The sequence below is a fragment of the Geodermatophilus sp. URMC 64 genome, assembly GCF_053502555.1.
On the sequence record NZ_CP199955.1, the window covers coordinates 4,161,279 to 4,275,334 of the forward strand.

Genomic DNA, 114,056 nt, shown 5'->3' on the forward strand with positions numbered 1-114,056 from the left:
CCGGTCGACCGCCTCGCGGCGGGCCAGGAACTCGGACTCGGTGAGGATCGGCGCCCGCCGACGGCCGCTGTCGCGCCCGTCGCGGCGGCGCTGCCGCTTGGCCTCGAGGCGGGTGGAGCCGGTGACCCCGCGGACGTCGTCGTCGCTGGTGGTGCGGCCGTCGCGGCCGGCCCGCTCGGGGCGCTCCTCCTCGCCGGTCTCGCCGCGGTCCTCGCTGCTGCCGCGGCGGCGGCGCCGGCGCCGGCGGCGGGTGCTGGAGCCGGTCTCGGCCTCCTCGCCCTCGCCGTCCTCGTCGGGCTCCTCGCCGGTCTCGTCCTCGGCGTCCTCGTCGGCCTGCTCGTCCCGGGCCTCGTCGGTGCCCTCGTCGATGTCGCCGTCCTCGCTGGTGCGGCCCCGGCCGCGGCCGCGACGGCCGCGGCGGCGGCGCCGACTGCCGGACGTGGCGGCCTCGTCGCGGTCCTCCTCCTCGACGTCCTCGGTGTCCTCGGACTCCTCGACGTCCTCGACGTCCTCGACGGCCGTGGTCTCGGCGTCCTCGGCCTCGGGACGACGGCGGGAGCGGCTGCGCCGGGCACGCGGCGGGGCGGACTCCTCGTCCTCCTCCGCCGGGGCCTCGACGTCCTCGATCTCGGGGCTCTCGGCGACGGTGCGGCGGCTGCGGCGGCGCGGCACCGGCGCCACCTCGGCGTCGGGGGCGACGAAGCTGACGAACGCCGGGATCGCCGGCGCCGGCGGCGCGACGGGCTCGACCGAGCCGGGGTCGGCCGCGGCGGCCGGGCGGGTGGCCCGGCGCCGGGGCCGCGCCACGACGGCGGTCGGCTCCGGCGAGCTGAACTGCGCCCCGAACGGGGACGCCGGTTCCGGTTCGGGCTCCGGCTCCGGTTCGGCCTCCGGCTCGGGTTCGGGCTCCTCGGCCGCGGAGGCCTCGGACGTCTCGGAGGTTTCGGCCGCGGGCTCGGCGGTCGCCTCCTCGGGCGTCTCCTCCGGCGCGGTCGGGCTCAGGGCCTCCGGCGTTGCTGTGGTGCCGTCGTTGTCGTCGTTCTGGTCTGCCACGAGGGCTCGCCTCCTGTGGTGTGCTCCCGGGCGCCGATCGGATCGACTGGCGGCCGCGCAGGAGCACGGGTCGGTCGGGGCCGGGCGACCGCACAGGGTGCGGCGGGTCGCCCGACCCGCGGAAGTCTGTGGCCGGCCCCTGCGCGACGGTTGCCGCGGCCGGAGCCGGTGGTGCAGGTGGTGCGGTGGTGCAGGTCTTCGGAGTCCGGCGCCGGGTGGCGCCGGGCGGTGCGGCACGTCTGGCAGTCGTGCGCGTGACGTCGGGGGCGCCGGTGCCGCACCGGTCAGACCGTCGCGTGCTCCCCCTGGCAGCGGGTGCGCGCCGCACGGTCGGGACCGAGCGGATCGGCCACGGTCCCGCTGTCGTCGAGCCGGCCCTGCGCCTCACGCACGGCCCTGGGGGGCGACGGCGGGCGCAGGTCGGCGACGGCAGCCAGAGCGGCCACCACGTCGTCGGGTCGTACGGCGGGCGTCACCTGCCGGACGACCACGTCCAGTATGGCACAACCTGCCTCCCCGCCCGCCGACGCGCCGGCCACCGCGGCGCGCGCGTCGACGTCCCGGAGGCCGTTCTTGGTGCGCCGCGGGACCAGGACGGCGTCCCGCGCGAGGAAGGCGGCGAGGGCCGCCTCGAGGTCGGCGGGCGGGACGCCGGGCAGCTCGATCCGCCAGGCCGCGGCGTCGATCCGGTCGGCCAGCGCGCCGGTCCCCTCCCCCGCCTCGACGCACTCGAGGACGGCGACGTCCGCGGGCAGCGCGGCGTCCAGGGCGGCCCGGATCTCCTCCGGGTCACGCCGCTCGGCGAGGCCGATCTCGACGTACTCGGCCTCGCTCGCGGCACCGGTCGGCGCGGCGCCCAGGTAGGAGATCTTCGGGTGCGGGGTGAACCCGGCGGAGAACGCCATCGGAACCTGCGCGCGGCGCAGCGCCCGCTCCAGGGCGCGCGCCAGGTCGCGGTGGGAGGCGAAGCGCAGCCGGCCCCGCTTGGCGTAGCGGATGCGCAGCTTCTGCACGGTCGGGGGCGGCGGCGGCCCCTCGGGCATGCGGGCCACTAGCGGCCGACCACCGTGAGCGGCAGCAGGCTGCGCCCGGTCGGGCCGATCTGGATCTCCGTGCCCATCGTCGGGCAGACACCGCAGTCGTAGCAGCCGGTCCAGCGGCAGTCGCCGACCTCCTCCTCGGAGATCGCCTCCTGCCAGTCCTCCCAGAGCCACTCCTTGTCCAGGCCGGAGTCCAGGTGGTCCCAGGGCAGCACCTCGTGCTCGGTGCGTTCCCGGGTGGTGAACCAGTCGAGGTCGACGCCGAACGGGGCGAGCCCCTCGGCGGCCGCCGTCGTCCACCGGTCGTAGGAGAAGTGCTCGCTCCAGCCGTCGAACTTCCCGCCGTCGCGCCAGACCCGCTCGATCACGCGGCCGACCCGGCGGTCGCCGCGGGAGAGCAGGCCCTCCACGATGCCGGGCTTGCCGTCGTGGTAGCGCAGGCCGATGGAGCGGCCCACCCGCTTGTCGGCGTTGATCGCCTGGCGCAGCAGCTTCAGGCGGGCGTCGATCGTCTCCGCGCTCGCCTGCCCGGCCCACTGGAACGGGGTGTGCGGCTTGGGCACGAAACCGCCGATCGAGACGGTGCAGCGGATGTCCTTGCGGCCGCTGGCCTCGCGGCCGGCGCGGATGACCTCCACCGCGAGGTCGGCGATCTCCAGCACGTCCTCGTCGGTCTCCGTCGGGAGTCCGCACATGAAGTAGAGCTTCACCTGCTGCCAGCCGTTGGCGTAGGCGGTGGTGACGGTGCGGACGAGGTCCTCCTTGGACACCGTCTTGTTGATCACCCGGCGGATCCGCTCGCTGCCGCCCTCGGGGGCGAAGGTGAGGCCGGAGCGCCGTCCGTTGCGGGACAGCTCGTTGGCCAGCGTGACGTTGAAGGCGTCGACGCGCGTGCTCGGCAGCGACAGGCCGGTGTTGGTGCCCTCGTAGCGGTCGGCGAGCTCCTTGGCGATCTGCCCGATCTCGCTGTGGTCGGCGCTGGACAGTGACAGCAGGCCGACCTCCTCGTAGCCGGTGGCGCGCAGGCCCTGGTCGACCATCGAGCCGATGCCGGTGATCGTCCGCTCGCGGACCGGCCGGGTGATCATGCCGGCCTGGCAGAAGCGGCAGCCGCGGGTGCAGCCGCGGAAGATCTCCACGCTCATCCGCTCGTGCACGCTCTCGGCCATGGGCACCAGCGGCGTCTTCGGGTAGGGCCACTCGTCGAGGTCCATGACCGTGCGCTTGCCGACCCGGGCCGGCACGTCGTCCCGGGTGCGGGTCACCGCCGCGATCGCGCCGTCGGGGGCGTAGGAGACGGCGTAGAAGCGCGGCACGTAGACGCCCTCGACGCGGGCGAGCCGGGCGAGCAGCTCGACCCGCCCGCCGGGCCGGCCCTGCTCCTTCCAGGCGCGGACGACGTCGGTGATGTCCCCGACGACCTGCTCGCCGTCACCGAGGACGGCGCAGTCGACGAAGTCGGCGACCGGCTCGGGGTTGAACGCGGCGTGCCCGCCGGCGACGACGACCGGGTGGGTCTCGTCGCGGTCGACCGCGTGCAGCGGGACGCCGGCCAGGTCGAGCGCCTCGAGCAGGTTGGTGTAGCCCAGCTCGGTGGCGAAGCTGACGCCGAGCAGGTCGAAGTCGCGGACGGCGCGGTGGGCGTCGACGGTGAACTGGCCGACGCCGTGCTCGCGCATCAGCGCGGCGAGGTCGGGCCAGATGGCGTAGGTGCGCTCGGCGAGGGCGTCGGGGCGCTCGTTGAGCACCTCGTAGAGGATCATCAGGCCCTGGTTGGGCAACCCCACCTCGTAGGCGTCGGGGTACATGAGCGCCCAGTGGACGGCGACGTCGTCCCACTCCTTGACCTGGGCGTTCAGCTCACCGCCCACGTACTGGATCGGCTTCTGGACCTGGGCCAGGAGCGGTTCGAGGCGGGGATACAGGGACTGTCCAGTCATGACCGATCCAGGGTAGACGCCGCCGTCGGGGGCCGATGTGGCCACTTTGGCCCTACTTGAGCAGCAGGCCGGAGAGCCGGCGGGCGCCGATCGCGAGGCCGACCAGACCCAGGACGGCGAGGTAGGCGGCGTGGCCGAGCAGCGACCAGTCCACGTCGCCGGTGACCAGGCCGCGCACCAGCTCGATCCCGTGGTAGAGCGGCGTGCACTGCACGACCACCTGCAGCGGGCCGGGGTAGGTCGACAGCGGGTAGAAGGTCGTCGAGAACAGGAACAGCGGTAGCAGGGCCAGCTGGACGAACTCGAAGTCCTGCCAGCCGCGCAGGAACGTGGTGGCCGCCAATCCCACCGCGGCGAAGGCGAACCCGATGAGCACCGCCGCCGGCAGCGCCAGCACCGCCCACCACGACCCGGTCAGCCCCAGGATCGCCATGATCACCAGGAAGGCCGCCGAGTAGGTGGCGCCGCGCAGCAGCGACCAGACCGTCTCCCCCACCGCGGCGTCGGGCGCCGACAGCGGAGTGGCCAGGACGGCGTCGTAGAGCTTCGAGTACCGCAGCTTGAAGAACAGGTTGAAGACCGCGTCGTAGACCGCGCCGTTCATCGCGGCCGAGGCGAGCAGGCCGGGAGCCACGAACTCCTGGTAGGTCAGCGCCGAACCGGAATCGGTGACGACGGAGCCCACGAGGCCGCCGACGCCCACGCCGATCGAGAACAGGTAGAAGAACGGCTCGAACAGACCCGACACGAACAGCGGCCAGGTGCGGCGGGCGACCAGCAGGTTCCGGTGCACCAGGTATCCGGCCCGCCGGGCCGACAGCGGATGCAGCGGGACGATCCGCAGCAGCAGCGACTGCCGGGGCGGCGCCAGGGCCTCGGCGGTCACGTGACCAGCCGCCGGCGGAAGGTGCGGGCCGCGAGGGCGATGCCGACCGCGATCCAGAGCAGCAGGTACCCGGTGTGCAGCAGCGCCGGGCCGGGCTCCAGCGTGCCGAGCGCCAGCCCGCGGGCGAGGGCCACGCCGTGCCAGAGCGGCGTCGCGTAGGCCACCCACTCGAAGAACACCGGCAGCTGGCTGACGGGGAAGAACGTGCCGCTGAACAGGAACATCGGCACGATGAGGAACCGCTGCAGCGCGGCGAACCCGGTGTCGGACTCCAGCCGGCCGGCCAGGGCGGTCACCGGTGCCGCGAAGGCCAGCCCGGTGAGCAGCGCGGCCGGGACCGCCAGCACGACCAGCGGGCTGTCGGCGGCGCCGAACAGCACGAGGACGGCGAGGAACAGCGCCGCCGCCGTCGTCACCCGGAACGCCACGTACAGCAGGTGACCGACCAGCAGGTCGCCGACGGCGGTGGGCGTGGCCAGGACCGCCTCGTAGGTCTTGTCCCACTTGATCGCGCCGAGCACCGGATAGGTGGACTCGAAGGTGCCCGTCTGCATCGCCGCGGCGGCCAGCAGGCCGGGCGCCAGGAACGCGAGGTAGGACAGCCCGCCCGGCAGCCCGGGGCCGCGGTCGACCAGCACGCCCAGGGTGAGGCCCATCGCCGCCAGGAACAGCGCCGGCTCGAGCACGCTGCTGATCAGGCTGCTGCGCCAGTAGTGCCGGTAGGCGGTGAGCCGGTGGGCGCAGAAAGCCGTGGCGCCCGCGGTGACGACGGCCATGTCAGTCCACCAGCGTCCGGCCGGTCAGCCGGAGGAAGACGTCCTCCAGCGAGCTGCGGCGCACCAGGCTGGACAGCGGGTGAACGCCGGCCGCGGTGACGGCGGCGAGCGCGGCCTCGCCGTCCGCCGCGTAGAGCAGCAGCCGGTCGGGCAGCGCCTCGATCCGCTCCGCGGCGCCCTTCTCCAGGACCGGGGCGAGGGCGTCGACGTACTGCTCGGGGCCGGCCCCGCCCTCGACCAGCGGGAAGCGCAGCTCGCAGACCTCGCGGGTCGACCACGTCCGGATCAGCTCCGCGGGCGAGCCCTCGGCGGCGATCCGCCCCTTGTCCATGACCACCAGCCGGTCGCAGAGCTGCTCGGCCTCGTCCATGTAGTGCGTCGTCAGGACGAGGGTCACGCCGCGCTGCTTGAGCCGGTAGAGCCGCTCCCACAGCACGTGCCGGGCCTGCGGGTCCAGCCCGGTGGTGGGCTCGTCGAGCAGGACGACGTCCGGCTCGTTGATCAGCGACCGCGCGATGGTCAGCCGCCGCTTCATGCCGCCCGACAGCGGCTCGACCTTGTCGCCGGCGCGGTCGCTGAGCTGGACGAAGTCGAGCAGCTCGGCCGCGCGGGCCCGCACGGTCGCCCGCGGCAGGCCGAAGTACCGGCCGTAGACCAGCAGGTTCTCCAGGACCGTCAGCTCCAGGTCGAGGTTGTCGGTCTGCGGCACCACGCCGAGGCGCGCGCGGATCGCCGGGCCGTCGGTGACCGGGTCGAGGCCGAGGATGCGCAGCTGCCCCGCGGTCGGCGGTGAGACCGCGCCGATCATCCGCATGGTCGAGCTCTTGCCGGCCCCGTTCGGTCCGAGGAACCCGAAGGCCTCGCCCGGTGCGACGTCGACGTCGATGCCGTCGACGGCGGTGAAGTCGCCGAAGCGCTTGACCAGGCCGCGCGCGCTGATCAGGGGGCCACTGGTGCGCACCGATCGACCGTAACCAGCGGCACCGACGGCCGACGACCGAGTTGTCAGCCCAGGTCGGGGAAGAAGAGCTTCACCTCGCGCGCGGCGGACTCCGGCGAGTCCGAGCCGTGCACGATGTTGGACTGCACCTCGAGCGCGAAGTCGCCGCGGATCGTGCCCGGGGTGGCCTTCACCGGATCGGTGGCGCCGGCCAGGGCGCGGAACGCCTCGATCGCCCGGGGGCCCTCGACGACCAGCGCCAGCAGCGGGCCGCTGGTGATGAACTCGACCAGCGAGGCGAAGAACGGCCGCTCGCGGTGCTCGGCGTAGTGCGTCTCGGCGACGTCGGTGGTCAGGGTGCGCAGCTCGGCGGCGACCAGGCGCAGACCCTTGGCCTCGAGCCGGGAGACGACCTCGCCGACCAGGCCGCGGGCGACGCCGTCGGGCTTGACCAGGACCAGGGTGCGCTCAGCTGTGGGTGCGGACACGAGGCGGCAGCGTACGGGACGCCGTCCGTCAACCAAGGTTGACAGCCTCTATCTGTCAACCTAGATTGACAGCCATGGCCTCACCCACCGACGTCACGACGGCCGCCGCCGCCGACGACCCGGACACCGGCCTGCGTGCGGTTCGCGCGATGCGCGAGCTCGCCGATCGGCTCGAGGTGCTCCAGGTCCGCAACGCGCGCGACCGCGGCTGGTCGTGGCAGCAGATCGCCGACGCCCTCGGCGTCACCCGGCAGGCCGTGCACAAGAAGCACGCCCGCGGCAGGAAGGACACCTGATGTTCGAGCGGTTCACCGAGGAGGCCCGCTGGGTCGTCGTCCACGCCCAGGAGGAGGCGCGCGACCTGCGGGCGGCACGGATCGAGCCGGTGCACCTGCTGCTCGCGCTCAGCCGAGACCCCGGCCGCGGCGGCAGCACGCTGCGCGCCGCCGGCGTCGACGGCGAGCGGCTGCGGTCGGCGCTGCGGCGCTCGTCGGGCCTGGACGCCGACGCCCTGGCCGCCGTCGGCATCGACCTCGACTCCGTTCGCGCCGCCGCGGAGGCCGCCTTCGGCCCGGGCGCGCTCGACCGCCAGGGACCCCCGTCCGGCGGGCACCTGCCGTTCGCCGGCGAGAGCAAGCGGGCGCTGGAGGAGTCGCTGCGCGCCACCCACCGGCACAAGCAGCGCCGGATCGACAGCGGGCACGTGCTGCTCGGCGTCCTCGCCGTCGGCGACGCGACCGTCGGCCGTGTGCTGCAGCAGCTCGGCACCGACCCCGGCACGCTGCGCGAGCGGGCGGCCGGCTCGGACGCCGCGTAGGTCAGCCCGTCGCGACCGCGCCGCCCCGGTTCGGCACGAGCTCCACCCAGGTCGAGCCGGGGGCGAGCGCGACCGGGCCGCCGTCCGGGCCGGTGAGGACGACGGGGTCGGTGACCGACGCCTTGGACCACCGGACGGCGAGGGTGCGGCCGTCCGCGGCGACGAGCGCGTCCCCGCCGCCGACGAGCAGCGTCTCGGGCACCGGGGTGCCGATCGCGTCGACGAACGGCGTGTTGACGACGTCGACCCGCAGGACGACGAGGTTGGTCGCCCGCAGCTGCCGGCCGTCGGCCTCCACCGCCGGGGCGGCGCCCTCGGTCCGCAGCCAGGCGCCGTCCGCCGGGCTCCAGGTCCAGGCGGGGTGGCTGCTCGGGGACAGCGTGAGCCGCACCGAGCCGGTGGGGACGCCGACGGCGAGCGGGGTCGACGGTGTGCCCGGCGCCGCGGCGGTGAACTGCGGGGCGGGCGGGGCCCGGTGGGCGTCGTCGGCCTGGTCGAGCAGCTGCTGCGGGTTCGCGTAAATGTTGTGCGGGGCCCGTCGGCTGCTGGTGCGGTGGAAGCCGCCGGCGCCGGCGTCCTGGCTGATCACCTGCGTGCCGGCCTGGGCGACCGCGTCGACGAACGGGCGCTGGCCGCCGGAGAAGGCGAGCAGGCCGTGCATCGGCGCGACGATCGCCGCGTCCATCGGCCGGACCGAGCGCACCGGGCCGATCTCCGGCGGCAGGGCCGACTGGTAGACGGCGACGAAGCGGGTGATGCCGCCCTCGACGACCTCCTCCCAGACGAGGTCCGCGGCGCCGAGGCCGGTCTGCGGGCGCGCGTCGACCGAGTTCTCGATCTTGACGGCGAGGGCGGGCCGCTCGACGAGCGCGTCGGTCTGCACCCCGGTCAGCGGCCACAGGACGGGCGGCGGAGGTGGCGGCGGCGGTGGGGTCGTCGGGGCCGCGGTGGTCGTGGTGGCGGGGGCGCTGCGCGGTTCCTCGGCGGCGGTGCACGCGGAGCTGAGGACCAACGCGGCGGCGAGGGTGATCACCCCGCGGGGTCGGGCGAGGTGCGGCACGCGGCGGCCTCCGGTCGTCGGCGGTCGCGGCCGCAGCGGTTCTCCAGGCGCGCCAGACTAGGGCGGCCCGACGGTCCGGGGCCGCCGCGACGCGCGGCTCGCTACGGCTGGTCCGGCTCGCCCGGGGGCGCCTTGGGCAGGATCGAGCCCAGCAGCTCCTTGCGGACCTGCAGCAGGTACAGCCAGATCAGCGCGAACACGCCGCCGAGCAGCCACATCACGCCGTTGAACAGCCCGGTGAGGACGACGGGGACCTGCAGCGCCGTGCCGACGAGCAGCCCCTGCGGACGGCGCTGCAGCCCGCCGGCCAGGATCAGCAGGACGGCGAGGGTGAGCAGGACGGTCAGCCGGAAACCGGTCAGCCCGGGACCGGTCTGCGCGATCCCGCGGGGCACGAACAGCACGACGATGCCCTCGAGCAGGAGGACGGCGGCGGCACCGCCGTTGAGCGCCCGCCCGGCGCGGACGGGATCGGGAGCCGTCACGCGCCCGGACCTCCCAGCAGGCTGCGGGTCTCCCCCGCCGTGATCACGCTGCCGGTGACCAGCACGCCCGACCCCCCGAGCGCGTCGTCCGGGCCGGCCTCGGCCAGCTCGATCGCCGACTCCAGCGCCTCGGGCAGCAGCGGGTGCACGCTGACCCGGTCGGCGCCGAAGACGTCGACGGCCAGCGCGCCGAGCTCGTCGGCCGGCATCGCCCGCGGGGAGCTGTTCTGCGTGACGACCAGCTCGGCGCAGATGTCCTCGAGCGCGGCGAGCATCCCGGGGATGTCCTTGCCGCGGACGCAGCCGACCACCCCCACCAGCCGGGTGAAGTCGAAGGACTCCCGGATCGCGGCGACCGTGGCCGCCATCCCGGCCGGGTTGTGCGCCGCGTCGATCAGCACCGTGGGCGAGCTCCGGACCCGCTCCAGCCGCCCGGGCGAGCGGACGGCGGCGAACGCGGCGCGCACCGTCTCGACGTCGATCGGCCCGGTCGCCGCCCCGGCGCCGAGGAACGCCTCGACGGCGGCCAGCGCGGTGACCCCGTTCTGCGCCTGGTGCGCCCCGAACAGCGGCAGGAACAGCTCCGCGTACTCACCACCCAGGCCCTGCAGCCGCAGCTGCTGCCCGCCGACGGCGACCTTGCGCTCCAGCACGCCGAACTCGGTGCCCTCGCGGGCCAGGGTCGCCTCGACCTCGACCACCCGGCGGACCAGCGCGTCCAGCGCAGCCGGCTCCTGGTGGGCCAGCACCGCGATGGCGTCGCGCTTGATGATCCCGGCCTTCTCGCCGGCGATGGTGCCGACGTCCGGGCCGAGGTACTCCGCGTGGTCCAGCGCCACCGGGGTGACGACGGCGACGCGGGCGTCGGCGACGTTGGTCGCGTCCCAGCTGCCGCCCATGCCGACCTCGATGACGGCGACGTCCACCGGCGCGTCGGCGAACAGGGCGTAGGCCATGCCGACCATGACCTCGAAGAACGACATCGGGACGTCGCCGGCGCCGTCCACCATCTCGATGTACGGGGCGATGTCGTCGTAGGTCTCGACGAAGCGCTCGGCGCTGACCGGCTCACCGTCCAGCACGATGCGCTCGCGGATCGACTGCAGGTGCGGGCTGGTGAACCGGCCGACGCGCAGGCCGAACCCGCGCAGCAGCTCGTCGACGATCCGCGCCGTCGTCGTCTTGCCGTTGGTGCCGGCGACCTGGACGACCGGGTACGCGCGGTGCGGCCCGCCGAGCAGGTCGACCAGCGCGTGGATGCGGGTCAGGGAGGGCTCGAGCCGGTTCTCCGGCCACCGGGCGAGGAGAGCCTTCTCGACCCGCGCCATCTCGCCGTGCTCGGTCGTGCTCATCCTGCCCAGGATGCCAGCCCCGGATAATGCGATCGCAGGCCTTCCTACGATGGAGCCCATGGACACCCGCATCGCGACCCCGGCCGGCACCGCCCCGGGAGCCGTGAGCGGCGTACCCGAGAAGCCGTCGCTGGACGGGCTCGAGGAGAAGTGGGCGGCCCGCTGGGCGGCCGAGGACACCTACGCCTTCGACCGCGCCGCCGCGCTGGCCGCGCCGCGGGAGCAGACCTACTCGATCGACACCCCGCCGCCGACCGCGAGCGGCTCGCTGCACGTCGGGCACGTCTTCAGCTACACCCACACCGACTTCGTCGCCCGCTACCAGCGGATGCGCGGCAAGCACGTCTTCTACCCGATGGGCTGGGACGACAACGGGTTGCCGACCGAGCGGCGGGTGCAGAACTACTACGGCGTGCGCTGCGACCCGTCGCTGCACTACGACCCGTCGTTCACCCCGCCGGAGAAGCCCGGCAAGGACCAGGCCCCGGTGGCGCGCGGCAACTTCGTCGAGCTGTGCATGCGGCTGACCGAGGAGGACGAGCGCGCCTTCGAGCAGCTGTGGCGCCGCGTCGGCCTGTCGGTGGACTGGTCGAACGTCTACCGGACGATCTCGGAGACCTCCCGCGCCACGGCGCAGCGGATGTTCCTGCACAACCTCGCCCGCGGTGAGGCCTACGCGCAGGAGGCGCCGACCCTCTGGGACGTCACCTTCCGCACGGCCGTCGCGCAGGCCGAGCTGGAGGACCGGGAGCGCCCCGGCGCCTACCACCGGATCTCCTTCCACGGCCCGGACGGCCCGGTGCACATCGAGACCACGAGGCCGGAGCTGCTGCCGGCGTGCGTCGCCCTCGTCGCCCACCCGGACGACGAGCGCTACCAGCCGCTGTTCGGGTCCACGGTCCGGACGCCGGTGTTCGGCGTCGAGGTGCCGGTGGTCGCGCACCGCCTGGCCGAGCCGGACAAGGGCTCGGGCATCGCGATGATCTGCACCTTCGGCGACCTCAACGACGTCACCTGGTGGCGCGAGCTGCAGCTGCCCACGCGGGCCGTCGTGGGATGGGACGGCCGGCTCGTCGCCGAGCCCCCGGTCGACGTCCCGGCCGGGCCGTACGCGGAGCTGGCCGGCAAGACGGCGCACGCGGCCCGCGAGCGGATGGTCGAGCTGCTGCGCGAGTCCGGCGACCTCGAGGGCGAGCCGAAGCCGATCACGCACCCGGTCAAGTTCTTCGAGAAGGGCGACCGGCCGCTGGAGATCGTGACCACGCGGCAGTGGTACATCCGCAACGGCGGGCGCGACCCCGAGCTGCGGGAGGCGCTGCTGGCGCGGGGGCGGGAGATCCGGTGGATCCCCGAGCACATGCGCCACCGGTACGAGAACTGGGTCGAGGGCCTCAACGGCGACTGGCTGATCAGCCGGCAGCGGTTCTTCGGCGTCCCGTTCCCGGTCTGGTACCGGCTGGACACCGAGGGCGAGCCGGACTACTCCGACCCGATCCTGGCCGCCGAGGAGACGCTGCCGGTCGACCCGTCGTCCGACGTCCCGCCGGGCTTCGACGAGTCGCAGCGCGGCAAGCCGGGCGGGTTCATGGCCGACCCCGACGTCATGGACACCTGGGCGACCTCGTCGCTGTCGCCGCAGGTGGCCTCCGGCTGGGACACCGACCCGGAGCTGTTCGCGCACGTCTTCCCGATGGACCTGCGCCCGCAGGCGCACGACATCATCCGGACCTGGCTGTTCTCCACCGTGGTCCGCTCGCACTACGAGTTCGGCACGGTGCCGTGGTCGCACGCGGCGATCTCCGGGTTCGTCGTCGACCCCGACCGCAAGAAGATGTCGAAGTCGAAGGGCAACGTCGTCACGCCGATCGACGTCCTGGAGCGCTACGGCACGGACGCGGTGCGCTGGCGGGCCGCCGGGGCGCGGCCGGGCGCCGACTCGCCGTTCGACGAGGCGCAGATGAAGGTCGGCCGCCGGCTGGCGATGAAGATCCTCAACGTCGGCAACTTCGTGCTGGGCCTCGGCGCCACGTCCGGGCTGACCGCCGACCAGGTGACCGAGCCGATCGACCTGGGGCTGCTGGCCGGGCTGGCGGAGGTCGTCGACGAGGCGACCGCGGCGATGGACGCCTACAACTACACCCGCGCGCTGGAGGTCGCGGAGACCTTCTTCTGGTCGTTCTGCGACGACTACGTCGAGCTGGTGAAGTCGCGGGCGTACGGGTCCGGTTCGGCGGCGGAGTCGGCGCAGGCCACGCTGGCGGTGGCGCTGTCGGTCCTGCTGCGGCTGTTCGCGCCGGTGCTGCCGTTCGTCACCGAGGAGGTCTGGTCCTGGTGGCAGAGCGGCTCGGTGCACCGGTCGACGTGGCCGGCGGCGAGCGAGCTGCCGCGCGGCGGTGACCCGGCGGTGCTGGAGGTCGCCGGCGTGGCGCTGGCCGGCGTCCGCAAGGCCAAGTCCGACGCGAAGGTGTCGATGCGGGCCGACGTCGAGTCCGCGACGGTGACCGCGCCGGCCGCGCAGGTGCCGCTGGTCGAGGCCGCCCGCTCCGACCTGGTCGACGCCGGCCGGATCGCCTCGCTGTCGGTCGTCGCCGGCGAGGGCGAGCTCACCGTCGACGTCGTCCTCGCCCCCGTCGAGGGGTGATGGGCGCGCGGGCCCGATTCCGCGCCCCGGAACCGGGCCTGCGCGCACATCACCCCGGTCGTAGCAGGGCCAGCCGAGCGGCGTACGTGGCGCGGATGTCACGACGGCAGGCGTCCGGCGTCGTGGTCATCCGGGCGTAGCTGAACCGCAGGGTCTGCCAGCCGATCGTCGCCAGTAGCGCATCGCGGCGGATGTCGTGCTCCCGCTGCTTCCGGGACCCGTGCCAGGCGGCGCCGTCCATCTCCACGGCCAGGAGCACCTCGTCGTACGCCGCGTCGAGGAAGTACCGCTCCCCCGCGACGACGACCTGGCGCTGCTGCACGAACGCTGGCATCCCGGGCCCGCCGAGGACCTGCAGGCACCCCCAGATCTCCAGCTCGCTCCGGCATCCGTCCGCCAGCAGCTGGAAAAGGTCCGCCAACGCGGCCCGTGCGGAGAGCTGGGGACGCCGGGCCAGCTCGTACTGCAGGTCACGGATCGAGCACATCCGCCGGCGCACGGCCGTGATCGCGGCAGCCCGGACCGCGGCCCGAGGCACCGGCCCCGGCCGGCCCCACGTGTCCACGATGGCCCGCTCAACGCAGGTCACCGGGAGGCCGTCGACCCGGCGGATCGCATCGTCGAGCTCCTGCGTGCGATGCAGCGCGACGCTCGGCGACCCTCGCCCGCTGCGACTCCCCGCAACGGTCACGTGCACCGGCCCGGGCGGCGGCGGGAGCAGCCCCCACACCGCGAGGGCGGTCGCGTGACTGGCGACGCCGCGGCGCGAACCCACGGCGGCCTCGACCCGCATCCGCCAGTCCCCGGCCGATGCCGCGGTCGCGTAGACCCCCTGTTCGAGCCGGACCAGCTTTCCGGCCGCCGTCCAGACATCCACGGTCTTGCGGTTCACCCGGGCGGTCAGCGTGGCCCGGTCCGCCCATCCCCCGGGACCCACCACCGATGCGACGTCGTGAGCCACGTCAGCAGCCTCGGCGCCGGCGGCGCTCCGGGGCGCGTACCGCAGGGATCTGTGGAAGGGCCGCGGTGATGTGCGCAGCGGCCCGGTTCCGCGGCCTCGAACGGGGCCGGAACGCACATCACCCGCCGCGGCGGGCGCCGGGGCGGGTGATGTGGAACGACCAGCGAGGGGTCAGGCGCTCTTCTCGCGGGGGGCGCGGGCGGGCTTGCGCGGCACGATCGTCGGGTTGACGTGCTCCAGCACGACCTCCTTGGTGATCACCACGGTGGCGACGTCGTCCCGGCTGGGGACGTCGTACATCACCGACTGGAGCACCTCCTCCATGATCGCGCGCAGGCCGCGGGCGCCGGTGCCGCGGAGGATGGCCTGGTCGGCGATCGCCTCGAGGGCGTCGTCGGTGAACTCCAGGTCCACCCCGTCGAGCTCGAAGAGCTTCCGGTACTGGCGCACCAGGGCGTTCTTCGGCTCGGTGAGGATGCTGATCAGCGCCGGCCGGTCCAGGGCCTGCACGCTGGTGATCACCGGGAGCCGGCCGATGAACTCGGGGATCATGCCGAACTTCAGCAGGTCCTCGGGCATGACCTCGGCGAAGGCGTTGGCCTCCTCGATCTCCTTCTTGCCGCGGATCTCGGCGCCGAAGCCGATGCCCTGCTTGCCGATCCGCTGCTCGATGACCTTCTCCAGGCCGGCGAACGCACCGCCCACGATGAACAGCACGTTCGTCGTGTCGATCTGGATGAACTCCTGGTGCGGGTGCTTGCGACCGCCCTGCGGCGGCACCGACGCCGTCGTCCCCTCGAGGATCTTCAGCAGCGCCTGCTGCACGCCCTCGCCGGAGACGTCGCGGGTGATCGACGGGTTCTCGCTCTTGCGGGCGATCTTGTCGACCTCGTCGATGTAGATGATCCCGGTCTCGGCGCGCTTGACGTCGTAGTCGGCGGCCTGGATCAGCTTGAGCAGGATGTTCTCGACGTCCTCACCGACGTAGCCGGCCTCGGTGAGCGCGGTGGCGTCGGCGATGGCGAACGGCACGTTGAGCATCCGGGCCAGGGTCTGCGCGAGGTGGGTCTTGCCGCAGCCGGTGGGGCCCATCAGCAGGATGTTGGACTTGGCCAGCTCGACCGACTCGTCGCGGCCGCCGCGCTCGCCGCCGGCCTGGATCCGCTTGTAGTGGTTGTAGACGGCGACCGAGAGCGTCCGCTTGGCCTTGTCCTGGCCGATGACGTACTGCTCGAGGAAGTCGTGGATCTCCTTCGGCTTCGGCAGCTCGTCGAACTTCAGATCCGAGGACTCCGAGAGCTCTTCCTCGATGATCTCGTTGCAGAGGTCGATGCACTCGTCGCAGATGTAGACCCCGGGGCCCGCGATGAGCTTCTTGACCTGCTTCTGGCTCTTCCCGCAGAAGGAGCACTTGAGCAGGTCACCGCTCTCACCGATTCGTGCCACGTGATGACCTCCACCTCGGATTCAGGGCCTCGTGGGAAGTGCCCCTGTGTGCATGTCGTGGTGCTGCGCCCCGTGCCCGGCCTCGCTCTGGCGGTCCGCTCCACGAGGCTCTCCTCCCGGCGCTGCCGGCCGGGGATCGGGCGCTCGCCGACCGTACCTGTCGCCACGGACCCGAGAGGGCAATGACGCACCCGCTCGAACCACATCCGTCGCCTGTGCTCCCTGCGCACCTGAACGGTACGGGCCGAGGGTGCGACACGCGCAAGCCTTCGGCCCGTCCCGTTTTCGGCGCTACGCCGGGAGCGCGTTCAGCTTCCGGCTCTGGATGACCTCGTCGACGATGCCGTAGGCCTTCGCCTCCTCGGCCGTGAGGATCTTGTCGCGCTCGATGTCGGTGCGCACCTGGTCGACCGTCTGGCCGGTGTGCCGCGCCAGGATGTTCTCCATCTGGCTGCGGACCCGCTGGATCTCCGCGGCGTGGATCTCCAGGTCGGACACCTGGCCGCCGGACTCGCCGGAGGGCTGGTGGATGAGCACCCGCGAGTACGGCAGGGCCAGCCGCTTGCCCGGCGTGCCGGCCGCCAGCAGGACGGCGGCGGCGGAGGCGGCCTGGCCCATGCAGACGGTCTGGATGTCCGGGCGGACGAACATCATCGTGTCGTAGATCGCCATGAGCGACGTGAACGAGCCGCCGGGCGAGTTGATGTAGATCGTGATGTCGCGGTCCGGGTCGGCGGACTCCAGCGTGATCAGCTGGGCCATGACGTCGTTGGCCGAGGCGTCGTCGATCTGCACCCCGAGGAAGATGATCCGCTCCTCGAAGAGCTTGTTGTACGGGTTGCTCTCCTTCATGCCGTAGCTGGTCCGCTCCACGAAGGAGGGCAGCACGTACCGGCTGGAGGGCATCTGGAAGGTCATGGTCATGTCCTCCGGGCTCAGTTGTCGGTGACCGGGTTGGCGCTGTCGGTCATGGCGGCGCGGCTGACCACGTGGTCGACGAAGCCGTAGTCGAGGGCCTCCTGCGCGGTGAACCAGCGGTCGCGGTCGGAGTCCTTCTCGATCTGCTCGATGCTCTGGCCGGTGTGGAAGGCCTGCAGCTCGTTGAGCTCGCGCTTCGTCCGGCGGAACAGGTCGGCCTGGATGGCGATGTCGGACGCGGTGCCGCCGACGCCGGCCGAGGGCTGGTGCATCATGATCCGCGCGTGCGGCAGGGCGTAGCGCTTGCCCTTGGTGCCGGCGGTGAGCAGGAACTGCCCCATCGAGGCGGCCAGCCCCATGCCGTAGGTGGCCACGTCGCAGTCGATGAACTGCATCGTGTCGTAGATCGCCATGCCGGCCGTCACCGAGCCGCCGGGCGAGTTGATGTACAGGTGGATGTCGCGCTTGGGGTCCTCGGCCGACAGCAGCAGCATCTGGGCCGCGAGCTGGTTGGCGATGACGTCGTCGACCTGGCTGCCGAGGAAGATGATCCGCTCGCGCAGCAGGCGCTCGTAGACCGAGTCGTTGAGATTCATCCCTCCGGCAGCGGCGCGCAGCAGGGGCGCGCCCGCCGAGTTCGGGTGGGTGCTCACGGGTGGAAGGACCTCCGTAGGACTGTCGCGCAGTCGGTCTCGGTGGACGGTGTGGCTCGTCGGGACGGACCCGGATGGGGCTCCCGCCGGGCGGTACCCGCCGGGATTCGCCTGAGTCCTGTCGACCCTAACGCGCGCCCGGACGGCGACAGTCCTCCGCGGGGCGGTGTTCGCCGTGGGCGCAGCGATCGGCCCGCGAAAACGCCGACGCCGTCCCACCCGGGTCGGGGCGGGACGGCGTCGGCGGCCGGGAGGCGGGGGGCTCAGGCCTTGTCGGCGTCCTCGAACGACCCGTCCTCGGTGACCACGACGTCGGCCTCGACGTCGTCGTCGACCTCCTCCATGATCACCTGCGGCTCCGCCGTCTGGGGGCGCAGCGCCTCGAGGTCGACGACGTTGCCCGAGGCGTCCTTGATCGTCGTCTGCTCCAGAAGCTGGGCCAGCGCCTTGGTGCGGCGGACGTCGGCGACGAACTCGGCGATGTTGCCGCCCTGCTGCAGCTGCTGCGCGTACTGCTCCGGGCTCATCCGGTTGCGCTGCGCCTGGGCGATGATCTGCGCGGAGAGGTCGTCGTTGTCGACGGTGATCTCCCGGGCGTCGGCGATCGCGTCGAGGATGAACTGGGTGCGGACCGCCTGCTCCACGTTCTTCCGGACGTCGGCGTCGTAGGCCTCGCGACTCTCCACGCCGGCGGCCTGGAAGTAGGCGTCCCAGTCCATGCCGGCCTGGGCCAGCTCGCGCTCCAGCGCCTGGCCGCGCCACTCCACCTCGCGCTCGACGAGATTCTCCGGCACCGGCACCTCGATCGTCTCGATCAGGTGCTCGACCAGCTTGTCGCGGGCCTGCGCGCCCTGCTGCATCGTCTTGACCCGCTGCAGCCGAGTGCGGACGTCGTCGCGCAGCTCCTCGAGGGTGTCGAACTCGCTGGCGGTGGAGGCGAAGTCGTCGTCCAGCTCCGGCAGCTCCTTGGCCTTGACCGAGCGCACCGTGACGGTGACCTCGGCCTCCTGGCCGGCGTCCGGCCCGCTGAGCAGGGCGGTGGTGAACGTCTTCGACTCGTCGGCCGACAGCCCGCGGACGGCGTCGTCCAGGCCGGCCATGAGCTGGCCGGAGCCGACCTCGTAGGACATGCCGGTCGTCGTGCCGTCCTCGAGGATCTCGCCGTTCAGCTTCGCCTCGAGGTCGATGGAGACGTAGTCGCCGTCCTCGGCGGCACGCTCGACGCCGGTGAGCATGGCGAAGCGCTCGCGCATGACCGAGACCTGCTGGTCGATCTCCTCGTCCGTGACCTCGACGTCGTCGACGGTGACGGTCAGCTCGTCGAGGGAGGGCAGCTCGACCTGCGGGGCGACGTCGACCTCGGCGGTGAAGGCCAGGGTCTCGTGGTCGTCGAGGCGGGTGACCTCGATGTCGGGCTGGCCGAGCACCCGGACCTGGTTCTCGCGGACGACCTCGGAGTAGACCTCCGGGATCGCGTGCTGTACGACCTGCTCCAGCACGACGGGGCGGCCGATGCGCTGGTCGAGGATGCGGTTCGGCACCTTGCCGGGGCGGAAGCCGGGCACGCGCACCTGGCGCCCGAGCTCCTTGTAGACCTCACCGAAGGCGTGGTCCAGGTCGCCCCACGGCACCTCGATCGCCATCCGGACCCGCGTGGGGCCCAGTTCCTCGATGGTGCTCTTCACAGCGGCAGTGCTCCTCGGTCGCAGCGGGGGGTGGGCGCCTCGCGGGCATGGAGGCGCCGGGTCGGTCCACGAGTCTAGAGACGTCGTGGAGGTGGTCGGGGTGGCGGGATGTGAGCCCGCTGCACCCCCGCGATCACGTCGGGGTGGCGGGATTTGAACCCACGGCCCCCCGCTCCCAAAGCGGGTGCGCTACCAAGCTGCGCCACACCCCGTGGCCGCTGCGAGTGTAGGCGGGGACCGCGCCGCCCAGCCGTGACGGCCGGGGACGGCGCTCCTATCGTTGCCGGATGGCGCGCCTCGAGGTGGGCGAGCCGGTCCTCGCCGAGGCCCGGGAGCTGTTCGGCGCCTTCCGCTGGCGGGCCTGCGTCGAACTGCTGAGCGAGGCCGACGCCAGCATGCCGCTGGACGGCGACGGCCTGCTGCTGCTCGGCGAGGCCGCCTACCTCATCGGCGCCGACGAGCAGGCCGCGACGGCGCTCGGCCGGGCCTACCGGAGCTACCTCGACGCCGGCGACGTCCCTGCCGCGGCCCGCTGCGCCGTGTACTGCGCCTTCGCGCTGGAGACCTCCGGTCAGCGCGTCCGCTATCTCGCGTGGGCGGCCCGGGCCGAGCGGCTGCTCGAGGAGCACGGCCTGGCGGGTGGCGCGGAGGCCGGCTGGCTGCTCGCCCACCGTGCCCACGAGCTGCTGCTCGAGCAGCACGTCGAGGAGGCGCTGACCACCGCCCGCGACGGTGAGCGGACCGCACTCGCCGCCGGTGACACGGACGCCGTCGTCCTCTCCCGGCTGACGATCGGCTTCGCCCTGCTCCTCCGCGGCGACGGAGCCGCGGCGATCCGCGTGTTCGACGAGGTCATGCTCGCCGTGTCGTCGGACGAGACCTCCCCGGCCGTGGTCGGTCTCTGCTACTGCGTCTCGGTGGCCGCGTGCGTGCAGCTGCGCGACATTGCCCGGGCACGGTCGTGGACGGCGACGCTGGACCGCTGGGTCTCGGCGCGGCCCGATCTGGTCGCCTACCGCGGGAGCTGCCTGGTCCACCGGGCGCAGCTGTCCACCCTCGGCGGCAACTGGGCGGGCGCGCTCGGCGAGGCGGGCACCGCGCTCGACCTGCTGGAGGGGACGCCGGCGGCCGGCCAGGCGGCCTACCAGCTCGGCGAGCTGCACCGGCTGATGGGGCACGACCGCGAGGCCGAGAACGCGTACCGCCGGGCGAACGCTCTGGGGGTCCAGCCGGAGCCGGGCCTGTCCCGCCTGCGCGTCGCCCAGGGGCGTGCCGCGGCGGCGGCCCGGACGCTGGGGCGCCTGTGCGGCGAGCCGCGCCCGCCCGAGGACCGGGCCGAGCTGCTCGCCGCCCGCGTGGAGGCCGAGCTGGCGCTCGGCGGCATCGCGGCGGCGCGGGCCGGCGCCGACGAGCTGCGCGGGATCACCGAGGGGCTGGGCTCCCCGCTGCTCTCCGGGCTGGCCGACCAGGCGGACGGCGCGGTGCTGCTCGCCGAGGGCCGGCCCGGCGCCGCCCTGGACGTGCTGCGGCGGGCGCAGCGGCGCTGGACCGAGCTCGACCTGCCGCACCCCTGCGCGCAGGTGCGCGTGCTGGCCGGCCGGTGCCTGCGGGCGCTCGGCGACCCTCAGTCGGCCGACCTGGAGTTCGAGGCCGCCCGCGAGTGCTTCGAGCGCCTCGGCGCCGTGCGGGACCTCGCCACCGTCGACGGACCCATCGACGGGGCCCGCCCGGGCCGGCTCACCGAGCGGGAGGTGGAGGTGGTCCGGCTGGTCGCCGCCGGGCACACCAATCGCGCGATCGCGAACCGGCTCTGCCTGAGCGAGAAGACCGTCGCCCGGCACCTCGCCAACATCTACGCCAAGCTCGACGTCCCCTCGCGGGCCGCGGCGACCGCCTACGCCTACGACCACGGGTTGGTGTGACTGCACAGTTCTACCCATGCGCCCACCAGCGCAGATGCACGGTTCGGTCGACGCGGCGGCACGCCTGCCGTTCCTAGCGTCGCCGGCATGACGACAACACAGCACTCCACCGTCGAGCCGGCCGAGCAGTACCCCGAGCGGCTGGGCACCGTCATCATCGGCGCCGGACAGACCGGCCTCGCGACCGCGTACTTCCTCGGCCAGGCCGGCGTCCCCTGCGTCGTCCTCGACGAGCACCGGCGCGTCGGCGACCAGTGGCGGCAGCGCTACGACTCGCTGCTGCTCAACACCCCGGCCCAGTACGACGGGCTGCCGGGCATGCCGTTCGCGGCGGCCCGGGGCAGCTACCCGAGCGGCGCCGAGATGGGCGACCACCTGGAGCGCTACGTCGCGCAGATGGGCATCGCCGTGCGCAGCGGTGTCGCCGTCCGGACGGTCGACCGGCAGGCCGACGGCACCTGGCGCCTGTCCACCTCCGACGGTGACCTCGTCGCGGAGAACGTCGTGGTCGCCTGCGGGGCCGAGCAGATCCCGAACGTGCCGGACTGCGCCGCCGACCTCGACCCCGGCATCCGGCAGCTGCACTCGTCGGGCTACCACAACCCCGGCCAGCTGCTGCCCGGACCGGTGCTCGTCGTCGGGGCGGGCCAGTCCGGCGCCGACATCGCCCTGGAGATCGTCCGCGCCGGCCACGAGACGTGGCTGGCCGGCCGGGCGATGCCGGAGATCCCGGTGCCGTGGGGGTCGCGCCGGTTACGCCTCGGGATGCCGGTGATGATCTTCCTGGCCAAGCACGTCTTCACGGTGAGGACGCCGATCGGCCGGCGCATGCAGCCACAGATCCGCCGGGGCGGCGCTCCCCTGCTGCGGGTCCGCCGCGCCGACCTGGAGGCCGCAGGGGTGCACCTGGTCGAGGCGCGCGCGGCCGGGTCCGACGACGGGCGGCCGATGCTGGCCGACGGCACCGTGCTCGACGTCGCCAACGTCGTCTGGGCCACCGGCTTCCGGCAGGAGTTCGGGCTGGTGCGGCCGGACCCGACCGGGGACGACGGCTACCCGCGGGGCGACGGAGGCATCGTCGAGGACCTCCCGGGGCTGTACTACGTCGGCCTGCTGTTCCAGACCGCGTTCGCCTCGATGGTGATCCCCGGCGCGGGCCTGGACGCGAAGCGGATCGCGGCGCACATCGCCGCCCGCGTCCGCCGCTGAGCTACGCGGACACGGGCGGACGGCGGTCCGCCCACGGCGCCGCCTGCTCCAGGGCCGCGGCGACCCGCACCAGCACGTCCTCCCGGCCGTAGGCGGCGACGAGCTGCACACCGACGGGCAGGCCGTCGTCGGTCCAGTGCAGCGGCAGGCTGATCGCCGGCTGCCCGGTGACGTTGAACTGCGCGGTGTAGGGGATGAAGCTGTTGATCCGCCGGCCCTCCTGCTCCGGGCCCTCGGCGGTGAACCAGCCGAGCTCCGGCGGCGGCGCCCCGACCGTCGGCGTCACGAGCAGGTCGACGCCCCGGCCGTCCCGGTCATCCCAGAAGGCGGCCATCCGCCGGACCCACTGCCCCAGCCAGGCCCGGGCGCCGAGGTAGTCCGTGGCCGGCATCTGGGCGCCGACCGAGCGGTAGACCTGGTTGCGCGGTTCGAGCTCGTCGTCGGCGATGGGGCGGCCGACGGCCCGCTCGAAGGCCGAGATCGTCAGCGCGGTGTCCCCGGCGATGGTGGCGACGAAGAAGCGCGGGAACAGCTCGTCGAACATGCCGTCGGGGGTACCGGGCTCGACCGTGCAGCCGAGGTCCTCGAGCAGCCGGCCGGCGTGCTCGACGGCCGCGCGGCAGTGAGGGTGGTCGAGGTAGGGCTCGGGCGGGTCGGTGTCGAGGAGCGCGACCTTCAGCCGGCCGACCGGGGCGCCGACCTCCTCGGCCAGCGGGCGGGGCAGCGGGGGCGCCCAGTACGGGTCGCCGGGCATCGGGCGGCCGATCGCGTCGAGCGCGGCCGCGGTGTCGCGGACCGACCGGGTGACGACTCCGTCGATGGTCGCACCGGCCCAGCCCTCGCCGATGTCCGGCCCCTGGCTCACGCGGGCGCGGGTCGGCTTGAGCCCGACCAGGCCGCACTCGCTGGCCGGGATGCGGATCGAGCCCCCGCCGTCGTTGGCGTGCGCGAGCGGCACGAGCCCGGCGGCCACCGCGGCCGCCGAGCCGCCGGACGACCCGCCGGTGGAGTGCTGCGGGTTCCACGGGTTGCGGGCCGGCGGGTTGCAGGCCGGCTCGGTGGTGACTGTCGTCCCGAACTCGGGGACGTTGGTGCGGCCGAGGGCGACGAAGCCGGCCTCGCGGAACAGCCGGCCCAGGTAGCTGTCGGTGGGCCAGCGGACGCCGGCGAGGAACGACGTCCCGTACCGGGTCTCGTCACCGGCGACGTGGCAGCCGAGGTCCTTGAGCAGCATCGGCACGCCGCGGAACGGCCCGTCCGGCAGGTCGCCGGCCGCCTCGGCGCGCGCCGCGTCGAAACGCTCGCGGATCACCGCGTCCAGCTGCGGGTTCACCTTATCGATGCGGGCGATCGCCGCGTCGACCAGCTCGGCCGGGCTCGCCTCCCCCCGCCGCACCAGCTCCGCCTGCGCCGTCGCGTCCAGCCACGTGGTCTCCGTCACCTCCCGCACGCTAGCCGCCGCCGGCGAAGCAGCCGCGGCTCGGGATCTCGACGAGAGCGCGTTATGAAGCTGCTGGACCGGCCGGCGGCCCTGCTGGCTGGGAGGCCGCGGGGCGATGCTGCTCACGGTGAACCAGAGGATCGGCCCGCTGGACAGCGTGGACAACGCGCTCGCCTTCGACGAGGGCGAGGACGACCGGACGCGGGATAGCCGGCGGCGCGAGCACACCCGCTACTTCAGGCGGGTCTCCATCGCCGACAGCCAATCGCCGACCGCTAACAGTGGCCCGCCGAACAGGGGATCGTCTCCGAACGGTTCCCGGCGGCCTGGCCCCGCAGCACGCCCACTGACCGGCATCACCGGGCGCCGCTCACGCCCGTTACCCTGGGCAGGCACCGCCGCGGGTGTAGCTCAATGGCAGAGCCCCAGCCTTCCAAGCTGGCCATGCGGGTTCGATTCCCGTCACCCGCTCCACGCGTTTACGCAGGTCAACCTGTCTGTTAGGCCATCCTGAGGACTACTGGAGGACCATCCGGAAGGCACGTTTCAGACTCCTGGAGACCCCTGTTTTCCGCTCCGTTGGTCATGAATTGGTCACGCCGGGCGGGCTCATACAGGCAGGTGGGGGTCCTGTTCGCCCACTACGTGGCCCGCCGCGTGACCACAACCGGTCACGCGGCGAGATTCAGCCCATGCCGGACTGCACTTCTGAACTTCCGGGCCAACTTCACTACAGGACCGACAAGGTCCTCCTGGTCCCGGCCTCTGTCAGCACCGCCCGCGTGCCGCGACTCAGGACCCGTCAGGACGCCTCCGGCGGGACGGCTGCTCTACTTGCCGAGAACCTCTGCTCGATCACGGCGCTTAGGACGTTGACTCAGAACTAGCCATGCGGAGCCGACACCCGCGGACTACCAGGGACAGATCGGGCCCGACCTGCGGGTACTCCCCTGAGCGCCCAGTCCAGCTAGGCACGACGCGTTGCGCGGGCGCGAGAGGATTCGCTCGGACGCGGCTTAGGGTCGCGAGCGTGCAGTCCGACGCTTCGGAGCCTGATCCCGCTGAGCGCGAGGGAGGCGCGCCACCCGAGGGACACACGACGCGACCGGAGTTCCATACGCTGCCGGTAGTCGCATGGATTCTCGGCGTTGCAGCGCTGGCAGTGGGCATCGCGGCTCTTGCCGATAGTCCCACTTGGGCTGTGACCGTGTTCCTCATCGAGTTGATAGCTGGCCTATTGATTCGTTCCGGCTACTACTCGAGAGCGCGCTGGCGGCGCACATCCCTTCTTGTGGCAGGCCTAGTGCTGGTGGCGACTGGACTCGTCGCAGTGGCGGCGAGCGGCGCGACCACATCATCGGGAGCCGAGACAGAACGGCAATCGCCAGCGAGTCCGTCCAACACCGACCCTAGCCAAACCTTGGCGTCTTCATCGCCAGCCCTAACCGCGACGACATCTGCCACCGCGCCATCCACAAGCAGTCCCGTTGCCACCGACACTGCGCCACTGCCTCCACCCGAGGAACAGGTCATCAACGTTGGTCGAGTTGGCGAATTTTTCGGCGGAGCCGTGATCGTGGGAGTTGAGAGCGTCTTTAGCGGTTTCGCCGGCCTCAACGTAACCACCGACACCGAAAGCTGCCCCCACTCAATCTATAATGTTGGGGAGCGAGGCGTACAGGCCGGTCGAATGGGTCGACAAGATACGTTTTTTAGATTGACCCTGCTCGCGACTGAGCCGGACGCGTCCATCACAATTCGGGTCGAGCAGCTCTCACCCAGCGACTACCCGAGCGTCGCTAGCTGCATATGAGCGAAGGCTTCTGCATAAGCAGAAACGGGTGCTTCAGGCTCAAACCGCAGCATCGGTTTTAGCCGAGCGATTGGTAGGCCCAGAGCCGCAAAGCGGCAGTGAGTCCTTCGACATGGCCGCCTACGTCAGGCATCCCGGCGCGCACAGCAGCTGACGGCGGCTGTGCACGACCCTGCCTGAAGTGACCCCGTTAGGCGGACGCCTCGTTTCGTGTCATCTGTTGCGTTATGTTGTTCTCAGAGTCGGCGGGCCTGAGGTTGTCCAGTCGGCTGTGCCGGCGGCGAATGTTGTAGAACCCCTCGATGTAGGAGAAGACCTCCATCTCCAGTGGCCACCGTCGACGACCAGCATCGCCGCCTGCCGGCGGAACTCCTCTGAGCACTTGCTGACCCTCCCCAACCGGGGCCTCCTCCCTGGCTGCTGCCAAGTCTGGAGGTGTCCGCCCCGCGGGGGTCACTTCAGTCCACCGGCTTCATGAGATTCTGCTTTACCACCCTTCCAAGCTGACTGTGCGGTCCGATTCCCGTCACCCGGTCCACTGCGATCGCGGGACGTCGTTCAGCGGTGTCCCGCGACACAGTCTGCGTTCGCGGTCCGCGGCGCCGCCATGACTCTCATCCTTGCGGCGAATGAGAGCCTGAATGCGCATCGCGTAGAGCTCAAAATGCTGAAACCCGACGGCGAGCGCGGCAGCTATCTCAAGCCGAATCAGCATGATCCGGCCGGCCAGCGCGGGCATCTACTTTGTAGAGCGGCAACCACCTGACGTAACCGAGCCAGAGGGCGCGGCGAACTTGGACGCTTCAGAGCCGTTGGATGTGATCGGGCCGGGAGTTACCGGTCGGTGCCGTCCGTCCTCCATCCAGTCGGCCACCCGTTCCGCTGCCGCCGAGCGCGCTCGTCTGCGGCCAACCCAGCATCCACTGGATACGGCACGTCGCCGGCATGGGCCCAGGCCGCTCTGGCTGTCAGCAGGTTCGCAACTTATCTCGTTAATGATCTTCAGGCTCATCACCGGCCGGTTACGTGCCGAGGCTGTGCTGCAGCTGGCGCCGCCTGCCGGGAGTGGTGACGCAGACGTGACGCCCGGGCAACGAGGCCCTGCCTACTCTGCCGCTCTCGCAGAGGCCGCGGAGCGCTCACCCGCTCGCGAGGGACCGAGGAGTTAGCCCGGTGGACCATCACGACCTGACCGGCTACTACACGTACCGCAGCGTGCTCAACGAGCCGGACCCGACCGATGACTTCAACGCGGTCCGCTTCGGCCAGGGCGAGCTGTTCCTGTGGGTCGGGCCCGACGGCGCCATCCGTGGCACGCTGGCCTTCCCCGCGGATCCACTCGCGCCCGAGAAGGACTTCATGGACATCACCGGGCGGGTCACCTCCTGGTCGCCGGCGACTATCGAATTCGACGGCGTGGGTCGCCCGGGCACTGGCACGGCCGACTTCGACTACCGGTACCAGGCCGCGCTCGCGCCGACCTTCTCCGAGGCCGTCGCCCAGCGTCCGACGTTTGTCGGCACCGTGGTGCGCGCGAAGCCTCACGGATCGGCGCCGGCCGGCGTCACAGCCAGCCTGGTCGCTGTGCTGCGTGACTTCCTCCCACCGAAGCAGATCTCCGGGGTCGCGCTCATCCCCGAGGCGATCCAGATGCTTGCCTCGCGCCGTCACCGCTTGCAACACGCGGTCTGGCACACCGTCCGCGGCCAGTGGCACGCCCTCAACGATGTACCCGACGTGGCGCAGCAGATCGCCGAGCGCGGGTGGTGGCCGTCACGCCCACCCTTCCGCCCGGACCGCACCCTGGAGCTGGAGAACGGCGCCGGCGAGGACTTCCTGTTCATGCACCGAGCGATGATCGCGATGCTCGGCGACGTCTACCGCAAGGCGGGCGCGACCCCGCCGGCCGGGTGGACGGCGATCCCGACGGCGGCCGTACCGCAGACGGTCTACGTACCCGGCGCGGAAGCGGGCCAGAGCTTCGTGTTCGCGCCGGACGCCTCGGGCTTCATGGTGCCGCCCCCGGCGCGCGACGACGACACCGACCGCATGTTCAAGGCGCCGGCATTCCTCAGCGGAGTGATGCGTCCCCTCTCCAACCTGTTCCGCTCCCCCCGGTTCCTGTCGGCCCTGACGCTGGGACAGCTCGGGAACCTACTGGAGTTCACCGTGCACGGGTGGATGCACGTCCGCTGGACGCAGACGGTCTACGACCCGGCGACCGGGGAGCCGATCGGCCGCAGCAGCCTGTTCGACATCGACCCCAAATGGGACGACCCCGCGAACGATGACCTCGGCGACTTCTACTCCTCGCACGTCCACCCCACCTTCTGGCGCCTGCACGGCTGGATCGACGAGAGGATCAACGACTGGGCGAGCGCCAACGACGACCGGCTCACCCCGCGAACCGTCGACGGCATCCCCTGGTTCGCCGCCGACGGCCGGCTGGTGCTGGCGGAGAAGCCGTTCACCTGGCCCACCGGGCACGGCGGGCATGACGGCCACGGCCACCATCCGGACCCGGAGGCCGACGTCCGCGTCATGGAGGAGGTCATGGAGATCATGAAGACGGCGCTCACCAGGCCGCAACGGTCTGCTGACGCGATCCCCACGGCCGACGTCGTCCGCTTGCCCGCGCGCCTGGCCTTCCGCGAGCTACTGCTGGGCGTGACGGTGCCTGACGAACGGATGAGCGACTAGGACGCAGTGAGGTTCCCTCACCAGATTCGCCGTCCATGGACGGGCAACAGAGGCGTCCCCTCAGGTCAGCGCCATGAGTCGGCCGAGCGCCGAGTGACCTCTTGGCGGGAGCCTGTTTCGAGGGGCCGTGCTGGAAGTCCCTGACGACTCGCTGAAGGCCTGGCCAGCGGCGTCGATCGCAGCCTTCAACGGGCCCGCCGCTGGGTCGCGGCACGCACCCTGGCTTGAATGAGCAAATTCCAAGACGCGTTTTGAGACGACGCGACCGATACGCGTCCATGAACAGCCCATATCGATGAGGACACCTCGTGACGGGGTTCGCGGACAGTCGTTCAGATGCTCGGCGTGTCACAACCGGCTGATCCTGGAGCGCGAGAACGATGGGCCCGCGACCGCTTCGTCCACGAGCAGCCGGCCGCGCGCTGATGGAGGCGGTCGCGACCGACCTGCGGATGCCGTTCGAGCCCGGTCGGACTCGACATCCGCACACGATGCCAAGCGGAAGGGGCTCGGCCTCATGAGCGGGTTGTCTCGGCGGGAGTTCCTGGAATGTGGGGCGGCAGCAATGCTGGGGGCCGCGCTGGGCCGTGGCTTGACCGGGTACGACCCAGCTCCTGAGAGCAGTAACAGAACCGGGCGGCTCATCGGCGACGGGTCGACCGCCGACACAGGTCCCCAGCCGCACCAGCCAGTGCCCCAGCGGCTGGAGCCAGGGCAGACGCCGCCGCAGTTCGTCGTCTTCTCCTGGGACGGAGCCGCCAACCTGGAGACCGGACTGTTCCCGCGGTTCCGCTCGCTGGCGGCCGAGTACGGCGCGGCGATGACCTTCTTCCTCAGCGGCATCTACGCCCTGCCGTCCGAGGAACGGATGCGGTACGCCCCGCCACGGCATCCGGTGGGCGCCTCGGACATCACGTTCCTGTCCACCGCCGAGGTCGTCGCCACCATGAGCGAGGTCCGCGCCGCCTGGCTGGACGGCCACGAGATCGGCACCCACTTCAACGGGCACTTCTGTGGGGACAACGGGGTCTCGCTGTGGACGCCGGCCGACTGGGCCGAGGAGATCGCCCAGGCCAAGCGATTCGTGCAGACCTGGAAGACCACCACCGGGCTGGCCGGCCGACCCGACGTGGCGCCGCTCCCCTTCGACTACGAGCGCGAGCTCATCGGCGGCCGTACCCCCTGCCTGCAGGGCCAGGAGGGGCTGCTGCCCACCGCCGCTGCGCTCGGCTGGAAGTACGACGCCAGCTCACCCGGTGGAGTGCAGGTCTGGCCCGACCAGCGGTTGGGCCTGTGGAACTTCCCACTGCAGGCTGTGCCGTTCCCCGGCGCCACCGCCGGTAGGAGCCGCCACGTCCTGTCCATGGACTACAACATCATGTACAAGCAGACCGACGGCGATCCGGACGGCGACCCGGGCATGTACCCGACCTGGCGAGCCCAGGCCCGCGACGCCTACCTCGCCGGCTTCCAACGCGCTTACACCACCAACCGGGCGCCGCTGTTCATCGGCAACCACTTCGAACAGTGGAACGGCGGCATCTACATGGACGCCCTCGAGGAGGCCCTACGCCAGATCGCCGAACAGCCTGACGTCCGCCTGGTGTCCTTCCGCCAACTCGTCGCCTGGCTGGAAGTCCAGGACCCGACCACGCTCGCCCGGCTGCGGACGCTTTCGCCGGGTCAACCACCTCCCGACGGATGGCGCACCTTCCTGGCGTCCTGATCATGGGTGCGGTGTCCATCTGAGCCCACGATGCCGCGTAGAGATTCTCGCGGGCGGGGTCACAGAAGGGGTCCGAACTCGAGCCTGGTGCCAGTGGGTCACATATGGGGGGGTCAAGCGTGGGCCTCCGGACAGCGAAAGAAGGGGCTGACCAGCCCAGATGAATTGGCGTGTCCCGCCTTCCAAGCTTGCCATGTGGGTTCGATTCCCGTCACCCGCTCCACGCGTATACGCAGGTCAAGCAGTCTGTTAGCCCAAGACCTTCCCGGCTCCGACACACCAGCCGGTTTCTCGGAGGAGTTCTAGACACCGCCTACACTGCTTCCGGAATTGGTTGTTGGGGTGCTCGCTCGCGATCCAGCGGATGCTCGATCACCAACTCCTTCATGCTGCCTCGCGCCGTTCACGTCCATGTCGCCAAGCAACTGGGACCTGGCCGGCGACGGCTAGTGTTGTCATACCGGGCAACACATCGGAGCTCCTCGCGAGGCGTGACATGGCTAACTCCCGCTCAACCGTCCCCAAGGCAAGGATCTCGCCAGCGCTGTGGGCTACGACCTCGTCGGTAGTCACGTTTCTGGCGATCGTAGTTGGGCTGGTGAGCGCCGACAGGACGCCAACCCTGCTTCCATGGGGCGTCGCTGTCCTCGCGTCCTTAGCTTCGGGCGCACTCGGCTGGTTTCAGGCGAGAGATGCCGACCGGGAACGTCGGCAACTACTCACGGAGGTGGCGACACTCCGGCGTCTCTTGATCAAGCCATCGATAGAAATCATCGAACCCTCGGACGGTTCAGGTATCCAGAATTCGGAAATGACGATTCGAGGACGTTTGAGCGTTGATGATGATTCCGGCGTGTCGGCTCCGTCTTTAGTGCGGGAGCGAAGGCTAGAAGTGGTGCCCTTCGTGCGTCCGATGACTTCCTCTCACGAGCCGTCGAGACGATGGTGGTCCCAGAGAGTGGCGACAATCAACGACGCGAGCGGCGAAGTCTCCGCGGTTACTCATATTGGCGACGAGAGGCATGGAAGAGGAGAGAGCTTTAAGGTTGCACTGGCGATACTGCCGCAGGGTTACATTCCACAACCCGGCACTATCTTAGAGGAGCTGCCGGCAGTCACCGTGGCATTGTCTAGCGTTCGGACGGTTCACCGATTGGCCTAAAGACGGGGACACTGGCGTGAGCGTCCTTGCATGCGGCGGACACTAAGCCTGTCCCTTAGAAGTCGCATCGCCACGATCCAGTCGATGAGTTCAGCGTCGACACGCTTTCGCCGGATCTCCCCCTCCCCGCCACAAGCGCAGGAAGCCCCCAACCCTGGTGTGGGTACGGGGGTCTTTGAGGACAGTGAGCCGTTCGCCGAGACGAAGCCGGCCGTGCCGTTGGGGTCAGATGATGGACGAAGTGCTGAACCCAGGCGAAGTTGGCGGCGCCCTAGGGCGGCGTGCCGTACTTCCAGCGCGGCTTCGTGCGTTCCGACGGCAGGTTCGTGGCGTCGGCGAACGACACTCACGCCCTCCGGTGCTCGGAGCGACATCCCGCTGAGGCGTCGATCCGCCGGCCCGATCGCCCGACGGGCCGGCATCGAGACGTCTGCCCGGTGGAGCTGCCCGGCGAGCACCGAATCGCCTCGCTGGTCAAGCATGCGACGTGGCCGGGATGTTGGCCTCCTCGCGGGACGTCACCGCGCCAGCCGGCTCACTTCTAGCGGGATGGCTCCTCGGCTCAACGTAGCAGAGCTATGTGCCGAGACACGTCCGGTCCGACAACCACAGTCCCGAGGCGCCGACAGTCGAAACGAAGGACCTGCCAGTGTTCATGGTCTTCATCGGGGCCTTCGGCCTCTTCCTCCTCGGCGAGTCGTCGCAAGTCCGCGGATTGGCTACTTCCTGGCCACCGCCACCTTCTCGATCACCGCGGCGACGAGCGACTACTACTGGTTATTCATCCCAGCCCTCATGACCTGCCGGGCGGGGATAGCCGCACCCAATGAGCTCAAGCGGGACAGCTCTAATGGGCATGATCATGCGCCGGCTCAGTCGACACCCAACTTCATCAACGGTGCGACAAAACACCCGGGGCTGACGTTGCTGCTCGAGACGCTCGAGCTTGCAGCCACCGCCCGCCACCCGGGGGGACGAATCCTGGCTCGATATCCCGCGCGCATTCTGGCGCACGGTGAGCAGCCGTTGCATGCGGGGGGAGAGAGATTGCGCTCGGCTCGACTCGCATTCATTGGACGCACGACACTACTTCGGGTATTGGAGTCGCAGGCGGCCTAGCGCTCGAACTTGCTGCCATAATCGCTGTTCGTTCTCATCAGTGCGACTTGGAGGTGTATCTCGATCAGAATGTGATGGATCAGGACGGCCTCGCTACTCGCTTCGGTCTCCGCGTGGAGCCCGACAACAGCGGCCTAGCCGACCTCTTCACGAAGTTCGCTACCGAGTATAGGCGCGCACGGGTCGCGCCTTTCGGAACCTCGACGACGAGCAGTTGGCGCGGGTCCCGTGCTCGACCGGTCCAAGCAAGTCAACATGGCGCACTGATCTCATTTCAGAGAAAGCGCCGTGGGGCAGCGGTGCGTTCCGCTTCGTGGTACTACCGTCGCCATTCTACGCTAGCGTGGGCGGCGTGGCGTCGCAGCCGTCGATCTGCACTGACTCCGCCTCAACGGGCTTGAGGCACACAGAAGCACGACGTTGGGCGTAGTGCCCGCTTACCGTCGGATAAGCGCATGAAGAGCTATAGCCTTTCAGGCGGGCATGCGGGTTCGATTCCCGCCACCCGCTCCATGCATTGTCATGGTCAGCCGCGCTGCTGAGGGTTCTGGAGAACCTACAGCAGAACCTCCCGGATGGCCCCGCGAATAAGGGTTGTTCCGTGCATGCATCGCAGACATCGTGGCTAGCCTGGCGTCTCGGCTGCGTGACTGGTTCGGTTCCACGATGTGACCCCTAACGAGCACAACGCCGCCAACGCCACTGTCGCCGATGCTCTGCCGACGCCGGCGGGCACGGACCCGCTCTTCGGTTGCCACGAACCCGGCGTGCGGCAGTTCCGCCGCACGCTCCACCGTCGCCTGAGCTGACCGATGGCCTCGACGGAGCGCGTCGTCATCGTGGGAGGCGGGCTGTCAGGGCTCGCCACTGCGCTGGGCGCCGCCCTGCGCGGCCGACGGGTCACCGTGTTCGAGTCGGCAGATCGCCTCGGTGGTGCCGCGGCGTACTCCGGTGGGCAGGTCTGGGTCGGCGCCAACCACGTCGCCGCGCGGGCAGGCATCGACGACGACCTGCAGCGAGCCGAGAGCTACGTCCGGGGCATCGCGCACGACCACCCGGACCTGCTCGACGAGCAAGCGATGCGGCGGTGGCTCACCGCCGCGCCCGAGGCCATCCGGCACTGGGAGGACGTCGGCGCCGTCCGCTGGACGCTGATCGAGGGGCTGGCGGACTACCACGCCGACGTGCCCGGCGCGCTGCCGGCCGGCCGCTACCTCACCGGGGAGCCATTCGGCGCCGAGACCCTCGGCGAGTGGCGCGACCGGCTGCAGGTGAGCCCGTACTTCCGGATGGGCACGACGTACGCCGAGTTGTTCGCCAAGGGCCGGCGCAGGACCGCCAACGCCGCCGACGCCGCCGACCTGGTCACCTTCGGCACCGGCCTGGTCGCCGGCTTCCTGGCACGCGCCCTGGCGACAGGTTCGGTCGAGCTCCTCGTCTCGCACCCGGTCCGCGAGCTGCTGCGCGACGAGAACGGCCGGGTGATCGGCGCCGCGGCCGAGGGTCATGAGGGGCGCGTGGAGCGGCACGGCCCGGTGGTGCTCGCCACCAGTACGTGGGACTGGGATGCCGATCTCGTCCGGCGGTTCGTCGGCCTGGAGCCGGAGGACTTCGGCAGTCTGGCGCCGGAGACCCTGCGAGGCGATGCGATCCGGCTGGCGGAATCCGCGGGCGGCGCCATCACGACGATCCCGGCCGGCAGCGTGCCGATGGTTCCCGGCTGGCGTGCGCCGACGGCGACCGGCTACGAGAACGGCCCCGAGTACGCGATGCCGCACGCGATGATCGTCGACCGGTCCGGCCGCCGGTTCTGTGACGACTCGTACTGGCCGTCCATCGTTCCCCGGGTGGTCGACGAGCACGATCCCCACCGGCCGTTCTTCCTCGTCTGGGACGAGCAGCACCGGCGCAAGTACGGCCTGGGCTCCACCCCACCGGACGGCGACTACCCCGAGGGGCTGGTGACCTCGGCCCCATCGCTGGTCGAGCTCGGCGCGGCCCTCGGGATCGACGGCGACCAGCTCGCGGCGACGGCGGAGACGTTCAACGCACACGCCGTCCGCGGGCAGGACCCCGAGTTCGGACGGGGCAGCATCGAGTTCATCCGGCGCTTCTCCGGCGACCCCGAACACGAACCGAACCCGCTCCTGGGGCCGATCACCGACGCACCGTTCCACGGCATGCGGCTGCGGCTGCTGGGCGTCGGCATCGGCTCCAGCGGGGTGCGTACCGACGCAGACGGGCACGTCCTCGACCTGCAGGGCTCCGTCGTGCCGAACCTGTACGCCGTCGGCTCCTGCGCGGCCACCACCACCTTCGGCAGCGGCTACAACAGCGGCTTCGCGCTCAGCCGCGGCCTGACCCTCGCCCACCTCGTCGCCGACGAACTCGGCGCCCGACCGTAGGCGGCCGACAGCCGCGACCGCCTACGGTCGGGCCGGACCCCAGAGTTCCTCAGCTCGTGAGGACGACGAGTTGCTGGGTCGCTCGGGTCATCGCGACGTAGCGGTCGACCGCTCCTTCTATGCCCTCGCCGAACCGCTCGGGGTCGACGAGGACGACCAGATCGAACTCGAGCCCCTTCACCGTCTCCGGGGTCAGCGAACGGACGCGGGACGTCGCCCGGAACGTCGGATCGCCGATGACGCAGGCGATCCCCTCGCCCTCGGCATGCTCGGCGAGCCAGGCGTCGAGGCCCGAGTGCAGCTCCGACACGGATCCGTAGATCACTGGGATGCCGCTCGAACGGATCGACGTCGGCACGTTGGCGTCCGGCAGCACGGCCCGGATCACCGGCTCGGCCTCCGCCATCACCTCGGAAGGCGTCCGGTAGTTGATGCTCAGCGAGGCGAGGCGCACCTGAGAGAGCCCCACCCGCTCCAGCCGCTCCTCCCACGACTCCGTGAACCCGTGCCGCGCCTGCGCCCGGTCCCCCACGATCGTGAAGCTCCGCGACGGGCAGCGGAGCAGCAGCATCTGCCACTCCGCGTCCGTCAGCTCCTGGGCCTCGTCCACCACGATGTGCGCGAACGGGCCGGCGAGCAGGTCCGGGTCCGCGGTCGGCAGCGCGGCCTCGTCGACCAGGGCGTCCCGCAGATCCTGATGGCGCAGGGTCGTCATCAGCAGCAGCTCGGAGTCGTCGGTCGCGATCAGTTCGTCGATCACGCTCGACATGCGCTCGCGCTCGGCGGCGGCGACGGCCTCCTGCCGACGACGGCGCCGGGACGTCTCCGGGTCGCCCACCCGCTGCCGCGCCGCGTCCAGCAGCGGCAGGTCCGACACCGTCCACGCGAAAGGGTCGGACCGCTGCAGCGTCCGCACGTCATCAGGGCTCAGCCACGGCGCGCACCTGCGCAGGTACGCGGGCACCGACCACAAATCACCCACGAGATCAGTCGCCTCGAGCAGCGGCCACGCCCGGTTGAAGGCGGCCACCAGCTCCCGGTTCTGCGCCAGCGACCTCCGCAGCTGCTCGGGCGAGACGTCGTCGTCCTCCTCTTTGTCGACGAGGATCGTGAGCAGCTGCTCCCACACCTGGTCGCGCGCCTCGTTGTGCGGGGTGCCGGGCTCCGCCGCCTCGAACGCCTCGGCCCAGTCGTCGGCGGTGAGCCGCAGATCGGACCACGGCGTCTCCACCGTCATCCCGCGAGACGGCGGCTCCTCGTAGAACCGCACCGCCGCCTCGATCGCCGTCACCAGGTCCGCCGACGACTTCAGCCGTGCGACGAACGGGTCGGTCTCGACCGCCGCGCCGGCACCCTCGGGCACGAGGTCCCGCAGGGTGACGGTCTGCACGCCCTCCTCGCCGAGGCTGGGCAGGACGTCGGCGACGTAGGCCAGGTACGGCTGGTGCGGACCGACGAACAGCACGCCGCCCCGGTGGTGACCGATGCGCGAGTCGGCGTAGAGCAGGTACGCGGTGCGGTGCAGCGCCACGACGGTCTTCCCCGTCCCGGGACCGCCGTCGACGACGAGCGGGCCGCCGGACCCCGCGCGGATGATCGCGTCCTGATCGCCCGCGATGGTGCCGAGCACGTCCCGCATCCGGGGCGACCTGCTGGTGCCGAGGCTCGCGATGAACGCGGACTGGTCGTCGAGCGCGGCGGCATGGCCGGAGAAGCCCTCCGCGGTGAACACCTCGTCCCAGTAGTCGGTGATCCGGCCCCGGGTCCAGCGGTACCGGCGGCGGCCGGCCAGGCCCATCGGGTTCGCGTGGGTCGCACCGAAGAACGGCTCGGCCAGGGGCGAGCGCCAGTCCACGAGCAGCCGGCGACCCGAGCTGTCGGTGAGCCCGAGCCGGCCGACGTACACGGGCTCGGCGCCGTCCGCCGGGTCCATGCGCCCCAGGCACAGGTCCAGGCCGAAGCGGCGCAGGGTCCGCAGCCGCGCGGTCAGCCGGTGGATCTCCAGGTCCCGGTCGAGCGCCTCCTGGCCGATGCCGCCGGGCGCGCGGCGCTCGGCGTCGAGGCGATCGGACAGCTCGGCGATGGTCTGCTCGAGGCTCTCCGCGATGGCCGCGAAGTGCCGCTCGTCGTCGGCGATCAGCGCCGGATCGGCCTTGGCGGAGAGGTTGTCGGGAAGGAGGAACGCGCTGGTGCTGAGGGAATTCACGTCGTCCGCTCTGATCTGAAGTGCGACATTGCCGGATCGGACGGCGATTCTGCGACCCGACCGGGGTCTTGCCGCAAGTCCCACCACGCGCTATACGTTGAAGTGGGAAGGGAGACAGCTCCCTTCCCACTTCTGTGTCCGCCCTCAGCCGCGGACGACGACCCGCGCCGGCGGCGGCTCCGCGGAGAGCAGCGCGACCAGGTCCGCGCGGCGGTCCCGGACCGCGGCCTGGTTGACGTAGCCCTTGTCGGTGATCTCGCCGGCGTCCAGCTGGGGCGGCTCGGTCAGGACCAGCAGCCGCTCGACGCACTGCGAGGAGCCGCCGCCCTCCGCGGCCAGGCGCTGCAGCGCCGCCACGAGGTCGGCGCGCAGGGACTCGTCCGGGACGCCGTCGGCGCCGACGCGGCCGGAAAAGTCGGGGTGCAGCCACACCATCGCGGTCACGCAGTCGCCGTCCTGGCCGCAGATCACCGCGTCGGTGAGCAACCCCTGCGAGGCCGAGAGCAGCTTCGGGCGCAGCGTCCCGACACTGACGAACGTGCCGGTGGCCAGCTTGAAGTCCTCGGCGATGCGGCCGCGGAACAGCAGCCCGGCCGCCGGGTCGTCGGGGTCGACGAGGGTGACGGCGTCGCCGGTGCGGAAGAAGCCGTCCTCGTCGAACGCCGCCTCGGTCAGGTCGGGACGGCGGTGGTAGCCCGGGGTCACGTTCGCGCCCCGGACGCGGACCTCGGTCTTGTCCCCCACCGGGACCAGCACCAGCTCCACCCCGGGCAGCGGCACCCCGAGGACGTCGCTGCGGGTGATCGCGAAGTGTGCGGCCGTCGCGGCCGGTGCGGTCTCGGTCAGCCCCCAGGCGGTGGTCATCTGCATGCGCGCGCCGGAGCCGGCGGCGAGCTTCTCGATCCGGTCCCACAACTGCTGGGGCAGCGCCGCGCCGGCGAAGAAGCCGATCCGCAGCCGGTCGAAGAACGCTCCCGCGGCCGCCGGATCGCGCTCGAGGTGCGGCACCAGCGTCGCCCAGCCGGCCGGCACGTTGAAGTAGACGGTCGGCGAGACGTCGGCGAGGTTGCGGACCGTCCGGCCGATCAACGCGGGGGCGGGGCGGCCGTCGTCGATCCACAACGAACCGCCGTGGGTGAGCACCATGCCGAGGCAGAAGTTGCCGCCGAAGGTGTGGCTCCAGGGCAGCCAGTCCAGCAGCACCGGCGGCTCCTCGGCGACGAACGGCCAGGCCTGCAGCATCTGCTGCTGGTTGGCGGACAGCATCCCGTGCGTGGTCAGCACGCCCTTCGGGGCCGCGGTCGAGCCGGAGGTGAACAGGATCTTCGCGACGTCCTCCCGGCGCAGCGCGGCACACCGGCGGTCCACCTCGGCGCTCGGAGCGGATCCGAACCCGGCGAGCGGCACGGCCCCGGGGACGTCGCCGTCCCGGCTGAGCACCACCCGGTCGCCGCGCACCGCCTCGACGGCTCTGGCGAAGGACGCGTCCTCGGCCACCACCAGGCCGGGCTCGACCAGCTCCGCCATCGCCCGCAGCTTGGCGTGGTCGGCGCTCTGCAGCGAGTAGGCGACGCTGGTCGGGACGACCGGCGCCCCGACGGTCATGGCGGCCAGGGTGACGGCCAGGTGCAGCCGGCTGTTGCCCGAGAGCACCAGCACCGGACGGTCGGCAAGGCCGCGGTCGAGCAGCCCCTGCGCCAGCCGGTCGGCCTGCTCCCGGACCTCGCCCCACGTCGAGCGGGCCCACTCGCCGTCCGCACCCCGCTCGGCGACCAGCAGCCGGTCGGGATGCGCCTCGCTGTGCGCGCGGAAGGAGTGGACGACGCCAACCGGGTGCTCGCCCAGCGGCTCCGTCGAGCGCAGCAGCAACCGTCCGTCGGGGCGGGACTCGGCCTCGATGCGCGGCGGCGCGAACGTCGGGGTGGACATCGGCCGGTCACCTCCTGGCTGAGGGGCACCAGTGTCGCCCTCCGCGCATCCGCTGACCAGGCCGATCACGCCGAGCGCAATTGCCCTTGGACCCTGTCCGTTGAGGGACGTCCGGGTGTCGGATTGGGCCCCGCCGTGCCCCCCGGTCCGGCGTCAGCCGCATTCGAGCAGCGTGCGCCCTCCGACTTCCCCTGGCGGTGAGCAGCATGTCCGTTCCGGGCTCGTGGCCGGGTCTGCTGGGACGTCGGAGCGAGTGCGACGCCCTGAGCGGCCTGGTCGCCGCGGCGAAGGCCGGCCGCAGCCAGGTGCTGGTGCTGCGCGGCGAGGCCGGGATCGGCAAGACCGCCCTGCTGGAGTTCCTCCTCGAGCGCGCGGCGGGATGCCGCGTGGCCCGCGCGTCGGGCGTCGAGTCGGAGATGGAGCTCGTGTTCGCGGGGCTGCACCAGCTGTGCAGCCCCTACCTGGACCGGCTGACCGAGCTCCCCTCCCCGCAGCAGGATGCGCTCGGCACGGCGTTCGGGCTCCGCCCGGGCACCGCACCGGACCGCTTCCTCGTGGGCCTGGCGGTGCTCACCCTGCTCTCCGAGGTGGCCGAGGAACGACCGCTGATCTGCGTCGTGGACGACGCCCAGTGGCTGGACTCCGCGTCGGCGCAGACGCTGGAGTTCGTCGCCCGGCGGCTCGCGGCCGAACCCGTGGCCATGGTCTTCGCCGCGCGCGACTCCGACGCGCAGGCCGTGCTCCCCGGGCTCCCGGAGCTGACGGTACGCGGGCTGAGGAGCGCCGACGCGGCGGTCCTCCTGGAGGGGGCGGTGACGGGCACGCTCGATGCCCGCGTCCGCGACCGCATCGTCGCCGAGAGCCACGGCAACCCGCTGGCCCTCCTCGAGCTCCCCCGCGGCCTCTCCGCGGCCGAGCTGGCCTTCGGCGCCGACAGCGACGACGCCGTCCCCACTCTGGTCCACCGCCTCGAGCAGGGCTTCCTGCGCCAGGTGCAGCCCCTCCCCCAGCCGGCCCGCCGGCTGCTGCTCACCGCCGCGGCCGAGCCGGTCGGTGACGTCCCGCTGCTGTGGCGCGCCGCCGAGCGCCTCGGCATCGGGCCCGACGCCGCGGCCGCGGCCGAGGCGGCCGGCCTGATCGAGCTGCGCGACCGCGTCCGGTTCCGCCACCCGCTCGTCCGCTCGACCGTCTACCACTCGGCTCCCCGCGCGGAGCGGCGGGCGATCCACGCGGCGCTCGCCGACGTCACCGACGCCGAGGCCGACCCCGACCGCCGCGCCTGGCACCGCGCCCACGCCGCCGTGGGTCCGGACGAGGAGGTCGCCGCCGAACTCGAGCAGTCGGCCGGCCGGGCGCTCGCGCACGGCGGCGTCGCCGCGGCGGCCGCCTTCCGCGAGCGGTCGGCCGCGCTCACCCCCGACCCGGCTCGCCGGGCCCGCCGTGCGCTCGACGCCGCCCAGGGCAAGGTGACCGCCGGCGCGTTCGACGACGCCGCGGCCCTCCTGGCGACGGCGGGGGTCGGACCGCTCGGCGAGCCGGAACGGGCACGGATCGAACTGCTGCAGGCCCAGCTGTCCTTCGCCGCGAACCGTGGCAACGAGGCGCTCCCCCTGCTGCTCGCCGCCGCCCGGAGGCTGGAACCGATCGACGCGGAACTCGCCCGCGACACCTACCTCGACGCGCTCGCCGCCGCCCTGTTCGCCGGTCGGCTGGCGGCCGGCCCCGGCGCCCGCCAGGTGGCCGAGGCCGTGCGGACGGCGCCCCCACCGCGCACCCCGCGCAAGCGCGACGCGCTGCTGGAGGGGCTCGCGGTCCTCTTCACCGACGGGTACGCACCCGCGGTCCCGGCCTCGCGCCGAGCGGTCGAGGCGTTCGCCGGCGAGGACCTCACCATGGACGAGGCGCTGCGCTTCTCGTGGCTGGCGGCGGCCACGGCCGCAGACCTGTGGGACGACGCCGACTGGGACGTGCTCACCCGCCGGCACCTGGACCTCGCCCGCGAGGCCGGCGCCCTCAGCGCCCTCCCGCTGGCGCTGAACACCCGCACCGTGCTGCACCTGTTCACCGGCGACCTGACCGCGGCGGCGTCCCTCGTCCAGGAGACCCGGTCGATCACCGAGATCACCAGGAGCACCCTCGCCCCCTACGGGGAGATCGGTCTGCTCGCCGTCCGGGGCCGGCCCGAGCAGGCCGAGCCGTTGATCCGCAGCTGCCTGGACGACGTCGTCGCCCGCGGTGAGGGTGTCGGGGTCAACATGGCCCAGTGGGCCTGCGCCGTCCTGAGCAACGGGCTCGGCCGCTACCGGGAGGCCCTGCACGCCGCGCAGGAGGCGACCGCGGACCCGCTCGAGCTCGGTCCGCCGAAGTGGGCGCTCGCCGAGCTCGTGGAGGCCGGGGTGCGCAGCGGCGAGACGGCGGCCGCGCGGGCCGGACTGGAGCAGCTCGCCGCGCTGGCGCACGCCAGCGGCACCGACTGGGCACTGGGTGTGGCCGCGAGCCGACGGGCGCTGCTGCACGACGGGACGACGGCGGACGCGCTGCACCGTGAGGCGGTCGAGCGCCTCGGCCGCACGAGGGTCCGGGTGGAGCTCGCCCGCGCGCAGCTCCTCTACGGCGAGTGGCTGCGGCGGGAGGGACGCCGCGTCGAGGCTCGCGCGCAGCTGCGGACCGCCCACGAGGCGCTGACCGCGATGGGCCTCGAGGCGTTCGCCGAGCGGGCGCGCCACGAGCTGCTGGCCACCGGGGAGACGGTGCGCAAGCGGACGGTGGAGACCTCGGGCCAGCTCACCGCCCAAGAGGCGCACATCGCCCGGCTCGCCGCGCAGGGGCTCACCAACCCGGAGATCGGCGCCGCGCTGTACGTCAGCCCCCGCACCGTCGAATGGCACCTCCGCAAGACCTTCACCAAGCTCGGCGTGAGCACCCGACGGGAGCTGCGGCGGTCCCTGCCCGAGCTGGACCGGGCCGCCGCCGCCACCTAGCCGCTCACCTCGGGGCGCTCACCTCGGGGCGGGGACCGCCCCCGACCGCCGGTCCCAGCCGTGGAACAGCGAGTGGTCGCCGGCGGTCCAGGCGTCGCGGAGCCCTGGGGTGCTCAGGTCCCAGTCCGGGCGGATCTCCGCGGTCGCCGTCCGCAGGTCGTGCCACAGGTCGTCGAGCGACGGCCGGCCCCAGAACCAGTAGCCGTTGTAGATCGTGTGGATCACGAGTCCGGGCTTGAGCACGAGCGTGTGCGGGATCATCGGGTCGTGCCGGGGGTCGGTGTACTCCTGGATGTCGAGGTCCCGCTGGACGATCCGCCCCGGGTCGGAGAAGAACGTCCAGTGCGCGCCGACCGACGCGCGGAACTCCTGGAGCTCGTGGCGGTCGTCGGTCGTGATCGTGGCGATCCGGGTGTAGGCCACCCGGAGCTTCGACTGGAACGCCGCCAGCTCCAGATGCTGCTGGTGCTCCTTCGGGCAGTAGTGGCCGCGGGCCAGCGTGAGGACCATCGGGTCGCGGCCCTGGATCTCGCTCAGCGTGCGGACGGTCCCGGTGTGGTCGGGCAGTGCGTAGTCGGGGAAGACGCCGCCGGGAACGATGTCGGAACGCATGGCGCCACTGCCTCTCGTGCGGTGCCGCGGACCGGCGGACGCCTGCTCTCCGCCGATCCCCCGGGTCGACTGTTCCCCGACCGAGTGCCCATCGCCCCAGGGACAGTGCCTGGTGGGTCCCTGGCCGCCCTCCCGCGCCCGCCGCAGAGCCGGGGAGCCGGGCAGCAGACCAGGGAATCTCCCTGGGTCGAGACGGCCGCGGCCCGCGCGAGGGTGGCGGGGAGCAGACGGGAGAAGCCGGCCATGGACGTCGAGACCCTGACGGAGCTGCTGCGCGAGGCCGAGGAGCACCACGGGCAGTACGAACCGACCGCGCCACCGCACCAGTGGTCGGCCTTCTACGCCGCCTACATCGTCGCCCGGGAGCAGGGCCGCACCCCCGAGCAGGCCGACGCCGATGCCAGACAGCACATGGCGGCGGTCCTGCGGTGACCGGCGGCGCGCCCGAGCCCGTCGCGGTCGTGCGGAGCCGCATCGAGGCGGACCTGATCGTGGGGTTGCTACGCAGCCATGGGCTCAGAGCCGCCGCGGTCACCGACGACGCCGGGGGCCAGGAGCCGCAGCTGCAACAGGACGGGGTGCGCGTCCTCGTCCCCGCCTCGGAGGCAGCCGAGGCCCGCCTGCTCCTCGCCGACGCCGACGACGCAGGAGAACCGCACCCACGCGGAGAACGGAGATCGTCATGACCAGCACCCTGGAAGCCGGAGTCGAGATCCGCCCCTTCCACGTCGACGTCCCCGATGAAGCTCTGGAGGACCTTCGTCGTCGCATCGCGGCCACCAACTGGCCCGAGAAGGAGACGGTCTCCGATCACTCGCAGGGCGTGCCGCTCGCGATGATGCAGAAGCTCGCGACCTACTGGGGCACCGAGTACGACTGGCGCCGGTGCGAGGCCCGCCTCAACGCCCTGCCGCAGTTCGTGACGGAGATCGACGGGCTGGACATCCACTTCCTGCATGTGCGGTCCCCGCACGATGACGCGCTGCCGCTCGTGGTCAATCACGGCTGGCCCGGCTCGATCATCGAGCAGCTGAAGATCATCGACCGGCTGACCGACCCCACCGCGCACGGCGGGACGGCCGGGGATGCCTTCCACGTCGTCGTCCCCTCCATGCCCGGGTACGGGTTCTCGGGGAAGCCGACGGGCACCGGGTGGGGCCCCGAACGCATGGGCCGGGCGTGGGCGGAGCTGATGCGGCGGCTCGGCTACCGCCGCTACGTCGCCCAGGGCGGGGACTGGGGTGCCTTCGTGGTCGACCAGATGGGCCTGCAGGCGCCGGAGGGGCTGCTCGCCATCCACACCAACATGCCGGCCGTCGTCCCGGCCGACATCGACCAGGCCCTCCAGGCGGGCAGCCCACCCCCACCCGGGCTCTCCGCGGAGGAACGGCGCGCCTGCGAGCAGCTGGTCAGGACCTACGGGCAGGTCGAGTACGCCAAGTACATGGCGGCGCGCCCGCAGACCCTGTACGGCATCGCGGATTCCCCCGTCGGCCTGGCCGCGTGGCTCCTCGACCACAACGACGCCGACGGCCAGCCGGCCGTGGCGGTCACGGCCGCCCTGGACCGGCCCTCGAGCGCCACGGGCGAGCTGACCCGCGACGAGGTCCTCGACAACATCACGCTCTACTGGCTGACGAACACCGGGGTCTCCGCGTCCCGCCTCTACTGGGAGTACCGGGGCGGGTTCTTCAACGCCAAGGGCGTGACCATCCCGGTGGCCACGACCGTCTTCCCGAGTGAGCAGTACCAGGCGCCGCGCAGCTGGGCAGAGCGCGCCTACCCGAACCTCATCTACTTCCACGAGGTCGACCGGGGTGGGCACTTCGCGGCGTGGGAGCAGCCGCAGCTGTTCGCCGAGGAGCTGCGCGCAGCCTTCCGCTCGCTGCGCTGACCCCACTCCGCTCACGCCGCCCGCTGACCACCAGGCACGGCAGCGGGCGGCGACGCGCGTCCGCGACGACCGGAAAGAGGCTCAGGTGGACGAGGCAACGACACGGGCCCTGATCCGGGCGCACTTCGACCACTCGAACATCGCCGCCGCCGGCGGCGCACCGCAGGACCAGATCGTCCGCGCGTCGGAGATCTACGCCGACGACGCCGTCGTCGAGTGGCCGCAGGGCGGCGAGCGCGTCCGCGGCAAGGCGAACATCATCGGGTTCCGGTCCACCTATCCGGCCCGCCAGCAGTTCGAGCTGCACCGGACCACCGGCTGCCACGACCTCTGGGTCAACGAGTACACGATCCGCTACGACGACCGACCGGTGATGGCCGTCGGGATCATGGAGTTCCGCGACGACAAGGTCGTCCGCGAGCGGATCTACTTCGGTGATCCATGGGAGCCGCCGGCCTGGCGCGCCCAGTGGGTCGAGCACGTCGACCCGTACGAGCCCGATCCGCCGGCCCCCGCGGCACCGCCTGCCGGGAAGAGCTCCTAGTCGCGCCGCGCACGCCACGGCAAGCGGCGTAGTTCCTCAGCCAGCGCCCGGGCTCCGGACTCCCCGTAGCGACGCGCCCACAAGGTGAGCCATTCATCATCATCCAGGAAGAACTTCCAGTCGCCGATGAATCCATGCCGCACGAACAGAAACGGCACGGGCGACTGGAATGGCCGGAAGCTCGAGTTGTATATCGCAGTCGCCGTATTGCCTTCGTAGTACGGCCCGAACAGGATTCCGTCTTCCGCATACGACGGAACTGCGAGTTGCCGGAGGACGTCGTCGAAGACGCCCTGGGCACGATCGGCCGGCAGGTCGCTGAAGACGACGACGATGACGTCGTAGATGGCGTCGTCGCCGTCCGTCGGTCGGGTGTCCAGCAACAGTCTCTTGTACCCGGTCATGAGCTCGACGATTTCCCGCATGTCCCGGCCGGCGATCTGCTCGGGAGCGAGCCAGAGGGTCTTGCGCTCCAACGACCCGGGCACGAAGGGACAGACGGTCCCAGCCCGGCCGAGGTCCTGGTGAGGCCTGACCACGAAGGTCGTGATCCAGTCAGCGACGGCGCGAAGCGCATGCAGATCGCTGTCCGCGAGCCGGCTCGTCCTGCCCGCGTCCTGGAGATCCTCGAGGAGGAAGAGATCAGTGGTCTGGGTCGGCATCGAGCTCCTCCTGGAGTGAGCGCGCGGTGCTGCTCCTCGTCGGGGGCGAGGCCTGCACCGGTGGGGAGTTGCTGACCGGCGGCTCCGGGGACAGGTCCCGGGAGCCGCCGGGGTCGTGATCAGCGGCGACGGGCGCCTACGTCGTCCGCAACGGCCGGAACGCCGCCCGGACCTCGGTCGCGAAGAGCTCCGGCTCCTCCCAGGCGGCGAAGTGGCCGCCACGGTCCACCTCGTTGAAGTAGCTGAGGGTGGCGTACGACTTCTCGGCCCAGCTGCGCGGGGTCCGCCAGATCTCGCCGGGGAACGTGGTGAAGCCGACCGGGACGGTGACCGGCGGAGGAGTCCGACCGGCAGCGGCCGCGGCCGCGGGGGCGTCGGCTCCGTAGCTCTCCCAGTAGGACCGGGCCGCCGAGGCGCCGGTGCCGGTGAGCCAGTACAGCGTGATGTTGTCGAGGATCTGGTCCCGGGTGAGATTGCCCGTGGGCCGCCCGTCGACGAAAGCGCCGGCGATCTTGTAGTAGGAGTCGGTGTCGTGGTCGATCATCCAGGCGGCGAGGGCGACGGGTGAGTCCAGCAGCGCGTAGCCGATCGTCTGCGGCCGGGTGGCCTGCTCCTGGAAGTAGGCGAAGCCGGTCGTCGTGAACGTGGTGATCGCCGCGCGGGCCGCGCGTTCCTGCTCGGTCTCCGCCGGCAGGACACCGCCCAGCGCCGCGACGAGCAGGTTGAGGTGGATGCCGAGCAGGCCCTCCGGTGCCTGGCGGCCCATCGCGTCGGTGACGCCGGCGCCCACGTCGCCGCCCTGCGCGACGTAGCGGTCGTAACCGAGGCGGCGCATCAGCTCCGCCCACGCCCGCCCGACACGGGCGACGTCCCAGCCGAGCTCGGTGGGCTCGGCGGAGAAGCCGTAGCCGGGCAGGGACGGCAGGACGAGGTGGAAGGCGTCCTCGGCGCGGCCGCCGTGCGCGGTCGGATCGGTGAGCGGGCCGACGGAGTCGAGCAGCTCGACGACCGAGCCGGGCCAGCCGTGCGTCATGACCAGCGGCAGCGCGTCCTCGTGGCGCGACCGCACGTGGATGAAGTGGATGTCCACCCCGTCGATCTCCGTCATGAACTGCGGCAGGGCGTTCAGCCGTGCCTCGCAGCGCCGCCAGTCGTGGTCGGTGGCCCAGTACCGGGCGAGCTCCTGGATCGTCGCCAGCTGCACGCCCTGCGACCGGTCGTCGACCAGCTCCTTGGTCGGCAGGCGCGTCACGCCGATCCGGCGGCGCAGCTCGACGAGCTCCTCCTCCGGGACGTGCACCTCGAACGGGCGGATCCCGGTCCGGCCGGTCTCCGGGGCGGTGCGCGGGGCGGGGACGGCGCCGGCGGTGGTGGATGCGGTGGGCTGGGTGGGCACGGACATCGGGCGCCTCCAGGGCGGTCTGGCCGGATGGGTCGGGAGTTGCCGGGGCTCAGCCGAACGTGAACGCGTGGGCCCGGGCACCGGGCTCGAGGAACGTGATCTCCAGCGTGCGTTCGCGGACCCCGTCGTGCTGGCGCACGAGCTGGTACATGCGGCCGTGCCGCAGCACGCCGTTGCCCTGCTCGTCGACGTCCACGCCGTGCGACGCGCCCGGTGGCTCGCCGTCGAGGAGGACGCGGAAGGGGATCGGCTCTCCTCCGGCGGAGGACAGCACGAGATGCGCGTCACGGGCGTCGAAGCGGAAGACGATGCTGCCGCCCGCCTGGTCGAGGACGACGTCCTCCGGCTCGATCGTCCACTCCCCGGCGAGGGCCCAGTGGTTGCGGCGGAGCCGCTCGGGGAGCTGGTAGGGGCGGCCGCCCGGGGAGTCGAAGCGCTCTCCGCGCTCGGACCCGAGGTAGGTCTCCGCTGTCCGCAGGTTGTCCCAGTCGGCCGCCGCCTCCGGGCCCTGGCCCTCGACGGGGACGAGCGGGCGGTCGATCCCGAGCAGCTGCTGGAGCAGGCGTTCCGATTCCTCGTAGCGACCCTCGCCGAAGTGGGAGTCGCGGATCAGGCCCTCCCGGTCGACGAAGTAGAGCGCCGGCCAGTAGTGGTTGTCGAAGGCGCTCCAGACCCCGTACTCGTTGTCGACGGCGACCGGGTAGTCGATCCCCCGCTCCTCCACCGCCTCGCGCACGAGGTCGACGTCGTGCTCGAACGCGAACTCCGGGGTGTGGACCCCGATGACGACCAGCCCGTCGGCGCGGTAGGCCCGCGACCAGGCACGCACGTAGGGCTCCTGGCGCAGCCAGTTGATGCAGGTCAGCGTCCAGAAGTCCACCAGGACGACGCTGCCGCGCAGCCCGGCGGGATCGAGCGGCTCCGAGTTGAGCCACGCGGTCGCCGCGTCGAACGAGGGCATGTGCACACGCCGGAACAGGGTGGTCATGAGCGCACCTTCTCGGACGACGGGGTGGCGGTTGCCGGGACGAACGCTCGTCCTCCCGGCTGGGGGTCGCACCCGTCGAACACCCTGGCCCTCCCTGGACCCGGGCCCCGCCCGCGGCCCGTGCGCCGGGTCAGCGACCGGACACGGCGGCGGCCTCCGGGGGCAGACCGGGTGCGCGTCGGCCGCCGGGCGTCTCGCCGCGGGCGACGGCCGCCGGCGCCGCCTCGCGGGGGATCCCGGCGGCGGCGTACGCCTCGTCCTCGCCCAGCGTCTCGCGTTCCAGCAGCGTGTGGGCCAGCCGGTCGAGCCGCTCGCGGTTGCCGCGCAGGGTCTCGACCGCCTGGGCGTAGCACTCGTCGACGAGGCGCCGGACCTCCGCGTCGACGAGTTCCTTGGTCGCCGGCGCGACGCCGTCGATGCCGAACGGCTGCTCCTCGCCGGGCGGCGGCAGCACCGACACCGGCCCGACCGCCGGGGACATCCCCCACCGGCCGACCATCTGGCGCGCGAGCCGCGTGGCCTGGTCCAGGTCGCTCTCGGCACCGGTCGTGACGTCGCCGTAGACGATGTCCTCGGCGGCGCGGCCGCCGAGCGCTCCGGTGATGCGGCCGCGCAGGTACTTCTCCGAGTAGCCGTACCGGTCCATCTGCGGGGTCTGCAGGGTCACGCCCAGCGCCTGGCCGCGCGGGATGATCGTCACGCGCCGCACGGGGTCCGCCCCGGGCGTCAGCATGCCGAGCAGCGCGTGCCCGGACTCGTGGTAGGCGGTGCTCAGCTTCTCCTCGGGCGAGAGCACGATGCCGCGGACGGTGCCGAGCAGCACCTTCTCCAGCGCCTCGCCGAGGTCGGTGCCGGTGACCCGGTCGTGGCCGTGCTGGGCGGCGGCCAGCGCGGCCTCGTTGACGAGGTTGGCGAGGTCGGCCCCGACCATGCCGGGTGTCGCGGCGGCCAGCGCGGCGAGGTCCACCTCGGGCGCGAGCGGGACCTTGCGGGTGTGCACCTCGAGGATCTTCCGCCGGCCCTCGAGGTCCGGCGGGCTGACGCTGACCCGGCGGTCGAAGCGTCCCGGCCGCAGCAGGGCCGGGTCCAGGACCTCCGCTCGGTTGGTGGCGGCCAGGACGACGACGCCCTCGTTGCCCTCGAAGCCGTCCATCTCGGTGAGGATCTGGTTGAGCGTCTGCTCGCGCTCGTCGACCCCGCCGGCGGAGAAGGTGCCGCCGCGCGCCCGGCCGATGGCGTCGAGCTCGTCGATGAAGATGATCGACGGCGCGACCTTCTTGGCCTGGTCGAACAGATCCCGCACCCGGCTGGCGCCGACGCCGACGATCGCCTCGATGAACTCGGACGCGGAGATCGAGAAGAACGGCACCTCGGCCTCCCCGGCCACGGCGCGGGCCAGCAGGGTCTTGCCGGTGCCGGGCGGGCCGGAGAGCAGCACGCCGTGCGGGATCCGCGCGCCCAGCCGGGTATAGCGCTGCGGGTCGCGGAGGAAGTCGACGATCTCCCGCACCTCGTGCTGCACCTCGTCGATGCCGGCGACGTCGGCGAACGTCGTCCGGGTCCCGGCATCCGGCTTGTAGAGGGTGGCCTTGGACTTCCCGAACCCGCCCAGGCCGGCGCCCAGTCCCCGCGCGCTGCGCCGCAGGAAGAGCACCAGCAGGCCGATGAACAGCAGGGTCGGGCCGAAGCCGACGAGCAGCTGCCGCCACAGCGGGGGCGGGGCGTCCGGGTTCTCGGCGTTGACGGTGACGCCCTTGTCCTCCAGCGTCGCGAGCAGGTCGTCGGTCGCGAACGACGGGCGCTGCGTGGTGAACAGGTCGACGTCCGCCGCGTCCCGCGCCCCCGGCGGGTAGTCCACCGCCTTCTTGAGCTCCCCCTGGATGGTGTCCGCCGTCGACGTGACGGTCTCCACGTTCCCGGCGTCGAGCTGTTCGGTGAAGAAGGTGTAGGACACGTCGGTCCGCTCCGGGGGCCCCATCAGGATCGACGCGACGATCCAGTTGATCGCCAGGGCGGCGATCAGGAACATCCAGAAGCCACCGCGCCGCGGCCGCTCGTCCGCCGCGCGCGGGGCGGTGCCGTCCCGCATCCCCTCGACCCGCCACGGTGCGGGACGGCCGGGCTCGTCGCCCGTCCGCCCCCGCAGCCGGTCCCAGAGACCGCGCTGCGGGTCTCCACCGGTGTCCGGTGTACGCCGGGGCTCGTCTCCGTCCACGGTCAGCACTCCTCGTCCGCGCAGGGAATCGGCGCCGGCCGGCACCGCCCCGGTCACGCTCCCGCCTCCTCCGGCTGTTTCGCCCCAGGGAGAGACCCTGGTACGTCGTCCGGCCGGCCTGATGACCGGCGGCTACGGGTGCAGCCGGGGGGTCTTCTCCGCCCAGGCCGCGACGGCCGCGGGTACCCGCCGCCACAGCGGGGCGGACCGCCTCTCGAGGCGGGTGAGCCGCTCCTCCAGCTCGCGCAGCCGCGGTTCGTCGGTGGTGGGCACCTGCGGCCGGGCCGCGGCGAGCTCGGCCAGCCCGTCGGACAAGCCGGTGATCAGCTGTGCGGCGTCCGCCGGGGCGAGGCGGACGGTGCCCACGCACACGTCGTCCCGCCAGACGCTGACGTTGAGCAGGCCGACGTCGGCGTGCGTCGACACGCGGACCGCCCGGCCCCCGCCGCGGGTGTCCCAGGCCCAGCGGCCGTGGGTGGGGAGTGCGATCACCGTCATGGAGCGAGGCTTCCGCCCGACGACCAGCGCGTCAACCGCATGCGGAACGGTGCCGGCCCGCTCAGCCGCGGCCCAGGGCGCGACGCACCGGCGGGGTGAGCAGCAGGACCAGCACCAGCAGGCTCAGCACCGTGCCGGGTACGAGGTACCAGAGCGTGGCGACGGCGAGCGCCAGCCCGAGCACCCACGCCCAGGAGGCGCCGAGGACGACGCCCAGCGCCAGTACGAGCCAGAGCAGACCCAGGACGGCGAAGGCGAGCTTCATCCCGGTCGACTCCGGGGGGATGCCGACGGCGGCGACCAGCCGGGCCCACGGGCCGAGCTCTCCCGCGTGCTCCCCCGAGCGGGGCGTGATGTAGCTGCCGACGACCAGCGCCCGCACGCCGTCGAGCAGCAGGTAGCCGCCCTGCAGGGCGCAGAGCAGCGCGGTCAGCCAGGTCAGGACCCGCACGCGCGGACGGTAGCGCCGGGACCCGCTGTCCCGGTGCGGACCGGGACGGGGCGACCCGGGCGGCCGGGACGCCGGGACCTGCAGGGTGGACGCCGTCCGATCCGAACGGAGGCCCCTCGATGTCCGCCTGGTCCACCACCGCCCACCTCTCGCCCGCCGCCCGCCGGCTCGGCATCGGCGCCGCCGCCCTGCTCGCCTGGAGCGGCGTCGGCGGCGCCGTCTCCGTCGGACTCGGCGCCAACACCTGGTCCGACGCCTGGTCGTCGACGGCGACCCTCGCCGCACCGTGGCCGATGATCGCCGTCCAGGGGAGCGCCGCCGTCCTCGCCCTGACCGGCCGCCGCCCGTGGGCCATCGCGGGCTCCGCCGTGTTGTTCCTCGCCGCCGGGCTGTCGGCGATGTCCGGCTTCTTCGACGGCCAGTTCGCCAAGGCGGGCCTGTCGCCGGTCCACGTCGGGCTGCAGACCGCCCTGATCTCGACCGCCGCCGTCGTCGCCGTCCTCGCCGGGCTCCGCCTGCGGGAACTCATCCGGCGAGGCTGAAGGCCTCCCCCGGCGCCAGCGACGCGGGCAGGCCGAGCCGCGCGAACAGGCCGTTCCCCTCGTCGAGGAAGCTGGTGATGCCGGCGACCTTGCCGTCGACGACGTCGAGCACGTGCACCGCCCACGGCACGTGCCCGCCCTCGGCCGCCGGCCGGTACTGCACGACCGCCGGCTGCCCGTTGGCCTCGATCGGGAACACCCGCGAGCCGCGGCAGCCGGCCCCCGGCCCGAGCATCCAGGTGGCGATGTCGGCCGAGCCGCGCATCCACATCTCGTACGGCGGCATGTGCTGGGTGGCGTCGTCGTGCAGCAGCCGGACGAACGCGTCGATGTCGTAGCGCTCGAACGCGTCGACGTAGCGCTCGAGCAGGTCGCGGGCGTCGGCGTCCAGCGGCCGCGGCTCGCCCCGCCCGCCGACCTCGGCCAACGTGGCCCGGGCCCGCTGCAGCGCGCTGTTGACCGAGGCCACCGTGGTGTCGAGCAGCTGGGCGACCTCGTCGGCCTTCCACCGCAGCACCTCGCGCAGCAGCAGGACCGCCCGCTGCCGCGGCGGCAGGTACTGCAGCGCCGAGACGAACGCCAGCCGGATCGACTCCTTGGCCACGGCCCGCTCCGCGGGGTCGCCGTCCTCCGGCAGGACGGCGCGGTCGAGGACCGGCTCGACCCAGGCCGTGCCCGGCCGGCGGGCGGCCAGCGAGGACTCCACCGGCTGCCACGGGTCGCCGGAGAGGTCCATCGGCAGCGCCCGGCGCTGGCGGCCCGACAGCTGGTCGAGGCAGACGTTGGTGGCGATCCGGTACAGCCAGGAGCGCAGCGCCGAGCGCCCCTCGAAGTCGGCCAGCCCCCGCCAGGCACGGACCATCGTCTCCTGCACCGCGTCCTCGGCGTCGAACGACGAGCCGAGCATCCGGTAGCAGTAGCCGGTCAGTTCCCGGCGGTGCTCCAGCAGCCGGGGGTCGAGCTGGTCGAGCGGGCCGATCGCCACGGTGGTCACCAGGACTCCTCTCGTCAGGGCGCCCAGCACACCACAGGGCTACGACAGTCCGGGAGTCCTCGCGGCCTCGCCGGCTATTGGTAGGTGACCAGGTCCGGCACCGGGTCGACCTGGTCGATCGTCTGCTCCGGCGTCAGCATCGGGGCGTCCTCGTCGTAGAAGTTCTTCCAGCCCCAGTAGAGCGGCCCCGTCGGCAGCGGGGCGGTGTGCAGCGCCTGCCACGTCGCCTGCTTGTCGCCCTGGCTGCCCTGGCCGTCCGCGTGGATCATCACGGCCAGCTCGTCCCGTGACAGGTCGATCCGCTCGCGGTCGGGCAGGCTGTCCAGCCGGAACTGGTGGAGGACGAGGAGCTTCTGCGGCAGGTTGCGCGCGCGGGTCAGGTCGGCCAGCCAGGTGATCACGCTGTTGACCTCGTCCACGCCGACCGAGCCGATCTGGGTCAGGTGCTGCTGCCCGGGCTCCAGCCGCCACTCCGGGTCCAGCGCCAGCCCCACGTTGGGCAGCTCGAGGAGCGGCTCGTAGGCCTGGGCCTGGGTGAGGAAGTCGGTGCGGCCGGGCTGCAGGTCGAGGAAGACGTAGATCCCGGCGTCCGACGCGGCCTCGACCCAGGGGCGCACGGTCTCCGGGTCCAGCTCGGTCGAGAAGTTGCCGTCGGGCCCGGCGGCCGAGGAGGCCACGGTCACGATGATCTCGAAGGCCGGGACGACGGGGCGGTCGACCAGGTCCTCGTACGGCGCGGCGTGGTCGCGGGCCCGCTGCACGCTCGCGTCGGCGTCCTGCTCGCCGAGGACGCCGAGGGCCCCGGACCCCGGCGAGCCGTAGAGGGCGACGAGCATCCGCCCGGGGAACAGCGTCTGCCCGCCGCCGGGCAGCTGCGTGCCCTCCCGCGCGGTCGCCAGCTTCCAGTCCAGGCCGCCCTCGTCGGCGAAGTCGGCGCCGAGCGCCACGACCTGCTCGGCGCTGTCGGCCAGCGCCTCGATCGCGTCCTCGGACGAGCGCGGGTCGGTGCCGCCGATCAGCTGCACGCGGGCGCCGGCGGCGCGGGCGGTGGCCACGCCGGCGAGCGCCTCGGGGCTGCCGCTGGCCAGGACGACGACGCCGTCCAGGGGCTCCGCACGGGCGACCTCGGGCAGCCGGCCGGGCTCCCCCTCGGGCGCCGGGTCGCCGCCGTCCGGGGACTGCAGCGCGGCCGGCCGCTCCGCGTCCAGCGCGGCGACGGCCTCGATCGCGCCGTCGTCGTCCACCGGCTCGCTGCCGGCGAAGCGCAGGCCGGTGGCCTCGGCGACCGCGTCGGGTGCCGCGGGGACGGCGATCGTCTCGGCGTCGCCCTCGCCGTCGGCCGCCCCGACCGCGAGGACGGCGCCCACCTCGAGCCGCTGCAGCTCGGCGGCCAGCGCGTCGTCGGCGGCGCCGTCCTCCGGCTCGAGCAGCAGCGGGACGCCGAGCCCGACGGCGGCCGAGGCGCCCAGCAGCGTCCCGGCCGGGTCGCCGTCCCGGGCGAGCACGGCGACATCGGAGGAGGCGAACAGGGCCCGGCTGGCGCCCACCGCGGCGGCCACCGGATCGGCGTCCGCGACCACGGTGAGCTCCTCGTCCGGCGCCCGGGTGGTCACCTCCGCGGCCTCCGGATCGGTCCGCTCGTCCTCGGTGAAGGAGGTGCAGCCCGCCACCAGCAGCAGGGCACCGCACACCGCCACTCCCGCCCGAACCCGCACGTGCTCCCCCATCCTCGGACGCGCGGCCGCACAGGGGACGCGTCGGCGCGCTTCGGCTGCCCGACCCTAACGGCTCGGGTGATCCTCCGGCCGGTCGCTGGACACCGGGAACGCCGCCCGAGGAGCATCGCGGCCGAGATGACCAGCGCACCGCAGTCGGGCCAGCCCGACCCCCGATCGGCCAGCCAGCGGGCTGGGTCGCCGTCCGCCCCGGCGGCAGGCTCGACGCCATGACCAGCGACACCGCCGTGCTCACCGCATCCCCCGCCCAGGCCTCCCCGGAACCTCGCCGCGGCCTCCTGGCGCAGCTCGGCGCCGACTCCGCCTACAACCTGCTGCGCTTCCCACTCGGCATCCTCGCCTTCGTGGCCATCGTGACCGGCCTGTCGGTCGGCGCCGGCCTGCTGGTGGTCTGGGTCGGCGTCGCCGTCCTCGCCGTCACGCTCCTGGTGGCCCGCGGCCTCGCCGGCGCCGAGCGGGCGATGATCCCCGCCGTCCTGGCGCACGACGTGCCGCGGCCGGCCTACCTGCGGCCCGAGGGCAGCCGCGTCCGCCGGTTGCTGACGCCGCTGCGCGACCCGCAGACGTGGCTGGACGCGCTGCACGCGGTCGTCGCCTTCCCGTTCGCGATCCTGGGCTTCGTCGTCACGGTGACGTTCTGGTCGGTGGCGCTCGGCGGGCTCACCTACGGCGCCTGGGACTGGGCGCTGCCGGACGCGAGCACCGACCCGGACAACAACGACCTGCTCGAGCTGCTCGGCTTCCAGAGCACGGCCGGCTCGCGGATCGCGCTCTACACGGCGCTCGGCGTCGTCTTCGCGCTGGTCCTGCCGTTCGTCATCCGCGCGACGGCGCTGCTGCAGGCGCAGCTCTCCCGCGCGCTGCTGACCTCGCGGGCCGCGACGCAGGCCGAGATCGGCCGGCTGGCCGGCGGCCGCGACGCGGCGGTGGCCGCCGAGGCGGAGCAGCTGCGCCGGCTGGAGCGCGACATCCACGACGGTCCGCAGCAGCGGCTGGTCCGGCTGCAGATGGACCTCGCCCGCGCGCAGCGGCAGATGGAGCGCGACCCGGAGGCCGCGCGGACGACGCTCGGGGACGCCGCCGGCCTGGCCCGGGAGACCCTCGAGGAGCTGCGCGCGCTGTCCCGCGGCATCGCGCCGCCGGTGCTGGCCGACCGCGGCCTGGCCGCCGCGCTGGCCGCGCTCGCCGCCCGCTCCCCCGTCCCGGTCGAGCTCGACGTCGAGGCCCTGCCCGCCGAGCGGCTGGCCCCGGTCACCGAGAACACCGCGTACTTCGTGGTGAGCGAGGCGCTGGCCAACATCGCCAAGCACAGCGGCGCGACCACCTGCCGCGTCTCGGTGGCCCGGTTCGGCGGGCTGCTGCGGGTCGAGGTCGAGGACGACGGCACCGGCGGCGCCGTCCTCGCGCCCGGGCACGGGCTGGCCGGCCTGGCCGACCGGCTGCGCGCGGTCGACGGCGCGCTCACCGTCGACAGCCCGCGCGGCGGGCCGACCCGGCTGATCGCGGAGCTCCCGTGCGGGTAGTGCTCGCCGAGGACTCGGTGCTCCTCCGCGAAGGCCTGGTGCGGCTGCTCGCCGAGGCCTCCGCGGAGGTCGTCGCGGCCGTGGCGGACGGCCCCTCGCTGGTGAAGGCGGTCGACGTGCACCGGCCGGACGTCGCGGTGGTCGACGTCCGGATGCCGCCGACGCACACCGACGAGGGGCTGCGGGCGGCCGTCGAGGCGCGGCGGACAGTGCCGGGCACCGCCGTCCTCGTGCTGTCGCAGTACGTGGAGGTCGCCTACGCCGACGAGCTGCTGGCCGACGGCGCCGGCGGCGTCGGCTACCTGCTCAAGGACCGCGTGGCCGACGTCGACACCTTCCTCTCCGCGCTGGAGGACGTCGTGGGCGGCGGGACGGTGCTCGATCCGCAGGTGGTCGCCCAGCTGTTCGCCCGCCGCCGGGCCGACGACCCGGTGCGCCGGCTGACCGCGCGCGAGCGGGAGGTGCTCGGCCTGATCGCCGAGGGGCACTCGAACACCGCGATCGCCCGTCTGCTCGTGGTCACGCCGGGCGCCGTGGAGAAGCACACCCAGCACATCTTCGCCAAGCTCGGCCTGGCCCCCGACGAGGACCAGCACCGCCGCGTGATGGCCACGCTCGCCTACCTGCGCAGCTGAGTCGCGCCACGATCAGCTGGGATCACCGTGGCGCGTCCTGGCTCAGCGCACACCATGAGCCAGGACGCCGTGGGATCAGCTCAGCTGATCGTGCGCGCCCCAAAGTCGTTGGCGCGGCGTCGTACCGGCCGAGTAGACACGTCCCGTGCCCGAATTCGACGCCCAGCTCCGCCCCGCCACCCGCGACGACTACCCGCGGTTCTGGCGGGCCCTCTACGACGTGTTCGGCGAGGAGCCGACCGGCCCGTACCTCGAGGAGCCGGCGCCGACCGCCGAGCTGGAGCGCTCGCTGGCCCTCTGGGACGGCGACCGCGTCGTCGCGACGTCGGGCATCTACAGCCTCGAGATGACCGTGCCCGGCGCCGTCGTCCCGATGGCCGGCATCACCTGGATCACCGTCTCCCCCACCCACCGCCGGCAGGGCGTGCTCACCTCGATCATGCGGCGCCAGCTCACCGAGCTGCACGAGCAGGAGCGCGAGCCGGTGGCCGCGCTGTGGGCCGCCGAGTACCCCATCTACGGCCGGTACGGGTACGCGCCGGCGACCTACCGCGGCGGCCTGACCGGCCGGGTCGAGCGGCTGAGGCTGCGGTCCGACGTCGAGCTCGGCAAGGGCCGGGTCGACCTGGTGGACGTCGAGGCCTACCGGGCCGCGGCGATGCCGATCCACGACCAGCTGCGCCGGCTCGTGCCCGGCAACCTCGCCCGCGACGACCGGTGGTGGGACCGCGCGCTGCGCGACGTCCCCGAGAACCGCAACGGCGCCACGGCGCTGCGCCACCTGCTGCACACCGAGCCCGACGGCACCGTCACCGGCTACGCCGCCTACCGGGTGAAGGCCACGTGGACCGACACGAGCGAGCCCGACGGCACGCTGACCGTCGAGGAGATCCGGGCGACCAGCACGCCGGCCTACGCGGCGCTGTGGCAGTTCCTGCTCTCGGTCGACCTGGTCCGCCACGTGCGCTACCCCATGGCCTCGGACGACGACCCGCTCCGGTACCTGCTCGCCGACGCCCGCGCGCTGCACGCCCAGCCGGTCGACGCGCTCTGGGTCCGGCTGGTGAACGTCGACCGCGCGCTGGCCGCCCGCCGCTACCCCGCGCCGGTCAACCTGGTCCTGGAGGTGCGCGACCGGTTCTGCCCGTGGAACGACGGCCGCTGGCACCTGCGCGGCACCCCGGCCGGCGCGTTCTGCGCCCGCACCGACGCCGACGCCGACCTGGTCGTGGACGTCGAGGCGCTGGCCTCGGCCTACCTGGGCGGGGTCTCGCTGGCCACGCTGCAGGCGGCCGGGCGGGTGACCGAGGTCAGCCCCGGCGCGGTCGTCCAGGCGTCGACCGCGTTCGGCTGGCCGGTCTCCCCCTGGTGCCCCGAGGAATTCTGAAAGGACCCCGCTGCTCCCCACGCCTCGCACGCTCGGCGCGGGCCCCTGCAGCGGGGCCGTCCTTCATCGTCCGATGGCGGCCGCGGCGTTGAGAATGCCCTCGCCGTAGAGGCCGTTGACGTCCGTCGTCCCCTCGCAGACGGCGTTGAACTCCGGCGGGCGCCCCTCGTCGGTGTAGTCCTCGACCCCGCCCGCGGGGCAGGCGTGGTCGGTGGCCGAGCGGGTGAGGATCCGCGCCACGGTGTCCGGGTCCAGGCCGCGCCCGCCGTGGCCGGTGGAGTGACCGTAGCGTTCGATGACGAGCGCCGCTGCCCCGGCGACGTGCGGCGAGGCCATCGAGGTGCCCTGCAGGTACGTGTAGAAGCCGCAGGTCCCCGCCGGAACGCAGTACTGCACAGAGAACTCGTCGGCCGGGGTGCCGTCCGGGTTGGCCAGCTTCTCGGCGATCGCCACGTGCAGGGGGTAGGCCGACAGGATCAGGTTGCCGGGGGTCTGGAACGCGTCGGTGCCGACGTTGTCCCGGAACCAGCCGCCCGGCGCCGCGAGGTCGACCTCGCCGAGGCCGTAGTTCGAGTAGTCGGCCTTCGTGGTGGACGGGCCGACGGCGGAGACCGACAGCACGTCCGGTGCCTCCGTCGGCAGGTTCAGGCAGGTGTTCGCCACCACCCGGCGCCGGGCGGTGTCCGGCGGGTAGTCCGGGCTGGTCTCGTCGGCCCGCGTCGGCGCGTCCAGGTCCGTGACGTCGTTCCCGGCCGCCGCCACCATGGTGACGCCGCGCCGGTGGGCGTAGGCGGTCGCCGCCAGGATCAGGCGACGGGTCAGCTGCTGCTGGGCCAACTCCTCGTCGGTGACGTCCCCCTCGACGTACTCGTCCCGCGAGCCGCAGTTGAACAGCCACGGGTCGGTGTAGAAGCTCATGTTCACGACGTCGAGGCGCTGGTCGGCCGCGTACACCAGGGCCTTCACGGTCTCGTAGAGGAAGAAGAAGCCGGAGTCCTGGCCGGCCCGGACGTTGACCAGCGTCGCCTCGGGGGCCACCCCGCCGATCCCGAAGCCGTTGTCGGCCGCGGCCACGATGCCGGCCACGTGGGTGCCGTGCCCGCCGTCGTCCACGTCGGCCGGATCGACGCACCCGGCCGCCTCGCACGGCCCGTCGATGTCCGGGATGTCGGTGACGAAGTTCCGCGACCGCTCGCGGTCGAAGTTGGGCGCGATGTCCGGGTGGCTCGCGTCGATGCCGGTGTCGATGATCCCGACGTCGACACCGCGCCCGGTGGCCCGGCGCTGGGCGTCCTCGGCCTGGATCATCGCCATGTCCCACTGCCGGTCGGCCAGCGGCTCGGTGCCCGGGACGGTGCCGGGCCCGCGCCCCGAGCCGGAGGCGCCACGGCCCTCCGCGCCCTGCGGCCGCTCGGTGACGTACCGGTGCGGCATGCCCGGCCGAGCGGTGCCGATCGACTGGTTGTGCGCCGCCCCGGTGATCCCGCCCCGGGCACGGACGTCGGCCAGGAAGCCGGCATCGGCCGAGGAGACCCGGGCCAGCCCGACCTGCGCGGTCACGTCCTCGACCGTGCCGCCCGCGGCCTCGATCGCCGCGGTCGCCGCCTCGGGGCTGCCGGTGAAGGCGACCACGTACTCCTCGGTGCCGGTCGACGGCGCGGCCTGCGCGGTCGCCGCCGGCACCGCGATCGTCGCGGCCACGGTCACGGCGACGACGCCGAGGGTTCTGGTCGTACGGACGCGTCGGGTCACCGGAGCGCTCCAGGCAGGTGCAGGCGGCCGCCGGTCGGCCGCGTCGTCCCCCGTTGCTGCCGCGCGGACCAGTACAGCCGACGCACAGGGACGCCGCCGGGCGGAACGCGACCTTCCCGCCGCGGGTGGCAGGGTCGGCCGAACCGGTTCCGGCGTTCCCGCGCACCGCTCGGCAAGGCTTGCCACCGGTTCCGGAGCGGACCGCAGGAATTGCCGTCAGCGGGGCTGCGCGCCGTCCCACTCGTCGAGCGGGGCGCAGTGCCAGCGCCAGGAGCTCACCTGTTCCCGGCCGGGCAGCGCGGCCCGGCCGGTGGCCCACCGCAGCGTGGCGCACGGGTCGCCGTCGGCCTCCGCCCACGGGAACAGCCGGGCCAGGACGGCGTCGGCGAGATCGGCGGGCGGCGTCCAGGGCAGGCCCAGCGCCTCGGCGACGTCGCCGGCGTGCACGAGCAGCTCCGCGCAGCCCATCCCGGCGAAGCCGGAGGCGTCGGCGAGGCCCCAGTCGTGCCAGCCGCGCTCATCAGGCCCGGCGCCGTCGACGGTGCGGGCGAGGACGGTGGCCGCGCCATCGAGCTGGCGCAGCAGCTCGGGCAGGCCGACGTCCGTCCGCGGGGTGAGCCGGAAGGCGCCGGTCTCGGCCGGCCCGGCCGCGAGGTCCTGGGCGTACCAGACCAGGACCGTGCTCAGGTGCGCGGCGACGCCCGCGACGTCGGTCGCCACGATCGGCACCGGCGCCCTGGCGTCCGGTGCCGTGGCGAAGACCTCCCGGGCGGCGGCCGCCGCCCGCCGGAGCTCCTCCCCCGTCACGCCTCGGTGTGCGTGGGCAGCCCGCCGGCCGGGCGGTGCCGGTCGCGCTCGTAGTCGCTGACCATGCCGATCCGGCGGATGTGCCGCGCATCGCCGCTGAACGGGGTCTCGAGGAAGAGCAGGACGAGCTCGGCGGCCTCCTCGGCGCCGTGCTGCCGGCCGCCGACCGCGATCACGTTGGCGTCGTTGTGCTGGCGGGCCAGCGCGGCGGTGTCGCGGTTCCAGGCCAGCGCGGCGCGGATGCCGGGGACCTTGTTCGCGGCGATCTGCTCGCCGTTGCCCGAGCCGCCCAGGACGACGCCCAGCGTGCCCGGCTCGGCCACCACCCGCTCGCCGACCTCGAAGCAGAACGGCGGGTAGTCGTCCTCGGGGTCGTAGACGTGGGCTCCGCAGTCGACCGGCTCGTGACCGGCCTCCGCGAGCACCTTCACCAGGTGTTCCTTGAGCTCGTAGGCGGCGTGGTCGGCACCGAGGAAGACGCGCATGGCGAGGAGTCTGTCAGGCTCCGCCCGTGGCGGTGCTGGGGGTGGACGGCTGGCGCGGGCAGTGGGTCGGGGCGCTGCTGGACGGCCGTTCGGTGACCCTCCTGGTGCTGTCCGACGCCGCCGCGGCGCTCGCCGTCGAGGGCGTCGAGGTGATCGGCATCGACATGCCGATCGGTCTCTCGGACGACGGACCGCGCGCCTGCGACGTCGCCGCGCGCCGGCTGCTCGGCCGCGCCGGCAGCTCGGTCTTCCCCGCCCCCGTGCGGCCGGTGCTCGCGGCGGCGGACTACGCGGAGGCCTGCCGGATCAGCCGGGCTGCCTCCGGGCGGGCGATGTCGGTGCAGACCTGGAACCTGGTGCGCTCGATCGCCGACGTCGACCGCGCGCTGGGCGACCCGCCCGACCCCCGCGTGCACGAGGTCCATCCCGAGATGGCGTTCCGGACGCTGGACGAGCGCGTCGCCTCTCCGAAGGCCACCGCCCGCGGGCTGGCGGAGCGGATCCGGGCGCTGGAGCCGGCGATGGACGTCCTCGACGCGCTCGCTGCCGCGCCGGCGCGGGTGCCGGCGGTCGACTGCCTCGATGCCTGCGCGGCGGCCTGGTCGGCGCGGCGCCTCGCGGAGCGTGCCGCGTCGTCCGTGGGCGACGACGTCCGCGACGCCCGCGGCCGCCCCATGCGCATCTGGTGGTGAAGCCGTCGGTCAGAGGCCGAGGGCGGTCACCATCGCCGCGCGGGTCCGGGGACCGACGATGCCGTCGACCGTGAGCCGCTGGACCCGCTGGAAGTCACGGGTCGCCCGGTCCGTGATGGGTCCGAACTGCTCGTCGACGGCGATGTCACGCTCGAGGGCCTGGAGCAGGCGCCACTGCCAGGTTGCGACCGCCGCCCCGCTGTCGCCTTGCCGCAGCAACTGGTTGCCCGTGCCGGGTTCGGCGTGCCGGACGTCGACGGCGACACGGCTGGGATCGGTGAGGGTGAACGCGCTCAGGCCGGTCCTGGCCGCCACGCCGATCCCCCAGGTGAGCACGGCCTCGAAGTCGCCCGCGTCAGCGACCTGGCGGAAGGCCGCGAAGCCGGTGAGGTCGGGAAGGGGGCCGGTGAACGTCGGTGTCGCGTCCTCGCGGTGTGCGGCCGCGGGCTGGATGACGATCTCGACGACGGCCCGCCCGCGCAGCGGGATCGGGTTCCCCGTTCCGTCCTCGACCAGTTGGTCCACGTACTGCACGCGCATGCCCGGGACCGGTCCTTCGAAGTCGAAGACCAGTCGGTCGAAGTCCTTGTTGCGGCCGGCGCGGACGCGGACCAGCAGAGCCACGCCGTCCCCGGCGGGGGTCCACTGGATCGGGCCCTCGGTCGTGCTCCGCGATGCCGCCTCGCCGAGAAGATCGGTCATGGCGACAGGGAACCGCCCGGCCGTCACGAGGACGTCAACGGCCCGTCACGGGACCTTGATCACCGGCCTACCCCTGCCGTCGCCGCGCCATGGCCAGCGCGATCAGGTGACGCCGCGGTGACATATCCGGCTCTAGCGTCCCATGGGTGGAAATCCCTGGAAGGAGAGTCAGATGACCGTTCTGTGTGATTTCAACACGGTCATTGGAGACAACCCTGTAGCGGTGAATCCTACGGGGATCGGCGCGGAGGTGCCGCTCGGGAATCCCTTCTCTGCAGGTGGTCGCATCGCTAGCAACACGGAGACGGGACCGGAAGGTGCGCTGCTGATCTTCTCCATCAGGAACATGACGGGCACCGCGCAGGTGTTCGTCAACGACAGCAATGAGGCCGTCGGCGTCATCCGACCTTCTCCGGGTACAGCGTGGTCCACGCAGATCATTGCGATGGCCGGCTTCCGGCTCAACGGGGCCGACGGGAACGTCAACCGGATCAGACTGAGGGATGTGACGGATGCATTCGAGATAAAGGATCTCGTCTGCTTCTACCACCAGAATTCTTGACCGTCGTCCTCGGCCTGCGGACCCGGATCAGCTCGCCGCCAGCCGCGGGCCGGAGACCGCCGACCTCCGAGGCCCGTCAGGTGACGCGGCGGACGACCGAGAGTGGCAACACCCGCAGCAGCGTGGCGACGGGGCGCCACGGCCACTCGGGCACGTAGGCGCGCGCCGGTTCCCGCTCGATCGCGGCGGTCAGCGCGTCGACGCCCTTGTCGAGGTCGACGGTGAACGGCCCGCGGCGGCCGACGTTGATGTCGGTGGCGATGAAGCCGGGCAGGATCGTCGTCACCACGATCCGGCTGCCGTGGACGTCGGAGCGGATGCCCTCGGCCAGCGAGTTCAGCGCCGCCTTGCTCGCGCCGTACGCGGTCCGGGTCTGGCGCATGCCGCGGATGCCGGCGACCGACGAGATGACCACCAGGTGCCCCGCGCCCTGGGCGCGGAACAGCTCCATCGCCGCCTCGCAGGTGGCGTGCGTCCCGAGCACGTTGGTGGCGAGGACGGCGCGGTTGAGCGCCGCCTTGCCGGTGCCGACCGACGCGCCCTTGCCGATGCCGGCGTTGGCGACGACCCGGTCGAAGCCACCGAGCCGGTCGGCCAGCGCCGGGATCACCGTGGCGACCGCGTCCGGGTCGTCGATGTCGAGCGCCGCGGTCTCCACGCGGACGCCGGGGTGCGCCGCGAGCAGCTCCTTCTTCAGCACTTCGAGGCGGTCGGTGCGGCGGGCGACGAGGGCGAGGCCGCGGCCCATGGCAGCGAACCGGCGGGCCAGGCCCTCGCCGAGGCCGGAGCTCGCGCCGGTGATCAGGATGCGCTGACGGAGGGGGTGCGGCACCGCGTCAGCATGCCGCACCCCCTCCGACGGTGCTCTGTCGCGATGGAGCGCGAATCAGTGCTTGGTGACCGCGAGGGTGTCCGCGGGCACCGAGTCCATGTCGGGGCCCTCGGTGCGGGTGCGCTTGAGCTCCCAGAACGAGGGCAGGTTGGCCAGCAGGACGGCGCCGTCGAAGGCCTTGCCGGCGTCCTCACCGGTGGGCACCTTGCTGATCACCGGGCCGAAGAAGGCGACGCCGTCGATGTGCATGACCGGCGTGCCGACGTCCTCCCCGACCGGGTCCATGCCCGCGTGGTGGCTGGCCTCGAGCGCCTCGTCGTACTCGGTAGACGTCGCCGCGTCGGCCAGTTCGGCCGGCAGGCCGACCTTCTCCAGGGCCGGGACGACGATCTCGTCGAGCTCCAGCTTCTCGTGGTGCCGCAGCGTGCCCATGGCGGTGTAGAGGTCGCCGAGCACCTCGTCGCCGAACTTCTGCGCCGCCGCGATGAGCACGCGGACCGGGCCGATGGCCTTCTCCATCATCGCCTGGTAGTCCTCGGGCAGGTCGCGGCCGCGGTTGAGCACCGACAGCGACATGACGTGCCAGTGGATGTCCAGGTCGCGCACCTTGGCCGCCTCCAGCACCCAGCGGCTGGTCAGCCAGGCCCACGGGCACAGCGGGTCGAACCAGAAGTCCACGCGCGCGGTGGTGGGGGCGCTGTGCACTGCCTCGGTCATCGTCGGGTGCTCCTCGGAAAAGTCGTGGGGCGGCAGGACCGCCGGTGCTACGTCACTGGAAAGTCTTCCCGCGCAACGGTTGTTCCCTCAACGATCGGGTGTTCCGGCCGGACGGCGGAGCGGATCCGTCGTCCCCGCGTGGGAAGCTGCCGTGCGTGGCCGTACCCAACCTGACCCGTGATGACGCCGCCGCCCGCGCCGAGCTGCTGGCCGTGCAGTCCTACGACCTGTCCCTCGACGTGACCGACGGTGCCGGGCACCCGGGCGACAAGACCTTCCGGTCGACGACGACGGTGGAGTTCACCTGCCGCCGGCCGGGCGCGGACACCTTCATCGACCTCATCGCCGAGCAGGTGCGCTCGGCGACGCTGAACGGCGCCGAGCTGGACGTCAGCACCTACACCGAGGAGGGCGGCCTGCCGCTGCGCGGCCTCGCGGAGCACAACACCCTCACCATCGACGCCGACTGCCGGTACTCCAACACCGGCGAGGGTCTGCACCGCTTCGAGGACCCGGAGGACGGCCAGGTCTACCTCTACAGCCACTTCGAGCCGGCCGAGGCCAAGCGGATGTTCGCCTGTTTCGACCAGCCCGACCTCAAGGGCGTCGTCACCGTGCACGTGACCGCCCCCTTCGACTGGCAGGTCGTCTCCAACACCGGCGGGCGCACCATCGAGGCCGGCCCGGGCGGGTCGCAGCTGGTGCACTTCGCGCCGACCAAGCGGCTCTCCACGTACCTGGTCGCGCTCATCGCCGGGCCCTACGCCCGCGTCACCGACTCGCACGACGGCATCCCGCTCGGGCTGTACTGCCGCGCGTCGCTGGCCAAGCACCTCGACCCGGACGAGCTGTTCCGGGTCACCAAGCAGGGCTTCGACTTCTACCACCGGGTCTTCGACTACCCGTACCCGTTCGACAAGTACGACCAGCTCTTCGTGCCGGAGTTCAACGCCGGGGCCATGGAGAACGCCGGCGCGGTGACCTTCCTCGAGGACTACGTCTTCCGCTCCAAGGTCAGCCGCGCCCGCTACGAGCGGCGGGCCGAGACGGTGCTGCACGAGCTGGCCCACATGTGGTTCGGCGACCTGGTGACCATGCGCTGGTGGGACGACCTGTGGCTCAACGAGTCCTTCGCCACCTACATCAGCACGCTGTGCCAGGCCGAGGCCACCGAGTACGAGACCGCGTGGACGACGTTCGCCAACACCGAGAAGGCGTGGGCCTACGCGCAGGACCAGCTGCCCTCGACCCACCCGATCGCCGCCGACATGGTCGACGTCGCGGCGGTGGAGGTGAACTTCGACGGCATCACCTACGCCAAGGGCGCCTCGGTGCTCAAGCAGTTCGTCGCCTACGTCGGGCGCGAGGAGTTCCTCGCCGGGATCCGGCGGTACTTCCGCAAGCACGAGTACGGCAACACGACGCTGGCCGACCTGCTCGGCCCGCTGTCGGAGAGCACCGGCCGCGACCTCTCGCAGTGGTCGGACCAGTGGCTGCGCACCAGCCAGGTGAACACGCTGCGGCCGGTCTTCGAGCTGACGGACGACGGCCGGTACACGAGCTTCGCGATCGAGCAGACCGCCGTCCCGGAGCACCCGGTGCTGCGCGACCACCGGCTGGCCGTCGGCCTGTACAACTCGGGCCCGCAGGGGCTGACCCGCAGCTCGCGGGTGGAGCTCGACGTGAGCGGCGCGCGCACCGAGGTGCCCGAGCTGGCCGGTCACCCGGCGGCGGACCTGGTGCTGGTCAACGACGACGACCTGACCTACGCCAAGCTGCGGCTCGACGAGCGCTCGCTGGCCACCCTGCGGGAGCGGATCGGCACGATGCCCGACTCGCTGGCGCGGGCGCTGTGCTGGTCGGCGGCGTGGGACATGACCCGCGACGCCGAGCTGCCCGCCCGCGAGTGGGTCGAGCTGGTCCTCTCGGGGGTGGACGCCGAGAGCGAGATCAGCGTCGTCCAGGCGCTGCTGGCCCGGGTGCAGTCCGCGCTGTCGTCCTACGCCGACCCGGCGTGGGCCCCGGAGGGCTGGACGGCGCTGGCGGACAAGGCGCTGGCCGCGCTGTACAAGGCGGCGCCGGGCAGCGACCAGCAGCTGCAGTGGTCGCGCACGTTCGCCGCCGCCGCCCGCACCGAGGAGCACGCGGAGGTGCTGCGCGGGCTGCTCGACGGCTCGGTCGTCTTCGACGGCCTCCCGGTCGACGCCGACGCCCGCTGGGCGTTCCTGCACGGCCTGGTCGCCATCGGCGCCGCCGGGCCGGCGGAGATCGACGCGGAGGCCGAGCGCGACGCCACCGCGACCGGCATCCGGCGGACCGCCACGGCGCGGGCGCTGCTGCCGACCGCGGAGGCCAAGGAGCTGGCCTGGCAGCGGGCCTTCCACGACGACGAGATCCCGAACGCCGTCCACGAGGCGCTGCTGCTCGGCTTCTGGCACCCCGCGCAGCGCGAGCTCACCAGCGGCTACGTGGAGCGGTACTTCGCCGACATCCGGCCGCTGTGGGACCGCCGGCCGGGCGAGATCGCGAAGAACGCCGTCCAGTACCTGTTCCCGCCGGTCGTCGAGGAGCGGACGGTCGCGGCCGCCGACGCCTGGCTCTCCGCGCCGGACCACCCGCAGTCGCTGCGCCGGCTGGTCTCCGAGGGCCGCGACGGCATCGCCCGGGCGCTGCGCTGCCGGGAGTGCGACGCCGCCGCTAGCAGCTGAGGCGACGCGAGGGCCCGGCCCGGCGGCTGCCGGACCGGGCCCCCGGTCGTTCGCGTCAGTGAGCGGTGCGGTGGCGCAGGCGGCCGGCCTGGTCGGACATCTGGCGCAGGCCGTTGACGATGCCGCCGACGAGGTCACCGCCGGCGAAGGACGTCGTCATCGACAGCACGGCCAGCGCACACGCGCGGTCGGGCACGCGGCGGGCGGCCGCAGCACCGGTGACCACCTCGATCACTCGCTGGCCCGGCGACAGCGCCAGGAGAATGGAGTGGTCGGGGTCCTCGCCGGAGGAGGCGTGCAGCTCCTCGGCGCGCAGCCGGGTGCGCTGGCCGAGGTCGCCGATGTAGAGGGTGAACCGCAGCCCCGTCTCGCGGGAGGCCATGGTCAGCGCCTCGTCGAGGCGGGCCAGCTCCTGCCACGTGAAGATCTCGTCCGGCGCCGCCTCCTCGTGGACGGTGGGGGCGGTCTCCTCGGTGGCCGTGTCGTGGGGCTCGGCCTCGAGCGCGCGGGTCATCGCCGGTCTCCGGAGGGGGTCAGGGGGTCGATGGGGGTCACGGGCCGGTCACCAGGTCCCGCGGGCGCCGCCGCGCGGGCCGCCGGGCACCGGGGTGGCGGAGCCGCTCGCGGCGCCGGAGGTGAGCGCGGCGCGGGTGGCGCCGGCCTCCAGGGCGGCATGGCCGCCCCCGTGCCCGCCGCCGTGGCCGGTGGCCTCGGGGTGCGGCTCGTACCAGACGGGCGCGTGCTGCCAGGGCTGGCCCGGCTTGTACCGGGGGCGCTTGCGCCGGCCCGGCACCAACGTCAGCAGCGCCAGCACCGCGATCACGGCCAGCGGTGCGACGACGTAGACGAGGATGGTCTCGACGACGGTCACGGCGACAACTTACCGGGGCACCTGGCGATTCTCGTCACCACCTGGGGCGGCGTCGCCGCGCCCCCGCCCGGGCGGCCCCGGGGCGGGTAGACAGACGGCATGGACCTGAGCCGATCCACCGCGGAGGCCTGTGACGCCGCCGATCCCCTGGCCGGCTTCCGCGCCCGGTTCGCGGGCACGGACGACGACGGCCCGGACCGGCTGCTCTACCTCGACGGCAACTCGCTGGGCCGGATGCCGCGGGAGACCCCGGCCGCGCTGGCGAGGGTGGTGGAGACGGAGTGGGCGGGCGGGCTGATCGGCTCGTGGTCGACCTGGATCGATCAGGCAGGGCGCATCGGCGACGTCCTGGCCGCCGGCGCGCTCGGGGCCGGGCCGGGTGAGGTGCTGGTCGCCGACTCCACGTCGGTGAACCTCTACAAGCTGCTGGTCGCCGGGGCGGACGCCCGCCCAGGGCGGGACGTGCTGGTCTGCTGCGCTGACGACTTCCCGACCGACCGCTACATCGTCTCGGGGGTGGCCGCGGCGAGGGGGATGACAGTGCGGGAGGTGCCGGCCGACATCGACGAGGGCCTCGACCCGGCGGTGCTCGCGGCGGCCCTGGACGAGCGGGTCGCCGTCGTCGTCCTGTCGTCGGTGGCCTACCGCTCGGGGGCGCTGCTCGACGTCCCGGCCGTCACGCGGCTGGTGCACGACGCCGGCGCCCTGGTGCTCTGGGACCTCTCGCACGCGGCCGGCGCGGTCGCCACCGACCTGGCCGGGTCCGCGGCGGATCTCGCCGTGGGCTGCACCTACAAGTACCTCAACGCCGGCCCGGGGGCGCCGGCCTTCCTCTACGTGCGCCGGGACCTCCACGACCAGCTGCGCCAGCCGATCTGGGGCTGGTTCGGGCAGCAGGACCAGTTCGCGATGGGGCCGGTGTACGTCCCGGTACCCGGCATCGAGCGGTTCGGCGTCGGCACCCCGCCGGTGGTGGCGATGGCGGCGGTCGAGGTCGGCGCCCGGCTGGTCGCCGAGGCCGGCGTCGAGCGGCTGGCCGCCAAGGGGCGGGCGATGACCGAGCTGATCGTCGCGCTCGCCGACGAGTGGCTCGGCCCGCAGGGCGTCGCGCTGGCCTCGCCGCGGGACGCCGGCCGCCGCGGCTCGCACGTCACCGTCGCCCATCCGGCGGCCTGGCAGCTGACCCAGGCGCTGATCGACCGGCGGGTGGTGCCCGACTACCGCACCCCCGACCGGGTGCGGCTGGGGCCCGCGCCGCTCTACACCCGCTTCGTCGACGTCTGGGACGCGATGGACCGGTTCCGCGAGCTGCTCGCGAGCGGCGACTTCGAGCGCTACCCCGCCGAGCTCGGCCGCGTGACCTGACGGCGCGGTACCTTCCCCGGTCGTGCGGCGGCTGCTGATCGACCTGCGCCCGCTGCGCGCCTCGCCGGACTTCCGGCGGCTGTTCCTCGGCTCGGCCGTGTCGCAGCTCGGCGGCCAGATGACCACCTTCGCGGTGATGCTGCAGATCTTCCGGATCACCGACTCCTCGGCCGCGGTCGGCGGCGTCGGGCTGGCCGCGGCGATCCCGTCGCTCGTCGTCGGGCTGTTCGGCGGCCCGCTCATCGACTCGGTCGACCGGCGCCGGCTGGTGCTCGCCATGAGCAGCTGCCTGGCGCTGGTCTCGCTCGCGTTCGCCGTGCAGGCCTTCGCCGGCAACCGGAACGTCTGGCTGCTCTACGTCCTGGTCCTGGTGCAGAACGCCTTCACCGCGGTCAACGGGCCGGCCCGGCGCACGTTCGTCCCGCGGCTGCTCGGCCCGTCGCTGCTGCCGGCCGGCGCCGCGCTGACCATGCTGTCGATGCACGTGAGCCTGGTGGCCGGCCCGCCGCTGGCCGGGCTGCTCACCGCCTCCGCGGGCTTGAGGTACTGCTACCTCGTCGACGCGCTCACGTTCCTGGCCTCGCTCTACGCCGTCCTGCGGCTGCCGGCCATGCGCCCGGAGGGTCAGGGCAGCGGGCGCGGCCCGCGTGCGGTCGCCGAGGGGCTGCGGTTCGTCCACGGCTCCAAGCCAGTGCTCGGCGCGCTGCTCACGGACCTCTCGGCCACCGCGCTGGCCATGCCGATCGCGCTGTTCCCGGCGATCAACGCCGAGCGCTTCGGCGGCTCGCCGCAGACGCTCGGGCTGCTCACCGCCGCGCTGGCGGCCGGCGGGATCCTCGGCTCGGCGCTGTCCGGGCCGGTCTCCCACGTGCACCGGCACGGCCGGGCGATGCTCCTCGCCACGGTCGTCTGGGGCGCCGGGCTGATCGGCTTCGGCCTGGTCGAGGGGCTGGCCGCCTCGCTGGCCTGCCTGGCCGCCGCCGGGACGGCGGACGTCCTCAGCGTGGTCTTCCGGACGGCGCTGATAAAGACGGTGACGCCGGACCGCTACCGGGGCCGGGTCAGCGCGGTCGAGTAAGTCGTCGGCGCCGGCGCCCCGGAGCTCGGCAACTTCCGGGCCGGCGTGCTCGGCTCGCTGGTCGGGCCCGGCCCCGCGGCGGCCATCGGCGGGATCTCCAGCCTGGTCGGCACCGCGGCGATCACGCTGGCGCTCCCGGCCCTGGCCCGGTTCCGCACCCCCCGCGAGCCGGTGGCGCCCTGATCGCTCATGAGTGCGCGAAGACCACCAGGTTCTCGGTGGCGGCCGGTCCTCCGGCGCGCTGGAAGCACGTGATGAGCACCAGCCGTCCCGGCTCGGCCGCCCAGACCTCGGCCGCGCCGGGCAGCGCGTCCTTGGCGTACCGCTCCGTGCGCTCGACGGTGTAGCGGACCGCACCGCCGGGGGTGCGCACCTCGATGACGTCGCCGGACTCGAGCGTGCTGCGCCGGTGCCCGGCCAGCAGCGGGTCGAAGCCGTCGCTGCCGCGCCCCGCCGCGTGCGCGGCCAGGTACAGGGTGTTGTCCGACTGCTCCGGCGCGGCGACCGGCGCCCCGTACGGCTCGATCCAGTAACCCGCGGTGAGCAGCGGCGGGTCGATCACGCCGTCCTCCGGCGACAGCGGCAGCAGCGGCAGGTCCAGGCCCACCGCGGGGATGACCACGTGGATCTCCGACGACGGTGTGTACCGCGCGACCGGGGTCGGCGGAGGCGCCGACGGCTGCTCCGCGGACGGCGCCGGTGCGGTCGTCGCCGCCGGCGGGGCGGCCGCCACCGCGGCCACGGGAGCGCGCTCGACTCCCCCGGAGAGCCCGACGACGACGAGCACCGCCCCCGCGACCGCGAGCAGGGCCGCGGCCGCCAGCGCCGCGGCCCTGCGGTGGGACCGGCTCAGTCGGCGCACGCCGCTCCCGCGCGGCGCGCCTTCCGACCCGAGCGCAGCACCACCGCGGTGCAGACCCCGGCGGCCAACAGCATCCCGGCGCCGAGAGCCACGAGGGCGGACGAGGGCCCGCCGGCGCCGTCGGCCGGCGGCTCGGTCCACCCGGTGTCCGACCGGAGGCCCGCATTGCTCGCCGCCTGGGGCACGGCGGGCGCGGCGGGGACGTCGAGCTCCACCCCGATGACGGAGACGGCGGCGGTCGAGCCCTCCAGCAGGGAGAGGCTGTACTGCCCGGGCCGGAGGTCGGCCGGCAGAGCGACCAGGGCGTTGTACGGACCGGTGGCCGTGACGGCGGCGGCCACGGTGGGCACCGCGCCCTCGCTCCCCGGGCCGGCGGCGGCCCCGGCGAGCCCCCCGAGGACCTGCGGTACCCCGTCCCCGTGCGGCGTCGCCGCCGCCTGGGCCGCGGCCGCGGTGAGGTCGATCGGCTCCTCGTCGGTGGGAATGCCGTCGCCGTCGACCGGCATCAGGACCGCCTGCAGGGAGGTGAGGGAGCCGAGTCCCAACGCCCGCAGCGGCGAGCCGGCCGGAACCGTCAGCGCGAAGGAGGAGCCGGCCGTCACCGGGTAAGCCGGGCACCGCTCGCCGGAGGACATGGGGCACGAGGCGGCGCCCATCGCCACCAGCTGGGTGGTCAGCGACCGCACGGAGACGCCGGTCCCGGTGAACTCGAGCGTGTAGGTGAGCGGCAGGATCTCGACGTTCCCACCGGCCACCGGAGCGAGTCCGCCGAACGTCAGGTAGCCGAACGGGCCGTTGGCCAGGTCGTCGGCCGGCAGGGCGACGCTGTACTGGCCGCCGCCCAGGGGGGTCACGGCCAGGTCGTCCGGCGCCGCGGAGGTGCTCGAGTACGTCCGCGTGGGGTCGGCGTCGAGCGACGGGGCCAGGTCCAGGACGACCTCCATGGCCGAGGCGTCGACCTCGGCCGGCACCTGGACGACCGCCGACCCGCCCCACTCCACAGCGACCTCGTCCCACTCGACGGCGCTGTCCGGGTCAGCCGGGTCGAACGCGCCCTCGTTCTCCACCGGAGCCAGGTAGACCATGAGCTCGGGCGGGTCCAGCGGGATGGTCAGCTCCGGGGCCGCGGCGGCGGAGGGCGCCCCCACGAGGCTGGCGAGAAACCCCGCCAGGACCAGCATCCCGGCCTGTGCAGGCAAGGACCGGACAGCGGACATCGGCACGACACCCTTTCCCCGTGGCGCGGCCGCCCGCACCGGTGGAAGCGGAACGTAGGGGTGCCGTTCCGGCGGGCAGCGCAGGAACACGCCGACGTGATCGAGTCGCGCCCACCCGCCGTCACACCCGTCACACCTGAAGGACCCGACCCTCAGGCCGCGGGGATCAGTCCGGGTCCGGGACGCCGATCGGGTTGCCCGGCTCCCACGCGCCCCCGGCCACGATCGCCCGCCGGAGCGGCGCCAGCAGCGCGGCGAGGCGGTCGCAGCGGGTGTCGCCGAGCGCCCGCCACGGCCCGAGCGCCAGCCGGTCGGTGTCGGCCTCGATCGCCGCGACCATCGCGGTGCCCTCGGCGCTGAGGTCCGCGCCGTCCAGCCAGCCGCGGTCGGTCAGGCGCGCGGCCGCGGCATCCCACGCGGCGTCGTCCCACCCCCGGGCCTTCATCAGCCAGCCGCGGTCGGCGCGGCCCGCCGCGGCGGCGAGGACGTGCGCCGCCGTCCCGTCGACCTCCCGCTCGAGCAGCGCGGCGTTGTGCCCGTCGCCGCGGTGCTCCCGGAGCGTGGTCAGGCCCTGCCACAGGACCAGGTGCGGCCGGTCCGGCCCGGGCAGCGCGGCGTTGGCCGCCGCCAGCGGCCGGCCGGGCTGCTCGACCGCCTCGGCGGCGCGCCGGACCAGCTCGGCGGTCTCCGCCGCCTCCGCCGAGGCCAGCCACTCCTCCCCCAGGACCCGCCGGACCGCGGCGTCCACGCCGGCGAGCCGGGCGGCGAGCGCGGCGACCGGCGTCACCGCGTCCCACACGGCCGGGACCCGGCGTGCCACGAACCCCGGCGCGAAGTTGTAGAAGGTGGCGGTGACCACGGCCGGGCCCACGGCGCCGAGCGGCGCGGCGCGGAAGGCGAAGTAGCCGTTCCAGAAGCCGGTCAGCCCGGCGGCCTCGGCGGCGGAGCGGGACTCGGCGGTGAAGTAGGTCAGCGCGTGGTAGGGCTCCCCGAGCGCCCACAGCCGGCGCGCGGTCGCGGGAGACGTCACGCGCTCACGCTCTCGGGCACGCCCAGCCACTCCCGCCACCGCGGGTCGACCGTGCGGGAACCGAGCAGCCGCCAGGCCGCCCCGCTCGGCGTCCGCGGCGGGTGCGGCAGCTTCCAGCCCAGCTCGGCCAGCGACCGGTCGGCCTTGGTGTGGTTGCACCGGCGGCAGGCGGCGACGACGTTGTCCCAGGTGTGCGTGCCCCCGCGGCTCCGGGGGACGACGTGGTCGATGCTGGTGGCCGAGCCGCCGCAGTACACGCAGGTCTGCCCGTCGCGAGTGAAGACGGCGCGGCGCGACAGCGGCACCTGCGCCGGGTACGGCACGCGGACGTAGCGGGTCAGGCGGACCACGACCGGGACCTGCAGGCTGATGGTCTCGGCGTGGATCACCTCCGCCGCGCAATCGACCGCCTCGGCCTTCTCGGCCAGGACGAGCACGATCGCCCGCCGGCTGGAGACGACGCACAGCGGCTCGTACGTGGCGTTGAGCAGCAGCGTGGCGGCGGTCGTGCAACGTGCCGGGGCAGGCGCGAGCGGTCGGTGATGGGGGTCGCGGCGCGGGCCTGGGTGGCCCACCGTCGACGACCCGGGCGCTGGTCGCGGCACGGGGCACCTCCGGACGCCCCGGACCGCCGGGTGCTCCAGGACCCGCGGGCAGCTCCATTCTGACCTGCACAGGGCCTGTTTCGCCCGCGGGGTCGCGCGCCTTCTCGCCGCGTCGGCCGGGAAGCCCCCATCCGGTCGGTTACCGTGGCGCCGATGCGCTACCCCGATGCCCCGAGGCTCGACCTCGTCGAGGAACTGCACGGACGCCGGATCGCCGACCCGTACCGCTGGCTCGAGGACGCCGAGGACCCCCGCACCCGGGCGTGGGCGCAGGCGCAGGACGAAATCGCCGCCGCGCACCTCGCCGCCCTGCCGCTGCGCGCCCGGTTCGCCGAGCGACTGGCCCAGCTGGTGCACGCCGGCGCCGTCGGCGTCCCGGTGTGGCGGGCCGGCCGGGCGTTCTCCACCCGCCGCGACCCCGGGCAGGAGCACGCCGTCCTGCGGGTGCGCGAGCCCGACGGCAGCGAGCGGGTGCTGGTCGACCCCATGGCGCTGGACCCCGCCGGCACGACGACCCTCGACGCGTGGTCGCCGTCCTGGGAGGGCGACCGGCTGGCCTACCAGGTCTCCGTCGGCGGCGACGAGGAGTCGCAGCTCTACGTCCTCGACGTCGCCAGCGGCAAGGTCGTCGACGGGCCGATCGACCGCTGCCGCTACTCCCCCGTCGCCTGGCTGCCCGGGGGCGAGGAGCTGTTCTACGTGCGCCGGCTCGCCCCGGACCAGGTGCCGGCCGGCGAGGAGCAGTTCCACCGGCGGGTGTGGCGCCACCGGGTCGGCGGCGAGCCCGAGGACGACGCCCTGGTGCACGGCGAGGGCAGCGACCCGTCGACCTACTTCGGCGTCCGCACCAGCGCGGACGGCCGGTGGCTGGTCGTCTCCGCCTCGATCGGCACCGCCCCGCGCGACGACGTCTGGCTGGCCGACCTCGCCGCGGACGGCACGCTGCGCGACCTGCAGGTCGGCGTCGACGCCCAGACCACCGCGTGGGTGGCCCGCGACGGCCGGCTGTGGCTGATGAGCGACCGCGACGCCCCGCGCTGGCGGCTCGCGGTCGCCGACCCGGCCGACCCCGCGACCTGGGCACCGGCCGCCTGGCGGGACGTCGTCCCGCAGGCCGACGACGCCGTCCTCTCCGACGCCGCGCTCGTCGACGGGCCGGACGGCGACCTGCGGGTGCTCGCCGTCCACTCCGTCGACGCGACCGACCGGCTCTCGGTCTGGGCCGCGGACGGGTCGGGGCGGCTGGCCGAGGTGTTCCCGCCCGGCGTCGGCAGCATCGCCGGCGTCTCGGCGCCGCCGGAGGGCGGCACGTCGGCGTGGGTGGGCTACACCGACTACGCCACCCCGCCGTCGGTCTACCGCTGGGACAGCGCCGGCACCGACCTCGACCCGTGGGAGCAGGCCGCCGTCGCCGGCGACGTCCCGGGCGTGACCGTCGTCGAGACGCACGCGACGTCGAAGGACGGCACGCCGGTCCACCTGTTCGTCCTCTCCGGCAACGGCACCGCCGACACGCCACGGCCCACCGTCCTCTACGGCTACGGCGGCTTCAACGTCTCGCTGACCCCGGCCTACTCGGCGCAGGCGCTGGCCTGGGTCGAGGCGGGCGGCGTGTGGGCGGTGGCCAACCTGCGCGGCGGCTCCGAGCACGGCGAGGAGTGGCACCGCGCCGGCATGCGCGAGCGCAAGCAGAACGTGTTCGACGACTTCGCCGCCGCCGGGGAGCACCTGGTGGCGCAGGGCTGGACGACGCACGGCCAGCTGGCCGTCATGGGGGGCTCGAACGGCGGGCTGCTGGTCGGCGCGACGCTGACCCAGCGGCCCGATCTCGCCGCCGCGGTGGTCTGCAGCGCGCCTCTGCTCGACATGGTCCGGTACGAGCGCTTCGGCCTCGGGCGGACCTGGAACGACGAGTACGGCACCGCCGAGGACCCCGCGGAGCTCGGCTGGCTGCTCGGGTACTCGCCGTACCACGCCGTCCGGGAGGGCACCGCGTACCCGGCGGTGCTGTTCACGACCTTCGAGTCCGACACCCGCGTCGATCCGCTGCACGCGCGCAAGCTGGCCGCCGCCCTGCAGCACGCCACCAGCGGGGACGCACCGATCGTGCTGCGCCGGGAGACCTCGGTCGGGCACGGCGCGCGTGCCGTCAGCCGCACCGTCGACCTCGCCGCCGACCAGCTCGCGTTCCTGGCCGCCGCGACGGGACTCGGGTCACACACGCTCACAGACCCCTGACAGACGGCCCCGCATTTGGGAGTATCGACGGTGATGAGCACCTCACTGTCCGTGATCAAGACCGCCGACGAGCTCGTGTCGGCGGTGCCCGGCCTGTTCACCCAGGAGTGGTGGACCGCGCACGCGGACACGCTCGTCACGAAGCCGCTGAAGATCGCGCTGGTCGTCGTGCTGGCCGCCCTGGTGCGGCTGATGATCAACCGGGGCATCCGCCGGCTCACCGACCGCACGGCCACCGGCGCGGTGCCGAGCGTCCTGCGGCCGTGGCGCCGGCGGGGCCGGCAGGCCGACCGGGACGGCGTCGAGCAGATCGCGGCCCGGCGGACCCAGCGCGCCGAGGCGATCGGCTCGGTGCTGCGCAGCTTCGCCTCGTTCGTCGTCCTCGGGATCGCCGTCGTGCTGGTGCTGGGCGAGCTGGGCGTGAACCTGGCGCCGATCATCGCCAGTGCGGGCGTGATCGGCGTGGCGCTGGGCTTCGGCGCGCAGAACCTGGTCAAGGACTTCATCGCCGGGATCGGGATCATCCTCGAGGACCAGTACGGCGTCGGTGACGTGGTGGACCTCGGAGAGGCCAGCGGCACGGTCGAGGCCGTGGGCCTGCGGATCACGCGGGTTCGCGACGCGCACGGCGTGGTCTGGTACGTGCGCAACGGCGAGGTGTTGCGGGTCGGCAACAAGAGCCAGGGCTTCGCGCAGGTCGTCATCGACATGCCGGTCTCCCACGACACCGACCTCGAGCGCTGCCGCACGGTGATGCAGGAGGTCGGCGACGAGATGTACGCCGAGAAGGAGTGGGCGACGGTGCTGCTCGCCGCGCCGGAGTCGCTCGGCGTCGAGTCGATCACCGCCGCGGGGGTGACCATGCGGCTGCAGGTGCGCACGACCAACGACGACCAGTGGCGGGTCGGCCGCGAGCTGCGGCAGCGGCTGGGCGAGCGGTTCGCGGCCGAGGGCTTCAAGGCACCCGGCCCGGTGCTGGCCGGCGCCGCCACGAGCGGGGCGGGCGCTCGGTGAGCGCCCCCGCCCCGGAGGGGGCCATGACAGCCGACGAACACGCCGAGCGCCCGGCGACCTTCCGCGAGGTCTTCGCCGTCCGCGAGTTCCGGCCGCTGTTCGGGACCTTCCTGCTCTCCACCGCCGGCGACGAGCTGGCCCGGGTGGCGCTGACCGTCCTGGTCTACCAGCGGACGTCCTCGCCGCTGCTGTCGGCGATCACGTTCGCGATCAGCTACCTCCCGTGGCTCCTGGGCGGGCCCCTGCTGGCCACGCTGGCCGACCGGCTGCCGCGCCACCGGGTGCTCGTCGCCACCGACGCCGGCCGCGCGCTGCTGGTCGCCGGCATGGCCATCCCGGGGACGCCGCTGCCGGTCCTGCTGGCGCTGATGTTCCTGCTGGCCCTCTGCGCCCCGCCGTTCGAGTCCGCCCGGTCGGCGCTGGTGGCCGACGTCCTGGAGGGCGACCGGTACGCCGTCGCGAACTCGCTGACCAACGTCGGGCTGCAGGTGGCGCAGGTCGTCGGCTTCGTGCTCGCCGGGGCGCTGGTGACGGCGCTGAACCCGTCGGCCGCGCTGCTGCTCGACGCGGTGACGTTCGCCGTCTCCGCTATCTGGCTGTACGCGGGGCTGACCCGGCGGCCCGCCCCGGCCGCCGAGGGTGAGCCGAAGTCGTTCCTGCGGGACGCGGTGGAGGGTCTGGCCTTCATCCGCCGATCGCCGCGCCTGCTGGCGATCATCGCCGTGCTCTGGATCGGCACCGTGTTCACCTACGCCCCCGAGGGCATCGCCGCGCCGCTGGTCGACGAGCTGGGCGAGGGCGCGACCGCGGTCGGCATCCTGCTGGCGGCCAACCCTGCCGGCGTCACGATCGGCGGGCTGGTGCTGGCCCGGCTGGTCGCGCCGCAGCGCCGGGAGCGGCTGGTGCCGGCGCTGGTCGGGCTGTCGCTGGCGCCGATCCTGCTGGCCGGGCTGGTGGCCTCCTTCGCCGGCCCGGGCACCCTCAGCTTCGTCGTCGTCGTCGCGCTGCTGTTCGTCTCGGGCCTGGGCTCGGCGTGGTTGATCCCGCTCAACGTCACGTTCGTGCAGGCGGTGCCGTCGGCCTACCGCGGCCGGGCGTTCGGCGTCGCGGTCAGCGGGCTCTACGGCGTCCAGGGGCTCGGGGCGCTGGGCGCGGGCCTGGCCGCGGAGGGGCTGGCGCCCAGCGGGGTGGTCGTGCTCTGCGGGGCGCTCGGCCTGGCCGCGGTGGTGCTGCCGCTGCTCGCCTTCGTGCGTACGCAGGGTCACGTGGCCGGGGAGCAGCCCGCCGCGGGACCATCGGTGTCATGAGCGAGTCGAGCCGCACGCTGCCCTCGGCCCGGACCTTCTACGACGAGGTCGGCGGGCACCCGACCTTCGTCCGTCTGGTCGCGCGGTTCTACGCCGGGGTGCGCCGGGACCCGGTGCTCGCGCCGCTCTACCCGCAGGACGACTGGGACGGCGCCGAGACGCGGCTGCGCGGCTTCCTCGAGCAGTACTGGGGCGGGCCCACGACCTACTCGCAGGAGCGCGGCCACCCGCGGCTGCGGATGCGGCACGCGCCCTTCGCGATCGGCCCGGCCGAGCGCGACGCGTGGCTGTCGCACATGCGCGACGCCGTCGACTCCCTGGAGCTCACCCCGGAGCAGGACGCGACGCTCTGGGGCTACCTCGAGATGGCGGCCCGCAGCATGCAGAACCGCTGGCCGGACGACGCGCCCGGCACCCTCTCCCTCGCCTGATGAAGGACCTCGCCGCCCCCGACTGGTGGCGGGACGCCGTCTTCTACCAGGTCTACATCCGCAGCTTCGCCGACGGGAACGGCGACGGGGTCGGCGACCTCGCCGGCATCCGCTCGCGGCTGCCCTACCTGGCCGGCCTCGGCGTCGACGCCCTGTGGATCACGCCCTTCTACCCGTCCCCGATGGCCGACCACGGCTACGACGTCGCCGATCCGCGCGACGTGGAGCCGGCCTTCGGGGACCTCGCCGGGTTCGACGCGATGCTCGCCGACGCCCACCGGCTGGGGCTGCGGGTGACCGTCGACCTGGTGCCCAACCACAGCTCCGACCGGCACGCGTGGTTCGCCGAGGCGCTCGCCTCGCCGCCCGGCTCGGCCGCCCGCGCGCGGTACCTCTTCCGGGACGGGCGCGGCGCCGAGCCGCCGAACAACTGGCCGTCGGTCTTCGGCGGGCCGGCGTGGACCCGCGTGCCCGACGGGCAGTGGTACCTGCACCTGTTCGCCCCCGAGCAGCCGGACCTGGACTTCACCAATCCCGAGGTGCTGGCCGACCTCGAGACGACGATGCGGTTCTGGCTGGACCGGGGCGTCGACGGCTTCCGGATCGACGTCGGGCACGGGATGGCCAAGCCGGCCGGCCTGCCCGACATGGTGCCGGCCGAGGACACCGGCCTGCTCGACGACCACGGGCCCGGCGACCTGCGCTTCGACCAGGAGGGCGTGCACGACGTGCACCGGCGGATCCGGCGGGTGCTCGACGAGTACCCGGGCGCGATGGCCGTCGGCGAGGTGTGGGTGCACGACGACGAGCGGCTGGCCCGCTACCTGCGCGCCGACGAGCTGCAGCTGGCGTTCAACTTCCGGCTGCTCATGGCCGACTGGACCCCGGCCGAGCTGCGCTCGGCGGTGGAGCACTCGCTGGCCACCGTCGCCGGCACGCCGGCTCCGGCCTGCTGGGTGCTGTCCAACCACGACCGGCCCCGGCACGTCACCCGCTACGGCGGCGGCGAGGTCGGGACGGCGCGGGCGCGGGCGGCCGCGCTGCTGCAGCTGGCCCTGCCCGGGGCTGCCTACGTCTACAACGGCGACGAGCTCGGGATGCCCGACGTGGACCTCCCCGACGAGGTGCTGCAGGACCCGGTGTGGGAGCGCTCGGGGCACACGGTCCGCGGCCGCGACGCCTGCCGGATCCCGCTGCCGTGGTCGGGCTCGGAGCCGCCGTACGGCTTCTCGACGGCGGGCGCCACCTGGCTGCCGATGCCCGCGGGCTGGGGCGCGCTGACGGTCGAGGCCCAGCAGGCCGATCCCGGTTCGATGCTGTCGCTGTACCGGCGTGCACTGGCGCTGCGGTCGTCGTCCCCGCTGTTCGCGGGCGAGGGGCTGCAGTGGGTACCGGCACCCGACGGTTGCGTCGCGTTCCGCCGTCCCGGGGGGCTGGTGTGCCTGCTCAACCTCTCGGGGGCGCCGGTGCCGCTGCCGGAGGGGCGCGTGCTGCTGGCCAGCGCGGACGTCGCCGGCGGGGCGCTGCCGGACGACGCGGCGGTGTGGCTGCACGCCTGAGTTCCGCAAGCGGGGCGTCGGCCGCCGGCGCGGTCTCCGGTACCTTCCGGCCGGACGACGGGCACCGCTGCCCGCACTCCCGGGAGGAGTCCGACGTGAAGACACGGGACCTGGCCTACATCGCGCTGTTCGCCGCCCTCACCGCGGTGCTCGGCCTCGTGCCGGCGGTCGCCATCGGGCCGGTGCCGATCACCGCGCAGACCCTCGGCGTGATGCTGGCCGGATCGATCCTGGGCGCCCGCCGGGGCTTCCTGGCGCTGCTGCTCTTCCTCGTGCTGGTCGCGATCGGGCTGCCGGTCCTCGCCAGCGGCGCCGGCGGGCTGGCCGTCTTCGCCGGTCCGACCGCGGGCTACCTGATCAGCTGGCCGATCGCCGCCTTCGTCGTCGGCCTGCTCACCGAGCGGTTCTGGGCGCGCTACAACCTCGCCTGGGGCACGGTGGCCAACGTCGTCGGCGGGATCGTGGTGATCTACGCGATCGGCGTCCCCGTGCTGAAGGTCGTCTCGGCCCTGCCGTGGGACGACGCGCTGTGGTTCGGCGCGGCCGTGTTCATCCCGGGTGACCTGGTCAAAGCGGTGCTGGCCGCGGCGATCGCCGTCGGCGTGCGCCGCAGCTACCCGGTGATCGAGCGACCGCAGCGGGCGGTCGCCACCCGGTGAGGCGACGCCGGGAGGCGGCGCCGGCCGACGCCGCGGATCCCACCCGGGGGATCGAGCTGCTCGGCGTGGGGCACGCCTACGGCGAGCGGACGGTCCTCGACGGGCTCGACCTGCACCTGACCGAGCACCGGATCGGGGTGATCGGGGCCAACGGCTCCGGCAAGAGCACCTTCGCGCGGCTGCTCAACGGGCTCGTCGTCCCCACCTCCGGCCGGGTGCTGGTCGACGGCCTGGACACCCGTTCCTCGGTGCGGCAGGTGCGGCGGCGGGTCGGCTTCGTGTTCCAGGACCCGGACGCGCAGATCGTGCACCCGACGGTCGCCGAGGACGTCGCCTACGGCCTGGAGAACCAGGGGGTGCCGCCGGCCGAGCGCGCCGAGCGGGTGGCCGAGGTGCTGGAGCGCTACGACCTGGCCGGGCACGCCGACCACCCGGCGCACCTGCTCTCCGGCGGGCAGAAGCAGCTGCTGGCCATCGCCGGGGTGCTGGTGATGCGGCCCGCCCGGATCGTGTTCGACGAGCCGACGACGCTGCTGGACCTGGTCAATGCGCGCCGGGTCGCCCGGGTGATCGGCGAGCTGCCGCAGTCGGTGGTCGTGGTGACGCACGACCTGGACCTGCTCGACGGCTTCGACCGGGTGCTGGTCGTCGACGGCGGGCGGGTGGTCGAGGACGGGCCGGCCGAGCAGTCGGTGCGCGCCTACCGGAAGCTGATGGCCGACCGGTGACCCTCGCCCTCTACGTCCCGCGGGCCAGTCCGGTGCACCGGACGCCGGCCGGGTGCAAGCTGCTCGCGCTGGCCGCGCTGGGGGTGCTGCTGTTCGCCGTCCCCACGCTGCCGGTCGCGGCGGCCGCCCTGGCCGGCGTGCTGGCGGTGGGACTGCTGCTGGCCCGGCTGCCGGTCGGGCTGCTGGCGCGGCAGGCGCGGGCGATCGCGGTCTGGCTGGTGGCGCTGTTCGCCGTGCACGCGCTGGTGACCGACCTGCCGACCGGCGCCGTGACCGTGCTGCGGCTGCTCGCGCTGGTGCTGGCCGCGGCGGTGGTGACCGCGACGACGCGGGTGACGGCGATGGTGCGCGTGGTCGAGCGGGTCTGCGCGCCGCTGCGCCTCGTCGGGGTGCGGCCGGCGCGGATCGGTCTGGTGCTGGCGATGGCGCTGCGGTTCATCCCGCTGGTGGCCGAGCGGGCCGACCGGATCCGCGAGGCCCAGGCCGCCCGCGGCGGATCGGCCCGCGGGCTGCGCGGCCTGCGGACGACGGTCGTGCCGCTGCTGGTGCAGGTGCTGCAGCTGGCGCACACGGTCAGCGAGGCGCTCGACGCCCGCGGGGCCGACGACGTCCCTCGCCGCCGCTCGGCTCTGGAGGCCTCGTGACCACCGGTTCGCTCACCGAGATCTGGCTGACCCCGTCGGCGGCGGCGCCGATGCGGCGGGTCCCGTCGGCGCGGCTGGTCGCCGGGCGGGGGCTGGAGGGCGACCGCTACGCCCTCGGCGGCGGCACGTGGGCGCAGTACCCGGACCTGGAGAAGCAGCTGACGCTGATCGACGCCGGCGACGTCGCGGCGCTCGCCCGCGAGGTCGGCGCGGAGCTCTCCCCCGGCGACACGCGGCGGAACCTGGTGACGACGGGGCTGGACCTGCCCACGCTGGTCGGCGGGTGGTTCGCCGTGGGCGACACCCTGCTGTTCGGCATGAAGCGCTGCCCGCCGTGCACGCACCTGGAGCGCCTCACCGGGCTGAAGCTGATCAAGGCGATGGTGCACCGCGGGGGGATCAACGCGGCGGTGTTCGCCGGCGGGCCGATCCGCGAGGGGGACGTCGTCCGGCCGGTGACGGACGAGGAGGCCGCGCGGCGGGGCGCGCCGACCGGCGCAGACCGGCCGGTGCCACGGATCGTCTGAGAGTCAGGCCGGCGCCGGCTCGTCGCTCCAGCGGGCCAGGAACTCCTTCTCGTCGGTGGTCAGCCGCCGGGGACGGTTGATCGAGAAGTCGAACGGCACCAGCAGCGTGCTGCCGGTGACGGCGAGGCGGTCGTGGTCGAAGGCCTCGTAGTGGCAGGTGAACGCGGCGGCGCGGATGCCGGACACCCAGATCTGCACGTCCAGCGGCCGCGGCGAGTAGACGACCGGGCGCTTGTACTGGATGTCGTGGGCGGCGACGACGGTGCCGCGGCGCAGGCCGGTCCGCTCCTCCAGCGACGCCCGCTCGAAGAAGAGGTCCACGCGGGCCATCTCGAAGTACTGCAGGAAGACGACGTTGTTGACGTGCCCGTAGGCGTCCATGTCCGACCAGCGCATCGGGACCTGCACCGTGTACCGCACGGTGCGACACCTTGCCGCATCCGGCGCGCGACGCGGCGGCCGGGGCGGCGGCTGCGACCCCCGCCGCAGACGCCGACGGCCGGCCGGAGCAATTGCTCCGGCCGGCCGGGTGGCGAGGGGAAGGATCCCCTCCTCCTCAGCCCTCGCACGCTCGGGCCGAGCCTCGGGAGGGGGCCGTCAGTCGCGGGTGAGCTTGCGGTAGGTGGCGCGGTGCGGCCGGGCGGCGTCGGGGCCGAGCCGCTCCACCTTGTTCTTCTCGTAGTCGGCGAAGTTGCCCTCGAACCAGAACCACTTCGACTCACCCTCGTAGGCGAGGATGTGCGTCGCGACGCGGTCCAGGAACCACCGGTCGTGGCTCACCACCACGGCGCAGCCGGGGAACTCGAGCAGCGCGCTCTCCAGGCTGGTCAGCGTCTCGACGTCGAGGTCGTTGGTCGGCTCGTCGAGCAGCAGCAGGTTGCCGCCCTGCTTGAGGGTCAAGGCGAGGTTGAGCCGGTTCCGCTCGCCACCGGACAGCACCCCGGCCGGCTTCTGCTGGTCCGGGCCCTTGAAGCCGAAGGCGGCGACGTAGGCCCGCGACGGCATCTCGACGTTGCCGACCTTGATGTGGTCCAGGCCGTCGGACACGACCTCCCACAGCGTCTTCTTCGGGTCGATGCCGCTGCGGTTCTGCTCGACGTAGGAGATCTTGACCGTCTCGCCGACCTTGATGTCGCCGTCGTCCGGCTTCTCCTCGCCGACCAGCATCTTGAACAGCGTGGTCTTGCCGGCGCCGTTCGGGCCGACGACGCCGACGATGCCGTTGCGCGGCAGCGTGAAGGACAGGTCGTCGATCAGCAGCCGGTCACCGAAGCCCTTGGTCAGGTCCTGGCTCTCGATGACCACGTTGCCCAGCCGCGGACCCGGCGGGATCTGGATCTCCTCGAAGTCCAGCTTGCGGAACTTGTCGGCCTCGGCGGCCATTTCCTCGTACCGGGCCAGCCGCGCCTTGCTCTTGGCCTGCCGGGCCTTGGCGCCCGAGCGGACCCACTCGAGCTCCTCCTTGAGCCGCTTCTGCCGCTTGGCGTCCTTGGCGCCCTCGACCTTGAGGCGGGCGGCCTTGGTCTCCAGGTAGGTGGAGTAGTTGCCCTCGTAGGGGTAGGCGCGACCGCGGTCGAGCTCGAGGATCCACTGGGCGACGTTGTCCAGGAAGTACCGGTCGTGGGTGACGGCCACGACGGTGCCGGCGTACTTCTCCAGGTGCTGCTCGAGCCAGGCCACGCTCTCGGCGTCGAGGTGGTTGGTGGGCTCGTCGAGCAGCAGCAGGTCCGGGGCCTCGAGCAGCAGCTTGCACAGCGCCACGCGGCGGCGCTCACCGCCGGAGAGCACGGTGACGTCGGCGTCGCCCGGCGGACAGCGCAGCGCGTCCATGGCCTGCTCGATGCGGGCGTCGAGCTCCCAGCCGTCGTGGTTCTCGATGAACTCCATGAGCTCGCCCTGTTCGGCGAGCAGCGCGTCGAAGTCGGCGTCGGGCTCCCCCATCGCCGCGCTGACCTCCTCGAAGCGGGTCAGCGCGTCGCGGATCGGCTTGACCGCCTCCTCGACGTTGCCGCGCACGTCGAGCGCCTCGTTGAGCGGCGGCTCCTGCTGCAGCATCCCGACCGTCGCGCCGGGCGCCAGCACGGTGTCGCCGTTCGAGGCGGTCTCCAGGCCGGCCATGATGCGCAGGACCGTGGACTTGCCGGCGCCGTTCGGGCCGACGACGCCGATCTTGGCGCCGGGCAGGAACGCCAGGGTGACGTCGTCCAGGATCACCTTGTCGCCGTGCGCCTTGCGCGCACGGACCATCGAGTAGATGTACTGAGCCACTGGGCCTCGGAGCCTTCCGTTTGTCTCGCGAACGGGGGCGGGCCCGCCGTTCGCCGGCCCGGCCCCTCTGCGTCCTCGACTCCGATCCTCCCAGTTCCCGGCGGCTAGCGGAGAGCCGGTTCCAGGACCCTGGTGTCGGAGTTCATCTCGTCCAACGTCTCGGGGTCGGCTTCGTAGTCCCGGCCGGCGAGGAGCTCCCCTGTGGGGTCGAACTCGTCGTCGGCCGGCGGCGGGCTCTGGTCGGCCGGGGTCGCCGGGGCCCGCAGCGCCCGCTTGAAGTCGGCGGTGCCCCGGGTGAGGTCGGGGCCGACGACCTCCGCCCGGAGCTTCACCTTGCTGCGCCGGCCCTGGTCGGTGTCCCACTCGTCGGTGAACAGCGACCCGGACACGATGACCGGGTCACCCTTGCTGATCGTCTGGGAGACGTTGCCGCCGAGCTCGCCCCAGCACTCGACGTCGAGGAACAGGGTCTTGTTGTCGACCCAGCCCTGCGCGTCCTTGTCGTAACGGCGGGACGTCGACGCGACGCGGAAGTTGGTGACGGCGCCGTTCGGCGTCCGGTTGCGCTGCGGCGGATTGACGACGTTGCCGACGACGGTGATGACGGTTTCCTTGGACATGGCGTTCCTCGTTCCTCGCGGCGCCTCGGGGGCGCGGCCGGCGCGGTGCCGGGTTACGCAGCACCCTGGGCGGCCGGGACCGACCGCAGGAGGCGCAGGGGGGATCTGTGGACGGGACTGTCGCCTGTGGACGGTGGCCGACGGGCCGTCGTCCCGGCCTGGTCAGGTCGTGCCGTGCGAGGAACCCGAGCGACCGCGAACCGTCCACGCCCGCGCGCTGAGCCGGATCGAGCCGTCGTCCTCGATGGGCACGCGAGCGCGGAGGATCTCCCGCAGGGCGGCGCGGTCGGTCTCGCTCAGGGACATCGCATGGGCCGGTGCCGGCCCGGTGCCGCCGAGGAACGGCGTCCAGTAGTCGTCGAAGTCGGCGAACACCGTGGGGACGACGATCTCGTCGGTCACGACGTCGTCGAGCCCGGCGCTGGTGAACAGGTCCCGCAGCGGGCCGGGGCGGCACAGCGGGAAGCGGCGGCCCTCGTCCAGGGCGGCCGTCGCCGGGTCCCGCTCGGTGGCGGCGTCCCAGAAGTACCGCATGAGCTGCATCCCGCCGGCGTAGTCCCAGACGTAGGCCGCCACCGTCCCCCCGGCCGTGACCACGCGGGACATCTCGGCCAGCGCGGCCGCCGGGTCGGGCACGAAGTTGAGCACCAGCCCGGAGACCACCACGTCGACGGAGGCGTCGTCGAGCGGCAGCGCCTGCGCGCTGCCCTCCCGGAAGGCGGCGCGCGGATCGGTCACGTGCGCCGCGGCGTGCGCGACGAAGTCGGGCGAGGGATCCACGCCCACCACGGCCGCGGGCGCGGCGTAGGCCAGGACCGCGCCGGCCAGCGCTCCGGTGCCGCAGCCGACGTCGAGCCAGCGGCGCCCCGGCGGGCCGGCGAGCCCGGTGACGAACCGACGGGCCACCAGCCGGCTCCACCGGCCGACGTAGGACTCGTAGCGGTCGCCGCCCGCCCACGGGCTCGGCGGCGTCTGCACCTGCTCCACGACCGGCCTCCCCGCCGTGCTGCGGCTGTTCGGCGCATCGTCGTGCGGCCATCGCTGCGGGTCAACGGCCGGGGATCCCTGCCGGCCCTGAGCGAGGTGCGATGATCAGGGCCTCAGCGCCCGTAGCTCAGCGGATAGAGCACCGGACTTCTAATCCGACGGCCGCAGGTTCGAATCCTGCCGGGCGCGCCCCCCGGTCAGCCGCCCGGATGCTGCGCCGAGGCGGTGAGCGGCTGCATGCCTTCGGCCGCGGCATGTGCCGGCTGCCCCGGCGGACACGGTCCCCCGCCCGCCGGAACCGGCTGGTCGATCGGCCCCGGCCGCCCCTTCGGAGCGCCGTGGTGCCAGTTCTGCACCAGCGTCAGGTTCGGCTCGTGCTGCAGCGTGGTCGCGGCCAGTGCGATGCGCGTGAGCAGCGGGATGGTTCCCACGCAGGCCAGGCTCGGCCAGCGTGCGGCGTTCGGCGTCGACGCCTGGGCCGAGGACACCACGCCGTCCCGCGGCCACCGGGGGTTGTGCCCGAGGTCCAGCTCCAGCGCTCGGTGCAGCTCCACCAGGTCGCTGCTGGAGCGGACACTGAGCGCGCGCAGTTGTGCGTAGGTGGTCGGCTCCCGCAGGTTGTCGATGCGCGGCAACCCCGTTCTCAGCAGCAGGAGCGCCTGGTCGACCCAGTCGACGATCCGCTCGGTGGGGATCCGGGCGTCAAGGACCACGTCGACGAGATTCGCCGTCGCCAGGTGCTCGACGTCCTCGATTCCTGCCTCGAGCAGCCGGGACTCGCTCCAGATGTCCATCCCGTCGAGCTGCGACAGCGAGAACGGCGGCTCCAGGCCTCCGCGGAACCGGCCGGTGATCTTGCCGACCGTGCGGCGCAGCAGCTGCAGCCCCACTGTTGGGAACACGCCGATGACGAAGGCGACCGCGTTCTCGGGCGGATACGGGCCCTCCGCCGGGACGCCCTGCATGGCGAAGACCTGGTCGACACCGACCACGAGGATGAGCACCGTGATCACACGGATGACGCCCGCCAGGTACGCCGCAGGGCGCAGGTCGTTCTGGAAGTAGCGCCGGATCAGCAGCGACAGCAGGAAGAAGTAGGCGCCGAGAAAGCCGAAACGCAGGGCGGCGACCAGCCGCGGCAGCTCCTCGGCCGACGGCGCCGTCCAGATGACGAACGCCCAGCCGACGGCCAGTGCGACGAGGCAGAGGTAGACCGACATCAGGCGGCTGAGGCTGTCCCTGGTCTCGTCGCCCCCGGAGCCCGGCCACCGGCCGTACTGGCTCGCGAACTTCGTCTCGTAGACGCTCGGGCAGCCGCTGAATGCCGGCCCGCCGCTGTCGTTCCACGTCTTCCAGGCCCCCGACGCCCGCAGCGGCTCGGGCAGGTACTGCGGCTCGTCCACGCCGAGCCGGTGCAGGTTGTAGACGTACTCCGCGCACAGCGGCTCGACCCGGTAGCGGAGGAAGCGCAGGTAGAGGAAACCCGGCAGGAGGGTCGGGAAGAGGACGAGGAAGCCCGAGGCTGCCGCGACCTGCCAGTCGGGGTGGACGCGGAACACCACGTACACCACGACGGCCAGGGCGATCACGACCAGGAACAGGATCCCCGGTGCGTTCCACACGTGCGTCCGCAGCCACCCGGGTGTCCGCGGCGGATCAACCACCCCGGCACTCCCGTCCGCGCCGCCGCTGGTCGCCATGGGTCACCTCCCCCGGGAGCTGGGTGGGAACCGGTTCGCCCGAGACCGCTCGGTCCGCAAACGATCCACCGCCGCCGCCGACCGCGTCCAGAGCTTCAGCCGCGTCGGCCCTAAGCTGCCCTCGCGGTGACGCGGACCACATTCCGCGACACCTCCAGGAAGCGGAGGGAACGCCATGGCCGACACCAGGGTGATGGGGCTCGTCCTCGCCGGCGGCGAGGGCAAACGGCTCGCCCCGCTCACCGCCGACCGGGCCAAGCCGGCGGTCCCGTTCGGCGGGCTCTACCGCTTGGTCGACTTCGCCCTGTCCAACCTGGTCAACGCGGCGGTCCTGCGCATCGCCGTCCTGACGCAGTACAAGAGCCACAGCCTCGACCGCCACATCACCACGACCTGGCGGATGAGCGACCTGCTGGGCAACTACGTCACCCCGGTCCCGGCACAGCAACGCCTCGGCCCCCGCTGGTACACCGGCTCGGCGGACGCGATCTACCAGTCGCTGAACCTCATCTACGACGAGCGGCCGGACGTGGTCGTGGTGTTCGGCGCCGACCACGTCTACCGGATGGACCCGCGGCAGATGTGGGAGCAGCACCTCGACGGGGGCGCCGGGGTCACCGTCGCCGGCATCCCCGTCCCCCGCAAGGAAGCCACCGCGTTCGGCGTCATCCAGACCGCGGCGGACGGACGGCGGATCGACGCCTTCCTGGAGAAGCCCGCGGACCCGCCGGGCCTGCCGGGCCGGCCCGACGAGACGTTCGCCTCGATGGGCAACTACGTCTTCTCCACCGAGGCCCTGCTCGACGCTCTCCGCACCGACGCCGCCGACGAGAACAGCAAGCACGACATGGGCGGCAACATCGTCCCGCTGCTCGTGGGCCAGGGGGCCGCGCAGGTCTACGACTTCCAGACCAACCGCGTCCCGGGCGAGGACCTCGAGGCGGAGCGGTACTGGCGCGACGTGGGCACCCTGGACTCCTACTTCGAGGCCCACATGGACCTGTGCGCCACCGTCCCGGCGTTCAACCTCTACAACGACCGCTGGCCGATCCTCACGCGCGTCCCGTCGCACCCGCCGGCCAAGTTCGTGCACGACGACGCGAAGCGCGACCGCATCGGCCGGGCCATCGACAGCGTCGTGGCCAACGGCGCCATCGTGTCCGGCGCGACGGTTCGCGAGTCGGTCCTCTCCCCCGGCGTGCGGGTGCACAGCTGGGCGTCGGTCGAGCGGTCGGTGGTCATGGACGGCACGGACATCGGCCGCCGCGCGGTGGTCCGGGACGCGATCCTCGACAAGAACGTGACGGTCGCCGAAGGCGTCCAGATCGGCGTGAACAAGGACGACGACCGCGCCCGCGGCTTCGCCGTCTCCGACGGGGGCGTGACCGTCGTCGGGAAGGGCGAGCACGTGTCCAAGTGAGCTGAGCCGGGGGCGACCCGCGCTTCAAGGTGCGCCGCAAGTGCGCTCCCAGTGGTCGTCAAGTGCGCCCAAAGGGCTCTCCTCCACCGTGGTGCCACACCACATTGGAGGAGGACCCCGTGACCCAGTCGACCTTTCCCCCCGCCGGCGTCCAGCAGCCGTACGGTCAGCCCTACGGACAGCCCGGATTCGGCGGCCCCGGCGCGCCGTTCGGCCAGCCCGCCCCGCCGTTCGGCCACCAGCAACCGCCCAAGAAGAAGAGGACCGGGCTGATCGTCGGCTCGATCCTCGGCGCCGTCGTCCTCATCGGCGGCCTCGCAGTCGGCGCGATCCTCCTGTTCGGCAGCAAGACCCTCGACCGGGGCGACGCCGAGCAGCAGGTGAGCGCAGCGTCCGAGCAGCTGATCGGGGCACCGGCCGAGGGCGTGAGCTGCCCGGCCGACGTCGAGGTCGAGCAGGGCGGCACCTTCACCTGCACCGCCACCCTCGAGGGCCAGGACATCTCGTTCACCGTCACGCAGAAGGACGACCAGGGCAGCGTCGGGATCACCGCGGACAACACCGTCGTGCCGGTGTCCGCCGTGGCCGACGAGGTCAACTCGCAGGTCGAGGCCGAGGCCGGCGTCGAGCTGACCACCAGCTGCGACAGCGACCGCACCGTCCTGGTGGACCCGGCCGGCGAGCGGCTCCCCTGCACGGTCAGCAACGCCGAGGACTCCTCGCTGAGCATCCAGGTGGACGCGATCGTCGAGGCCGACGGCAGCGTCACCGTGGAGTACGAGGACGCCTGAGCGCACCGCGCATCCCCGAGGGCGGTGGCGCCGGTTGCCCGGTGCCACCGCCGTCGCGTCGCCGGCTCATCCGAGGGGCTCGGAGCCGCCGATGCCGTGGGTCTGCAGCCACATCTCCAGGACGGCGAGCTGCCAGAGCCGGTTGCCCCCGGTCCGGGGCAGCCGTCCGCCGGGGTCGGCGAGCACCGCGTCGAGGTACGCCGGTTCGAACAGCGCCCGCTCCTTGGCCGTCGGCGAGGTCAGCACGTCCTGGACCCGGTCGAGCAGCGGCCCGGCCAGGGTCCGCACACCCGGCACCGGGAAGTAGCCCTTGGGCCGGTCGACGACGCCGTGGGGCAGCAGCGGGCGCGCGACGTCCTTCAGGATCCCCTTGCCGCCCTGCGCCAGCTTCAGCTCCGGCGGGCAGGCCGCGGCCAGGGCGACGACGTCCTGGTCGAGGAACGGGACCCGCGACTCCAGCCCCCAGGCCATCGTCATGTTGTCCACCCGCTTGACCGGGTCGTCGGGCAGCATCCCGTGGACGTCGAGCCGCAGGACGGCGTCCAGCGCCGTCTCCGCGCCCGGGCGGCCGACCTGCTCCGCGAGCCACGCCCGACTGACGTCGTCGGGGCAGCGGTGGTCGGCGGTCAGGACGTCGGCGAGCTCGTCGTGGGCGCGGTCGTCGAAGGCGACCCCGAACTCCTCCGCCGCCCGTTCCCGCGGCACGCGGGCCAGCGACCGGTACCAGTCGTAGCCGGCGAAGACCTCGTCCGCCCCCTGCCCCGACTGGACCACCTTGACGTGCCGCGAGACCTCGCGCGCCAGCAGGAAGAACGCGACCGTGTCGTGCGAGCCCATCGGCTCGCTCATCGCCTCGACCGCTCCGTCGACCGCGTCCGGCAGCTCCGCGTCGGTGAGCTGGATCCGCGTGTGCTCGGTACCGAAGCCGCCCGCGACCAGGTCCGACCACTGGAACTCGTCGCCGGCCTCGCTGCCGTCGGACTCGAAGCCGATGCTGAACGTGCGCAGGTCGGGATGCCCCAGGTCGGCGAGCAGCGCCACGACGAGGCTGGAGTCGACGCCGCCGGACAGGAGCACCCCGACCGGGACGTCGGAGACGGTCCGCCGCGCGACGGCGGTGCGCAGGGCGTCGTGCACGGCGGCGCGCCACTCGGCCGGCTCCCTCTCCGGGTGGGCGGACCGCTCGTAGCGGGGCTGCCAGTACACCCGCTCACGGCTGCTGCCGTCGGCCTCCACCACCCGCAGGGTGGCCGGCGGGAGCTTCCGGACGCCCCGCACCACGGTCCGCCGCCCCGGCACGATCGAGTGCCAGGTGAAGTAGTGGTGCAGCGCCTCGAGGTCCAGCGAGGTGTCCAGCGGGCCGGACCCGAGCAGCGCGGGCAGGGTGGAGGCGAACCGGAGCCGGCCGGGCGTCTCGGCCAGGTAGAGCGGTTTGATGCCGAGCCGGTCGCGGGCCAGGACCACCCGCCGGGCCCGCCGGTCCACCAGGGCCAGCGCGAACATGCCGACCAGGTGGTCGACGAACGACTCCCCCCACGTCGCCCAGGCCTTGAGCAGGACCTCGGTGTCGCTGGTCGACCGGAACCGGTGGCCGGCGGCCCGAAGCTGCTCGCGCAGCTCGGCGTGGTTGTAGATGCAGCCGTTGAAGACGACGGCGAGGCCGAGCTCCTCGTCGACCATCGGCTGGGCGCCGGCGCCGCTCGGGTCGATGACCGCGAGCCGGCGGTGGCCCAGCGCGATCCAGCCGTCGTCCCAGGCGCCCTCGCCGTCGGGACCCCGGCTGCGCTGGCGCTCGGCCATCCGGGCGACCGCTTCCCGGTCAGCAGGGGAACCGTCGAATCGGATGTCGCCGGCGAGTCCGCACACAGGCGCTCCTCGCGTGCGGGTCCCGCGGACGACGCAGCGCCGACCATCCCGGGACCGGAGACGGCCGCTGCCTCGACCGCGGTTCGACGTTACGGCAGGGTTTCGGATACCGCCGTTCGAGCGGCGGACCCTGGCCCGCGCGAGGGCCGGCTGCCGGACTCCCCCGCCATGCGGCCGACGCTGTACGAGTTCGCGGGCGGGGACGACGCCTTCCTGCGCCTGGCCGTCGCCCACCATCCCGAGCACGTCGCGCGGCTGGCCGCGTACTGGGCCGAGGTGCTGGGCGGGCCGCCGCGCTGCTCGCAGGAGTGCGCCGACCAGTCGGCGCTGCTGCGGATGCACGCCGCAACGGCGAGATGGGCGACCTCGGCCGCCGGTTCCTCGACTGCTTGGTGGCGGCCGCCGACGACGCCGGCCCGCCCGCCGACCCCGAGTTCCGCGCCGCGTTGCGCGCGTGCATGGAGTGGGCGGTGGCCGACGTCCTCGCCTACTCGCCGGAGGACGCCGTCGTCCCCGACGGCGCGCCGGTGCCGCGCTGGACGTGGGAGGGCCTCGTCCCCGCGTTGGACGTCAGCGCCGGTCGGGGTGCACCCAGCCGATCGCCGGTGCCACGTGCTTCGTGATCGTCTCGAGCAGGTGCACGTTGTAGTCGACGCCGAGCATGTTCGGCACGGTGAGCAGCAGCGTGTCGGCCTCCCGCACGGCGGCGTCCTTGGCCAGGTCCTCGGCGAGCTCGTCGGGCTCGCCGACGTAGCTCTTGCCGAACCGCGCCCGCACGCCCTCGAGCAGGCCGACCTGGTCGGAGCTCTCCGAGCGGTCCCCGAAGTACATGCGGTCGGTGTCGGTGACCAGCGGCATGACGCTGCGGCTCACCGAGACGCGCGGCTCGCGTTCCCAGCCGGCGTCGGCCCAGGCGGAGCGGAAGAGCGCGATCTGCTCGGCCTGCAGCTCGTCGAACGGCACCCCGGTGTCCTCGCTGAGCAGCGTGGAGCTCATCAGGTTCATGCCCTGCTCGGCGGTCCAGACCGCCGTCGCACGGGTGCCGGAGCCCCACCAGATGCGGTCGGCCAGCCCCGGCGCCTGCGGCTGGACCGGCAGCCGGCCGGCGACCCCGCCGGTCATCCGCGGGTCGGCGTCCACCACCGTCGCGCCGGAGATCGCCGCGCGGAACAGCGCGGTCTTCTCCCGCGCCAGCCCGGCATCGCTCGACCCCTCCGGCGGCACGTAACCGAAGGCGTGCGCCCCGTTCAGCGCCGTCTCGGGTGACCCGCGGCTGACGCCGAGCTGCAGCCGGCCGTCGCTGAGCAGGTCGGCGGCCGCCGCCTCCTCGGCCATGTACAGCGGGTTCTCGTAGCGCATGTCGATGACGCCGGTGCCGACCTCGATCCGCGACGTCCGCACGGCCATCGCCGTCAGCAGCGGGAACGGCGAGGCCAGCTGGCGGGCGAAGTGGTGCACCCGCACGAACGCGCCGTCGACGCCGAGCGCCTCCGCGGCGACCGCGAGCTCGACGCTCTGCACCAGCGCGTCGCGCGCCGTCCGCACCTGCGAGCCCGGGATGGGCTGCCAGTGCCCGAAGCTGAGAAAACCGATCTTCTTGTCCATGGGGCTGCCCTCTCGTCGCCCGGTGCCAGCGCCGGCGCCGGGCGCGGGATTCCCGCCGTGGCAGGCCTGCCCATTCCGGGGGCCGGCCTTGGCGGAGGTTGACGAGGCCCCGCGGACATGCCGGGCACCCATCACTGTGTGTAGCGACTCGAACACGACTCTCCGTCAGCAGGTTCCGCCATTTCGGAGCGTGCATGCCTGACCCTGTTCCGGTGAGCCTCCCTGCACGCGGCATGCCGCGGAACCCGGCCGGGACGCCCGGCGCCGGCCAGCGGCTCCGGGCGATCGACACCCTGCTCGCCGACCGCGGCCAGTTGTTCCAGGCGCTCTTCCTCGGCGCGCCCATCGCCAAGGCGCTGGTCGGCCTCGACGGGCACATCCTGGTGGCCAACCCGGTGATGTGCGGGCTGACCGGTCGCACCGTCGAGGAGCTCACCGGCCGGCACGTGGACCTGCTGGCCCACCCCGACGACCCGCCGGTGACCGAGCTCAACGTGCTCCCGGCGCCCGGCGAGGAGGGGCTCGACGCCAACCTGCTCCTGGACGGCGAGCGGCGGCTGCGGCGCTCCGACGGCACCGAGCTGTGGGTGGTCCAGGCGCACGACGTCGTCCGCCACACGACCGGGGCGCCGCAGTTCGTCGTCCTCTCGCTGGTCGACGTGACCGACCGGCGGCGGGCCGAGGAGGACCTGGTCCGCCGCGCCTTCACCGACCCGCTGACCGGGCTGCCCAACCGCCGGGCCCTGACCGACCGGCTGCGCCACGCCGTCGCGCTCTCCCGCCGCCGCGGCCTGCAGGTCGGCCTGGTCCACCTGAACATCGACCGGTTCAAGGCGGTCAACGAGGCGCTCGGCCACGAGGCCGGCGACCTGCTGCTCTCGCAGGTGGCCGACCGGCTGCGGTGGAGCACGCGGGTCGAGGACACCGCCGTCCGCCTGGGCGCCGACGAGTTCCTCGTCGTGGCCGAGGACGTCGAGGACCTCGACGGGCTGCGCGCGCTGGCCGACCGGCTGCTGTCGGTGCTCGACGAGCCGTTCGTCGTGGGTGACCGCGAGATCACGCTCTCGGCGAGCGTCGGCCTCACGCTCGGCAACGACATGACGCCTGACGACCTGCTCCGGCAGGCGCAGAGCGCGCTCACCCGCGCCAAGGCCGACGGCAGCCGGGCGCGGATCGAGGTGCACGAGGGCGCCCTGTCCAGCAGCGAGATCGACGCGCTGCAGCTGGAGACGGACCTGCGGCACGCGCTCGACAACGACGAGCTGCGGCTGTTCTACCAGCCGATCGTGCACCTGGCCGACGAGACGCTGCTCGGCTACGAGGCGCTGATCCGGTGGCAGCACCCCACCCGCGGGCTGCTGCCGCCCGGCGCCTTCCTCGATGCGGCGGAGAACAACCGGCTCACCTCCAAGCTGGGCGCCTGGGTGCTGCGGCAGGCCTGCCACGACGCCGTCACTTGGCCCTCGGAGCTGCGGGTGCACGTCAACATCTCCGCCCGCCACCTGGCCGAGGACGGCTTCAGCGAGCTGGTCTCCGAGGCGCTGGCGGAGTCCGGCCTGGCGCCGGAGCGGCTGGAGCTGGAGATCACCGAGTCCACCGCGCTGTTCGCCGCCGAGGCGACGCTGCACTCGGTCGCCGTCGTCACCGAGCAGGGCGTCACGCTCGCGCTCGACGACTTCGGCACCGGCTACTCCGCGATCACCGCGCTGCACCGGCTGCCGATCCACACCGTCAAGATCGACCGCTCCTTCGTCGCCGACGTCGTCCACGAGCCGTCGACCGCGGCGCTGGTGCACGGCCTGCTGCAGCTCGGCCGCGGCATGGGCCTGCAGGTCATCGCCGAGGGCATCGAGGACCTCGACCAGGCCGACTGGCTGCTGCGGCACGGCTGCGCGATGGCCCAGGGCTTCGCGTTCGGCCGCCCGGCGCCGCTGCCGTCGCCGGCCGAGCTGCTCATCCGCGAGGTCACCGAGGCGCCGGCCGCGGAGACCGTCGAGGACACCCCCGAGCTGCTCAGCGGCGAGTACCCGGAGCTGCGGCCCGCCGCGCCGGTCGGCCACGAGACCGACGACCTCAGCGGTCTGCTCGCCTTCGAGGACGACGACGCCGAGGACGACGGGGCGCACCCCGCCGGCGTGCTGCCGTTCCCGGCGCCGCGCCGCGCGGAGCCGACGGAGGAGCTGGTCGAGACCCCGACCGGGGAGCCGTTCGAGCCCGAGGAGTCCCCCGAGGACTAGGTTCCGCTGATCGCGCCGGCGCGGGGACGGCGGACCAGCTCGCCCGAGCAGTTCGGGCAGACGCCGGCCATCGCCTCGGTGCACGGCACGCAGAAGGTGCACTCGTAGACGCAGATGGTCGCCTCGGCGTCCGGGGGCAGCGGCCGGGCGCACCGCTCGCACTGCGCGCGCATCTCGAGCACGGTCAGCTCCGGCCGGTGAGGGCCTCGAGCTGGGCGGCGTGGTCGGCCTGGTGCGCCGGCAGGAACCGCAGCAGCTCGGCGACCGTGACCGGCTCGCCGCTGTCCCGCAAGCCGGTGCGGTCGCGGTCGGGCGGGGTCACGGCCGCGACCGTGGCGTGCAGCGTCAGCTGCGCGTCGTGCAGGCCGCTGAGCAGCACCGCGCGGGGCACGGCCGCGTAGCCGGCGACGCGGGCGGGTGCCAGCGGGTCGAAGTCGGCCAGCGGCGTGGGGTCGCCGCCCAGCAGCCGCCGGAGCCGGTCGGTGAAGACGCGCGCGGAGTCCCGCAGGTGGCCGGCCACCTGCAGCGGCGTCCAGTCGAGCTCGCCGGTGTACTCGGGGAAGTGGCCGGTGGCGACCAGCGCCCGCCGCGCCCGGCGGCCGAGCCGTGCCTGCCAGCCGGCGTCCGGCAGGTCGGTGAGGACGGCGGCCACCCGCCGCTGCTGGGCCAGCAGCAGCCTGGCCTCGGGCGCCGCGACCCGCACGATCGTGCTCATGGCGCTGAGCCTGCCGCGGTTCCCCGCGCTCCACGAGTGGCAGGCATGACACCGACCGCGCCGTTCCTGCCATCGTGGTCTGCTGTCCCGGTGACTGCTGAGCGCTTCGCCGCCATCGCCGACCCGCGGCCGGGGGACGGTCCGTGGCCGGCCATGACCTGGCCGCCGGCCCCGGACGCCGAGCTGCGCGGGAGCGCCGTCGTCCTCACCCCCGTCGTCCCCGAGCGGGACGCCGCGGAGCTGTTCGCCGCGCTCGACGACGACGCGGTCTGGCGGCACGTGGCCGGGCGTCCGGCGGACGCCGACGAGTTCGCCGGCGTGCTGACCGCGGCGATCGCCGGGGGGCGGCTGCCGTGGCTGGTGCGGCTGGCCCGGCCGGTGGGCGGGCTGCCGGCGGGCGCGGTGGCCGGGATGTCGTCCTACCTCGAGGTCTCCGCGCCCGACGCCCGCCTGGAGATCGGGTTCACGACCTACGCGCCGGCCGTGTGGGGCACCGCGGTCAACCCCGAGACGAAGCTCCTGCTGCTCGGGCACGCCTTCGAGGTGCTCGGCGCCGGCCGGGTGCAACTGAAGACCGACATCCGCAACGTGCGCTCGCAGCAGGCGATCGCCCGGCTCGGCGCCCGCTACGAGGGCACGCTGCGCCGCTACCAGCGGCGGGCCGACGGGACGGTCCGCGACACCGTGCTGTTCAGCATCGTGGCCGAGGAGTGGCCGGCGGTCCGCGAGGGGCTTCGGGCCCGGGTCTAGGCGCGCGGCAGGGCGAGCGGAACCGGCCGCTTCGCTGCCCGGCCGTCGCCGGAGGAGGTCCCTCGCAGCCGCCGTCCGATCCACGGGCCGACGAAGCCGCGGACCCAGGCGGCCTCCTCGCTCACCGCGGTCCGGAACGGCCGCGGGGGCTGCGGTGGGAGCGGGGTGGTCCAGTCGCCGGCGTCGGCGACGGGCACGCCGAGCACGGCGGCCGCCGCGAGCGCCACCCGCCGGTGTCCCTCGGTGGTCATGTGGATGCGGTCGGCGTCCCACATCCGCCAGTCCTGCAACCAGGCGGCGCCCCACTGGTCGAGGACGACGGCGCCGTGGCGGGCCGCGATCGACCAGAGGTTGGCGTTGAAGACGGCGACCCGGCCGCGGATCCGCCGGATGACCGGCGTCTGCCGGACGTCGACGCCGGTGGCCAGCAGCACCTCGGCACCGGCGGCCCGGAGCGTCCCGACGGCGTCCTCGATCAGCGCCGCGAGAACGTCCGGGTCGCCGCCGGGGCGCAGCAGGTCGTTGCCTCCGGCGACCAGGCTGACCAGGTCGGGCTCCGCCGCGAGGGCGACGGGCAGCTGCTCGTCGACCACCTGCCGGACGAGCCGGCCGCGGATCGCCAGGTTCGCGTACTCGACGTCGTGCCCGGGGGCGGCGGCCGCGAGGTGCTCGGCGAGCCGGTCCGCCCAGCCGCGGAACTCGCCGGGCCGCGCGGGGTCGGGATCCGCGAGGCCCTCGGTGAAGGAGTCGCCGAGAGCGATGTAGCGCCGCCACGAACCGTTTCGCACGTCAACCACTTCACCACGGTGACCGAGCACACAGGGTGCGCGGGCCCGGCTACGGACACGATGCCCGCATGCGCATCGACGTGGCCGCCTCGTTGACGGTCGACTCCCCCGCACCGGCGACGGCGCTGCTGCAGGTCGCCGTCGCGGCGCCGGTCGACGAGACGCTCACCGTGCTCACCGAGGGCCGGCCGGTCGAGCCCGAGGAGTTCGCCGTGGACGGCGCCCGCGTGCACCGGCTGCACCTGGGCGCCGGGCACACGACGATCGCCTACACCGCCTCGGCCGATGCGGGTGGCCCCGGACGGGCGGTCACGCCGTCCGCCTGGGCTGCGGCCCTGCGCCCGAGCCGGTACTGCCCGTCCGACCAGCTGGAGGGGTTCGCCACCTCGGAGTTCGACAAGGCCCTGCCGCGGGCCGAGCTCGTGCGCGCCGTCGCCGACTGGGTGCACGGCCGGCTGGCCTACACCTCCGGCGCCAGCCGTCCGGTCGACACCGCCGTCGACACCCTGCTGGCCGGCCGGGGCGTCTGCCGCGACTACGCGCACCTCACGACCACGCTGCTGCGGGCGCTGGAGGTGCCGGCGCGGCTGGTCGCCGTCTACGCGCCGGGACTGGACCCGATGGACTTCCACGCCGTCGTCGAGGCCGACGTCGACGGCACGTGGTGCGTCGTCGACTCCACCCGGCTCGCGCCCACGTCGTCCCTGGTGCGGATCTGCTCCGGCCGCGACGCGGCCGACACCGCGTTCCTCACCCTGCTCGGCGGTGTCGCCACGTTCGGGGAGATGACGGTGACGGCGACCGCCGCCGGCGACCTGCCGGTCCCGGACGACGCCCCGTTCCCGCTGCCCTAAGTCGGGCGAAGCTCCTGCTCAGCGGCGCGAAACTGTCGTAGGTGGTCCGTAGCTTGACCCCATGACCACCGCCGCGCCGCACTCCTTCGAGGAGATCGTGGTCGACGTGGCCTGGCGGCCGGCGGTCGCCCGGCCGGCGCCGGTGGCGTCGCTGTCCCCGGAGCAGAAGGCGGCCGAGCTGCAGCGGCTGCAGGGCGAGCGGGCGCGGCTGGCGGCCCGGGAGGCGGATCTGATGCTGGGGTTCGCCGCCGACCGGCCCGATGAGGACGACCCGGCCGACGATCATCCCGGGGCGCGCAGCCGGGACTGGCGGCAGACCGAGCCGGAGTTCCCCGGCATCAGCGAGTCCTGTCCCGACGAGCTGGGCCTGGTGCTCGGCGTGGGCCGGGGTACCGCGGCGCACAGGCTGCGCCGGGCCTGGAGCTGGCGGCACCGCCTGCCGGCCACCGGCGCCGCCCTGGCCCGCGGTGCGCTGGATGAGCGGCGGGCGCAGATCCTCGCCGACACCCTGGAACACATCCGCCCGGCGCCGGCCGCCCGGGGAGGCGGTGGTGCTGCCCGAGGCCGCCGGCCTGGGCTTCGCCGCGCTCACGCGGCGCATCCTCGAGGTGCTGCTCGACCTCGACCCCGCGACGGCCGACGAGAGCCGCGCGCTCGCCGAGCGCAACGCGGATGTGTTCGTCGAGCCCGGCCCGGCCGGGCGGGTCACCCTCGGCGCGGAGCTGCCGGCGGAGGAGGCCGCCGAGGGCGTCGACTTCCTCAACACCCTGGCCCAGCAGGCCAAGGCCGACGGCGATCCGCGCCCGATCGGGCAGCTGCGCGCCGAGCTGTTCTCCCTGCTCGTGCGCGGCGCCGCCATCGGCGCGGACGGTGCGCGGGCCAGCCTGACGATCACCGCCGCGCTGGAGGCGCTGGAGGGCGCCAGCACCGCCCCGGCCGAGGTCAACGGCTTCGCCATCACCTCGGCGCACCTGGCCGGGCTGCTGCGCCGGATCGGCGCGCTCGGCCTGCAGACCCCGCCCGACGGCGGGTCACTGACCTTCGCGACCACCGACGCGACCGGCCGGCTGATCGCCACGGTGAGCCGGGAGCAGCTGGAGGCTGGTCCGCCGCGGCGACGGGCTCACCCCGCCGGCGGCCACCGCGAACTACACCCCGACCGCCGCGCAGCGGGAGTTCCTCGGCACCCGCGACCGCACCTGCCGGCACCCGTTCTGCGGGCAGCGGGTCGGCTGGGCCGACCACGACCACGTCGTCGCCCACTCCCGCGGCGGGCCGACCGACTGCACCAACCTGTGCTGCCTGTGCCGCACCCACCACCGGCTGAAAACCCTCTTCCGCGGGTGGCGGTTCGCCATGGAACCCGACGGCACCCTGCACGTCACCACCCCGTCCGGTACCACCCGCACCACCCGACCGTGGGCGATGCGACGGCGACCACCACCGCCGCCACCGCCCGACCCGGCCGACGACCCGCCACCGTTCTGACCGCGACGAGGATGCATGTCGGTACGTCGACATGTCCGCATGCCGGCACGCCGACACGACCAGACGGAGCAGGAAGGGGACGACGGTGTCCGGAGCCCGTGCCCACGATCGGCTCAGTGGCCGGCCCCCGACCAGCCACGAACGGATGACCGGGCTGCCCTGGGACGCCTCGTACTCCGACGGCCCGGCGCCGTGGGACGTCGGGCGGCCGCAGCCAGCAGTGGTGCGCGTGGCATCCGCGGGCGGATTCGCCGGCGCGGTGCTCGATGCGGGCTGCGGGACCGGCGAGAACGCCCTCCACGTCGCCTCGCTCGGCCTCTCGGTTCTGGGCGTCGATGTCGCGGAGACGGCCCTGGCGATCGCCCGGCAGAAGGCCGACGAGCGCGGCATCGAGGTCGAGTTCGCCGCCGCCGACGCGCTGCACCTGGAGCGGCTGGGGCGCAGGTTCGAGACCGTGCTGGACTGCGGGCTGTTCCACACCCTCGACGCCGACGACCGACCGGGATACGTGTCGAGCCTGGCGTCCGTGACCGGGCACGGCGCGACCCTGTACGTGCTGTGCTTCAGCGACGAGGGCCCCGACACCGGTCCGCACCCCGTCAGTCGGGACGAATTGACAGCGGCGTTCCACCCCGGCACCGGCTGGCAGATCGCCGCCGTCGAGCCGGAGCGCCTCGAGACCAGGTTCCACGACGACGGCGCGCCCGCCTGGCTCGCCACGGTCACGCGGATCCGGACCGTCTGACAGGGTGGACGGCGTGCGGACGACGAGCAGCCGGGAGGTGTACCGCAATCCGTGGATCCGGGTGCGCGAGGACGCGATCGAGCACGCCGACGGCTCGGCCGGCGTCTACGGCGTGGTCGAGAAGCCGCACTTCGCCCTGGTGCTGCCGTTCGAACGGGCGGGGTTCTGGGTGGTCGAGGAGTTCCGCCTGCCCGTCGGCCGGCGGGTGCCCGGCTTTCCGCAGGGCACGTGGACGCACGGCGGAAGCGGGACGCCGGAGGAGCTGGCCCGTGCCGAGCTCGCCGAGGAGACCGGGCTGCGCGCCGGCACGCTGCGCCACCTCGGCCACCTCGACCTCGCGCCGGGCCTGTCGACGCAGGAGTTCGACGTCTGGCTGGCCACCGACCTCACCCCCGGGCCGACCGCCCGGGAGGCCACCGAGGCGGACATGACCTGCACGTTCCTCCCCGAGGACGAGTTGCGGGCCAGGATCCGCGACGGCCGGTTCCCCGACGGGCCCTCGGTGGCCGCCTACGGCCTGCTCCTGCTCGACCGGGAGTGAGTCAGGACGACAGGGCGTCGTCCTGGCCGAGGCGCCGGCGCAGGTCGGTCGGGAGCAGCTCGAGCAGCTCCTGTGGAAGCACCGGAAGGTCCAGCAGCGACAGCTTCACCCGGCTGCGCGCCGCGGCCAGCGAGCCCTCGATGCGCACCAGCCGACCGGCGTCCGGCCGCAGCGACACCTCGACCACCGCGCCCGGCTCCAGCCGGCCGGAGAGCACTCCGTCGAGCTCCACGGCCGGCGACCCCGCGGTCAGCTCGAGGGTCAGCCCTTCGGCCGGCCCGAGGAGAAGGCTGCGGGCGATCCCGTTCAGCGGCGCGGACGGCGTGACCAGCACCCCCGCCGCGCTCGGGCTCACCACGGGCCCGCCGGCCGCGTAGTTGTAGGCCGTCGACCCCATCGGCGTGGCCAGGATCAGCGCGTCGCACGTGTAGTGGCCGTACGGCTGCCCGGCGACGGACATGGTGGCCGCGACCAGCCCGGCGCCCGGGACGCGGGCCAGGACGGCGTCGTTGAACGCCAGGTGCTCGGCCGACCCATGGCGCACCACCAGGCAGCTGCGGCTCTCGGTCGTCGCGCGCCCCTCGGCCATCGCCTCGAGCGCCGCGTCCAGCTCCGGCCCCTCGACCTCGGAGAGAAAGCCCAGCCGGCCGAAGTTGACCCCGAGCACCGGCACCGGCCGATCGGCGACGAGCCGCATCGCGCCGAGCAGCGTGCCGTCGCCACCGAGCGCGATCAGCCCGTCGGTGGTCGTCGCGAGCTCGTCGGGCGCCACCGCCGTGACACCGGCCAGCCCGAGCCGGGCGACGTCGTCCGAAGCGGCGACCAGCTGCACGCCGTGGGTCGACGTCCACGCCGCCACCTGGCCGACCGCGCCCGCGCAGTCCCGGCGGGGGTGGAGGACCAGGCCCATCCGGGCGGCGAGCCCCACCGGTCAGCCGCGGTAGGTCTCGAGCAACCGCAGCCAGATCTCGCTCATCGTCGGGAACGACGGGACGGCGTGCCAGAGCCGGGCGATCGGCACCTCGCCGACGACCGCGACGGTCGCCGCGTGGATCAGCTCGCCGACCGCGGGCCCGATGAGCGTCACGCCGAGCAGCACCTCGCGCTCGGTGTCGACGACCGCGATCGCCGTGCCCTGGTAGCCGTCGGCGAACAGCGACGCCCCGGCGACGTGCCCGAGGTCGTACTCGACGACCCGGTGCGGCAGGCCGGCCTCCTCCGCCTCCGCGGCGGTCCGGCCGACGCCGGCCACCTGCGGGTCGGTGAAGACGACCGACGGCGTCGCCACGTGGTCGGCCGTGGCCACGAACGGCGACCAGTCGGCCAGGGAGACCTCCTCCCCGCGGGCGCGGGCGACGATCGCGGCGCCGGCCTGCCGGGCCTGGTACTTGCCCATGTGGGTGAGCTGCCGCCGGCCGTTGACGTCGCCCACCCCGTACAGCCACGGCACGCCCTGGACCTGCAGCGAGTCGTCGACGTCGAGGTACTTCCCGCCCGGCAGGCCCACGGTCTCCAGGCCGATGTCCGCGGTGCGGGCACGACGGCCGACCGCGACCAGCACCTCGTCGCCGCGGACCTCGCCGTTCTCGGTGGTGAGCACGACCTCGCCGTCCTCCCGCCGGGCGGCGGTCACCTTCGTGCCGACCCGCACGTCGACGCCCTTGTCCTTGAGCGACGCGGCGACCGCCTCGCCGGCGGCGGGCTCCAGCATCGACAGCAGGCGGTCACCCATCTCGATCACGGTCACCGCCGAGCCGAGCGCGCACCACGCCGTGGCCATCTCGCAGCCGACCACTCCCCCGCCGACCACGACCAGCCGGCCGGGCACCTGCTTGGCGCTGGTCGCCTCACGGGGAGTCCACGGCTGGATCTCGCGCAGCCCGTCGATCGGCGGGATCGCGGCCGCCGAGCCGGTGCACAGCGCCACCGCGTGCCGGGCGGTCAGCCGCGTCTCGGCGCCGTCCGCGCCGGTGACCACGACGGTCCTCTCGCCGTCGAGCCGGCCGGTGCCGCGCAGCAGGGTGATCCCGGCGCCCTCCACCCATTTCGCCTGGCCGCTGTCGTCGCCGTCCCCGGTGAACGAGCTGCGCCGGGCCAGCGTCTCCGCCACGTCGAGCTCTCCGGTCACCGCGGCCGCCGCGCCGCGGACCGCGCGCGCCTCGCCGAGCACCTCCGGCCCGCGCAGCAGCGCCTTGCTGGGGATGCACGCCCAGTACGAGCAGTCGCCGCCGACCAGCTCGGCCTCGACCAGCACGGCGGACAGCCCGCCCTTGACGACGACGTCGGCGACGTTCTCGCCGGTCGAGCCGCCGCCGACCACGACGACGTCGTAGATGTGCTCCCCTGCGCTGCTCACCCGGCTCATCCTGGCGGTGTGGTCGACTGGCCGCCATGCCCGTCGATGCGGACGAGTTCGCCGCCGCCCTCCGGCAGTACGCCGCCGGCGTCTGCCTGCTGACGCTGCAGGACGACATCGACGACGTCGGGACGACGGTCAGCTCGGTCATGAGCGTCTCCGCCGTGCCGCCGCTGATCGCGGTCGGGCTCGCGGCCGACGGCTACCCGGCCGAGCTCCTCGGCGAGGTCGGCCGCTGCGCGGTGACCGTGCTGGCCGCCGAGCACGCGATCGTGGCCAGCCGGTTCTCCTCAGCCGGCCGGCCCAGCGCCCGGCACCTGCTGGAGTCGGTGCCGTGGACCCGCGCGGCCGGCAGCGGCGCCATCGTGCTCCGCGACGGCCTGGCCGCCCTGGACTGCCGGGTGGACCGGCTGGTGGAGGCCGGCGACCACCTGCTCGCCGTGCTCGAGGTCGAGGCGGTGCCGGTGCTCAACCCGGACGCCCGCCCGCTGGTGCGGCTGCGCGGCCGCTACGTCGACGAGAAGGGGGACCTCGCCGGTCGATGAGGCCCGGTGTCACATTCCGGGCGCCGACGGTGCTGTAGAGATGTGGATGTCGTCGCCGCGGTGCGCACCCCCGCCCGCAGGAGCACGGCCGTGACCGCTCCCCGGAGCGCGGTGCGGGCCGATCTCGAACAGGTCTTCCGTACCGGCTACGCGGGGGTGGTCGGTGTCGCCGCCCGCGTGCTCGGGTCCCGCGACGAGGCCGAGGACGTCGCCCAGGAGGTCTTCCTGGCCTTCGGCCGCACCTCGGTCCCGGCCGGCGAGGCACCGCGCTGGCTGGCGGTCGCCGCGGCCCACACCGCGCTGAACCACCTCCGCTCGGGCCGCCGCCGCGCGGCCCGCGAGGAGGCGGCCATCGACGGCCACCCGATCACCCCCGACGTCGCCGACGACGTCGTCGTCCGCGAGGAGCGCAGCCGCGTGCGGGCCGCGCTCGCCCGGCTGCCGCGCAAGCAGGCCGTCGCCCTGGTGCTGCGGCACAGCGGGCTGAGCTACGCCGACGTGGCGGCCGCCCTCGACCTCTCCCCCGGCAGCGTCGGCACCACCGTGCGGCGCGCCGAATCCGCCCTGCGCAAGGAGTTGAGCCCCGATGCGTCGACTGACTGACCGTCACCCGGCCGACGGCACGCTGCGCCGCCTGGTCGACGAGCCGGCCGGCGTCCCCGACGACGACCGCGCGCACGTCGCCGGCTGCCCCACCTGCCTGCTCGGCCTGGCCGCCGCCCGGGAGGACGCCGCGGCCGCCACGGCCGCGCTGTCCTACGACGCGGCGCCCGACGTCGACCTGGCCTGGCGGCGGTTCTCTGCCGCCACGCAGGCGCCCGCCGCGGCCGCCGTCCCCGCACCGGCCCGCCGGCGGCGCTCGCCGCTGCGCAGCCCGTTGGTCGCCGCCCTCGGCGTCGCGGTGATCCTCGGCGGCGCCGGCGCGGCGGCCGCCGCGGACTGGCTGCAGATCTTCCGGACCGAGGAGGTCGCGGCGGTCCCCGTTGCCAGCACCGATCTGGTCGGGCTGCCCGACCTGTCCGCCTACGGCGACCTCCAGCTGGTGTCCGACCCCGACGTGCGCACCGTCGCCGACGAGGCGGCGGCCGAGGAGGCGACCGGTCTGCAGGTCCCGCAGGTCGACGCGCTGCCCGGCGGGGTGACCGGCGAGCCCGAGTACACCGTGGGCGGCCAGGCCGTCGCGGAGTTCACCTTCTCCGCCGCCCGCGCCGCCCAGGCCGCGTCCGAGGCCGGCGAGACGCTGCCGCCCCCGCCGGCCGGGCTCGACGGCAGCACGTTCCGGCTGGTCGCCGGCCCCGGCGTGGCCGCCGTCTGGTCGAGCGACGCGGGCGCGCCGGCGCTGGTCGTCGCCCGGGTGAACGCGCCGACCGCGTTCTCCTCCGGCGTCCCGTTCGAGACCGCGCGCGACTACCTGCTCTCGCTGCCCGGTCTGCCCGACCAGCTGGCCTCCCAGCTGCGCACCTTCACCGCCGACGGCACCACGCTGCCGCTGCCGGTGCCGGCCGAGTTCGCGACGACCTCCACCGCCGACGTCGACGGCCACGACGCCACCGTCCTCGCCTCCCGCGACGGCCTGCTGACCGGCGTGGTCTGGGTCGAGGACGGCGTGATCACCGGCGTCGCCGGCTCGCTGAGCGAGGACGAGGTCCTCACCGTCGCGCGGGGCCTGCGCTGACCGTGGACAGCACCGCCGTCGGCGCCGCCGAGCAGCTGCTGGCCGAGCTGCCGCCGTCCCCGGCGGTCTGGTGCTCGGGGCTGCGCAAGCGGTACGGACGGCGGACCGCGGTCGACGACGTCTCCTTCACCGTCGGCCGCGGGGAGGTCGTCGGCCTGCTCGGCCCCAACGGCGCCGGCAAGACCAGCGTCATCAAGATGCTGCTCGGGCTGGTGCGCCCCGACGACGGCGAAGTGCTGCTGCTCGGCCGGCGGGCGCGGGAACCGCGGGCCCGGGAGCGGGTCGGCTACCTGCCCGAGCTCTTCCGGTACCAGCCGTGGCTGTCGGCGGCGGAGGTGCTCGCGCTGCACGTCCGGCTGGCCGGCGCGCGGGTGCCCGCCGCCGAGCAGCGGGAGGTCCTCGCCCTGGTGGGACTGGCCGAGCGGGCCGGCGACCGGGTGGGCGGCTTCTCCAAGGGCATGCAGCAGCGGCTGGGCCTCGCCGTCGCGCTGGTCGCCCGCCCGGAGCTCGTCGTCCTGGACGAGCCGACCAGCGCGCTCGACCCGCTGGGGCGGGCCGACGTCCGCGACATCGTGCTCGCCCTCAAGCAGCGCGGCGTCGCGGTGCTGCTCAACTCGCACCTCATCGGCGAGGTCGAGCGGGTCTGCGACCGCGTGGTGATCCTCGACAAGGGCCGGGTCGCCGCCGCCGGCACGCTGGCCGAGCTGCTCGGGCAGCGCGAGCTGCGGCTGCGGCTCGGCGGGGTGACCGCCTCGGCGGAGGCCCGGCTGGCGGCGACCGGGGCCGTCACCCGCAGCGGCGAGGAGTTCACCGTCGCGCTGCCCGGTGAGGACGACGGGTCCACCGTGCCCGACCTGATCGCCGACCTGGTGGCCCTCGGCGTGCGGGTGCACACGGTGGAGCCCGGCCGGATCACCCTGGAGGAACGGCTGCTCGGCATCCTGCGCCACGAGGAGGAGCGGTCATGACCGTCCTGACCGTTGCCGGCCTGACGCTGCGCGAGGCGTCCCGGCGCAAGCTGCTGCGGGCCCTGGCCGTGCTCACCGCGGCGCTGGTGGCGCTCTCGGCGTGGGGGTTCTCCCGCCTGGCCGCCAGCGATCCCGAGTTCGGGCAGCTCACTAGCGGTGAGGCGCGCCTGATCGCCTCGCAGCTGCTGAACCTGGTCATGTTCGGGATGAGCCTCATCGCGGCGCTCGGCACCGCGTTCCTCGCCGGGCCGACGCTGTCCGGCGAGCTCGAGTCGGGCCAGGCGCTGGCCGTGCTCGCCCGCCCGGTCCGCCGCACGACGGTGCTCGTGGGCAAGTGGCTGGGCCTGGTCGCGTTCGGCAGCGGGTTCGTCGCCGTCGCCGGGCTGGCCGAGTTCGTCGCCGTGTACGCCACCGTCGGCTACTGGCCCCCGGACCCGGTGACCGGTCTGCTGTTCCTCGCCGCGCAGACGGCGGTGCTGCTGACGCTGGCGCTGCTGCTGTCCACCGCCATCTCCCCCATGGCCTCGGGCATCGTCGCGGTCGGCCTGTTCGGTGCGACCTGGGTCGCCGGCGTGGTCGGCAGCGTCGGCGAGATCATCGGCAACGAGGGAGTGACCCGCGTCGGCACTATCTCGCGCATGCTGCTGCCGACCGACGGGCTCTGGCGCGGCGCGATGCACGCGTTCCAGGACTCCTCGGCGCTGGCCGCGTTCCCCGCGAGCGAGGGGTCGCCCTTCCTGAGCTTCGCGTCGCTGAGCCCCGCCTACCTGGTCTGGGTGGTCGTCTGGGTCCTGCTCATCGGGGGGCTCGCGGCGGTGTCGTTCACCCGTCGGGACGTGTGAGGCGGCCCCCTGCAGGGCCCCGCCGCGAGCCTGCGAGTGGTGGGGGGCAGGGGGCCCTTCGACTAGCGTCATCGGCGATGACCGAGCCGCTGATCCCCACGCAATCCGCCCTGCGCCGTGCGCTGACCCGCGCCGAACGCGGCGTGCGGCTGGACGCGACCGAGGCGGAGACGCTGCTGCACGCCCGCGGGCTGGGCGAGGGGGAGCCGCTGGACCGGCTGCTGACCGCCGCCTCGCGGGTGCGCGACGCGGGCCTGGCCTCGGCCGGGCGGCCGGGCATCGTGACCTACAGCCGCAAGGTCTTCATCCCGCTCACCCACCTGTGCCGCGACCGCTGCCACTACTGCACGTTCGTGACGACGCCGGGGCAGCTGCGCAAGGCCGGCAAGGCGCCGTACCTCTCCCCCGACGAGGTACTCGACGTCGCCCGCGCCGGGGCGGCGCTGGGCTGCAAGGAGGCGCTGTTCACCCTCGGCGACCGGCCCGAGGAGCGCTGGCCGGTGGCCCGCGAGTGGCTGCACGCGCACGGCTTCGACTCGACGCTGGGCTACCTGCGGGCGATGGCGATCCGGGTGCTCGAGGAGACGGGGCTGCTGCCGCACCTCAACCCCGGCGTGCTGTCGTGGGAGGAGATCCAGCGGCTCAAGCCGGTCGCGGCGTCGATGGGCATGATGCTGGAGACGACGGCGACCCGGCTGTGGTCCGAGCCCGGCGGTCCGCACTTCGGGTCGCCGGACAAGGAGCCCGCCGTCCGGCTGCGGGTGCTCGAGGACGCCGGCCGCTCCGCCGTCCCGTTCACCACCGGGGTGCTGCTCGGCATCGGGGAGAACTACGCCGAGCGCGTCGAGGCGATCGGCGCCATCCGGGCCGCGCACTCCCGGCACGGGCACGTGCAGGAAGTGATCGTCCAGAACTTCCGGGCCAAGCCGCGCACCGCGATGGCCGCGCACGACGACCTGGAGCTGCAGGAGTACGTCGCGTCGGTCGCCGTCAGCCGGCTGCTGCTCGGGCCGAAGGCGCGGGTGCAGGCGCCGCCGAACCTGTCGGACTCCACCGAGCTCGGGCTGCTGATCCGCGCCGGGGTCGACGACTGGGGCGGGGTCTCGCCCCTGACGCCGGACCACGTCAACCCCGAGCGGCCGTGGCCGAACATCGACAAGCTGGCCGCGCTCACCGCCGAGGCCGGCTACGAGCTGCGCGAGCGGCTGGCCGCGCAGCCGCCGTACGTCCTCTCCCCCGAGCCGTGGCTAGACCCGCGGGTGCGCCCGCACGTGTCCGCGCTGGCCGGGCCCGACGGGCTCGCGGTGGAGGGCCGGATCCCGGCCGGGCTGCCCTGGCAGGAGCCGGACGAGGCCTGGACCGTGTTGGGGGCGGGGTCCGGCCGGACGGAGCTGCACGTCGAGGTCGACACCGTCGGGCGGACCGGTGACCGGCGCAGCGACTTCGACGCCGTCTACGGCGACTGGGCCGACCTCCGCGACCGGACGACGTCCGCCCGCGACGGGCACTCCACGGCGCTGGCCGTCGGTGACCCGGACGTGCGGGCGGCCCTGCGGCACGCCGAGGCCCACCCGGCGGGGCTGTCGGACGCCGAGTACCTGGCGCTGCTCGGGGCGGACGGGCCGGACCTCGACGCGCTCGCCGCGGTCGCCGACGCGCTGCGCCGGGAGGTCAACGGCGACGACGTCACCTATGTCGTCAACCGGAACATCAACTTCACCAACGTCTGCTACACCGGCTGCCGGTTCTGCGCGTTCGCCCAGCGGCGCACCGACGCCGACGCCTACACCCTCTCCATGCAGCAGGTCGGCGACCGCGTCGACCAGGCCTGGGCAGCCGGGGCGACCGAGATCTGCATGCAGGGCGGCATCCACCCCGACCTGCCCGGCACCGCCTACTTCGACCTGGCCCGCGAGGTGAAGCGGCGGCAGCCCGACATCCACCTGCACGCGTTCAGCCCCATGGAGATCGTCAACGGCGCCGCCCGCACCGGGCTGTCGTTCGAGGACTTCCTCACCGGCCTGAAGGAGGCCGGCCTCGGCTCGGTCCCGGGGACGGCGGCGGAGATCCTCGACGACGACGTCCGCTGGGTGCTGACCAAGGGCAAGCTGCCGACGGCGACCTGGCTGGAGATCATCGGCACCGCGCACCGGGTGGGCATCCCGACGACGTCGACGATGATGTACGGCCACGTCGACACCCCGGCGCACTGGGTTGCCCACCTGCGCACGCTGGCCCGCCAGCAGGACGAGACCGGCGGCTTCACCGAGTTCGTGCTGCTGCCGTTCGTGCACCACAACGCGCCGATCTACCTCGCCGGCGTGGCCCGGCCGGGGCCGACGGTGCGGGAGAACCGGGCGCTGCACGCGGTCGCCCGGCTGCTGCTGCACGGCCGCATCCCCAACATCCAGACCTCGTGGGTGAAGCTCGCCGAGGCCGGCACGAAGGCGGTGCTGCGGGGCGGGGCGAACGACCTCGGCGGCACGCTGATGGAGGAGACGATCAGCCGGATGGCCGGCAGCGAGAACGGCTCGCTGAAAACCATCGCCGAGCTGGAGGCGCTCGCGGCGTCCATCGGCCGGCCGGCGCGCCAGCGCACCACCGAGTACGGCACGCCGTCCGAGGAGCGCCTGCGCACGGCCCGCTCCGAGGAGGGCCGCCGGGCCTTGACGCTGTCCATCACACCGGTCTGAGCTTCATCCCGGACCCACCGGGGAGGCGGCCATGACCGATCTGCGCATCCGGACCACGCGCGAGGTGCTCGACGACCACCTGCGCCTCGCCGACGAGGGCGCGGTCGAGGAGGACCTCGCCCGCAACGTCGCCGAGGACGTCGTCATGCTCACCGGCCGGGGCGTCTTCCGCGGGCACGACGGCGTCCGCGAGCTCGCGCGGCAGCTGTACGAGGAGATCCCCAGCGGCCGGTGGACCTACCTGGCGACGCAGGTCGAGGGCCGCATGGCGTTCCTCGAATGGACCGTCGACGCCGGGCCGTACCGCATCCCCGACGGTGCAGACTCCTACCTGATCGAGGACGGGTTGATCCGGGCGCAGACCATCCACTACACCGTCACCGATGCCGACGGCCGCGTCCTGATCCGCACCGACGGCAGCCGAGCCTGAGGAGAAACCGTGGCCGACGACTGGCACCAGCCCCTACGGCACATCGCGGCCACGGAGCTGTCGAGCGACACCGCACAGAGCGGTGGCATGGTCCGGCGCGAGGCCGTGTCGGGGAAGACCGTCGGCTCCGAGAAGCTGTGGATGGGCCAGACGCACGTGGGCCCCGGGACCAACTCCGGCAACCACCACCACGGCGACTCCGAGACGGCGATCTACGTCGTCTCCGGGCACCCGGTGTTCGTGTTCGGGCAGGACGGCGAGGAGGTCCGGCTGACGCCACAGCCCGGCGACTACGTCTTCGTGCCGCCCTGGACACCGCACCGTGAGGAGAACCCGAGCGACGAGGAGGCGGTCGTCGTCCTCGCCCGCAGCAGCCAGGAGGCGATCGTGGTCAACCTGCCCCCTGGATCGCTCGGGTAGGTCCGCCGGATCCGCACGCGGGGCGGCCGCATCACACGACCGCCCCGCCCTGCGGATCAGTGGTGATGCCCACCGTGGTCGTGGTGGTGGTGGTCACCCCGGACAACGACCACCGACCGCATCCACGGGTGGAGGAGGCACTCGAAGAGGTGCTTGCCCCGCCCCAGGTCGTCGAAGACCAACCGGCCGCCCGCCGGGATCGTGGTGTCGGCGAGCAGCTCCTCGTCATCGCACTCGGGGACGGTCGGCTCCGGATCCCGGAGCGCCTCTTCCACCGGCGGGACGCAGCCGCCGCCGAAGTGGTCGACCGGCGTGAAGGTGTGCTCCTCGCCGCCGACGTTCTTGGCCACGAGGACGTCCCCCTCGTCGATGCGCAGGTACCGGGGGCTGAAGCGCCACTCCGGGGCCTCGTTGAGCCGCCCGAGCTGCCGGATGAACTCCTGGAACGTCGTGTCGCCATTGCCGACGCACGTGCCGGGCCCGATGGCCGCGTTGAACGTCTCCGGGTCGCAGTCGTCCTTGACCTTGACCACTTCCCGGTCGCGATCCCCGCCTCCGCCTCCCGCCTGGGCCACCCCCGAGACCCCGAGCACGGTCAGGGCGACGACCGCCCCGATCAGCAGCTTCCCGTGCAGCCTCATTCCTTCCCTCCCTGATGTGACCCAGATCACACGGACGGGCGAGAAGCTAGGGCCCTCGCGTCAGCTTCCGGGAGACTTCATGGAAGTTTCATGCAGGCCCGCTGGACACCGGGGAGCGCGCCGCCACGCTGCGTGCAACGCGCCTGGACGCGTCGCTGCCCGGCGCGCCGGTCAGCCGCGCTCGGCGGGCTCCGACTGCGTGGCCGGCGCCTTGTCGGGCTGATCGCGGAGGAAGAGGTACCAGTAGGACGTCGCCACGAACACCACGGCGCCGACCAGGTTGCCCAGGCCCGCCAACAGCCAGTTCTGCAGCGTCGGTCCCCACCCGATGCCCGGGACGCCGGCGAACATCGCCGCCGGCAGGAAGAACATGTTGGCGACGACGTGGTCGAAGCCCATCGCGACGAAGGCCATGATCGGGAAGAAGATCGCCAGGATCTTGCCCGACACCGACTGCGCCGCCAGTGACATCCAGACCGCGAGGCAGACCAGCCAGTTGCAGCCGACCGCGCGCAGGAAGATCTGCCACCCCGACTCACCGAGCGCCTTGCCCTCGGCGATCGCGGCCAGCCGGTCGTAGGTGAGGGCGGCGTTGCCGGAGGAATCGGCGTCCCCGATCACCCCGGTCTGCACGGCCAGGAAGAAGGCGACGAACAGCGCGCCCAGCAGGTTGCCCACCAGCACCAGCGTCAGGTTGCGGACGACGTCGCCGCCGGTGATCTTGCCGCGCATCGCACTGAGCGGGACCAGCATCATGTTGCCGGTCGCGAGGTCGGAGCCGGCGATCAGCACGAGCACCAGGCCGAGGGTGAAGGCGGCGCCCATGAAGAGGGTCGGCAGCGTGCCCCAGGTACCGGGGTCCAGCCCGGAGGACACCGTGAT

Annotated in this window: 103 protein-coding genes and 3 tRNA genes (2 of these 106 cut by a window edge); 51 read left to right on the top strand and 55 right to left on the bottom strand. The window is 73.5% G+C overall.

Going from position 1 to position 114,056, the window contains the following annotated elements:
* The 7 genes from ACWIYF_RS20265 to ndk all read right to left on the bottom strand — a co-directional run.
* Positions 1–1,053, bottom strand: partial view of an Rne/Rng family ribonuclease gene (locus ACWIYF_RS20265; protein WP_448624620.1) — the 5' end (the start) only. The gene continues 1,827 nt to the left of window position 1, outside the view; 1,053 of the gene's 2,880 nt are visible here — the first part of the coding sequence; its start codon is at positions 1,051–1,053; the stop codon falls past the left edge of the window.
* A gap of 284 nt (positions 1,054–1,337) precedes the next feature.
* Positions 1,338–2,096: a TIGR03936 family radical SAM-associated protein gene (locus ACWIYF_RS20270; protein WP_448624621.1), complete on the bottom strand. Its 759-nt coding sequence runs from the start codon at positions 2,094–2,096 to the stop codon at positions 1,338–1,340.
* A gap of 8 nt (positions 2,097–2,104) precedes the next feature.
* A complete protein-coding gene (locus tag ACWIYF_RS20275) occupies positions 2,105–4,033 on the bottom strand; it encodes a TIGR03960 family B12-binding radical SAM protein (RefSeq protein ID WP_448624622.1) in 1,929 nt (642 codons plus the stop codon).
* 52 nt (positions 4,034–4,085) lie between these two features.
* A complete protein-coding gene (locus ACWIYF_RS20280; protein ID WP_448624623.1) occupies positions 4,086–4,919 on the bottom strand; it encodes an ABC transporter permease in 834 nt (277 codons plus the stop codon).
* Positions 4,916–5,695: an ABC transporter permease gene (locus tag ACWIYF_RS20285; protein ID WP_448624624.1), complete on the bottom strand. Its 780-nt coding sequence runs from the start codon at positions 5,693–5,695 to the stop codon at positions 4,916–4,918. The genes ACWIYF_RS20280 and ACWIYF_RS20285 overlap by 4 nt, the downstream gene beginning before the upstream one ends.
* 1 nt (position 5,696) lies before the next feature.
* Positions 5,697–6,656, bottom strand: a complete 960-nt coding sequence (locus tag ACWIYF_RS20290; protein ID WP_448624625.1) for an ABC transporter ATP-binding protein — start codon at positions 6,654–6,656, stop codon at positions 5,697–5,699.
* A 44-nt stretch (positions 6,657–6,700) separates the two neighbouring features.
* Positions 6,701–7,123, bottom strand: a complete 423-nt coding sequence (gene ndk / locus ACWIYF_RS20295) for a nucleoside-diphosphate kinase (protein WP_448624626.1) — start codon at positions 7,121–7,123, stop codon at positions 6,701–6,703.
* A gap of 74 nt (positions 7,124–7,197) precedes the next feature.
* Here ndk and ACWIYF_RS20300 point away from each other — a divergent pair, with 74 nt between their 5' ends.
* Positions 7,198–7,419, top strand: a complete 222-nt coding sequence (locus ACWIYF_RS20300; RefSeq protein ID WP_448624627.1) for a helix-turn-helix domain-containing protein — start codon at positions 7,198–7,200, stop codon at positions 7,417–7,419.
* Positions 7,419–7,940 (top strand): Clp protease N-terminal domain-containing protein, encoded by a 522-nt coding sequence (locus ACWIYF_RS20305; protein WP_448624628.1) that lies wholly within the window; start codon positions 7,419–7,421, stop codon positions 7,938–7,940. The genes ACWIYF_RS20300 and ACWIYF_RS20305 overlap by 1 nt, the downstream gene beginning before the upstream one ends.
* 1 nt (position 7,941) lies before the next feature.
* On the opposite strand, the gene ACWIYF_RS20310 is transcribed toward ACWIYF_RS20305, so the two are convergent.
* The 3 genes from ACWIYF_RS20310 to ACWIYF_RS20320 form a co-directional block, all read right to left on the bottom strand.
* Positions 7,942–9,000 (bottom strand): DUF3048 domain-containing protein, encoded by a 1,059-nt coding sequence (locus ACWIYF_RS20310; RefSeq protein ID WP_448624629.1) that lies wholly within the window; start codon positions 8,998–9,000, stop codon positions 7,942–7,944.
* Between the two features lie 101 nt (positions 9,001–9,101).
* On the bottom strand, positions 9,102–9,485 hold the full coding sequence (locus tag ACWIYF_RS20315) for a DUF4233 domain-containing protein (RefSeq protein ID WP_448624630.1): 384 nt from the start codon (positions 9,483–9,485) through the stop codon (positions 9,102–9,104).
* Positions 9,482–10,837 (bottom strand): bifunctional folylpolyglutamate synthase/dihydrofolate synthase, encoded by a 1,356-nt coding sequence (locus tag ACWIYF_RS20320; protein WP_448624631.1) that lies wholly within the window; start codon positions 10,835–10,837, stop codon positions 9,482–9,484. Before ACWIYF_RS20320 ends, ACWIYF_RS20315 begins: the two co-directional genes overlap by 4 nt.
* 58 nt (positions 10,838–10,895) lie before the next feature.
* Here ACWIYF_RS20320 and valS point away from each other — a divergent pair, with 58 nt between their 5' ends.
* Entirely contained in the window at positions 10,896–13,478 is a 2,583-nt protein-coding gene (valS, locus tag ACWIYF_RS20325; RefSeq protein ID WP_448624632.1) for a valine--tRNA ligase, read from the top strand.
* Positions 13,479–13,527: 49 nt separating this feature from the next.
* Here valS and ACWIYF_RS20330 read toward each other — a convergent pair whose 3' ends face one another.
* The 6 genes from ACWIYF_RS20330 to ACWIYF_RS20355 form a co-directional block, all read right to left on the bottom strand.
* Positions 13,528–14,439, bottom strand: a complete 912-nt coding sequence (locus ACWIYF_RS20330) for a DUF559 domain-containing protein (RefSeq protein WP_448624633.1) — start codon at positions 14,437–14,439, stop codon at positions 13,528–13,530.
* 171 nt (positions 14,440–14,610) lie between these two features.
* Entirely contained in the window at positions 14,611–15,885 is a 1,275-nt protein-coding gene (gene clpX / locus ACWIYF_RS20335; RefSeq protein ID WP_448624634.1) for an ATP-dependent Clp protease ATP-binding subunit ClpX, read from the bottom strand.
* A gap of 291 nt (positions 15,886–16,176) precedes the next feature.
* Positions 16,177–16,803, bottom strand: a complete 627-nt coding sequence (locus ACWIYF_RS20340) for an ATP-dependent Clp protease proteolytic subunit (protein WP_448624635.1) — start codon at positions 16,801–16,803, stop codon at positions 16,177–16,179.
* A gap of 17 nt (positions 16,804–16,820) precedes the next feature.
* Complete coding sequence (locus tag ACWIYF_RS20345; protein WP_448624636.1) at positions 16,821–17,456, bottom strand: ATP-dependent Clp protease proteolytic subunit; 636 nt, start codon at positions 17,454–17,456, stop codon at positions 16,821–16,823.
* Between the two features lie 263 nt (positions 17,457–17,719).
* Entirely contained in the window at positions 17,720–19,141 is a 1,422-nt protein-coding gene (gene tig, locus ACWIYF_RS20350) for a trigger factor (RefSeq protein WP_448624637.1), read from the bottom strand.
* 138 nt (positions 19,142–19,279) lie between these two features.
* A tRNA-Pro gene (locus ACWIYF_RS20355) sits at positions 19,280–19,353 on the bottom strand.
* Positions 19,354–19,428: 75 nt separating this feature from the next.
* Here ACWIYF_RS20355 and ACWIYF_RS20360 point away from each other — a divergent pair.
* Positions 19,429–21,063 carry a LuxR C-terminal-related transcriptional regulator gene (locus tag ACWIYF_RS20360; RefSeq protein WP_448624638.1) on the top strand — a complete coding sequence of 545 codons (1,635 nt, stop codon included), beginning with the start codon at positions 19,429–19,431 and terminating at the stop codon, positions 21,061–21,063.
* Positions 21,064–21,150: 87 nt separating this feature from the next.
* Positions 21,151–22,272, top strand: a complete 1,122-nt coding sequence (locus ACWIYF_RS20365; protein ID WP_448624639.1) for a flavin-containing monooxygenase — start codon at positions 21,151–21,153, stop codon at positions 22,270–22,272.
* 1 nt (position 22,273) lies between these two features.
* Here the strand turns inward: ACWIYF_RS20365 and ACWIYF_RS20370 are convergent, their stop codons facing one another.
* On the bottom strand, positions 22,274–23,713 hold the full coding sequence (locus ACWIYF_RS20370) for an amidase (protein WP_448624640.1): 1,440 nt from the start codon (positions 23,711–23,713) through the stop codon (positions 22,274–22,276).
* Positions 23,714–24,113: 400 nt separating this feature from the next.
* Between ACWIYF_RS20370 and ACWIYF_RS20375 the strand changes: the two genes are divergently transcribed.
* Positions 24,114–24,187: transfer RNA gene (locus tag ACWIYF_RS20375), tRNA-Gly, on the top strand.
* Between the two features lie 1,865 nt (positions 24,188–26,052).
* On the opposite strand, the gene ACWIYF_RS20380 is transcribed toward ACWIYF_RS20375, so the two are convergent.
* Positions 26,053–26,265, bottom strand: coding sequence for a hypothetical protein (locus ACWIYF_RS20380; RefSeq protein WP_448624641.1), 213 nt, complete (start codon positions 26,263–26,265; stop codon positions 26,053–26,055).
* A 620-nt stretch (positions 26,266–26,885) separates the two neighbouring features.
* Here ACWIYF_RS20380 and ACWIYF_RS20385 point away from each other — a divergent pair.
* From ACWIYF_RS20385 to ACWIYF_RS20395, 3 genes are all read left to right on the top strand, one after another.
* On the top strand, positions 26,886–28,226 hold the full coding sequence (locus ACWIYF_RS20385; RefSeq protein ID WP_448624642.1) for a hypothetical protein: 1,341 nt from the start codon (positions 26,886–26,888) through the stop codon (positions 28,224–28,226).
* Between the two features lie 691 nt (positions 28,227–28,917).
* Positions 28,918–29,952, top strand: a complete 1,035-nt coding sequence (locus ACWIYF_RS20390) for a hypothetical protein (RefSeq protein ID WP_448624643.1) — start codon at positions 28,918–28,920, stop codon at positions 29,950–29,952.
* A 3,093-nt stretch (positions 29,953–33,045) separates the two neighbouring features.
* Positions 33,046–34,638: an FAD-dependent oxidoreductase gene (locus tag ACWIYF_RS20395; RefSeq protein WP_448624644.1), complete on the top strand. Its 1,593-nt coding sequence runs from the start codon at positions 33,046–33,048 to the stop codon at positions 34,636–34,638.
* A gap of 49 nt (positions 34,639–34,687) precedes the next feature.
* On the opposite strand, the gene helR is transcribed toward ACWIYF_RS20395, so the two are convergent.
* Complete coding sequence (gene helR / locus ACWIYF_RS20400; RefSeq protein ID WP_448624645.1) at positions 34,688–36,844, bottom strand: RNA polymerase recycling motor ATPase HelR; 2,157 nt, start codon at positions 36,842–36,844, stop codon at positions 34,688–34,690.
* Between the two features lie 144 nt (positions 36,845–36,988).
* Positions 36,989–38,773: a feruloyl-CoA synthase gene (locus ACWIYF_RS20405; protein WP_448624646.1), complete on the bottom strand. Its 1,785-nt coding sequence runs from the start codon at positions 38,771–38,773 to the stop codon at positions 36,989–36,991.
* Between the two features lie 206 nt (positions 38,774–38,979).
* On the opposite strand from ACWIYF_RS20405, the gene ACWIYF_RS20410 reads away from it, so the two are divergent.
* Complete coding sequence (locus ACWIYF_RS20410; RefSeq protein ID WP_448624647.1) at positions 38,980–41,754, top strand: ATP-binding protein; 2,775 nt, start codon at positions 38,980–38,982, stop codon at positions 41,752–41,754.
* Between the two features lie 18 nt (positions 41,755–41,772).
* On the opposite strand, the gene ACWIYF_RS20415 is transcribed toward ACWIYF_RS20410, so the two are convergent.
* Positions 41,773–42,366: a redoxin domain-containing protein gene (locus tag ACWIYF_RS20415; protein ID WP_448624648.1), complete on the bottom strand. Its 594-nt coding sequence runs from the start codon at positions 42,364–42,366 to the stop codon at positions 41,773–41,775.
* A gap of 243 nt (positions 42,367–42,609) precedes the next feature.
* On the opposite strand from ACWIYF_RS20415, the gene ACWIYF_RS20420 reads away from it, so the two are divergent.
* The 4 genes from ACWIYF_RS20420 to ACWIYF_RS20435 all read left to right on the top strand — a co-directional run bounded on the left by ACWIYF_RS20420 (position 42,610) and on the right by ACWIYF_RS20435 (position 44,804).
* On the top strand, positions 42,610–42,798 hold the full coding sequence (locus ACWIYF_RS20420; RefSeq protein ID WP_448624649.1) for a hypothetical protein: 189 nt from the start codon (positions 42,610–42,612) through the stop codon (positions 42,796–42,798).
* The gene (locus ACWIYF_RS20425) at positions 42,795–43,052 is read left to right on the top strand and encodes a hypothetical protein (RefSeq protein ID WP_448624650.1); all 258 of its coding nucleotides are present in this window, start codon (positions 42,795–42,797) and stop codon (positions 43,050–43,052) included. The genes ACWIYF_RS20420 and ACWIYF_RS20425 overlap by 4 nt, the downstream gene beginning before the upstream one ends.
* Positions 43,049–44,260, top strand: a complete 1,212-nt coding sequence (locus tag ACWIYF_RS20430) for an epoxide hydrolase family protein (protein WP_448624651.1) — start codon at positions 43,049–43,051, stop codon at positions 44,258–44,260. The genes ACWIYF_RS20425 and ACWIYF_RS20430 overlap by 4 nt, the downstream gene beginning before the upstream one ends.
* An 85-nt stretch (positions 44,261–44,345) precedes the next feature.
* On the top strand, positions 44,346–44,804 hold the full coding sequence (locus ACWIYF_RS20435; protein WP_448624652.1) for a nuclear transport factor 2 family protein: 459 nt from the start codon (positions 44,346–44,348) through the stop codon (positions 44,802–44,804).
* Here ACWIYF_RS20435 and ACWIYF_RS20440 read toward each other — a convergent pair.
* The 6 genes from ACWIYF_RS20440 to ACWIYF_RS20465 all read right to left on the bottom strand — a co-directional run bounded on the left by ACWIYF_RS20440 (position 44,801) and on the right by ACWIYF_RS20465 (position 51,020).
* The gene (locus ACWIYF_RS20440) at positions 44,801–45,466 is read right to left on the bottom strand and encodes a DUF6875 domain-containing protein (RefSeq protein ID WP_448624653.1); all 666 of its coding nucleotides are present in this window, start codon (positions 45,464–45,466) and stop codon (positions 44,801–44,803) included. The genes ACWIYF_RS20435 and ACWIYF_RS20440 overlap by 4 nt on opposite strands.
* A 136-nt stretch (positions 45,467–45,602) precedes the next feature.
* Positions 45,603–46,868, bottom strand: coding sequence for an epoxide hydrolase family protein (locus ACWIYF_RS20445; RefSeq protein WP_448624654.1), 1,266 nt, complete (start codon positions 46,866–46,868; stop codon positions 45,603–45,605).
* Between the two features lie 49 nt (positions 46,869–46,917).
* Positions 46,918–47,856: a redoxin domain-containing protein gene (locus ACWIYF_RS20450; RefSeq protein ID WP_448624655.1), complete on the bottom strand. Its 939-nt coding sequence runs from the start codon at positions 47,854–47,856 to the stop codon at positions 46,918–46,920.
* 130 nt (positions 47,857–47,986) lie between these two features.
* Positions 47,987–50,128: an ATP-dependent zinc metalloprotease FtsH gene (gene ftsH, locus ACWIYF_RS20455; RefSeq protein WP_448624656.1), complete on the bottom strand. Its 2,142-nt coding sequence runs from the start codon at positions 50,126–50,128 to the stop codon at positions 47,987–47,989.
* Positions 50,129–50,203: 75 nt separating this feature from the next.
* The gene (locus ACWIYF_RS20460) at positions 50,204–50,569 is read right to left on the bottom strand and encodes a hypothetical protein (protein WP_448624657.1); all 366 of its coding nucleotides are present in this window, start codon (positions 50,567–50,569) and stop codon (positions 50,204–50,206) included.
* A gap of 61 nt (positions 50,570–50,630) precedes the next feature.
* Positions 50,631–51,020: a hypothetical protein gene (locus ACWIYF_RS20465; RefSeq protein ID WP_448624658.1), complete on the bottom strand. Its 390-nt coding sequence runs from the start codon at positions 51,018–51,020 to the stop codon at positions 50,631–50,633.
* Positions 51,021–51,139: 119 nt separating this feature from the next.
* On the opposite strand from ACWIYF_RS20465, the gene ACWIYF_RS20470 reads away from it, so the two are divergent.
* Positions 51,140–51,562: a hypothetical protein gene (locus ACWIYF_RS20470; protein ID WP_448624659.1), complete on the top strand. Its 423-nt coding sequence runs from the start codon at positions 51,140–51,142 to the stop codon at positions 51,560–51,562.
* On the opposite strand, the gene ACWIYF_RS20475 is transcribed toward ACWIYF_RS20470, so the two are convergent.
* Entirely contained in the window at positions 51,546–52,556 is a 1,011-nt protein-coding gene (locus ACWIYF_RS20475; protein WP_448624660.1) for a sigma-70 family RNA polymerase sigma factor, read from the bottom strand. The two genes, ACWIYF_RS20470 and ACWIYF_RS20475, sit on opposite strands and share 17 nt — an antisense overlap.
* Before the next feature lie 74 nt (positions 52,557–52,630).
* Positions 52,631–54,247 (bottom strand): hypothetical protein, encoded by a 1,617-nt coding sequence (locus ACWIYF_RS20480; protein WP_448624661.1) that lies wholly within the window; start codon positions 54,245–54,247, stop codon positions 52,631–52,633.
* Positions 54,248–54,501: 254 nt separating this feature from the next.
* Here ACWIYF_RS20480 and ACWIYF_RS20485 point away from each other — a divergent pair, with 254 nt between their 5' ends.
* The 3 genes from ACWIYF_RS20485 (at position 54,502) to ACWIYF_RS20495 (ending at position 57,837) form a co-directional block, all read left to right on the top strand.
* A complete protein-coding gene (locus ACWIYF_RS20485; protein WP_448624662.1) occupies positions 54,502–55,815 on the top strand; it encodes a sensor histidine kinase in 1,314 nt (437 codons plus the stop codon).
* Positions 55,806–56,450: a response regulator gene (locus ACWIYF_RS20490; RefSeq protein WP_448624663.1), complete on the top strand. Its 645-nt coding sequence runs from the start codon at positions 55,806–55,808 to the stop codon at positions 56,448–56,450. The genes ACWIYF_RS20485 and ACWIYF_RS20490 overlap by 10 nt, the downstream gene beginning before the upstream one ends.
* Positions 56,451–56,595: 145 nt before the next feature.
* Positions 56,596–57,837, top strand: a complete 1,242-nt coding sequence (locus ACWIYF_RS20495; protein ID WP_448624664.1) for a GNAT family N-acetyltransferase — start codon at positions 56,596–56,598, stop codon at positions 57,835–57,837.
* A gap of 63 nt (positions 57,838–57,900) precedes the next feature.
* On the opposite strand, the gene ACWIYF_RS20500 is transcribed toward ACWIYF_RS20495, so the two are convergent.
* The 3 genes from ACWIYF_RS20500 to ACWIYF_RS20510 all read right to left on the bottom strand — a co-directional run bounded on the left by ACWIYF_RS20500 (position 57,901) and on the right by ACWIYF_RS20510 (position 60,881).
* Positions 57,901–59,589: a S8 family peptidase gene (locus tag ACWIYF_RS20500; RefSeq protein ID WP_448624665.1), complete on the bottom strand. Its 1,689-nt coding sequence runs from the start codon at positions 59,587–59,589 to the stop codon at positions 57,901–57,903.
* A gap of 216 nt (positions 59,590–59,805) precedes the next feature.
* Positions 59,806–60,396, bottom strand: a complete 591-nt coding sequence (locus ACWIYF_RS20505) for a hypothetical protein (protein ID WP_448624666.1) — start codon at positions 60,394–60,396, stop codon at positions 59,806–59,808.
* Positions 60,393–60,881: a ribose-5-phosphate isomerase gene (locus ACWIYF_RS20510; RefSeq protein WP_448624667.1), complete on the bottom strand. Its 489-nt coding sequence runs from the start codon at positions 60,879–60,881 to the stop codon at positions 60,393–60,395. Before ACWIYF_RS20510 ends, ACWIYF_RS20505 begins: the two co-directional genes overlap by 4 nt.
* Before the next feature lie 26 nt (positions 60,882–60,907).
* Between ACWIYF_RS20510 and ACWIYF_RS20515 the strand changes: the two genes are divergently transcribed.
* A complete protein-coding gene (locus ACWIYF_RS20515; protein ID WP_448624668.1) occupies positions 60,908–61,573 on the top strand; it encodes a DUF429 domain-containing protein in 666 nt (221 codons plus the stop codon).
* Between the two features lie 9 nt (positions 61,574–61,582).
* Here the strand turns inward: ACWIYF_RS20515 and ACWIYF_RS20520 are convergent, their stop codons facing one another.
* A complete protein-coding gene (locus ACWIYF_RS20520; protein WP_448624669.1) occupies positions 61,583–62,275 on the bottom strand; it encodes a peptidoglycan-binding domain-containing protein in 693 nt (230 codons plus the stop codon).
* A 172-nt stretch (positions 62,276–62,447) separates the two neighbouring features.
* On the opposite strand from ACWIYF_RS20520, the gene ACWIYF_RS20525 reads away from it, so the two are divergent.
* Complete coding sequence (locus ACWIYF_RS20525) at positions 62,448–62,837, top strand: hypothetical protein (protein ID WP_448624670.1); 390 nt, start codon at positions 62,448–62,450, stop codon at positions 62,835–62,837.
* A 76-nt stretch (positions 62,838–62,913) separates the two neighbouring features.
* Here the strand turns inward: ACWIYF_RS20525 and ACWIYF_RS20530 are convergent, their stop codons facing one another.
* Positions 62,914–63,669 (bottom strand): SDR family oxidoreductase, encoded by a 756-nt coding sequence (locus ACWIYF_RS20530; protein WP_448624671.1) that lies wholly within the window; start codon positions 63,667–63,669, stop codon positions 62,914–62,916.
* 54 nt (positions 63,670–63,723) lie between these two features.
* The gene (locus tag ACWIYF_RS20535; protein ID WP_448624672.1) at positions 63,724–64,386 is read right to left on the bottom strand and encodes a mycothiol-dependent nitroreductase Rv2466c family protein; all 663 of its coding nucleotides are present in this window, start codon (positions 64,384–64,386) and stop codon (positions 63,724–63,726) included.
* A gap of 155 nt (positions 64,387–64,541) precedes the next feature.
* Between ACWIYF_RS20535 and pepN the strand changes: the two genes are divergently transcribed.
* Positions 64,542–67,094 carry an aminopeptidase N gene (pepN, locus tag ACWIYF_RS20540; protein ID WP_448624673.1) on the top strand — a complete coding sequence of 851 codons (2,553 nt, stop codon included), beginning with the start codon at positions 64,542–64,544 and terminating at the stop codon, positions 67,092–67,094.
* A 55-nt stretch (positions 67,095–67,149) separates the two neighbouring features.
* Here the strand turns inward: pepN and ACWIYF_RS20545 are convergent, their stop codons facing one another.
* Entirely contained in the window at positions 67,150–67,608 is a 459-nt protein-coding gene (locus tag ACWIYF_RS20545) for a DUF5130 family protein (protein WP_448624674.1), read from the bottom strand.
* 48 nt (positions 67,609–67,656) lie between these two features.
* Entirely contained in the window at positions 67,657–67,965 is a 309-nt protein-coding gene (gene ctaJ / locus ACWIYF_RS20550; protein WP_448624675.1) for an aa3-type cytochrome oxidase subunit CtaJ, read from the bottom strand.
* A 99-nt stretch (positions 67,966–68,064) separates the two neighbouring features.
* Here ctaJ and kynU point away from each other — a divergent pair, with 99 nt between their 5' ends.
* Genes kynU through ACWIYF_RS20565 form a run of 3 tightly spaced genes read left to right on the top strand, consistent with a single transcriptional unit; the run spans position 68,065 to position 70,591 of the window.
* Positions 68,065–69,330: a kynureninase gene (gene kynU, locus ACWIYF_RS20555; RefSeq protein WP_448624676.1), complete on the top strand. Its 1,266-nt coding sequence runs from the start codon at positions 68,065–68,067 to the stop codon at positions 69,328–69,330.
* A gap of 22 nt (positions 69,331–69,352) precedes the next feature.
* Positions 69,353–70,408, top strand: coding sequence for an MFS transporter (locus ACWIYF_RS20560; RefSeq protein ID WP_448624677.1), 1,056 nt, complete (start codon positions 69,353–69,355; stop codon positions 70,406–70,408).
* 45 nt (positions 70,409–70,453) lie between these two features.
* Positions 70,454–70,591: a hypothetical protein gene (locus tag ACWIYF_RS20565; RefSeq protein ID WP_448624678.1), complete on the top strand. Its 138-nt coding sequence runs from the start codon at positions 70,454–70,456 to the stop codon at positions 70,589–70,591.
* Positions 70,592–70,595: 4 nt separating this feature from the next.
* On the opposite strand, the gene ACWIYF_RS20570 is transcribed toward ACWIYF_RS20565, so the two are convergent.
* The 4 genes from ACWIYF_RS20570 to ACWIYF_RS20585 form a co-directional block, all read right to left on the bottom strand.
* Positions 70,596–71,270 carry a class F sortase gene (locus ACWIYF_RS20570; RefSeq protein WP_448624679.1) on the bottom strand — a complete coding sequence of 225 codons (675 nt, stop codon included), beginning with the start codon at positions 71,268–71,270 and terminating at the stop codon, positions 70,596–70,598.
* Complete coding sequence (locus ACWIYF_RS20575) at positions 71,258–72,487, bottom strand: hypothetical protein (RefSeq protein ID WP_448624680.1); 1,230 nt, start codon at positions 72,485–72,487, stop codon at positions 71,258–71,260. Before ACWIYF_RS20575 ends, ACWIYF_RS20570 begins: the two co-directional genes overlap by 13 nt.
* 166 nt (positions 72,488–72,653) lie before the next feature.
* A complete protein-coding gene (locus ACWIYF_RS20580) occupies positions 72,654–73,517 on the bottom strand; it encodes an SCO6745 family protein (protein ID WP_448624681.1) in 864 nt (287 codons plus the stop codon).
* Positions 73,514–74,122, bottom strand: coding sequence for an HNH endonuclease (locus ACWIYF_RS20585; RefSeq protein ID WP_448624682.1), 609 nt, complete (start codon positions 74,120–74,122; stop codon positions 73,514–73,516). Before ACWIYF_RS20585 ends, ACWIYF_RS20580 begins: the two co-directional genes overlap by 4 nt.
* 153 nt (positions 74,123–74,275) lie before the next feature.
* Between ACWIYF_RS20585 and ACWIYF_RS20590 the strand changes: the two genes are divergently transcribed.
* The 9 genes from ACWIYF_RS20590 to ACWIYF_RS20630 all read left to right on the top strand — a co-directional run bounded on the left by ACWIYF_RS20590 (position 74,276) and on the right by ACWIYF_RS20630 (position 83,229).
* The gene (locus tag ACWIYF_RS20590; protein ID WP_448624683.1) at positions 74,276–76,360 is read left to right on the top strand and encodes a prolyl oligopeptidase family serine peptidase; all 2,085 of its coding nucleotides are present in this window, start codon (positions 74,276–74,278) and stop codon (positions 76,358–76,360) included.
* 33 nt (positions 76,361–76,393) lie between these two features.
* A complete protein-coding gene (locus ACWIYF_RS20595; RefSeq protein ID WP_448624684.1) occupies positions 76,394–77,374 on the top strand; it encodes a mechanosensitive ion channel family protein in 981 nt (326 codons plus the stop codon).
* Positions 77,375–77,397: 23 nt separating this feature from the next.
* On the top strand, positions 77,398–78,681 hold the full coding sequence (locus tag ACWIYF_RS20600; RefSeq protein ID WP_448624685.1) for an MFS transporter: 1,284 nt from the start codon (positions 77,398–77,400) through the stop codon (positions 78,679–78,681).
* Positions 78,678–79,112, top strand: coding sequence for a globin (locus ACWIYF_RS20605; protein ID WP_448624686.1), 435 nt, complete (start codon positions 78,678–78,680; stop codon positions 79,110–79,112). Before ACWIYF_RS20600 ends, ACWIYF_RS20605 begins: the two co-directional genes overlap by 4 nt.
* Positions 79,112–80,671, top strand: a complete 1,560-nt coding sequence (locus tag ACWIYF_RS20610; RefSeq protein WP_448624687.1) for a glycoside hydrolase family 13 protein — start codon at positions 79,112–79,114, stop codon at positions 80,669–80,671. Before ACWIYF_RS20605 ends, ACWIYF_RS20610 begins: the two co-directional genes overlap by 1 nt.
* A gap of 95 nt (positions 80,672–80,766) precedes the next feature.
* Positions 80,767–81,330: a biotin transporter BioY gene (locus tag ACWIYF_RS20615; protein ID WP_448624688.1), complete on the top strand. Its 564-nt coding sequence runs from the start codon at positions 80,767–80,769 to the stop codon at positions 81,328–81,330.
* Positions 81,327–82,058 carry an energy-coupling factor ABC transporter ATP-binding protein gene (locus tag ACWIYF_RS20620; RefSeq protein ID WP_448624689.1) on the top strand — a complete coding sequence of 244 codons (732 nt, stop codon included), beginning with the start codon at positions 81,327–81,329 and terminating at the stop codon, positions 82,056–82,058. The genes ACWIYF_RS20615 and ACWIYF_RS20620 overlap by 4 nt, the downstream gene beginning before the upstream one ends.
* Positions 82,055–82,702: an energy-coupling factor transporter transmembrane component T gene (locus ACWIYF_RS20625; RefSeq protein WP_448624690.1), complete on the top strand. Its 648-nt coding sequence runs from the start codon at positions 82,055–82,057 to the stop codon at positions 82,700–82,702. The genes ACWIYF_RS20620 and ACWIYF_RS20625 overlap by 4 nt, the downstream gene beginning before the upstream one ends.
* Complete coding sequence (locus tag ACWIYF_RS20630) at positions 82,699–83,229, top strand: MOSC domain-containing protein (RefSeq protein ID WP_448624691.1); 531 nt, start codon at positions 82,699–82,701, stop codon at positions 83,227–83,229. The genes ACWIYF_RS20625 and ACWIYF_RS20630 overlap by 4 nt, the downstream gene beginning before the upstream one ends.
* Positions 83,230–83,232: 3 nt before the next feature.
* Here the strand turns inward: ACWIYF_RS20630 and ACWIYF_RS20635 are convergent, their stop codons facing one another.
* The 4 genes from ACWIYF_RS20635 to ACWIYF_RS20650 form a co-directional block, all read right to left on the bottom strand.
* On the bottom strand, positions 83,233–83,649 hold the full coding sequence (locus tag ACWIYF_RS20635; RefSeq protein ID WP_448624692.1) for an acyl-CoA thioesterase: 417 nt from the start codon (positions 83,647–83,649) through the stop codon (positions 83,233–83,235).
* 177 nt (positions 83,650–83,826) lie between these two features.
* On the bottom strand, positions 83,827–85,497 hold the full coding sequence (ettA, locus tag ACWIYF_RS20640; RefSeq protein ID WP_448624693.1) for an energy-dependent translational throttle protein EttA: 1,671 nt from the start codon (positions 85,495–85,497) through the stop codon (positions 83,827–83,829).
* 104 nt (positions 85,498–85,601) lie between these two features.
* Positions 85,602–86,117 (bottom strand): single-stranded DNA-binding protein, encoded by a 516-nt coding sequence (gene ssb, locus ACWIYF_RS20645; RefSeq protein ID WP_448624694.1) that lies wholly within the window; start codon positions 86,115–86,117, stop codon positions 85,602–85,604.
* Between the two features lie 162 nt (positions 86,118–86,279).
* Positions 86,280–87,104, bottom strand: coding sequence for a class I SAM-dependent methyltransferase (locus tag ACWIYF_RS20650; protein WP_448624695.1), 825 nt, complete (start codon positions 87,102–87,104; stop codon positions 86,280–86,282).
* 116 nt (positions 87,105–87,220) lie between these two features.
* On the opposite strand from ACWIYF_RS20650, the gene ACWIYF_RS20655 reads away from it, so the two are divergent.
* Positions 87,221–87,293 (top strand) — tRNA-Arg (locus ACWIYF_RS20655).
* An 8-nt stretch (positions 87,294–87,301) separates the two neighbouring features.
* On the opposite strand, the gene ACWIYF_RS20660 is transcribed toward ACWIYF_RS20655, so the two are convergent.
* Positions 87,302–88,804, bottom strand: coding sequence for a hypothetical protein (locus ACWIYF_RS20660; protein WP_448624696.1), 1,503 nt, complete (start codon positions 88,802–88,804; stop codon positions 87,302–87,304).
* A 175-nt stretch (positions 88,805–88,979) separates the two neighbouring features.
* Between ACWIYF_RS20660 and glgC the strand changes: the two genes are divergently transcribed.
* Together glgC and ACWIYF_RS20670 are read left to right on the top strand one after the other, a co-directional pair.
* On the top strand, positions 88,980–90,224 hold the full coding sequence (glgC, locus tag ACWIYF_RS20665; RefSeq protein ID WP_448624697.1) for a glucose-1-phosphate adenylyltransferase: 1,245 nt from the start codon (positions 88,980–88,982) through the stop codon (positions 90,222–90,224).
* 119 nt (positions 90,225–90,343) lie between these two features.
* Positions 90,344–91,015, top strand: coding sequence for a DUF4333 domain-containing protein (locus ACWIYF_RS20670; protein WP_448624698.1), 672 nt, complete (start codon positions 90,344–90,346; stop codon positions 91,013–91,015).
* Positions 91,016–91,081: 66 nt separating this feature from the next.
* Here the strand turns inward: ACWIYF_RS20670 and ACWIYF_RS20675 are convergent, their stop codons facing one another.
* Positions 91,082–92,881, bottom strand: coding sequence for an N-acetylglutaminylglutamine amidotransferase (locus tag ACWIYF_RS20675; protein ID WP_448624699.1), 1,800 nt, complete (start codon positions 92,879–92,881; stop codon positions 91,082–91,084).
* A 356-nt stretch (positions 92,882–93,237) separates the two neighbouring features.
* Between ACWIYF_RS20675 and ACWIYF_RS20680 the strand changes: the two genes are divergently transcribed.
* Positions 93,238–93,504: a hypothetical protein gene (locus tag ACWIYF_RS20680; protein ID WP_448624700.1), complete on the top strand. Its 267-nt coding sequence runs from the start codon at positions 93,238–93,240 to the stop codon at positions 93,502–93,504.
* Here the strand turns inward: ACWIYF_RS20680 and ACWIYF_RS20685 are convergent.
* A complete protein-coding gene (locus tag ACWIYF_RS20685) occupies positions 93,452–94,486 on the bottom strand; it encodes an LLM class flavin-dependent oxidoreductase (RefSeq protein ID WP_448624701.1) in 1,035 nt (344 codons plus the stop codon). The two genes, ACWIYF_RS20680 and ACWIYF_RS20685, sit on opposite strands and share 53 nt — an antisense overlap.
* Before the next feature lie 212 nt (positions 94,487–94,698).
* On the opposite strand from ACWIYF_RS20685, the gene ACWIYF_RS20690 reads away from it, so the two are divergent.
* Positions 94,699–96,723: a putative bifunctional diguanylate cyclase/phosphodiesterase gene (locus ACWIYF_RS20690; protein WP_448624702.1), complete on the top strand. Its 2,025-nt coding sequence runs from the start codon at positions 94,699–94,701 to the stop codon at positions 96,721–96,723.
* Here ACWIYF_RS20690 and ACWIYF_RS20695 read toward each other — a convergent pair.
* Together ACWIYF_RS20695 and ACWIYF_RS20700 are read right to left on the bottom strand one after the other, a co-directional pair.
* The gene (locus ACWIYF_RS20695; RefSeq protein ID WP_448628780.1) at positions 96,720–96,896 is read right to left on the bottom strand and encodes a DUF1272 domain-containing protein; all 177 of its coding nucleotides are present in this window, start codon (positions 96,894–96,896) and stop codon (positions 96,720–96,722) included. The genes ACWIYF_RS20690 and ACWIYF_RS20695 overlap by 4 nt on opposite strands.
* Positions 96,897–96,907: 11 nt before the next feature.
* Complete coding sequence (locus tag ACWIYF_RS20700; RefSeq protein WP_448624703.1) at positions 96,908–97,438, bottom strand: DinB family protein; 531 nt, start codon at positions 97,436–97,438, stop codon at positions 96,908–96,910.
* Positions 97,439–97,528: 90 nt separating this feature from the next.
* Here ACWIYF_RS20700 and ACWIYF_RS20705 point away from each other — a divergent pair, with 90 nt between their 5' ends.
* A complete protein-coding gene (locus ACWIYF_RS20705) occupies positions 97,529–98,188 on the top strand; it encodes a GNAT family N-acetyltransferase (protein ID WP_448624704.1) in 660 nt (219 codons plus the stop codon).
* On the opposite strand, the gene ACWIYF_RS20710 is transcribed toward ACWIYF_RS20705, so the two are convergent.
* Positions 98,185–98,985 (bottom strand): SGNH/GDSL hydrolase family protein, encoded by an 801-nt coding sequence (locus ACWIYF_RS20710; protein WP_448624705.1) that lies wholly within the window; start codon positions 98,983–98,985, stop codon positions 98,185–98,187. The genes ACWIYF_RS20705 and ACWIYF_RS20710 overlap by 4 nt on opposite strands.
* 59 nt (positions 98,986–99,044) lie before the next feature.
* Here ACWIYF_RS20710 and ACWIYF_RS20715 point away from each other — a divergent pair, with 59 nt between their 5' ends.
* From ACWIYF_RS20715 to ACWIYF_RS20730, 4 genes are all read left to right on the top strand, one after another.
* Positions 99,045–99,830, top strand: a complete 786-nt coding sequence (locus ACWIYF_RS20715; RefSeq protein ID WP_448624706.1) for a transglutaminase-like domain-containing protein — start codon at positions 99,045–99,047, stop codon at positions 99,828–99,830.
* 551 nt (positions 99,831–100,381) lie between these two features.
* The gene (locus ACWIYF_RS20720) at positions 100,382–101,467 is read left to right on the top strand and encodes a hypothetical protein (RefSeq protein WP_448624707.1); all 1,086 of its coding nucleotides are present in this window, start codon (positions 100,382–100,384) and stop codon (positions 101,465–101,467) included.
* On the top strand, positions 101,464–102,063 hold the full coding sequence (locus ACWIYF_RS20725) for a class I SAM-dependent methyltransferase (protein ID WP_448624708.1): 600 nt from the start codon (positions 101,464–101,466) through the stop codon (positions 102,061–102,063). Before ACWIYF_RS20720 ends, ACWIYF_RS20725 begins: the two co-directional genes overlap by 4 nt.
* A gap of 13 nt (positions 102,064–102,076) precedes the next feature.
* Positions 102,077–102,604 (top strand): NUDIX domain-containing protein, encoded by a 528-nt coding sequence (locus ACWIYF_RS20730; RefSeq protein WP_448624709.1) that lies wholly within the window; start codon positions 102,077–102,079, stop codon positions 102,602–102,604.
* Position 102,605: 1 nt separating this feature from the next.
* Here the strand turns inward: ACWIYF_RS20730 and ACWIYF_RS20735 are convergent, their stop codons facing one another.
* Positions 102,606–103,532, bottom strand: a complete 927-nt coding sequence (locus ACWIYF_RS20735; protein WP_448624710.1) for an NAD(+)/NADH kinase — start codon at positions 103,530–103,532, stop codon at positions 102,606–102,608.
* A 3-nt stretch (positions 103,533–103,535) separates the two neighbouring features.
* Complete coding sequence (locus ACWIYF_RS20740) at positions 103,536–104,960, bottom strand: dihydrolipoyl dehydrogenase family protein (RefSeq protein ID WP_448624711.1); 1,425 nt, start codon at positions 104,958–104,960, stop codon at positions 103,536–103,538.
* Between the two features lie 35 nt (positions 104,961–104,995).
* Here ACWIYF_RS20740 and ACWIYF_RS20745 point away from each other — a divergent pair, with 35 nt between their 5' ends.
* From ACWIYF_RS20745 to ACWIYF_RS20780, 8 genes are all read left to right on the top strand, one after another.
* The gene (locus ACWIYF_RS20745) at positions 104,996–105,505 is read left to right on the top strand and encodes a flavin reductase family protein (RefSeq protein WP_448624712.1); all 510 of its coding nucleotides are present in this window, start codon (positions 104,996–104,998) and stop codon (positions 105,503–105,505) included.
* A 90-nt stretch (positions 105,506–105,595) separates the two neighbouring features.
* Complete coding sequence (locus ACWIYF_RS20750; protein ID WP_448624713.1) at positions 105,596–106,108, top strand: sigma-70 family RNA polymerase sigma factor; 513 nt, start codon at positions 105,596–105,598, stop codon at positions 106,106–106,108.
* Complete coding sequence (locus tag ACWIYF_RS20755; protein ID WP_448624714.1) at positions 106,092–107,180, top strand: hypothetical protein; 1,089 nt, start codon at positions 106,092–106,094, stop codon at positions 107,178–107,180. Before ACWIYF_RS20750 ends, ACWIYF_RS20755 begins: the two co-directional genes overlap by 17 nt.
* 2 nt (positions 107,181–107,182) lie before the next feature.
* Positions 107,183–108,148, top strand: coding sequence for an ABC transporter ATP-binding protein (locus ACWIYF_RS20760; protein ID WP_448624715.1), 966 nt, complete (start codon positions 107,183–107,185; stop codon positions 108,146–108,148).
* Positions 108,145–108,990 carry an ABC transporter permease gene (locus ACWIYF_RS20765; protein WP_448624716.1) on the top strand — a complete coding sequence of 282 codons (846 nt, stop codon included), beginning with the start codon at positions 108,145–108,147 and terminating at the stop codon, positions 108,988–108,990. The genes ACWIYF_RS20760 and ACWIYF_RS20765 overlap by 4 nt, the downstream gene beginning before the upstream one ends.
* Before the next feature lie 77 nt (positions 108,991–109,067).
* The gene (locus ACWIYF_RS20770) at positions 109,068–111,683 is read left to right on the top strand and encodes a bifunctional FO biosynthesis protein CofGH (RefSeq protein WP_448624717.1); all 2,616 of its coding nucleotides are present in this window, start codon (positions 109,068–109,070) and stop codon (positions 111,681–111,683) included.
* A gap of 31 nt (positions 111,684–111,714) precedes the next feature.
* Positions 111,715–112,113 carry a nuclear transport factor 2 family protein gene (locus ACWIYF_RS20775; RefSeq protein ID WP_448624718.1) on the top strand — a complete coding sequence of 133 codons (399 nt, stop codon included), beginning with the start codon at positions 111,715–111,717 and terminating at the stop codon, positions 112,111–112,113.
* Between the two features lie 9 nt (positions 112,114–112,122).
* A complete protein-coding gene (locus ACWIYF_RS20780) occupies positions 112,123–112,533 on the top strand; it encodes a cupin domain-containing protein (RefSeq protein WP_448624719.1) in 411 nt (136 codons plus the stop codon).
* A 56-nt stretch (positions 112,534–112,589) separates the two neighbouring features.
* Here the strand turns inward: ACWIYF_RS20780 and ACWIYF_RS20785 are convergent, their stop codons facing one another.
* Both ACWIYF_RS20785 and ACWIYF_RS20790 read right to left on the bottom strand, forming a co-directional pair.
* Complete coding sequence (locus ACWIYF_RS20785; protein ID WP_448624720.1) at positions 112,590–113,174, bottom strand: cupredoxin domain-containing protein; 585 nt, start codon at positions 113,172–113,174, stop codon at positions 112,590–112,592.
* A gap of 171 nt (positions 113,175–113,345) precedes the next feature.
* A protein-coding gene (locus ACWIYF_RS20790; RefSeq protein ID WP_448624721.1) for a formate/nitrite transporter family protein crosses the window boundary here: on the bottom strand, positions 113,346–114,056 show its 3' portion. The gene runs 138 nt beyond the window's last position; only the last 711 of its 849 coding nucleotides appear in the window; its start codon lies off the right edge, out of view — the gene reads right to left on this strand; the stop codon is at positions 113,346–113,348.

Excerpts from the sequence above, each read along its gene's own strand:
- ACWIYF_RS20600 (WP_448624685.1), top strand. The coding sequence starts at position 77,398 with ATGACAGCCGACGAACACGCCGAGCGCCCGGCGACCTTCCGCGAGGTC.
- ACWIYF_RS20270 (WP_448624621.1), bottom strand. The coding sequence starts at position 2,096 with ATGCCCGAGGGGCCGCCGCCGCCCCCGACCGTGCAGAAGCTGCGCATC.
- ACWIYF_RS20765 (WP_448624716.1), top strand. The coding sequence starts at position 108,145 with ATGACCGTCCTGACCGTTGCCGGCCTGACGCTGCGCGAGGCGTCCCGG.
- ACWIYF_RS20460 (WP_448624657.1), bottom strand. The coding sequence starts at position 50,569 with ATGACGGTGATCGCACTCCCCACCCACGGCCGCTGGGCCTGGGACACC.
- ACWIYF_RS20395 (WP_448624644.1), top strand. The coding sequence starts at position 33,046 with ATGGCCTCGACGGAGCGCGTCGTCATCGTGGGAGGCGGGCTGTCAGGG.
- ACWIYF_RS20445 (WP_448624654.1), bottom strand. The coding sequence starts at position 46,868 with ATGTCCGTGCCCACCCAGCCCACCGCATCCACCACCGCCGGCGCCGTC.
- ACWIYF_RS20770 (WP_448624717.1), top strand. The coding sequence starts at position 109,068 with ATGACCGAGCCGCTGATCCCCACGCAATCCGCCCTGCGCCGTGCGCTG.
- ACWIYF_RS20320 (WP_448624631.1), bottom strand. The coding sequence starts at position 10,837 with ATGAGCACGACCGAGCACGGCGAGATGGCGCGGGTCGAGAAGGCTCTC.
- ACWIYF_RS20340 (WP_448624635.1), bottom strand. The coding sequence starts at position 16,803 with ATGACCTTCCAGATGCCCTCCAGCCGGTACGTGCTGCCCTCCTTCGTG.
- ACWIYF_RS20535 (WP_448624672.1), bottom strand. The coding sequence starts at position 64,386 with ATGACCGAGGCAGTGCACAGCGCCCCCACCACCGCGCGCGTGGACTTC.
- ACWIYF_RS20405 (WP_448624646.1), bottom strand. The coding sequence starts at position 38,773 with ATGTCCACCCCGACGTTCGCGCCGCCGCGCATCGAGGCCGAGTCCCGC.
- ACWIYF_RS20595 (WP_448624684.1), top strand. The coding sequence starts at position 76,394 with ATGAGCACCTCACTGTCCGTGATCAAGACCGCCGACGAGCTCGTGTCG.
- valS (WP_448624632.1), top strand. The coding sequence starts at position 10,896 with ATGGACACCCGCATCGCGACCCCGGCCGGCACCGCCCCGGGAGCCGTG.
- ACWIYF_RS20440 (WP_448624653.1), bottom strand. The coding sequence starts at position 45,466 with ATGCCGACCCAGACCACTGATCTCTTCCTCCTCGAGGATCTCCAGGAC.
- ACWIYF_RS20365 (WP_448624639.1), top strand. The coding sequence starts at position 21,151 with ATGACGACAACACAGCACTCCACCGTCGAGCCGGCCGAGCAGTACCCC.
- ACWIYF_RS20700 (WP_448624703.1), bottom strand. The coding sequence starts at position 97,438 with ATGAGCACGATCGTGCGGGTCGCGGCGCCCGAGGCCAGGCTGCTGCTG.
- ACWIYF_RS20590 (WP_448624683.1), top strand. The coding sequence starts at position 74,276 with ATGCGCTACCCCGATGCCCCGAGGCTCGACCTCGTCGAGGAACTGCAC.
- ACWIYF_RS20775 (WP_448624718.1), top strand. The coding sequence starts at position 111,715 with ATGACCGATCTGCGCATCCGGACCACGCGCGAGGTGCTCGACGACCAC.
- ACWIYF_RS20285 (WP_448624624.1), bottom strand. The coding sequence starts at position 5,695 with ATGGCCGTCGTCACCGCGGGCGCCACGGCTTTCTGCGCCCACCGGCTC.
- kynU (WP_448624676.1), top strand. The coding sequence starts at position 68,065 with ATGGACCTGAGCCGATCCACCGCGGAGGCCTGTGACGCCGCCGATCCC.
- ACWIYF_RS20360 (WP_448624638.1), top strand. The coding sequence starts at position 19,429 with ATGGCGCGCCTCGAGGTGGGCGAGCCGGTCCTCGCCGAGGCCCGGGAG.
- ACWIYF_RS20745 (WP_448624712.1), top strand. The coding sequence starts at position 104,996 with ATGCCCGTCGATGCGGACGAGTTCGCCGCCGCCCTCCGGCAGTACGCC.
- ACWIYF_RS20545 (WP_448624674.1), bottom strand. The coding sequence starts at position 67,608 with ATGACCCGCGCGCTCGAGGCCGAGCCCCACGACACGGCCACCGAGGAG.
- ACWIYF_RS20725 (WP_448624708.1), top strand. The coding sequence starts at position 101,464 with ATGACCGGGCTGCCCTGGGACGCCTCGTACTCCGACGGCCCGGCGCCG.
- glgC (WP_448624697.1), top strand. The coding sequence starts at position 88,980 with ATGGCCGACACCAGGGTGATGGGGCTCGTCCTCGCCGGCGGCGAGGGC.
- ACWIYF_RS20525 (WP_448624670.1), top strand. The coding sequence starts at position 62,448 with ATGACCGTTCTGTGTGATTTCAACACGGTCATTGGAGACAACCCTGTA.
- ACWIYF_RS20785 (WP_448624720.1), bottom strand. The coding sequence starts at position 113,174 with ATGAGGCTGCACGGGAAGCTGCTGATCGGGGCGGTCGTCGCCCTGACC.
- ACWIYF_RS20450 (WP_448624655.1), bottom strand. The coding sequence starts at position 47,856 with ATGACCACCCTGTTCCGGCGTGTGCACATGCCCTCGTTCGACGCGGCG.
- ACWIYF_RS20755 (WP_448624714.1), top strand. The coding sequence starts at position 106,092 with ATGCGTCGACTGACTGACCGTCACCCGGCCGACGGCACGCTGCGCCGC.
- ACWIYF_RS20385 (WP_448624642.1), top strand. The coding sequence starts at position 26,886 with ATGGACATCACCGGGCGGGTCACCTCCTGGTCGCCGGCGACTATCGAA.
- ACWIYF_RS20605 (WP_448624686.1), top strand. The coding sequence starts at position 78,678 with ATGAGCGAGTCGAGCCGCACGCTGCCCTCGGCCCGGACCTTCTACGAC.
- ACWIYF_RS20275 (WP_448624622.1), bottom strand. The coding sequence starts at position 4,033 with ATGACTGGACAGTCCCTGTATCCCCGCCTCGAACCGCTCCTGGCCCAG.
- ACWIYF_RS20410 (WP_448624647.1), top strand. The coding sequence starts at position 38,980 with ATGTCCGTTCCGGGCTCGTGGCCGGGTCTGCTGGGACGTCGGAGCGAG.
- ssb (WP_448624694.1), bottom strand. The coding sequence starts at position 86,117 with ATGTCCAAGGAAACCGTCATCACCGTCGTCGGCAACGTCGTCAATCCG.
- ACWIYF_RS20485 (WP_448624662.1), top strand. The coding sequence starts at position 54,502 with ATGACCAGCGACACCGCCGTGCTCACCGCATCCCCCGCCCAGGCCTCC.
- ACWIYF_RS20660 (WP_448624696.1), bottom strand. The coding sequence starts at position 88,804 with ATGGCGACCAGCGGCGGCGCGGACGGGAGTGCCGGGGTGGTTGATCCG.
- ACWIYF_RS20680 (WP_448624700.1), top strand. The coding sequence starts at position 93,238 with ATGGGCGACCTCGGCCGCCGGTTCCTCGACTGCTTGGTGGCGGCCGCC.
- ACWIYF_RS20715 (WP_448624706.1), top strand. The coding sequence starts at position 99,045 with ATGCGCATCGACGTGGCCGCCTCGTTGACGGTCGACTCCCCCGCACCG.
- ACWIYF_RS20510 (WP_448624667.1), bottom strand. The coding sequence starts at position 60,881 with ATGCGCGTCTTCCTCGGTGCCGACCACGCCGCCTACGAGCTCAAGGAA.
- ACWIYF_RS20380 (WP_448624641.1), bottom strand. The coding sequence starts at position 26,265 with ATGCCCGCGCTGGCCGGCCGGATCATGCTGATTCGGCTTGAGATAGCT.
- ACWIYF_RS20575 (WP_448624680.1), bottom strand. The coding sequence starts at position 72,487 with ATGTCCGCTGTCCGGTCCTTGCCTGCACAGGCCGGGATGCTGGTCCTG.
- ACWIYF_RS20610 (WP_448624687.1), top strand. The coding sequence starts at position 79,112 with ATGAAGGACCTCGCCGCCCCCGACTGGTGGCGGGACGCCGTCTTCTAC.
- ACWIYF_RS20305 (WP_448624628.1), top strand. The coding sequence starts at position 7,419 with ATGTTCGAGCGGTTCACCGAGGAGGCCCGCTGGGTCGTCGTCCACGCC.
- ACWIYF_RS20685 (WP_448624701.1), bottom strand. The coding sequence starts at position 94,486 with ATGGACAAGAAGATCGGTTTTCTCAGCTTCGGGCACTGGCAGCCCATC.
- ACWIYF_RS20695 (WP_448628780.1), bottom strand. The coding sequence starts at position 96,896 with ATGCGCGCGCAGTGCGAGCGGTGCGCCCGGCCGCTGCCCCCGGACGCC.
- ACWIYF_RS20300 (WP_448624627.1), top strand. The coding sequence starts at position 7,198 with ATGGCCTCACCCACCGACGTCACGACGGCCGCCGCCGCCGACGACCCG.
- ACWIYF_RS20420 (WP_448624649.1), top strand. The coding sequence starts at position 42,610 with ATGGACGTCGAGACCCTGACGGAGCTGCTGCGCGAGGCCGAGGAGCAC.
- ACWIYF_RS20430 (WP_448624651.1), top strand. The coding sequence starts at position 43,049 with ATGACCAGCACCCTGGAAGCCGGAGTCGAGATCCGCCCCTTCCACGTC.
- ACWIYF_RS20415 (WP_448624648.1), bottom strand. The coding sequence starts at position 42,366 with ATGCGTTCCGACATCGTTCCCGGCGGCGTCTTCCCCGACTACGCACTG.
- ACWIYF_RS20470 (WP_448624659.1), top strand. The coding sequence starts at position 51,140 with ATGTCCGCCTGGTCCACCACCGCCCACCTCTCGCCCGCCGCCCGCCGG.
- ACWIYF_RS20520 (WP_448624669.1), bottom strand. The coding sequence starts at position 62,275 with ATGACCGATCTTCTCGGCGAGGCGGCATCGCGGAGCACGACCGAGGGC.